We start from the raw sequence: 114,132 nt of genomic DNA on the forward strand, positions 1-114,132 counted from the left end.
TCACTATTCCAAAGCAGTACCACCAGCCTCACCTGGATCGCTCCGGAGCAACTTTTCAAACTTACCCGATCAGCCAGATCTTTGCAAATCAACGTTTCCGCGATTCCCGATCCAGGCCTCGGCCCCACCCTCCACGTGCACACTCAAAAGCGTGCCAATTTTCAGGCTGTTATCAAAGGGGTTGGCCTCCGCGGTTCTCAGCTCCAAGCTGTCTCACTCGCGGCGACTCAGAAGACATTACACGCCCACGGGTCCCGGCACAAATCAACCCCCAGCGACCACAAAACCCCGCAAACACGGGCCCAACACGCTCACCAAGACCCCAAACCAGCAAAAAACCCAGAAAAGCATCCTCAGTGAAACACGTCACACAACCCAACCATCCCGCCAAAGGCAAGACCCCGAACACACCACAACCACCGCCGTCGAACACCCACCCAACCCGCAGAACCTGAGAGAGCGACGCCCCCAAACCCGCCGGATGTGAGAGAGCGACGCCCAAAAACGGCAAATAAGTGAGAGAGCGTCGGAAGGTGGAGGCGGTTATCCGGCAGCGCGCGTCCAAGGGAGGAACGACCGAGCGCACAGAGGATGACCGCCGCCACCGACCCAACCCCACTCACCGACCCAACCGCCACGCACCACCCCAGCGAAGCCGCTCACCCGCAAACAATTCCGCTGACACGCGAAAAGGGCCGGCAACCATAACGGTTGCCGGCCCTTTCGTGACGCGATTGAAACGAGGACCTAGGCCGAAACCTCGATGGTTGCCAGGTTCTTCTTGCCCCGGCGGAGGAGCAAGTACCGGCCATGAAGCAGTTCGTCCTGGCCAATGATGGCGTCGGGATCGGACACTTTGGTGTTGTTCACGTAGGCACCGCCCTCGCCCACGGTCCGGCGGGCGGCCGACTTGCTGTCTGACAGACCCGAAGCAACCAGGAGGTCAATGATGCCCAGGCCGTCGGCACTAATCGTCGCGGAGGGAAGTTCCGCCGTGGCTGCTTCAAGGGTCCGCTCATCCAGTACGGTGAGGTCGCCGTTCCCGAACAAGGCAGCCGAAGCGGCGATGACTTTCTCGGTTGCGTCGACGCCGTGCACCAAGGAGGTCACCTCGAAGGCAAGCTTCTTCTGACCTTCACGGGCAAACGGACGCTCCTCCACGGCCTGGCCGAGCGCCTCAATCTCCGCGCGCGAAAGGAACGTGAACACCTTGAGGCGATCCACCACATCGGCATCGGCCGTGTTGAGCCAGAACTGGTAGAACGTGTACGGGCTGCACATGTCCGGGTCCAGCCAGATGGCGTTGCCTTCGCTCTTGCCGAACTTGGTGCCGTCGGAGTTGGTGATGAGCGGCGTGCCAAGTGCGTGGACGCTCTTGCCTTCCACCTTGCGGATGAGTTCGGTTCCGCTGGTGAGGTTGCCCCACTGATCCGAGCCGCCGGTCTGCAGTGCGCAGCCGTAGTCGCGGAAGAGCTGGAGGTAGTCCATGCCCTGCAGGATCTGGTAGCTGAACTCGGTGTAGCTGATGCCTTCGTCCGAGCTGAGGCGCGACGCCACGGCATCCTTGCGGAGCATGGTGCCAACACGGAAGTGCTTGCCGATCTCGCGGAGGAAGTCGATGGCACTCAAAGGCGCCGTCCAGTCCAGGTTGTTGACCATGCGGGCTGGGTTGTCGCCATCGAAGCTGAGGAAGCGGCGCACCTGGCCCTGAAGGTAGCCAACCCACTCCGCCACGGTGTCCTTGGTGTTCAAGGTGCGTTCCGCCGTCGGACGCGGGTCGCCGATCAGGCCGGTGGACCCACCCACCAAGCCGAGCGGCTTGTGGCCGGCCAACTGCAGGCGTCGCATTACCAGCAACTGCACCAGGTTGCCCAAGTGCAGCGACGGCGCGGTGGGATCGAAGCCACAGTAATACGTGATCGGGTCCCCGGCGAGCAGTTTTTCCAGTTCAGTTTCATCAGTGGAAACGTGAACCAGACCGCGCCATTTGAGCTCCTGCCAGACGTTGGCAAAGGCGGGATCGTTGTGCTGGGACTCGAGGTTGTTTACGTGTGACACGAGATCTAAGTTAGCACCGGTTGCGGGGTCCGTTTTTCCTAGCGCTCGATGCCGGCGGGTACCGGTGCGGCTGCGATGAGGCGCAGACGCTGCGTGGCCCGGGTCATGGCGACGTAGAGGTCGCCCACCTTGCCGTGCTCGTGGTTCAACATGGCAGCTGGTTCCAGGACCACAACGCCGTCGAATTCCAGGCCCTTGGCTTCCTTGGGACTGATCACCACGATGTCTTGCTGGTAACTGCCTGCGCCGCTGCCGATGCGGCGTCCGTAGACCTCGCGCAGCGCAGCAGTGGCCTGCGGCAGCAAGGGACCGTCGGCAATAACAGCCAGCAGGCCGCCGTCGATCGCTTCCACTTCCTCCGGCAGGACTTCAACCAAGCGCTTCACGATGCCGTCCGCTTCGACGTGGTCCACGATGGGTGACCATTTGCCTTCGCGGACGGCCTTGGGTGCCGAAACAACCAAGCCTGCGCGGTTGGCCATGCGAACGGCAGCTTCTGCAATCTGCGATGGTGTGCGGTAGTTGACGGTAAGTTCTTCCAGCGTCCAGCGGTCACCGAACGACGGCGCCAGCGCGCTTTGCCACGAATTGGCACCTGCTGCTGCACTCGTTTGGGCGATGTCGCCCACAATGGTGAAGGACTTCAGCGGGCAGCGCCGCACCAGGAGGCGCCACTGCATGGGCGAGAGTTCCTGGGCCTCGTCAACAACGATGTGGCCGAAAGCCCACGACCGGTCGCTCGTGGCACGTTCGGCAGCGGTCAGCCGCCCCTCGCGTTCTTGGTTCTGGTCAGCGAGCTCTTCAGCCGTCACCAGGACGTCCACGCCCATCGCTTCCATGTTGGCCAGGGTCTGCTTGGCGTTGGCGAGATCGCGTGCACGGTCCGCCTCCTGTTGGGCCAGTCCCCTGCCGGCGGCCGGGTCCAGCTCACCGAGCAACTCTGCAGCCTCGTCCAACAGCGGAACGTCCGCCTCGGTCCACGGGGCATCCACCGGGCGCTCAAGCAGCGAACGCTGTGCGGGTGTCAGGTGCGGCGTGCAGGCTTCGAGGATGGCCGGCTTGCTGAAGAGCTCGGAAATGAGCTTCTCGGGGGTCATCGGCATCCAGCAAAGGTTGAGCGCGATGCGAACGTCGCGGGCCGACCTTACGTCTTCGGCCAGATAGGCGCGATCGGCGTTGTTGCCGATGTTGCCTTCCTCTACGAGGTCCGTCAACTGCTCCGTGAGCTCGCGCAGGAGGATCTTGACGAACGTGAGCCGCGCTTCGTTATGCGGCTTTCCTGTGGCACGGGCTTTTTCCCGGGCACGGCGGACCTGCCGAACCGTCAGTGTCAGCTTCCGCGAATCAACTTCGAGGATGCGGTCCTCCGCAGGTGTCCGTTGCCGGTTTGCCACGGCGTTTGCCACCACGGTGGCCATGTCCAGCTTGCCCTTGAGGGCCGCGACGTCCGCATCTTCCTCGGGAATGGCATGTATGCCGGGCATGAGGCGGCCGAGGCTGGCCATGACCACACCGGTCTCACCGAGCGACGGCAGAACACGTTCGATGTAATGCATGAAGGACGACGACGGCCCAACGAGCAGAACACCGGCGCTCTTGAGCCGCTCGCGGTGCGTGTACAGCAGGTAGGCGGCACGGTGCAGGGCTACGGCGGTCTTGCCCGTTCCGGGGCCGCCCTGGACTACCAGCGCACCGGAAATGGAGGAACGGATGATCCGGTCCTGCTCGGACTGGATGGTGCCCACGATGTCCGACATGCGGCCCGTACGCTTGGAATTGAGCGCGGCCAGCAACGCACCTTCACCCTGGAGTGAGTCGTTGTCAGCGAGCATCCCGGCGTCCAGGACGTCGTCTTCAATCGCCTTAACGTCGCGTCCCTGAAGGATCAGGTGGCGACGACGGCGGACACCTTGGCGATCGAACGCGGTGGCTTGGTAAAAATGACCGGCTTCCGGGGCACGCCAGTCGACCATCAGCCGCTGGAGATCGGCCGTGGAAAGACCAATACGGCCGATGTACTGCGCCTCACCGGAATCAAGGTCCAGGCGGCCAAAGACCAAGCGGTCGTCGACGGCGTCCAGCTGCGCCAGGCGATCTTCGTACAGCGCCGCGAACGCATCACGTTCTGAGACGTTCTGCATGGTTCCCACCGCGCCGGCCTTGCGCACCTGCGCCAGCTGGGCGCGCTTTTCGGCGCGCAGCTCATCGAGCCGGGCATACAGCCCGGCAACATATTCCTGCTCATGGACCAAATCAGCGTCGTGCATCGAACCGTAACCCCTATCGCAAAAGACAGACCTACCATTCTACAGCGATTTTGGTAAACGTGGGGGTACGCGTCATACGCCGGACTGCGTCACAAAAAGTCGAAGGTTCTGCCGAGCCGCCAGCGCTGAGGTCAGTTGGTAGCGCTCCGGTTCCGCGGCCGCGCTGCCTTGTAGCGGGACACCGTAGGATCGTCCTCGATCCAGAAGCGCCAGGGGTATTCAGTGCTTCCGCCCGGGCCCGCTACGCCCACTCTTGGTCCGCTGGCCACGGCAGCTGCCGGCGTCATGGGCAACCACAAACTGAACGGTTCCGCGAGCACGTCACGGCCAGTGTCCGCCGTCGTGAGCCCCAGTGCGGAGGCGAGCCTGGCGGGTCCGCTGGCCAGGTCCTTGTGCGCTTTCGATGCGGGCCGGCGAAGGGCGGCGAGCCCCTCCCCCTCGACGATCTCGCCGGCACGCAGGAGAAGAGCCGACGCTGTGCCGTCTGGGCCGCAGACAATGTTGGCGCAGTAGTGCATGCCGTAGGTGAAGTAGACGTACAGGAATCCCGGTGGCCCGAACATGGGCGCATTCCGGGCGGTAGGACCACCGAAGGTGTGGGAGCCGGGGTCGGGGTGCTCTGAATCGCGCGGCCCAAGGTAGGCCTCTACTTCGGTGAGCCTGACGGAGACCGGACCGGCTTCCGAGTGGTGGGTCAGTACCGCGCCGAGTATCTGCGGAGCGATGACACGGGGGTCACCTTCGAGAAACGCGCGCACCGCGGCCGGGTCGCTGACCTCGTTGTCCATGGACGAACTCATGACCAGACCCTAGCAACAATGCGGCAAACGGTAATGTCCGATTTCCGCTAGCAGCAGCTTCCGGCGGGTGTCAGGATTAGGCCATGGACTTCTGGCAGCGCTACAGGGCGATCGACGCCCGCGACACCCGCTTTGACGGTCAGTTTTTCACCGCCGTCAGCTCCACCGGCATCTATTGCCGGCCGTCGTGCCCCGCGCGCACCCCTAAGGCAGCGAACGTCACGTTTTATGAAACGTCCGCGGCCGCTCACGAAGCGGGATATCGCGCCTGCAAGCGATGCCTGCCTGAGGCAGTCCCTGGGACGCCCGCGTGGAACATCCGTTCCGACGTCGCCGGCCGCGCCATGAGGCTCATCAACGACGGCGTGATCAGCCGCGAGGGCGTCGACGGCCTGGCAAGCCGCCTGGGGTACTCCGCCCGGCAGCTCAACCGCATCCTCAGCAACGAACTCGGCGCGGGTCCTCTCTCACTTGCGCGGGCAAGCAGGGCACAGACCGCCAGGACGCTGCTGGTATCCACCGATATGCTCCTGGCCGACGTTGCGTTCGCGTCAGGGTTTAACAGTGTGCGGCAATTCAACGACACCATCGGCGAGGTTTTCGCGATGACCCCGACGGCGGTGCGTGCCACTGCGGCGAAGTCCGGCCCGCACAGGGGCACCGGGGTTTCGGCGGCGGCGCCTGCCGCTCTGACGCTGAACCTTCCATACAGGGAACCGTTTGATCCGGGAATCTTCGACTTCCTGGCAGTTCGGGCGGTTCCAGGCATCGAGGCGGCAAGTACCTCGGCGGATGGAACCAGGACCTATGCCCGCACGCTGCGCCTGCCGCGGGGCAGCGCGTCGTTGTCTGTCTCGTACAACCCTTCAGCTCCCGGCAGGCCGCTGCAACTCGCAGCTGCGGTGCGGGATCTCCACGATCTCCCGGCACTTCTGAGCCGGGTCCGGAGGCTGTTTGACTTAGACGCGGATCCTCAGGCAATCGATAACGCGCTGGCAAGGGATCCGAGGCTTTCGGCGAGCGTCGCTGCAATTCCGGGGGTGCGGGTGCCGGGCGCTGTGGATCCACACGAGCTGTTGGTCCGAGCCATGATCGGACAACAAATCACCGTAGCTGCCGCCAGAACCGCCCTCACTCAGTTGTCAGTGGCCGGGTCCGCTGTTGATGGCACCTCCCCCGGCTTGGAGCGATTGTTCCCGACGACGGCCGAACTCGCCGAACACGGCCGGGGACTCCTCCGTGGACCACAGCGCCGGATCGACTCCATTGTTGCTGCCGCCGAAGCAATGGCCAGTGGGGCCCTCGACTTCGGGTACGGCGACGACCTCGACAGCCTCGCCCGGAAGCTTCTCCCGATGCCCGGCGTGGGACCGTGGACGGTGGGCTATGTCGCCATGCGGGTGCTTGGAGCTCCCGACGTCTTCCTGGCCAATGATGCCGCAGTACGAAACGGGCTGAAGGTCCTGCCCTCCGCCACCGGGCTGAGCGCCGATTTCAGGGAGGTCAGCCCGTGGCGTTCGTACGGCACCATGCACTTGTGGCGGGCAGCAGCGGCAAAGACACGACGGACGTGAGAGAGCGTACGCCCAAGACACGACGGACGTGAGAGAGCGACTGGGATTTAGCGGGCCCCGGGCTGCGCTGCTGGCCAGGGCAGGAGCTCCGGCAGGTCCACTCCATCAGCGGCTGCAGTGGCCCTGAGGCTTCCGAGGCTGGGTTCGCGGCCTGCAAGCCACGCGGCGATGTCGGTCAGCATGCCGGTGATGGCTATGGAAGTGCCTCCGGTGCCGATGCTCCTTGGGGGAAGACCCGTGGGCTGCAGGACAAATTTGTAGGACTCCGGGACACGTGCGGCGAGAAACCCGATGAGGTGTTCGCAGAAAGGCCTGCTCCACGTTTCCGGTCCGAACCCCACGCTTAGGTCCGAAGCATGGATGGTCAGTTCGCGCCACAGCGCCAGCCCGCCGTCGAACACTGTCCCGTCCCTGTAGGCGATCCGCGCCTGCCAATCGTCCGGACCCAAGGCATCAAACGCGTCGATGGCGGCCCCGATCGCAGCGGTGACAGACTCGGTGTGTTGCGCGAGGCTGTGCCCGGCCGCCAGATTGATCGCCTTCGTGCGGCCGTCCATGCCGCCGTCGTACAGTTCCACGGTTTCGCCGCGGCGCGCGTACTCCAGCTGCCGGGTCATTGCCTGGGAAATTCCCGCAAGGTGAGCGAGGACGTGGCCACGGGTCCACCCCGGCAGTTCCGACGGTTCAGTTACGGACGATTCGTCCATCTTTGATAGAAGGCGGATGGCGGTGTCAGCGGCTTTGTGAAGCTCTGCGGGCAGCGCCTCAGGGGTGATCTGAGTCATAGCGCCATGCTAGCCCACCCGCTTAAACACCCGTGGGATGACACCGAAGTGCCATCCCACAGTAGTCGCGAACCGATTAGCCTGCGTAGGAGCGTGCTGCGTCCAGTTCCGCTTCCAGGGCCGCCAGTTGGCGCTCGACGGCGGCTGGTGCCGTTCCGCCCTGCGAGTTGCGGCTGTTGAGCGAACCTTCAGTGCTGAGTACGCTGCGAACCTCGGGAGTGAGGTGCTCAGAGATTGCTGCGTATTCCTCGTCCGTCAGGTCCCACAACTCCACGCCGCGACCTTCGGCCTGCTTCACAGCAGCACCGGAGAGCTCGTGGGCCTCCCGGAACGGAACGCCCTGGCGGACGAGCCACTCGGCAATGTCCGTGGCCAACGCGAAGCCCTGCGGAGCCAGTGATTCCATGCGCTCCGTGTTGAACTTCAGGGTGGCGATCATGCCGGACACTGCCGGAAGCAGGAGCTCCAGGGTGTCGGCGGCGTCGAAGACCGGCTCTTTGTCCTCTTGCAGATCGCGGTTGTACGCGAGTGGCAGTCCCTTGAGCGTCGCGAGGAGGCCGGTCAGGTTGCCGATGAGGCGTCCCGCCTTGCCGCGGGCCAGCTCAGCAACGTCCGGGTTCTTCTTTTGCGGCATGATGGAGGACCCCGTGGAGTACGAGTCATGCAGCGTGACGAAGGAGAACTCCTTGGTGGCCCAGAAGATGACTTCCTCGGAGATCCTGGACAGGTCCACGCCGATCATGGAGCAAACCCACGCGAACTCGGCGAAGACATCGCGCGAAGCGGTGCCATCGATCGAGTTGTGGACAGCCGAGAAGAAGCCAAGGTCCGCGGCAACAGCTTCAGGGTCCAGGCCCAGGGACGAACCCGCCAGCGCACCCGAACCATAGGGCGAAACACCAGCACGCTTGTCCCAATCCTGGAGGCGCTGCACATCGCGCAGCAGCGCCCAGGCGTGGGCCAGCAGGTGGTGGCTCAGCAACACCGGCTGTGCATGCTGCAAATGCGTCCGTCCGGGCATCGCTACGCCGTGGTGGGCCTTGGCCTGCTCCACGAGGGCATCGATGGTGGCAAGGACACCGCGGGCAATGATCCGGGCGTGGTCACGCAGGAACATACGGCCGAGGGTGGCCACCTGATCGTTGCGGGAACGGCCCGCACGCAGCTTGCCGCCCAGTTGGGTACCGGCACGTTCGATCAAGCCACGTTCAAGGGACCCGTGAACGTCCTCATCGCTCTCAGCCGGAAGGTAGGCGCCGCTCGCGACGTCCTCGTCCAGCTGGGTGAGAGCGGCCAGCATGCCTTCCAGTTCGGCATCGTCCAACAGCCCGGCCTTAGCCAGCACGCGGGCGTGGGCTTTGGAACCGGCGATGTCGTAGCGGGCGAGCCGCCAGTCAAAGTGTGTGGACTTGCTCAGAGCGGCCAGCGCATCCGCGGGCCCGCCGGCGAACCGGCCGCCCCACAGTGCACCTTCGTTTGTAGCCGACGTCATTACTGCCCTGCGACGCGGAGGTCGCGGCCGGAAGCAACCTTGGAGGACATGCCCCACAGTTCGATGAAGCCACGTGCCATTGACTGATCGAAGGTATCGCCGGTGTCGTAGGTGGCGAGGTCGAAGTCGTACAGGGAGGTCTCGGAGCGACGACCGTTGACGATTGCCTGGCCGCCGTGCAGGACCATGCGGATGTCACCGGAGACGTACTGCTGGGTGTCCTCGATGAAAGCGTCCAAGGAGCGCTTCAGCGGGGAGAACCACTGTCCGTCGTACACCAGCTCGGCCCAGCGCTGGCCAACGGTGGCCTTGAAGCGGGCCTGCTCGCGCTCGATGGTGATGTCCTCGAGGTGCTTGTGCGCGGTGATCAGCGCCATAGCACCCGGGGCTTCGTAGATTTCGCGGGACTTGATACCCACCAGGCGGTCCTCCACCACGTCGATACGGCCTACGCCCTGGGCGCCTGCACGGCGGTTCAGTTCCTGGATGGCCTGCAGCGGGCTGACCTTCACGCCGTCGATGGCTACCGGCACGCCGGCCTGGAAGGAAATGGTGACCTCATCCGGTGCCGGTGGGAATTCCGGGGTTGCGGTGTAGTCGTAGATGTCCTTGGTGGGAGCGTTCCAGATGTCCTCGAGGTAACCGGTTTCGACGGCGCGTCCCCAGACGTTCTGGTCGATAGAGTACGGGTTCTTCTTGGTGGTCTCGATCGGCAGACCCTTTTCCTCGGCGAAGGCGATGGCCTTATCGCGGGTCAGGGCGAGGTCGCGGACCGGTGCGATGCACTTCAGGTCCGGGCCGAGGGTCTGGATGCCAACTTCGAAGCGGACCTGGTCGTTGCCCTTGCCGGTGCAGCCGTGCGCAACGGTGGTAGCGCCGAATTCGCGGGCAGCCTTCACGAGGTGCTTCACGATGACCGGACGCGAGATAGCCGAAACCAACGGGTAGTGGCCCTGGTAGAGGGCGTTGGCCTTCAGGGTGGGCATGGCGTACTCGTTGGCGAACTCGTCACGGGCGTCGGCCACGTAAGCCTCCACGGCGCCGCAACCGAGGGCGCGCTGACGGATGGTCTCCAGGGACTCGCCACCCTGTCCGACGTCGACGGCCACAGCGATGACCTCGGCGCCGGTGGCTTCACCGATCCAGCCGATGGCTACGGACGTATCAAGGCCACCGGAGTAGGCCAGAACAATGCGCTCAGTCACGAGAGTGCTCCTTTGTTGTTGCTTGGTTCATTCGAATCAATGCTGGTGTGAATCAATGCTTGGAAAATCTATTGGTTGCCAGGCCCGGCTTCTTCGGCCATGCGCAGGAAACGCGCCGCCAGTTCAGCACCGCCATCAGGATCCCGTGCGACCAGCAGCAAAGTGTCGTCGCCTGCGATCGTACCCAATACTGACGGCATCACGGAGTGATCCACGGCCAGTGCCAGGAAGTTCGCTGCTCCTGGCGGAGTGCGGAGGACCACGATGTTGCCCGAGGCCTCCGCGGTCACCAGGAGTTCCCCGCACAGGCGGGTCAGCCGTGCATCCAGGATTTCCTGGGTCACGCCGCTCTTGGCATTGCGGTCGCCGCCCTCCCCCGGGACGGCGTAAACGAGGGCTCCCTCTTTGCCCCGGACCCGGACTGCGCCCAGTTCCACGAGGTCGCGGGACAACGTGGCCTGGGTGACCTGGACGCCGTCGTCTGCCAGCAGAGCTGCAAGCTCTGCCTGCGAACGCACGGACTCACCCGTCAGGATCGCGGTGATACGCGCCTGGCGGGCAGTCTTGGTGGCCGGACTGGCGCCCGGCACGGACGGGTTGGTGGACACTAGAACGTGCTCTCCACAGTGTTTTCCAGGCCGGAGATACCCTCAACGGGTGAAAGTCCCTCAACGATCGCGAGTCCGGAGCGGTGCATCAGCCATGCCATCAATGCCTTCTGCGCGTGGAGGCGGTTCTCCGCTTCATCCCAGACGATCGACTGCGGGCCGTCGATGACCCCGGCGGAAATTTCGTAGCCGCGGTATGCCGGAAGGCAGTGAAGAACGACGGCGTCCGGCGCGGCCTGCTCCATGGCGGCCTCATCCACGGAATAGTCGCGGAAGAGCTGCATCCGGGCTTCCTTTTCGGCCTCCTGACCCATGGACACCCACGTGTCCGTTGCCACAACGTCTGCGCCCTTGAGGGCTTCGACGGCGTTGCTGGTGATGAGCACTGAGCCGCCGGTCCCGGCAGCACGTTCCTCCGCAGCAGCCACGATCTCCGGCGCAGGCAGGTAACCTTCGGGACCGGCGATGCGCACATGCATTCCGGCAGTCACGCCAGCGAGGAGGTACGAGTTGGCCATGTTGTTCGCGGCGTCACCCAGGTAAGCCATGCTCAAGCCGGCCAGTTCCCCCTTGTGCTCCTTGACAGCCAGAAGATCGGCCAAGAGCTGGCAGGGGTGGTAGTCATCGCACAATGCATTGATAACCGGGACCTTGGAGTTCTCCGCCATGGCCACCAGGCCCGAGTGGGCACCCGTCCGCCACACGATGGTGGAGACCATGCGCTCCAGGACTTTCGCCGTGTCCTCCACGGATTCCTTGTGGCCAATCTGCGCTTCACCCGGGTTGATGATGAGGGCATTGCCACCCATGTCCGCAATGCCGGTGGCAAATGAAACACGCGTGCGGGTGGAGGTCTTATCAAAAATCACGGCCACCGTCTTACGGCCATTGCCCTCAGCGGCGAAAGGCTGCACGCTGTACGGCGCAGCCTTCATCCGGACTGCGAGTTCCAGAACCTCAGCCTGTTCGGCAGGACTGAGGTCCGTGTCTTTGAGGAAGTGACGGGTGGCGGTGGAAGAAGTCACTGTGCGTCCTTAGCGGTGTTGGCTGTAGCCGTAGCGATCAGGGTGGGAAGAGCGTCCAGGAAACGGTCCGCTTGATCAAGGGTCAGGATTAGCGGCGGCGCGAGGCGGATGGTCCGCGGGCCCGGGCTGTTGATGATGAAGCCTGCGTCCAAAGCTGCGCTCACCATGGCGGGTGCGACGTCGGCGTTCACATCGAAGCCGATCAGCAGGCCCTCGCCGCGGACTTCAGTGACAGCCTCAATGGCGGCCAGTCCTTCACGAAGGTGGGCACCGACGGTCAGCACGTTCTGCAGGACACCCTGGCTTTCGATGGCGTGCAGTGTGGCCAGTGCAGCGGCCGTGGCCACCGGGTTGCCGCCGAACGTGGTGCCATGCTGCCCGGCGGTGAGCAGGGCCGACGTCGTACTTCCGAAAGTGATCAAGGCACCAACCGGGAAGCCGCCGCCAAGGCCCTTGGCGAGGGTGACGGCGTCGGGAACAATGCCCGCTTCCTCGCTGGCCAACCACTTGCCGGTCCGGCCAATACCGGTCTGGACCTCGTCAAGAATCAACAGCGCACCGGCAGCTGTGGTCACCTCGCGGGCTGCCTGCAGGTATTCGGCGCTGAGCGGCCGGACGCCCGCTTCACCCTGGATAGGTTCCAGGAAAACGGCTGCGGTGGAATCGTCGACGGCGGCACGCAGGGCTTCGATGTCACCGAACGGGATGTGGACCACGCCACCGGGCAGTGGTTCGAACGGCGCCCGGTAAGCCTCTTTGGCGGTGAGTGCCAAGGCACCCATGGTGCGGCCGTGGAAGGCCCCCTCCAGCGCGATGATCTTGGTGCGCTTCCCGTCACTGTTGTTACGGCGCGCCAACTTGAACGCGGCCTCATTGGCCTCTGTGCCGGAGTTGGCGAAGAACACCTTGGAACCGGCCGGAGCCTTGCTGATGGCCAGGAGTTTCTCGGCCAAAGCGATCTGCGTGGGGCTGGTGAAGAAGTTGGACACATGCCCCAGCGTGGCCAGCTGGCTGGAAATCACGGAGGTGACGAAGGGGTGCGCGTGACCCAGAGCGTTCACGGCGATGCCGCCCAGAAGGTCCAGGTACTCTTTGCCATCGGCGTCCCATACAAGGCAGCCGGCACCCCGCACCAGAACCCGCTGCGGCGTGCCAAAGACACCCATGAGCGAGGACGAGTAACGGGCCAGCCAGTCAGCACCTGAGCTCTGGGAAACGAGCGCGGTTGCGGCAGCCTCCGCAGCGATGGGGGCCCCTTCCGTCCCCAGCCGCCCCCCGCCCTCGCCAGCTCGAACGGGGACCCCGACGGCAGTGGGCCCATCGCGGTGCCCGACCACGCCCGGCCCCCCATCGCTGCTGCGGCTTTCGGCGGAATGGCTCAGTTCGGTGCTCATGCGTTCACTTCCTCGTCGGGAACTACCTGCGTGCCGATGCCCGCGGTGGTGAAGGTTTCCAGCAGCATCGAGTGCGGGAGACGCCCGTCTACGATGTGCGCGCGTTCCACTCCTTCGTCGATGGCTTTGAGGCAGGCGGCCATTTTTGGAATCATTCCGGACTCTAGGCGAGGCAGCATGTCGCGGAGTTCCGAGGCGGTCAGTGACGAGATCAGCGAGGATTTGTCCGGCCAGTTGGCGTACAGGCCTTCGACGTCGGTCAGGATGACGAGCTTGGTGGCGCCAAGTGCAGACGCGACGGCGGCCGCTGCAGTGTCCGCATTGACGTTCAGGACCTGACCCGTGGTCTGGCCAGTGCCATCTCCTCCGTCAACGATCTCCGGGGCGACCGTTGAGATCACCGGGATGCGGCCGGCGTCGAGGATGTCCTTGATACCCGCGGGGTCCACACCCACCACTTCGCCCACCAGGCCAAGATCTACCTCTTCGCCGTTAACAACCGTGCCCGTGCGGACAGCGCGCAGCAGGCCGCCGTCTTCGCCCGACATGCCGACGGCGTAGGGACCGTGGGAGTTGATCAGGCCCACAAGCTCGCGGCCCACCTGGCCGGTGAGGACCATGCGGACCACGTCCATGGCCTCAGGGGTGGTGACGCGGAGTCCGCCCTTGAATTCGGATTCGATGCCGAGGCGGCCGAGCATGGAGTTGATCTGGGGGCCGCCGCCGTGGACCACCACAGGGTGGATGCCCACGTGGTGGAGGAACACGATGTCCTCGGCGAAGGCACGGCGGAGGTCGTCGTTGACCATGGCGTTGCCACCGTACTTGATCACCATGGTGGTGCCGGCAAAACGCTGGATCCAGGGCAGGGCCTCGATCAGCGTGCCGGCCTTGTCCTGGGCTGTTTTGGCCGAGACGTGGCTCGTTGATGTTGTTTCCCGGGTGTGCGCAGTCATCGTCATCCGCTCAGCTCGAGTAGGCGCTGTTCTCGTGCACGTAATCGTGCGTGAGGTCGTTGGTCCAAATGGTTGCCTCGGCGTCGCCGGCCTGCAGGTCGATTTCGACCAATACTTCGCGGGGCTCCAAGTCCACAAGATTCCGATCATCACCGATTGCGCCGTTGCGGCAAATCTGCACGCCGTTCATGGCGACGTTGATTTGGTCCGGCTCGAACGCGGCATCCGTTGTTCCCACCGCTGAGAGAACGCGACCCCAGTTGGGATCCTTGCCGAAGATGGCTGCCTTGAAAAGGTTGGAGCGGGCAACACTGCGGCTGACGATTTCAGCATCGCGTTCGCTGGCGGCGTTAAAGGTTCGGATAGCGATGTCGTGGCTGGCGCCCTCGGCATCACCGATGAGCTTGCGTGCCAATTCGGCGCAGACGTGGGTGACCGCTTCGCTCAACTGCTCCGCAGAGGGCAGAGCTTCCGACGCCCCGGATGCCAGCAGCACCACGGTGTCGTTGGTGGACATACAGCCGTCCGAGTCAGCCCGGTCGAAGGTGACGCGTGTGGCGTCGCGGAGGACGACGTCCAGCTCATTTGCAGGAACTTCGGCGTCGGTGGTGAGGACCACCAGCATGGTGGCCAGGCCCGGTGCCAACATACCGGCACCCTTGGCAATGCCGCCGACCGTGAACGGCTTGCCCTGGGCATCAGTGCCGTTGAAGACTGCTTCCTTGGACACACTGTCCGTGGTCATGATCGCTGTGGCGGCAGCGGAGCCGCCATCTTCGGACAGTTCACGGAAAGCTGCCTCCACACCGGGAAGGATCTTGTCCATGGGCAGCTGCTCACCGATCAGGCCGGTTGAGCACACCACGACGTCGGAAGCTGAGACTCCCAGCACCTCTGCCACTTTCTCGGCGGTGGCGTGGGTGTTCTGGAAACCCTGGGGACCGGTGCAGGCGTTGGCTCCACCGGAGTTCAGGACCACTGCATCCACACGTCCGTCGCTGACCACCTGACGTGACCAGTGAACCGGTGCAGCAGCCACGCGGTTGGAGGTGAAAACGGCGGCGGCGGACTTTTGCGGCCCGTCGTTGACTACCAGAGCGAAATCCGGGTTGCCCGAGGCCTTGATGCCGGCTTTGATGCCTGCGGCGCGGAATCCCTTGGGGGCGGTAATGGTCACGGTGCAACTCCCTGCAGGTTCAGGCCGGCGGTTTCGTCCAGGCCGAGGGCAATGTTCATGGACTGCACAGCTCCGCCGGCGGTCCCCTTGGTGAGGTTGTCAATGGCGCACGTGACAATCACGCGGCCCGTGTGGGAGTCGAAGGCCAACTGCATCACAGCGTGATTGGAGCCTTGAACGGACTTTGTGGTGGGCCACTGGCCTTCGGGGAGGAGGTGCACGAACGGTTCGTCGTCGTAAGCGTCCGCCCAGGCTTGGCGTAGCTCGGCCTCAGTGACACTGCGTCCAGCCTGCGGCCGCACCTTGGCCGTTGCCGTGGTGAGGATACCGCGACTCATCGGAACCAGCGTGGGCGTGAACGATACCGTCACCGGCTCGCCGGCCGCATTGGACAGTCCCTGTTCGATCTCCGGGGTGTGACGATGTCCGCCGCCAACGCCGTAGGGGCTCATGGAACCCATGACCTCGGCGCCGATGAGGTTGACCTTGGCTGCCTTGCCGGCGCCCGAGGTTCCCGAGGCGGAGACAATCACGACGTCGTCCGTCAGGAGGAGATTGTTGGCGAACCCCGGCGTCAAAGCCAGCAGGGCGGACGTCGGGTAGCAGCCGGGCACGGCAATGCGTGTGGCACCTTTAAGTGCTTCACGCTGCCCGGGGAGCTCAGGGAGGCCGTACGGCCAGGTGCCCGCGTGAGCGGAGCCATAGAACTTTTCCCACGCTGCGGCGTCCTGCAAGCGGTGGTCAGCACCGGCGTCGATCACTACCGTCCCCTCAGGCAACTGGGCAGCGATCTCGGCGGAGGCGCCGTGCGGCAGAGCCAGAAACACAACGTCATGCCCGGAAAGGTTCTCCACCGTGGTGTCTTCCAGAATCCGGCTGGCCAAACCGTGGAGATGCGGCTGTAACTCCCCTAGTCTGGAACCGGCGTTGCTGTGAGCGGTGATGGCACCGATGGTGACGTTCGGATGGCCAGCCAGCAAGCGCAGCACTTCTCCCCCGGCGTAGCCGCTGGCACCGGAGACGGCAACAGAAATAGTCATGACTCCACTGTACAGCAAGAATATTCATGCTGTCCGATATTTATGCATGCGGATGTGAGCAGTCTCATTATTTTGGAGAATGGACGTATGCTTAGTGGAGGGTGATCCAGACCGTGCAGTCCGAACGTCGGCTGCAGCGTTGCCCGTTAGCGATACGGGGCACATTTATGTCACCCACGTCCACCGCTGAGCGCCCCAAAGCTCGCGCAATCCAACCCAATCCCGTTGTCCAGAGCTACTCAGAGCTCCTCAAAACCGTCAAGTCGGCTGGACTCCTCGAACGCCGTAGCGGCTTCTACATCTGGGTCTTCGTGGCCCTAGTCCTCCTTATGGCCGGCACCTGGCTTGGCTTCGCCCTCATTGGCGATTCCTGGTACCAGCTCCTGATCGCCGCTGCTGTCGGCATCCTCTGCACGCAGCTTAGCTTCCTTGCCCACGAGGCAGGTCACAAGCAGATCTTCGCTTCGCGCCGAGCCAACGATTGGTCTGCCCGACTCTTGGCAACCGGCGTTGCCGGCATCAGCTACTCCTGGTGGGAACAGAAGCACGGAGCCCACCACAACCACCCCAACGTCATCTCCAAAGACCCGGACATCAGGAACAACGCCTTGGTGTTCTACGAAGACGCAGCGGCTGAGCGTAAAGGCCGCCTTGCTTTCCTCACCAAGAAGCAGGGCTGGTTCTTCTTCCCACTCCTGACGCTCCTGGGCTTGAGCCTGCAGTTCGACTCCCTCCGTTTTGTCTTCGGTAAGCAGAAAGTACGCCACCGCTGGGTAGAGACGCCCATCCTTGTGGCCAGGCTTGCCGCCCTCCCCGTACTGGCTTTCACGTTCCTGCCCATCGGCATGGCTTTCGCCTTCCTCGGCGTGCAGATCATGGTTTACGGCTTTTACATGGGTGCCTCTTTCGCCCCGAACCACAAAGGCATGCCCGTCCTTCCCAAGGACAGCCGCGTGGACTTCCTCAACCGCCAGATCCTGACCTCGCGGAATATCCGCGGTGGCCTCTTCATGGACTTCCTCCTGGGTGGGCTCAACCGTCAGGTGGAGCACCATTTGTTCCCGGACATGGCTCGGCCCCATTTGTATAAGGCCACAAAAATCGTGCGCGAGTTCTGCGCCAAGCACTCCATTTCCTACACCGAGACCAGTCTGATGCAGTCCTATGGCATCGTGGTCAGATACCTCAACGAGGTAGGCCTGGCAGCAGGCCGCGGCTTCGACTGCCCGGTAGCTTCGACGCACGGACGCTTCTAGGCGTTCCACAAGGGAAGCCCCACCTTCCCTAGGATGGAATCTGAAACCGGGCACCGGAAGGACCGCCCCGGATTAAGGAGCCACCATGACGCACGCCATCGTTGCACAGCAGCCCGGAGGACCTGAGGTCCTTGAGTACGCATCTGTGGAAATACCGAAGCCTGGCCCCGGCCAGCTGTTGATCAAGGTCGCAGCTGCCGGGGTCAACTTCATTGAGACCTACCAACGCAGCGGCGCCTATAAAGTGGACTACCCCTTTACCCCGGGTGCGGAGGCCGCCGGTACGGTGGAGGCCGTTGGCGATGGGGTGGAGGAATTCTCCATTGGTGACCGCATTGCCACCGCGGAGGGGTCCAGAACCTACGCGGAGTACGCCATCGTGGAGGCGAGCAAGGCACTTCCGGTACCTGACGGCGTCGACGATCACACGGCAGCAGCCCTGCCGCTGCAGGGCATCACCGCGCACTACCTGATGAACTCATCGTTCCGTGTAGAGCCGGGCCACACCGTTCTGCTTCACGCCGGCGCAGGTGGCGTTGGCCTGCTGTTGACGCAACTCCTGAAGGCCCGCGGAGCCCGCGTCATCACCACCGTCTCCTCGGACGAAAAAGCGGAGCTGTCCTCACTGGCCGGCGCCGATGAAGTGCTCCGTTACGAGGGCTTCGCTGACAAGGTCCGCGAACTCACCGATGGCCAGGGCGTCAACGTGGTGTACGACGGAGTCGGCAAGGACACGTTCGACGACTCCCTGAAGAGCCTGCGGATCCGAGGCGCCATGGTGCTCTTCGGCGCAGCCTCCGGCCCGGTACCGCCATTTGATCCCCAGCGATTGAACGCCGCGGGTTCGCTAACGCTCACTAGGCCCACCATGGCGCACTTCGTCCAGAATGCCCAGGAACGCCGGTGGCGCTCAGCGGAAATTTTCGACGCCGCTGCCAACGGCACCCTCGCAGTCAGGGTGGGCGCTACGTACCCACTGGCAGAGGCAGCCCAGGCACACAGGGACCTTGAAGGCCGCCGCACCACCGGCAAAGTGCTCTTGGTGCCCTGACTGCCATGCCCGGCTCCCTAACAATTGGTTATCTACAGGCGAACAGCAGTACAACACCATGTGACGTGCAGGAAACGTCTGACACCTGTTGTTCACCTTCCTGCGAAAAGCTGTGCCCGTGAGTACAGAACATCCCGTGGGAGCCGGGCAGACGCCTGCCTTGACCACTTACCGCCCCCAGTTCCCGGGCGGCACCGCAGCACCCGCCGGGCGGACCCTCGTGGACATCCTGGAAGAGACCACTGAGTCCTTCCCCGAGGCCTCGGCGCTGGATGACGGCCATAAGTCTTTGAGCTATACCGAGCTGCTGAAGGCAGTCAAGGCTTTCGCCGCACGGTTGAACACTTTAGGGCTTGGACGGGGAGACAAGATCGGCGTCCGGATCCCCTCCGGAACCAATGAACTCTACATCGCCATCTTGGGAATCCTGATGGCCGGCGCCGCCTACGTTCCCGTGGATGCCGACGACCCCGATGAGCGTGCCCGCCTGGTGTTCGGAGAGGCCAAGGTGGGGGCAGTCATCGCCGCCGGCTTGGAGATCCAGCTATCCGGAAGGGCACAGGAGCCTGTTTCCACAGCGACCAAGCCCGGGCTGGACGACGATTCCTGGATTATCTTCACCTCCGGATCTACCGGCACTCCCAAGGGCGTGGCCGTTAAGCACCGTTCCTCGGCCGCGTTCGTCGATGCCGAGGCCCGGATCTTCCTCCAGGCTGAACCCATTGGACCCCAGGACCGGGTGCTTGCCGGACTGTCCGTAGCCTTCGATGCCTCGTGCGAAGAGATGTGGTTGGCGTGGCGTCACGGAGCTTGCCTGGTACCCGCACCACGAGCCCTGGTTCGGACCGGCATGGATCTGGGGCCGTGGCTCATCAACCATGGGATCACCATCGTGTCCACGGTGCCCACCCTTGCGGCTCTGTGGCCGGCTGAAGCGCTGGAAAACGTCCGACTCCTCATCTTCGGCGGCGAAGCGTGCCCGCCCGAGCTGGCCGAACGCCTCGCCGTGGACGGCCGCGAGGTCTGGAACACCTACGGCCCAACTGAGGCGACTGTCGTTGCCTGCGCTGCTCCCCTTGGCGGACCTGGCCCCGTGCGGATCGGCTTGCCCCTGGATGGTTGGGACCTCGCCGTCGTCGATCCGCAGGGCGTTCCGGTGGCTGAAGGCGAGATCGGGGAACTGATCATCGGCGGCGTGGGACTGGCCCGCTACCTCGATCCCGCCAAGGACGCAGAGAAGTACGCTCCCATGACCTCGCTGGGATGGGACCGCGCTTACCGCTCCGGTGACCTGGTGCGTTTCGAAGCGGAAGGCTTGATCTTCATGGGCCGGGGCGATGAACAGGTCAAGCTAGGCGGGCGACGGATCGAACTGGGCGAAGTAGATGCAGCGCTTCAGTCCTTGCCTGGCGTTGCCGGTGCCGCTGCGGCCGTGCAGACTACGGCGGCCGGTAATCAGATCCTTGTTGGATACCTGGCCCCCGCTGACGGTCATGAAGTGTCCATGGACGAGGCACGCCGGCTTCTGGGCGAGAGCCTCCCTGCCGCGTTGATCCCGTTGCTGACCGTGGTGGATTCGCTCCCCACCAAGACCAGCGGCAAAGTTGACCGCCACGCACTCCCCTGGCCACTTGCAGGAGCGGGCGCCACCGAGGCCGGCAACGCGCCGCTGAACCTTCCAGATGACGCACGCTGGGTTGTAGAGCAGTGGGAGGCGGTACTGGACACCCCGGTCAGCTCGCTCGACGCTGACTTCTTCTCCTACGGGGGCGGATCCCTGGCGGCGGCCCAACTCGTTTCCGCCCTTCGCGTCCGCTACCCCACCATCACCGTGGCTGATATCTATGCCACGCCGCGCGTCGGCGCGCTGATCGAGGCCGCACGGCAATCACTTCCCGACGGCGGCCTGCCGGGGCCTGCTGCTGAGCGCACCGTCCGCCCTACTGCGTTGAAGTCGCAAATATTCCAGGTGCTGATGGGCGTGCCATTGCACGTCCTGGTGGGCATGCGGTGGCTGACCTACCTGATGGCTGCAAACAAGCTGCTGGCGGACTTTGTCGGCTTTGCTGCAGCACCCGTGGTGTCCTGGTGGTGGATCGCAGTATCCTGGCTCATCTTTGTCAGCCCCTTGGGGCGGATGACAATCTCAGTGGTTGCAGCCAAGGTGCTGCTTGGCAAGATCCAGCCCGGCACCTATCCGCGTTCCGGGAAGACTCACCTGCGGCTCTGGCTCACCGAGCAAATTCAAGACCTTTCCGGTGCCATAGGCCTGGCCAGTGCTCCCTTCGTCCCCTACTACGCACGCGCTCTTGGTGCCAAGATCGGCAAGGACGTCCACCTGCACTCTTTGCCCCCGGTCACCGGCCTGTTGTCTTTGGGCAGCGGAGCCAACATTGAGCCCGAAGTGGACCTTTCCGGCTGGTGGGTGGACGGGGATTCCGTCCACATCGGACAAATCCATGTGGGAGCTGGTGCCGTTGTGGGAGCACGAAGCACCCTGATGCCCGGAGCGACCATTGGGGCCGGTGCCCACGTCGATGCTGGATCGGCCGTGCTGGGCAAAGTGAAAGCCGGACATCTCGTGGCCGGGTCTCCGGCCGAACGCCGTGGCAAGGCCAAGCACGAGTGGCCGGAAACCGTCAGCCGGCGGTCCGTGGTTGACCGGTTCTGGTTGATCGCCTTCGCCAGCGCTTCGGCTTTGCTGGCACTGATCCCCTACATCTCGGCGTTCGCCGGCGCACTGGTGATCTTGGCCTTTATCCAAGGCCAAGAATCGCTGCAAACAGCACTTCCACAGATTGCCCTGGCCGTCCCGCTGGCCGCCCTGGTGTGGTTCTTCGGCAGCCTGGTTCTCATCCTGGTAGTTGCCCGGCTCCTGGGCTTGGGCCTACAAGAGGGCTACTACCGGGTCCGCAGCCGCGTTGGCTGGCAGGTTTGGGCCACGGAACGCCTTCTGGACATGGCCCGGGACCTCCTCTTCCCGGTCTACGCCAGCCTTTTCACACCGATGTGGCTGCGCCTCCTCGGGGCCAAAGTTGGGAAAAACGTGGAAGCCTCCACGGTGCTGCTTGTTCCGAAAATGACCACCATCGGCGACGGCGCCTTCCTGGCTGACGACACCATGGTGGCCTCCTACGAGCTCGGTGGAGGCTGGATGAAGATTGCTCCAGCCAAAATAGGGAAACGCTCCTTCCTTGGCAACTCGGGCATGACCGCGGCGGGACGAAACGTGCCCAAGAACTCCCTTGTTGCGGTTCTGTCCGCCACCCCGGCCAAAGCAAAGTCAGGCACCTCCTGGCTGGGCAGCCCGCCCGTCAGGCTGCGCCGCACCGCGGTGGCCGCTGACCAAACCCGCACGTTCCAGCCTCGCCGCAGGCTCAAGATTGCGCGGGCCTTGTGGGAACTGTGCCGTTTGGTGCCTGTCATCCTGACGGTCGCCATCGCCCTCAGTGTCATGCTGGTGCTGGACTGGATAGCGAGCGGATGGGGCTACTGGCTGGCAGCCGTCCTTGGTGGTGTGGTGATGCTGGCAGCAGGGGCCGTAGCTGCACTGAGTTCGATCGTGGCCAAATGGGTTCTGGTGGGGACCATCCGGGCCGGCGAGCACCCGTTGTGGAGCTCCTTCATTTGGCGCAACGAGGTGGTGGATACTTTCATCGAGATGGTGAGCGCCCCGTGGTTTGCGCGCTCTGCTGCAGGAACTCCTGCCTTGGTGTGGTGGTTGCGCGGACTTGGCGCGAAAATCGGCCGCGGCACCTGGTGCGAAAGTTACTGGCTCCCCGAAGCCGACCTCGTGACCCTCGGTGAGAATTCAACCGTCAACCGTGGTTGCGTGGTCCAAACACACCTCTTCCACGACCGTGTCATGAGCCTTGACACCGTCACGCTCGGTAACGGAGCCACCATGGGTCCGCATGGCGTCATCCTCCCCGCGGCCAGTATCGGCAACGGCGGAACCGTTGGCCCGGCGTCGTTGGTCATGCGCGGCGAAACCGTCCCGGCCGGTTCGTATTGGATGGGCAACCCGGTGAGCCCCTGGGTGGGTCCGTCGGCACAAGCGCCGCGCCTGAAGTAGATTGGACGGATATGGCCGCACCAATCACCACTCCCACGACCGAAGCCGACCCCTACGCCTTGAACCACGGCAGCAGCGCCTACCGCGTGGACAGGTACGAGTTGGACCTCGATGTCAGGCTGGGCAGCAACAAGCTGATCGGCAAGGCGGTCCTGCGTTGCACAGCCTTGGAAGCTACGCCGCAGATTGTTCTTGACCTGGTGGGCCTGCGGGCCAGCAAGGTTCAGCTGGACGGCAAGAAGCTGCAGAAGTTCAGCCACCGGGCCGAACACCTGGTGCTTAACCCCGCGTCACCGCTCAAGGCGGGCCAGCAGTTCTCCCTCGAGATCCGCTACGACGGCAATCCGCAGCCGCGCCGCGGCCTCTGGGGCGATGTGGGTTGGGAGGAACTCAACGACGGCGTCCTGGTGGCCGGACAGCCCAACGGCGCGGCGTCCTGGTTCCCCTGCAATGATCATCCGCGCTACAAATCAAGCTTCTTCATCTCCGTGACCACTGACGACAACTACCGTCCCGTGTGCAACGGCAGGCTGATCTCCCACTCGCGCAAGTCGAGCAGGGAAACCTGGGTCTACGAGCAGGCTGAGCCCATGGCGACGTACCTGGCCACAGTGCAGATCGGGCGCTACGCCAAGGTTCCGCTGCACGTGGACGACACCCATCACAGGGTGCCGCAGTTCGTCGCAGTCACGCCCGAGTTGGCCGTGGATGCTCTTCAAGGCCTGCGGCGCCAGCCGGACATGATGCGCACCTTTGAGGATTGCTTCGGGCCGTACCCATTCGCCGACTACACCTCAGTGGTGACCGAGGACGAACTGGAAATTCCCCTCGAAGCCCAAACCGTCTCCATCTTCGGCCGAAACCATATGCGTGATACCTGGGATGCCCAGCGTCTGATCGCCCACGAGCTTTCCCACCAGTGGTTTGGTAATTCCCTCACGGTCACCAGCTGGAAGGATATCTGGCTACACGAGGGCTTCGCCTGCTACGCAGAGTGGTTGTGGTCAGAAGAATCCCGCACCATGACGGTGTCCGCGCGGGCAACGGCCGCGTGGAAGAGGCTTAGCGCCGGTCCCCAGGATCTGCTGGTAGGCGATCCCGGTCCCGAGCTGATGTTCGATGACCGCGTCTACAAGCGGGGTGCCCTAGCCGTTCACGCTGTGCGGATGGCAGCCGGGGACGAGGCGTTCTTTGGTTTCCTTCGGCACTGGACTGCCTTGAACAGGCACGGTTCAGTATCAACAGAATCCTTTGTAGTAGCTGCAGATTCGTTCATACCGGGTTTCGATGCTGCCTCGATTCTTCGGCCGTGGCTCTACCAGTCCGCGCTGCCCGCGCTTCCGTAATCCTCAGCCGATAGCCAGGGCTGCGACGAGCCCGTCAGGAATTTCAGCGCCCGTAATGTCCCGCAGGCCAGGACGGTCCAGCACATCCAGCTCCGCGGGATTGTGCCTCAAACCTTCACCGGTCATTTTCAGCCAGGCTTCTTTGCGCGCCCACAGCCGGGCGCGTTGGCTGGATCGATCCCGGGGCGGGGTGGACGCTAGAAAGTTTCTCTCGTTTACGGTCAATGCGACATCGTCAAAACCTTCGAACGCTGCTTGGCCGACCACTTCAAGGTCCACTCCCAGCCGGAGGCCATCCGCTGGATGTACGACGCCGGCCAGCAGCACCCAGCCCGACGCCCGGGACGCGCTCAGCACCAAAGGTGCCGGACCGCCGTCGAGCATGAACCCAGGGCGACCGTGGTCCTGGCGGGGGCCGCACTGCGGGCAGTGATACTCCGGAACGAGGCGGGTGGGATCGACATCGAGCAGCGAAGTGGCGAAGTGCCACAGCGCGATCCGACCAGCAATGAACGCATCCCTATCCTCAGGTTTGGCCAAGCTGTCGGCACGCTCGAGGGCGGGCAGGCCGAGTTGTTGAATCGGACCGCCTGCGCCGGGCACGTCACTGAGCTTCCGCAGCTCAAGCACCGGACTATTCATCACTACCACTCTCACAGCTATGTCCTTAGCCAAATGTTCAAGCAGGTATGAGTCGTTATTTGCTTTCACCCGGCCAAACAAGGGCCTTTTTTGCGCAGTCGCACCAGTCGCTTTAGGGGCTTCTGCCGTTTACTTGACGAGCCGGGCCGTTCGGCGGTGTTCAGCTACGCACAATGTTTCGATGCATCGTGGTGAGAGAACCTGGAAAGAACATGCTTGACCAGGCCTGCGTCCCAAGCTCATCCCGAGCTTCATGTCGAATACTATCTGCAGAATTAGCACAAAACGGAGCTAACGCCAGGGCCTCACCGGCTTTGGCCGTCGCCGCGAGCGTGGCATTGCTATAAGTGCTTGGACATCGTGCTCAAGGTCAGTCTTGCCACGCTCTTGTTTCCATGTGTCGACCACACTCTGCCATTCTTGCCGCATCTCAGACTCCGCGACTTGACTGACGGCAGCAATGGCATCCCGCTCCCGCAGAACTTCGAACCGGAGTTCTTCGATTTCTGACGTAACCTTCCTCAGCTCTTCAAGGCGGGCCACCAGGGATTACTCAGTGGCCCCGACGCGTTGCTCCAACTTGCCGAGTTGCTCATTCCGCTCCTCGACCTCCCTATCAAGTAGAAGCGCAAGGGGTCGTACGGTCAGTTCCTCGGATGTACGGGCTATCCGTTATGTGATGGAACGAGGAAACCCGCAAAGGTGACTGGATGACGACGGTGCCGGTGCGGGTCTCGCATGTCATAGAAGGAAATTGATTGGGCTCGGCTGAGCCGTTCGCATGCGGAACCACCCTGCTGGGTACAGTTCTGGTATGGCTACCATTTCCCGTACCGTCCAGTGGACCCTGCTCACCAGTGTCAATGAAGCTCTTGCTATCCTTCCGCCGGCTGTTGAGCAAGCCCAGTTCGCTGTCACTTCCCTGAGCCCGTCCGAAATTGCTGTTGACGTTCCACGGTCGCTCCGGAATAACCAGTGGGCCGCCAAAATTAACGGCACCATTACTGCCGAGGCGGACAAGACTCATATCGAATGGCGAGTCGACGGGCTGGGCAACAAGCATTACAAGCACCTCATTAAGATCTCAGAGGGGCTCCCTGAAGGGCTCCTGGATGACCATGGAATCCAGGAAGCAGCGAGCAAAGTCGCTCTTCGTATCTTCGGCCGAAAGGAAATCGCCCACCTGGCCAACGTTTTGGATCGCAACGAAACTGTCAACGCCATCGGGGTTGGACGGTTCGAGAACAAAGCAGGCATAGCAGCCGCTACGAACCATCGACTGCTCTTTCTTGAAAAGAGCATCGGCTCCGAAGATCTCACGTCATTCTCCTTGGGAGCAATCCAGGCGATAGACCTGAAGAAAGCACTGGGCGGTGAAACCCTGACCATTAATCACTCCGGAACCAAGGCATCAATCACCACCCTCGGCCATGGACAGGGAGACTCCCTGATTCGCGCGATCCGGGCAACCCAAAATGCCCCCAAACACCAGCAAGCCTCAGCGGCACCGGCCATTGACGTCATCGGACAACTCGAACGCCTTGCCGAGCTGCATACCAAGGGGATTCTGACGGACGCCGAGTTCCAAGCCCAGAAGGAACGCCTGCTTTCCTCGTAAGTGCGCGCTGAGAGCGTGGGTGCCAGGCGCTTGACGTCACGCTCAATAGTAAGGTTTGAAGTCGCGGGAAGATCAACCGACGCTGCCGGAGAACCGAACGACGCAGATTTTATGGAGAGCCGACGTGAACGACATGCTTGGAGAGCAATGGTCACGATGAGCGACTACACAGTATGCCCAAGATGCGAGCAGGGGCGCGTCGAAACTTACCGTGTAAGGAAGACCGGTGACCTCTTTCAACTGTGCGACGAGTGCGATGCGGTTTGGTCCCCGGGCATCGAACCCAACCTGACGCAGTTCGGTACCTTCGACACGTTCATGCTTGTGCGTGGATTGTCGGACGTGTGGGACGAAATCGATGAAGTGGTCGAGACGTAATCACTGCAAACAACCACCGACTCTGGCAGCGTGGCATACAGTGATCCCGTGCCTGATCTTGAATCTCTTGCCACCGATGTTCCGGTTGCGCCTTCCAGTCAGGTCAGAGCAACGTTGGCACCAGTACAAGAGGGGAATGTGGTCAGCGTGGAAATCTCTGAATCGAAGACACCTTGGTGGTGGGACTGGGATCCCAGCGTCGCGCCATACGCGGTGTTGCTCCTGTTGCTGGCCCAGAGCCGCATTAGCGCAGATGAATTTGAAACTCTGTTCCTTCCTCTCTACAAGAGCGACTCGACCAAGTGGCCCGAAGAAATCTACAGGGTTCTTGATCAGCTTTTCTACGCGGTCGATGACTACAACCGGGATCCGATTCTTCGCGACAACGACGTCGATGCGAACCAGCTAAGAAGCAGAGCAGCGCTGGCGTTCGCCGAACTCAGGAAACTGGCGACGAAATGAACTCCTACGACGCCAGACTTGTGGCCGGTGTGCCCAAGGCGATCCAGGACTTTGAAGATGGTCGGATCGCAAGCATGCCGTCACACGATAATCTGCGTCAAGCACCTCATTGGGAGACCTACATTGTCACCAGATGGTGCGCGCACCCTCGCCTCATCCCTGGACATGCACGCACGACATACTCAGCGACCTGGAGGCCAATGTTGGCCAGAAGGTCGGAGTGGCTGCCGCCAACGAAATTCGAAGGGAACGCCAAGTCCTGCCAGGGGCGCGTGGGGGTATCTTGTGGGTGTGCCTGGCACGTGTGGACGAGGACCCTGTATTCGTCCCGCACTGATCAGCCCTTTGGCCAGCGACGAGGACCTGAGGATCGAAGCAGCAAAGATCGTCGCTGATCTGCCGTCCATAGAACTGGTCGAGCTCTACTACAGCCAGGAGCCCTACGGAGAGATGAGCAGAATATTCGTTGATGAAGCATTCGAGCTGCTTGGAACTGATGACGTCTGAACGGCACCCGCCGCTGGCACAGTGTCAGTGAGGTTTTCAGCGACAAAGGAAACGAGTTCCTTTTTTACGCTGCCCCATGAGTGTCGGGGAGGCTCGGCTAACGCTCTCTCGGTCACGCTGTGCCCGCAGCTTCGTAGAAACTACCCCGGAGCACGGCGTCCCCGGGGTAACTCTTGAATTGGTCCGGAAACAGTTATCCCTCGCACTCCACGCAGTACGCATGGCCGTCCTTCTCACGGGCCATCTGGGAGCGGTGCCGGACCAGGAAGCACGAGAAGCAGGTGAACTCATCGGCCGCGGGCGGAATCACCTGGACGATCAACTCTTCGGCGATAATCTCGCCACCGGGGCCTTCTTGATCTAGGCCGTCCGCTTGGTCAAGCTCCAGTACGACACTGCGGGCGTCAGGCGCATTGGCCGACTTCAGGGCATCGAGCGAGCTCTCCTGGGATTCCTTGACGTCAGACCGGACCTCGTCGTAATCAGCTGCCACTATGTTCGTTTTCTCCTCTACCTTTGGGATCTTCGACTGCAACCTACACCATCGCTTGAAAATTCCTAGAGGTAGGCGGCCCTGAAGTCGCATCACCACCACAAAGCCCAACCTGCACTAGATTCGCCGTATGACATCATTCACCGACGCCCGCGCTGTTACCGATGAAGCAGAGAATTCCGCAGTCAGCAGGGTCCTGAGCGCATTCGACAGCTTCCGCGAATGGGAAGCCACGTTGAGCGGATATGACGCCCAGACAACCAAGCATTTTTACTAACAGGGGTGGGTCATGCCTAGGCCAAGGATGTGGTCAGCTAAGGGAAAGGCGGCCTGCGGGCCAATCAACACGCCCTTTCCCTCTAGAACGCTTTGGCCCCTGCAAAGCTGTCGCCTGACGCTGACACGTCCCGTACGGGACACAAATGTTCCCCGCAGTCAGGATCACACTGCGGGGAACACTTGTCGGCGGGTTAACTCAGCTGGGCTATTTCACCGAGGTCAGGTAGTTGGCCAGCGTAGGCGTGATGCGGGTGCCTGAGTTGGAGCTACCACCGTTGGTGTGGATCGCCACGATGGTGTTGGAGCTGTTATAGACAGGGGCGCCACTTTGTCCGCCGTAGGTGTCCATCTTGTAAAAGACCTTCTCAGTGGTGGTGCTCTCAATGGGTCCGGTCATGGTCCACATGGTGCCAAAGGCCTTATCCCCCGGGTATCCCCGCACTGTGGTGCTGGTGCCGTTCAGGCTCGCGGTGGTACCGGTGTAGTTGAGCCAGCCGGTGGTGTTGCCGATAGTGCAGTCGAGCTTGATGACGCCCCAGTCGGCGTTGGTGTTCGCCGAGTCGATCCAGCGCTGGTCCGTGAAGATCTCCGTTGCACCGCATGTGCCGTAGGGGTCGGTTGAACCATTACGGCCTGGGGCAACTTTGACGCCCCAGGAGTAGTCGGCCTCGGAGCCGGTGCCGCCCTCATGGACACAGTGTCCAGCCGTCAGCACGGTGTCATCGGAGATCAGCGCGCCGGAGCAGATGTAGCCGCCGTTGAACTCAATCTGCACGATGGAGCGATTGGGGGCTGCCGTGGTGTTGGTGATTCTTACCCGGCCATCGGCGCCGATGACTGAGTCCGTGGAAGCGCCGCCATTCTTGGTGGGTGCGGCAATGGTGTACTTGTCGGCCAGAGGGGATGCGGCTGAGCCCGACGTCTTCGTCTTGTCCACCGTGTGCCCTACGGGCTGAACCTCGGCAGCGGTTACTTGGGGCGTCGACCCTGACGCCACTGCAGCTCCACCAAACGAGGACGTCAGGACCATTACTGCTGCCCCGACAAGCAAAGCAACGTTCTGCTTCTTCATGGGTACCTTTCAAAGGACGGCTCTTATGGAACCGTGCGAGGGATGTGATACACATGTTTCACATGTGCATGACAAAACTGTCATACACGCATGAATAGTCTGTCAAGATGCTGGGAGTTCAATCTCGATAAAAGAAAATCCCCGGAACCATATGGTTCCGGGGATGATCAATCGCGAGCAATATCAGCGCTGCACAGCTCCGAAGCGCTCGGCTGCAACAGCAACGGCTGCAGCGCGGGCTTCGGATGCCTCATCCGCAGTCAGAGTACGGTCATCGGCGCGGAAACGCAGGCCAAAGGCGAGCGACTTCTTGCCCTCCTCAATGCCGGGACCCGCGTAGACATCGAACAGCGCAACGTCTTCGAGGAGCTGGCCTGCGCCTTCACGCAGCGCTGCCAGAACCTGGTCTGCCGGCGCGTCCTGCGGGACAACCAAGGCGACGTCCTGCGTCGCAACAGGGAATCCGGAGATGTGCTTGGCCACGATCACGTCAGCAGCAGCTTCGAACAACGCTTCCACATTCACCTCAAGCGCCACGGAGCGGGCAGGCATGTCGTGCGCAGCCAGCAACTTCGGGTGGAGCTCGCCGGCGTAGCCCACTACGTCGCCGTTGCGCAGCGAGAGCTGAGCGGCGCGGCCAGGGTGGAACGCTTGGTGGCTGCCCTGGCTGATCACCAGTTCAACACCCAAAACGTCACCCATGAGACGGGCGACGTCCAGTGCGTCGGCCCAATCCCACGCCCGAGGCGTGTGCGTCGCAGCGGCCGGTGAATCATGTCCGGTCAGGATAGCGGCGATGTGCAATGGCTGGTGCGGGACGCCGTCGTACAGTGCATCCAGAACCTCATCGGAAGGCTTGACGCCCAGCGGCGGGATGGAATCCGTGCCCAGGGTTTCGCCCGGGAGGAACACCAAACCTGCCTCGTACACAGCCAAATCGCGGAAACCACGTGAGTGGTTGCGGCGGGCAACCTCTATAAGGCCCGGCAGGATGGACGTCCGGAGGTATCCCTGTTCCTCGCTAATGGGGTTCGCCAGCTTGAGGGCCGGCCGGGCTTCACCTTCAGCTGGAACGCCAAAGGTGTCGTTGGCGGCCTTGGAGACAAACGGGTAGGACAACACCTCTGTGAGTCCTGCATCAGCCAAAGCCTGGACTACCCGGCGCTTTTGCTGCTGGCTGCGGCTCAAACCACGGCCCGGAGGCGCCACCGGAAGCGTTGAAGGGATGTTGTCGTAGCCCACCAGCCGGGCGATTTCCTCGGAGAGGTCTTCCTTGGTTTCGAGGTCATTGCGCCAGCTCGGAGCGGTCACAACGTAACCCGACGACGTCTTCTCCACAGTTGCACCCAGGTCCACCAAGGATGTGGTGATCTGCTCTTCGGTGAAATCGATGCCGATCCGGGCGGCGGCGAACTCGGCGGGCAGTTCAATGGTGACAGCCTCAGGAGGGGTTCCGACGTCGGTCCCGGCCTCGTCTGCCGTACCCCCGGCAAGTTCCACCAAGAGGTCAACGACGCGCTGCGCAGCGATGTTGGCAACGTGCCAATCAACACCGCGCTCGAAGCGCTTGGAAGCTTCGGACGGCAGCTTGTGCCGGCGACGGGACCGGGCGATGGAGACCTCATCGAAGTGCGCGGCTTCCACCAGGATGTTCGTGGTGGAATCGGACACCTCAGTGTGGGCACCGCCCATGACGCCTGCAATGCCGATGGCGCCGGAGTCGTCAGTGATCAGGAGGTCCTCGACGTCGAGCGTGCGCTCTTTGTCATCGAGGGTGGTGATCTTCTCACCGGCCACCGCACGACGAACCACGATGTCGCCGGCAAGCTTATCGAGGTCATAGCAGTGATTCGGCTGACCAAGCTCCAGCATGACGTAGTTGGAAATATCCACCGGTAGAGAGATGGAGCGGACCCCGGCCAGGCGAAGGCGGGAGGACATCCACGGCGGTGTGGGACGGGAAGCATCCACGCCACGGACTGTTCGGGCCACGAAGCGGTCGCAGCCGGGCTTGCCGTAGATGGGCGCGTCGTCGTTGAGCTTGACGCCGTAGCCGCCCTGCAGGGAAGCCGGTGCGTTGACCTTGGACGCGGGGTCCGTGAACGACGTTCCGGTAGCGTGGGCGTACTCGCGGGCCACACCGCGGATGGAGAAGGCATACCCGCGGTCCGGGGTGACGTTGATTTCGGCTGCTTGGTCGTACAGACCCAGCAGTTCCATCGCGTCTGAGCCGATTTCCGGGTCCAGTCCGATGCGCGAGAGCACCAGGATGCCGTCGTGATCATCGCCGATACCCAGCTCACGGACGGAAGCGATCATGCCCGCGGACAGGTGACCGTAGGTCTTCCGCGCCGAGATCTGGAAGTTTCCGGGCAGAACGGCGCCCGGCAGGGTGACAACAACCTTGTCGCCCTCAACAAAGTTGTGGGCACCGCAAATGATGCCCTGCACGCCGGAAGGATCAATGCCCTCGCCGGTAAGGGTCTGCTCCTGGCCCTCGGGAACCACGCGGACCTGGCACCAGTTGATGGTCTTGCCATTGGTCTGCGGCTCCTTGACCAGGCTCAGAACCTGGCCAACCACAACGGGACCCGTCAGCTCATCCGTGGGACGGTGGACTTCTTCTTCTTCGAAACCAACCTTGACCAGGTCAGCCATGACGTCTTCGGCCGTTGCATCGGCCGGAACCTGCGCGAATTCACGCAGCCAGGAAAGTGGGATACGCACTGTTAGATCTCCATCCCGAAGTGCTCGCTGAAACGTACGTCGCCTTCGATCATGTCGCGCATATCGCCGACCTCATTGCGGAACATGAGCGTGCGCTCTATGCCCATACCGAAGGCAAAACCTGAATAGATGTCCGGATCGATGCCGGCTGCCCGGAGGACGTTGGGGTTGACCATGCCGCAGCCGCCCCACTCGATCCACCGCGGACCGCCCTTGGCACCCGGGTGCCAGATGTCGAGCTCCGCGGACGGCTCGGTGAACGGGAAGTAGTTGGGCCGCAGGCGGATGGAGGCGTCGTCGCCGAACATCTGGCGGGCGAAGTGCTCCAGCGTTCCACGGAGGTCCGCCATGCTGAGGTTCTTGTCGATCGCCAGCCCTTCGAACTGGTGGAAGACAGGCGTGTGCGTGGCATCGAGTTCATCGGTGCGGAACACCTTGCCCGGGCACAGAACATAGATGGGCACTTCGCGTTCCAGCATGGAACGAACCTGCACCGGGGACGTGTGCGTGCGCATCAGCAAGTGGGCTTCGGGTGGCTCCACGAAGAACGTGTCCTGCATTTCGCGCGCCGGGTGGTCCGGCTTGAAGTTCAGGGCATCAAAGTTGAACCACTCGGACTCCACCTCGGGGCCTTCGGCGATTTCCCAACCCATGCCAACAAAGATGTCCGAGACGCGATCCTGCAGCGTGGACAGTGGGTGCCGTGCACCGGCACGCCGACGACGCGGACCCGCCGTGACATCCACAGTTTCCTCCACCAGAATGCGGGCGTCGTTCTCGGCTTCGAGAACCTGGGTCCGGGCTGCGAGCGCCTGGTTGACCCGGCCACGGGATGAACCCATGAGCTTGCCGGCGGCAGCCTTGTGTTCCTTGGCGAGGCCACCGATTTCACGGTTGGCCAAGCTCAGCGGCGACTTCTCACCGGTGTGGGCGAGGCGGACAGCCTTGAGTTCTTCAAGGGAGGAAGCAGCCGCAATAGCAGCAATGGCGTCCTCGACGGCGGCGGTGATGGCGGCTTCATCCAGCGGATTCGGGATGGCAGCGCCTGGCAAAGTGTCAGTCATCTACTGTTCTTAGCTACGAGTAGGGAACGGCCTGGCAAGGCAGGCCTGCAAAACGAAAGGGTAGTGCTCGCCGCGGACGGCAGGCACTACCCTTCAGTCTAGTTGAACCTCACAGTCGGGATTTAACCGCCGCGAATTTGTACAGCCCATGACCCGGCGGGAACCGCTGAGGGGCAGTAGCTGTCCCAGAAATCCGGCAGCGCCTAGGCGCCGGAAGCGGGCGGTGCCGGCGGCGGCGGAGGTACCGGGCCGTCGTCGTGCGTTTGGCCCGGCGGTGGGGCGGGCTGCTGAGCCGGCGCACCCGGACTGTAACCTTGCCCTGCCCAGTCCTGCTGGGGGCGCTGGGCCGGCGGTTGGGGCTGGGACTGGTAGCCCTCCTGGCCCGGCTGGACCGGATGGCCCTGCTGTGCCTGATAACCCGGCTGGGCTGCATAACCCGGCTGTCCGTACGGAGCTGCACCGGCGAGCGCCGGTTCCTGCCGGGAAGACCTCTTGCGCAACAGGACGAACAGAAGGACAAGCGCGGCGGCAATGACAAGGACTGCCACGAGGATCCAGATGATCCACATCGGAATTCCAGCGTTGGCCTCTGCCTTGGCTTGGACCACTGACTCATTGACCGAAAGCATGTCAAACGTGGCCGTGTTGCCATCAACTGTGGCACCTTTAGCCTCCACCACTTTGCCCGGGAAAGTGAATTTCACAGACGCTTCGTCGAACATGGACTTCGCCATGGCGGATGATGAGGAGTCGCCGCTTTCACCGCCGGTCACTCCGCCCATGGAGATGACGTAGAAGTCCCCGTCCCTTTTCAGTTCGAAGGGGCTCTCGGAGCTGGATGACTCCGCCAGCTTGGCTGGGTCCAGGTTGGCAGCGGTGATCCGCTTGCCTTTGTACTTCTCATCCTCGTAATCCACCACGGTGGCACCGTCGGGGACGTCCATGCCTTGGCCCCCTGTACCGTTCGACTCCATGAATTCGTCGAAGGACTTATCTCCCAGCACGGATTTTTGGATGGCGTAGACCACCTCGTAGTCCACGCTCTTTTCATTGTTGACCTTCACGGACATGTTGATCTTGACGCAACCTGTCAATGCCAGCATGAGTGCGATCAATACACCGACGACGCCCACGGCGCGCTTCGCGTTCATTTTCCCTCTTCCCCCAATGTGAGTGCGGCACCGGCGGGTGCCCGATCAGCGTATCTCCGCCACCCGTGCCGCGCCATACACCACCGGGTTAGCATGGCTTCATGACTCCCGCGCAGCGCGTACGGCAGATCGCAAACGTCCTCAACCTCTCCACGCCGTTGGGAGTGGTGGTGGCAGCTGCGTCCCGGTGTGCCGTGTCCAGCGGCCCCCGCGGGCTTCTGATCGCTGCCGGATATCACTGGAAACTCCCACACGCCGGCGCTTTTACCCTGGGCAACGTCATCTTGTACCGGGCGCCGCAGGGCGTGGCCGGAAGCAACACAGTGCTCTTGGGCCATGAGGAACGGCACAGTACCCAGTACGCGTACTGTCTCGGCCTTCCCTTCCTGGCCCTTTACGGCATCGCCGCTGGTTGGTCCATGCTTCGAAGCGGGAATCCGGCGTCGAGGAATTTCTTTGAACGGCAGGCCGGCCTTGCAGCTGGCGGCTACGTTGACACTCACCCCCGCCGGCAGGGCAGCCCTGCGGGCCAGCGAATCGAGGCCGAAGCATGAACCGAACCATCACTGTCACGGGAACCGCGAGCGCGAAGGCTGTTCCGGATTTGGTGACCTTGACGCTCGGTGTGGAAACGCGCCGCGGCACGGCCGCTGAAGCCTATGACGACGCCGGCAAGACGGCCAACGCTGTTGCAGCCAGTTTGCGGGGTGCGGGTGTTTCCGCCGTGGATCTTCGAACGAGCGGATTGAACCTTCGCGCAGACCTTGTCTGGGCGGAGGGGCAAGGTCAGAAAGTGACAGCCTACGTGGCTTCCACCGATCTGCAGGTGGGCATCCGTTCCCAGGCGGACACTCCAGCTGCGATCGCTGCCGCTGTTGCTGCCGGCGGAGACGAGATCCGGATTAACGGGATAGAACAAGGCTTTGCAGATTCTTCTTCCGTCACTGCCCAGGCGCAGGAGGCGGCGTGGCAGGATGCTGTGGCCCGAGCCGAACAGTACGCATCGCTGGCTTCGTCCCGGCTTGGGAAGGTGGTCTCCATCTCCCAGGAGCCGCTGCACGGCGGCCCCATACCCTTGGGTGGAATGGTGAGGGCATCCTTCACTGCGGAGTCCATGCCCGTGGAAGCTGGAGAGTCCTCGGTTTCGGCGAGCATCCGGGTTGAATGGGAGCTTGTTTAGCGGATAGCCCCGGCCGAATATTTCACATCGGCCTGCGTGTGCAGGGCAGTCCTGACAATATCGGCGATTCCTTCTGCCATCGTCTCCAACGGCATGGACGGCGTTGCGCTGCCTTCCGGAAGCTGCTCCGGCAGATAGGGGACGTGGACGAATCCGCCGCGGATACCGGGCTTGGCTGCCAACGAGTGCATCAGCGCATAGAAGATGTGGTTGCACACGTAGGTGCCGGCAGATTGTGAGACTTCTCCCTTGATTCCCGCGATCTGGAGGTTTCGGAGCGCAGCTTTTATGGGCAAGCTGGAGAAGTATGCCGCAGGCCCGCCCGGGACGACCTCTTCATCAATGGGGCGCTGGCCTTTGTTGTCCGGTATCCGGGCGTCATCGCAATTGATCGCGACGCGTTCCAGGGAAATCCGTCCACGGCCTCCGGCAAGGCCAGTGCAGACCACAATGTCAGGGTTCAGACGGGCTATGGCGTCGGTGAGAACCTTTGCCGACTCGCCAAAGACGCACGGCAGCTCCACCGCTTCAACGGTGATGCCTTCCGCGGCGAGCAACTCCCTCGCCCGCCGCGCTGCCAGCCACGAAGGATTCACAGTGTCCTCAGCAAAAGGTTCGAAGCCGGTCAGCAGAATCATGGGCCAACCTTAGCAATGCGCCAGCCCCTGTGATCCGGTCATTGGTCTCAAGGCCTTGACATTCATTCGAACATACCTTCGAATAGAGTCCATGAGATGGGACGCACAAGCATTGTCACCTTCGCGTGGACCGGCGTCAGAAACCAGTGACACTCAGGCTCCGGGCCCTGCCCCGGCACTGGACGCCTTGTTGCCACTGGCCGGGCTTGTGCGTTCCATCTCAACACCCGAGTTCTCGGGCGTCACCTTCCATGAGGTCACCGCAAAGTCAGTGCTCAACAAGGTGCCAACCGGATCCAACATGCCGTTTGAGTGGACCGTTAATCCGTACCGCGGTTGCAGCCATGCCTGCGTGTACTGCTTTGCCCGCAAGAGCCACACGTACTTGGAATTCGACGCCGGCCGGGATTTCGATTCGCAAGTGGTGGTCAAAATCAACGCCGCCGAAGTTCTCCGCAAAGAACTGGCTAGACCCTCCTGGCAACGTCCGCAAGTGGCCCTGGGTACCAACACAGACCCCTACCAGCGCGCAGAAGGCCGCTACGCCCTCATGCCAGGAATCATCCGAGCCCTTGCCGATTCAGGAACACCATTCTCCATTCTGACCAAAGGCACACTGCTGGCGCGGGACATTCCGCTGCTCAAGCACGCAGCTACGCAAGTGCCTGTGGACCTGGGCATCTCTCTGGCCATGACCAACGAAGATCTGGCTGCACTGATCGAGCCCGGCACTCCTTCTCCCAGGGCGCGCTTGAAGCTCATCGCCCGCCTTCGAGACGCCGGCCTAGGATGCGGCGTTATGGCCATGCCGATTCTCCCGTGGCTCACGGACTCGGACGAAGCACTCGACTCCCTCTTCACTGAACTGACCAAGGCTGGAGCCACCGGAGTCACCGCGGGCGCTTTGTACCTCAAGCCCGGAACACGCGAGTGGTACATGCAATGGCTGGCCGCCCAGCATCCGCAACTTGTGGGTAAGTACCGGCGGCTCTATGGCCAGGGATCCTATGCCTCCAAGGAGTACCGCACCTGGCTCACAGGAAGGATCACCTTTTTCAAGGCGAAGTACGGCTTCACTGGGACGTCTGGATTCAGCCATCGGAATGCCCGCGGCGCTTCCGGTCCCACAGCGGCCCCCGCGCGAGTCAGTGCTCCCCTCCCGGGGCAACAGCCGCTCTTCTAAGCGTTTGTTCTCACGCTGGAGCGGCAACCCTGTCCAGCAAGGCCCGGACTATGGGCAGGTCCGCCGGTATCCACGGAAGACCGAGTAGTTGGTCACTGTCAGCCAACGACACCCAGCGCAGTTCATCGTGATCTTCCAGGGGCCGCGGCTCCCCCGCTGTCAGTTCGGCAAACCACACCCGCATGGCAGCGCGCTCGTTGAGCGTCCACCCGACGATGTTGCCGGACTCCAGCTCCGGTCCCAGGTTCACTTGAACTCCCAGTTCTTCGGCGAGCTCCCGGTGCAGGGCATCCTCCGCTGTTTCTCCGGTTTCCACCTTGCCACCCGGAAATTCCCACATCCCTGCAAACTGGGGTGGTGCCGTGCGGCGTGCGGCCAGCAGGCGGGTCGGGGCCTCCAGGGAGTCGACGACGGCGGCGCCCACGACATTTATCAATCCAGTCACCGCAACAGTCTATGGTGGTCCGGACCATGGGCATCGTCACAAACCGGCCCCAAGTCACTGGCCCGGGACTAAACTTGTTATCGGATTTTTCTCCGCATTCCCCAGCCCACAAGGCACCCTCAAGAAGCAGGCTTATGACTACCACCGTGTCCCCGTCCGCCACCGCCAAAGCAGCAAGGAACCACCTTGGCCTGGCAATCCTGGCCCTGGCCATGGGCGGATTCGCCATCGGAACCACCGAGTTCGCCATGATGGGCCTGTTGAAGGAGATCGAGGAAGGGCTGGGCATCAGCACCCCCGAGGCCGGCAACCTCATCTCGGCTTACGCCCTGGGTGTGGTCATTGGCGCTCCCGTCTTCGCAGCGTTCGGGGCAAAGCTCCCCCGAAAGCACCTTGCCCTGGGGCTCATGCTGTTCCTGTCCGTGGCGAACCTGACGTCTTTCATCGCACCCGACTACGGCTTCATGCTGCTCTCGCGCTTTGCTTCGGGCCTTCCCCACGGAGCCTTCTTCGGAGTGGCAGCCGTCATCGCTGCCGGCCTCGTCGCCCCTACCAAGAGGGGATGGGCAATCTCCATGGTGATGGCAGGACTCACGGTCTCCAACGTCATCGGCGTCCCTGTGGCCACGTGGGTGGGTCAGACCTTCGGCTGGCGGCTGCTCTTTGTCATTGTCGGCGCAATCGGACTCTTGACCGTTGCCATGGTGTGGAAGTTCGTCCCCTTCGAAGCAGCCCACCCGGAGGCGAGCATTCGGCGCGAGCTCGGAGCACTCAAGCGGCTTCAGGTTTGGCTGGCATTGCTGATCGGCGTCATTGGATTTGGCGGCTTCTTTGCCGTGTACACATACATCGCACACACCATGACATCCGTGGCTGGAATACCCGAAAACCTGATCCCCGCCGTCGTGGCCCTCTACGGACTAGGCATGGTGGTGGGCAATATCTTTGGCGGACGCCTTGCCGACAAGTCCGTGATGGGCACCATTTACTGGGTCATGCCGGGAATCGCCGTAGCGCTGGTGGTTTACGCCATCGCTGCGCACTGGGCTTGGGCCGCTTTCATCATGGCGTTCGTAGTGGGCGGCATCGGCTCCATGCTGACCCCTGCCCTGCAGACCCGACTCCTGGACGCTGCACCTGGCGCGGCATCGTTGGCATCCTCTCTGAATCACTCAGCCCTTAACATCGCCAATGCTCTCGGCGCGTTCCTTGGCGGAACTGTTATTGCCTGGGGTTGGGGCTACGTTGCTCCGGCGTTGGTGGGCGCTGTGCTGGCCATCCTCGGCCTTGGAGTAGCTTTGCTCAGCGGCCTGCTGGAGCGCAGAAAGCCTCTGGTCACGTCCCCGCCTACAGACGCCGCGGAACCGACGCGCCCCTGATCAGGCGCCACGGAACCGACGCGCCGCCCAACACCTAGCGACGAGACAAAGCGCAGGAACAAAAAGATGGGCTCCGCCGTAGCGGAGCCCATCTTTTGCGTTAAATCTACGTGGTCAAAGCCTAGAGCTGTTTACACATTCCCCGCCCTGGCGCTCTGCTGGGAACGCGCACTGGCGTAAAGGCACACGGTGGCGGCCGTGCCCAAGTTCAAGCTTTCAGCTGCCCCGTAGACGGGTACGGCCACCCGGTGATCAGCCAGTGCGAGCTCGGCGTCCGACAACCCCTGTGCCTCGTTACCGAAAAGCCATGCCGTAGGAGACTCGAGGGCATAGTCCGAAGCTACGGAATCATTCCCGAGTCTCCGCGCCGCATTCTCGTCCTGCAGCTGGTCCAGGTTGACGGATCCATAGCCATCAGCGGCCAGAATGCCGATCCCGCGCTCCCGGCACTGCGCTACGAGCTGGTCAACATCGGCGCCGAGTACAACCGGCAGGTGGAAGAGGGAACCCGCAGTAGAGCGGACAGCTTTGGGGTTGTAGATGTCCACGCTCGAGCCGGTGAGGACAACAGCATCGGCGCCGGCAGCATCGGCCGCGCGCAGCACAGTTCCGGCGTTGCCGGGGTCGCGCACCTGGCACATCACCGCGATCAGGCGGGGACCGGCGTCGAGTACCGACTCAAGGCTGACATCCACGAAGCTGCACACGGCAACAATGCCCTGGGGGTTTACAGTGTCAGCCATGGCCGCAAGGACTTCGTCACTGGCAAGCCGGAGCAGGGTTCCCTGTGCGAGGTCGGCAAGCTCAGGAAGGCGCTCCAAGCACGCTTCACTGGCAAAAACTTCATGCACGACGGCGGGACCTCCGGCCGCGGTGCGCTCACGGTGCAAGGTCAACGCCTCACGCACCGCTTGCGGTCCTTCTGCAAGGAAACGACCGCGCTTTAAACGGGCCGGGCGCCCGGCAAGCTTGGCGACGTCCCTCACCCGATCAGCTCGGGGGTTGGTCATCGGAAAGTCTTGCGGGCGCCCGGTTTCGTTCATATAAAGAACTTTAGTGGCAGTTGCGACTAGTTCTTGATCTGCTGGCGGGCTTCTCCGCCTGCAGGCTCAAAGCCGGCAGCCTTTGCAGCCTCAACCGTGGAGAACCAGTATTCAGCAGCGGTGGTGTTGTACCAGGTGGAACCCGGAACGTGGTACTTCTTGGACTCAGCGTTGCCCTTGATGGCGTAGCCTTCCGGAGCCTCGTCGCCATCAGCAGCAACTGCGCCGTCGATGGCCGGCTTCTCGGAAACGACAGCCTTGACAGCGGTTGCAGTGGCAGCAGCCGGAGCAACCTTGGCAGCCTTGGGAGCAGCAGCCTTGGGAGCAGCAGCAGCGGCCGGAGCGGACGTGTCAGCCGGAAGTGCTGCCTTGGCGATGTTTACCAGAGCGGCGAAAGCGTTGGCGTCGGAGACAGCCAGCTCGGCCAGCATGCGGCGGTCAACCTCGACCTCAGCGGCCTTGAGGCCCTGGATCAGACGGTTGTAGGTGAGGCCGTTGGCGCGGGATGCAGCGTTGATGCGCTGGATCCAGAGGCGACGGAAATCGCCCTTCTTCTTGCGGCGGTCACCGTAGCTGTACACAAACGAGTGCAGCAGCTGCTCTTTGGCCTTACGGTAAAGGCGCGAACGCTGACCGCGGTAACCCTTTGCGCGTTCGAGGACAACCCTGCGCTTCTTGTGGGCGTTTACCGCCCGCTTCACACGTGCCACGTGCGTACTCCTTCAGAAATCTTTATCCCAAGCTGCTACTGCCGGAAACCCGGCCGGCCTGAGAAGGCTTTTGGTGTAGTCGGTCCCTGCCGGATGGCAGTAACCAAAGAACTTGGAACTTAGACGCCGAGCATCTTCTTGATGACCTTGGCGTCGCCCTTGAAGACGAGCTTGTCGCCGGCGAGGCGACGGGTCAGCCTGGAGGACTTGTGCTCCAGGTAGTGACGGCGGTTGGCCTGCTGACGCTTCAGCTTGCCGGTACCGGTCAGCTTGAAGCGCTTCTTAGCACCGCTGTGGGTCTTCATCTTCGGCATGGGAACCGATCTCCTTACGTATCCACGGACAAGTCCGCGATTCTATCGTGCAGCCGGCCTACGAGGGTCGGCGTGCTGGTTGCTTGCCGATGGAGGCGGAGCCTCCACGGCGTTGAACTAGTTGGTCTTGCGTGATGCTGGCTTGGGCGCAGCCTTGGGAGCTGCGGGCCGAGCTGCCGGCTTGGGAGCTGCCGGCTTGGCGACGGGCTTCGGAGCCGAAGGAACTGCGGGCTTCGGGGCGGCCGCCGGAACCACTGGCTTCGGAGCTGCTTCAGCTGGTGCAGCCTTGGCGGCGGGGGCTGCCTTCGCAGGTGCCGGTGCTGCCTTGGCGGGAGCTGCTTTGGCCGGTGCCGGCGCTGCCTTTACTGCAGGCGCCTCCACTACGGGTGCTTCTTCAACATCCGGAGCAGGTGCTTCTTCAGCAACCGGGGCCTCTTCAGCAACCGCTGCTTCCTCAGCAGCGGGAGCTTCTTCAGTAACCGATGCCTGGGCCTCGGGGGCTTCGGCCGCTTCCTGCGTGGTCTCCTCTTCGGTGACCTTGAAACCCTCGGGCAGAAGGTCAGCGAGGCTCTGAGTCATCGGAGCCTGCTCGCCCTTGGTGTCAACACGTCCGGACGCCTTGGCTTCATTCTGCGCCTTGGCTTCAGCACGCTGCGTAGCGCGGCGCGCTTCAGCCTTGGCTTCAGCCTTGTTCTTCAGGGGGCCGATCACCATGACCATGTTGCGTCCGTCAATGCGCGGGCTGGACTCGATGATGCCAACCTCAGCAACATCTTCAGCGAAGCGCTGCAGCAGGCGGATACCCATCTCGGGGCGTTGCTGCTCACGGCCGCGGAACTGGATCATGGCCTTCACTTTGTCGCCGGCACCGAGGAACCGAAGTGCGTGTCCGCGCTTGGTTTCGTAGTCGTGCTTGTCGATCTTCAGGCGGAAGCGGATTTCCTTCAGAACCGTGTTGGTCTGGTTCTTGCGGGCCTCGCGGGCCTTCACTGCGGCTTCGTACTTGTACTTACCGAAGTCCATCAACTTGCAAACAGGAGGCTTAGCCTGCGGGGCAACTTCAACGAGATCGAGATCGGACTCGGCAGCAAGACGCAGGGCGTCCTCGATGCGGACAATTCCTACCTGTTCGCCGGCAGGACCGACCAACCGCACCTCGGGGACGCGGATACGCTCATTGATTCTTGGCTCGCTAATGTTAAAGCTCCTGTGGTTGTGGTGATGTCACCGGCAAATAGAGAAGGCCCCCAATTGCTGGTGCAATCGAAGGCCTCGAAGATCGGTAGCACTTCCTCCAGGGAAGCACACGCATCCGGAGGCAGTGCCTCCAAAAGCGTCCGACCAGGTACCCGGCAACCTCTTGTCCCGAAAAGGGATCCTGTCCCCGAAGGGAGCGGCTGACGCGGGTGGGAGAGAACTCCGCTTGCAAACTGAAAACCAATTCTACAGAAACAACCCGCCAAGCGCACATTGCGTGAGGCGGGAGCATGTATTGCGCATGTTGCCTGTGAATAACGACTTCCAGTCGGTCTGTGACAAGCTTACCAGTATGAGCACTGAAGACAGCAATTCCCGTAACTCCTATAGCGAAGACGCCGCCCCCGCCGTTGATGCCGGGGTGTCCCAGCAGATCCGTGACATCGCTGAAGTTCCGGCCGTGGAAGTTATTACTACCGGCGCCGTCCACCTCATGAGTGCGGCGGCCGTCAAGGTTGGCCTGGCAGATGACCCCAATGCCGAGGACCTCAAGGACTTGGACGAGGCCCGCAAGCTGATCACCGCCCTCGCCGGCCTGGTGTCGGCAGCCGCCCCGGAGATCGGTTCACAGCACGCAGGTCCGTTGCGCGATGGCCTGCGCTCACTGCAACTGGCCTTCCGGGAAGCGTCACTCATTCCCGACGCACCGGGCAAGGGCCCGGGCGAAAAGTTCACCGGACCGGTGAACTAGCACCAACTACGGCAAGAAACTACGACGGCGGGTCGACCAGGTGGTCGACCCGCCGTCGTCGTCAGGTGAGCTTTTCAGACCCGTGCTGCCCGGCGACGCATGGACGTCAGGACGAGTCCCGCCGCACACAGGACGACGCCGGCGATTCCCACGGCCGCGAACCCGCCGGACGGTCCAACGGTGTCGATGAAGACTCCGGCCAGAGGTGCGCCGAGCGCGACTCCTGCGGTCAGCGCGGAGCCGTACCAGCCCATGGCTTCACCCCGGCGCTCTTCCTCAACGAGGTCAGCCACCTTCTCGGAAGAGGCAGACAAGACCGGGGCGCACAACAGGCCAGGCAGGAGCGAGAGGAACGCCAGAGTCCAGGTGTCCTGGGCAAATCCCATCGGAATAGTAAATGCGGCCATGCCCAACAGCAGGAGCATGGGCGAGATGGACCGCTTCATGGACCCGTAAATGAGGCCACCAACCACCGACGCGGCGCACCAGAAGAAGAACACAATACCGATTTCATTCTGGTGCCCGCCGCGTTCCAACAGACCCACGATGCTGACATCGGAACCGCTCAACACCATGCCCGATCCCGCAGCAACAGTGAAGAGTGCAGCAACAGAGACGGTGAACCACGTAAAGTTCCTGGCCACACGATTTCTAAGGCCTGCAGTTCGGGATGTCGACGACGCCATTTCCGACGCCGCCTCCTGGACGTGGGCAGGCGCTGACGCCACCATCGCTGCCTCGGCAGCAACCAGGTCAGCTGCAGCCCGGTCCGCGGACTCCTGCGGAGTACAGACCGCTTCGCTGCGGGTGGGCGGGTTGAACCACATCAGGAACAGCCCGGCCACGGACACGGAGACGCCCACGGCCGTGAGCCCAATAGCCGAAAAACCGCTGGTGGCGACGATTGCCCCCACAGCCGGCCCGATCATGAAGACCAGCTCGGTGGCGATGGAGTCGAGGGCGAACGCCGAACGCCGCTGCTCGCCGTCGACCATGACGCCCAGAGACTGCCGGACGACACTGAAGATCGGCAGCGTGAAAAGGCCGCCGACGAACACCAGCGGCAGCAACCACTCGTAGGAAACATGCGGGACGATCGACCAGATGACAGTCTCCGACACGACTGAAGGGATCAGCGCCTTGCGGAGGCCCACCATGTCTACGCGGCGGCCGCGCCAAGGAGCGCCCAGCGCAATGCCAATGGTCATGACAGCAGCTGCTGCACCGGCGGCGGCATAACCCTGGCCAAGTGTGAGCACGATGTGCAGCGTGAGCAGCACGCCAGCAGCCGAGTGCGGAATGCGGGCAATCATGCCCACTATCAGCAAACGCCGGACAGGTCGGATGGACAGCATCTCTTTATAGAGAGCGAAGTTCACTGGCTAAATCCTCTTGTTCCCCAGGGCAGCCCCGGGGAACCGGTACTGCCGTTAATACTGCGTGGGCTCCTGTGCTGCACGCTGCAGTTTTACTTCCATGGAATCAACGCTTTCGGCAAAGGAATCCATTTGCGCCCACGCCTCGTTCAATTGGGCAACGAGAGTTTGCACTGCTACGGCGTCGAGTCCATCCTCAAGGAAAAGAACAACGCGTAGTTCCGGCCCCGCACCGCCTCCTGAGACCTGGCGGCCATCGGCCGTCAGCGACGCAACACCGCCGCCGGGTTGCGTCTCAAGGCGCCGGACCGTTTGAAAGGCCGAGACCGTTGAAGCGAGAGCTGACTCCAGTTGATCATCAAGGTATGACGGCGTCCAGTCCTTCTGCTGGGCAAGGGCCCACACGGCCGGGCGCCGCACAACAAAGGCAAAGTCGGAACCGGGATCCAGCACCAACAGCTGCGCGCCCTCGGATACCGCCGAAAGCGCCGCACGCGCGGCGTAAACGGCAACCGGCCGGGCCTCCGAGTGCCATGCCTCGAGAGCGGCTGCGGAGGTAAAGACCGGCATGGCCGTGCGGCCATCAGGAGCCTTCAGTGTGACCAAAGCCATATCCGCTTGCTTGTCAGCGTGCAGGCCGTCAACGCCTTCTGCTTCTTCAGCCAACTGAGCAACTACCGGAACGAAAACCCGTGCCGTCGCCAAGGAGGCCACAACGTCTGCCTCGCTGCCGGTTCCGTTGATCAGAGCCGCGACGGCGGCTACGTACCCGGGGTCCGCTGAGCCGTCGTCGTCCTCAAAATTGTGGATCTTGGCGTCGTCACCGCTGAGGCTCCTACCGGCCCAGGGCTGGCCTGCAGAGTCCGTAGCTCCCCCGGCGCCGGCCAACGCAGCCGCGATGTGGCCGGGTAGCTCGCGCCTGGCCTGACCTTGATCCCCGTGCTGGCGACCTGCGTTATGAGGCATCAGCGGCGGCCGGCAACGTCCAGTGCTTCGGGCAGAGTAAAGGCACCGGCGTAGAGAGCCTTGCCAACAATCGCACCTTCAACACCCAGCGGGACCAGTTCGCGCAGGACACGGAGGTCTTCCAGGCTGGAGATACCGCCGGAGGCGACCACAGGCTTACCGGTCTTCTCAACCATCTGGCGCAGAAGTTCCACGTTCGGCCCCTGAAGAGTTCCATCCTTGGTGACGTCGGTGACTACATAACGCGCACAGCCGGCATCCTCGAGGCGGGCAAGAACCTCCCAGAGGTCGCCGCCCTCCTTGGTCCAACCGCGTCCGGCAAGCGTTGTGCCGCGGACATCAAGGCCGACGGCGATCTTGTCACCAAAGCGGTCGATCGCACGGCGGGTCCACTCGGGGTTCTCCAACGCCGCGGTTCCAAGGTTCACGCGGGCGACACCCAGTTCCAGTGCACGCTCAAGAGACTCGTCATCCCGCAGTCCGCCGGAGAGCTCCACCTTGACGGCGAGCTGCGACACCACCTCGCTGATGAGCGCGGCGTTGTCTCCACGTCCGAAAGCTGCATCGAGGTCCACCATGTGCACCCATTCGGCACCGGCGTTCTGCCAGTTCAGTGCTGCTTCCAGCGGGGTCCCGTAGCTGGTTTCCGAGCCTGCTTCTCCTTGGAGGAGGCGGACCGCTTGGCCGTCAACAATGTCAACGGCCGGCAGGAGTTCCAGAACGGACTGGGCGGAGGAGGTCATGTGTGTCCTTGAAGTTCGAAAAGGGTGATGCGGCTAGTTGAACGACTGGTTCAGTTTCCCAGCGTCAGGAGATAGGCGGCCAGGAGGGACATCCCTGCCAGCACGTAGAAAGAAATAGAAACCCAACGCGGCCTTTTCTGCTGATGGAAGGAGATCCCCCCACCTACCAGCAGGCCGGCGAGGCCCATAAGTAATACCGACCACCACATCTAAGCGGCACCGCTTCCGGATTCTTTCGAAGCGGGCTTACGGAGGCTATCCACCCAGTTTCGCAGGAGCCGGGCCCCGGCATCCCCTGACTTCTCCGGGTGGAACTGCGTGGCGCAGAGCGGGCCGTTTTCCACTGCGGCAATGAAGCGTGCACCGTGCTCGGACCACGTCACCATGGGAGGAGCCATACGGGGCTGAACGACGTCGAAGTTCCACTCCTGGACTCCGTAAGAGTGCACAAAATAGAAACGTTCCTGTTCAACACCTTCGAACAGCTTTGAGCCTTCGGGGACGTCCACGGTGTTCCAACCCATGTGCGGCACCACTGGAGCGGGAAGGAGCTCAACCTTGCCGGGCCACTCAGCCATGCCTTCGGACTCGGTGCCGTGCTCAACTCCGGCTTCGAAGAGAACCTGCAAACCCACGCAGATGGCCAGCACAGGACGGCCACCGGCAACCCGACGTCCGATCATGCGGATGGCATCAACGGACTTGAGTTCCTTCATCACGGTCTCGTAGGCACCAACTCCGGGCACCACCAGACCATCAGCGTTGAGCACGTCCTCAGGCTTGGAGCTCAACACCACGTGCGCGCCCGCACGTTCGAGGGCGCGGACGGCAGAGCGAACGTTGCCCGATCCATAGTCCAACACGGTGACGGTTGGCTTGCCTTCAGGCGACTCCGGCTTTACGGACGCTATGGCGTCGGCCACGGCTCCATTGTTCAGAATCTGGCCGCTCATAGTGCGCCCTTAGTGGAGGGAATGCCCTCCACACGGGGATCGGACTCAACAGCTGCACGCAACGCGCGGGCAAAGGCTTTGAACTGGGCCTCAACGATGTGGTGGGGGTCGCGGCCGGCCAGGACGTTCATGTGGAGGCAGATTCCGGCGTGAAGCGTAATTGCTTCAAAAACGTGACGGGTCAACGATCCCGTGAAGTGTCCGCCGATCAGGTGGTATTCCTGTCCGGCCGGCTCGCCACCGTGCACCAGGTAGGGTCGTCCGGAAACATCAACGACGGCGTGCGCCAAGGCTTCGTCCAAAGGAACCGTGGCTTCACCAAAGCGACGAATACCGGCTTTATTGCCCAGTGCCGTTCGGAGGACCTCGCCGAAGGTAATGGCGACGTCTTCCACCGTATGGTGGGCGTCAATGTGGGTGTCGCCAGTAGCTTTGACGGTCATGTCAATCAGGGAATGCTTGCACAGAGCCGTCAGCATGTGGTCGTAGAACGGAACCGAAGTGCTGATATCCGAGACGCCTGAACCATCCAGGTTAATCTCCACCAGGACCGAAGACTCACTGGTGGTGCGCTCCATGCGCGCGGTGCGGGCAGCGGTCGGCGCGGCGCCGGTTTCGCTCATTGGGACATCCTTATACACGGAGGGGTGGGTTAGGTCTAGGAACAAGTTTAGGCGTGGTGCGGCGCGGTGCCGTCCAGCAGGGCTTCCAAGGCCTCCAGGAACGCAGTAGTTTCCGGCTCGGTTCCAGCGGTGACACGCAAATGCCCCGGGATACCGACGTCGCGAATCAACACGCCGGCGTCCAGCAGGCCCTGCCAGATAGTGTGTGGATCCTCCAGTCCCCCAAAGAAGACGTAGTTGGAGTCCGAAGCAGCAGGCTGGAGGCCCATGCGGAGCAGTTCAGTCACAATCCTGTCGCGCTGGACCTTGATGTCCTCGACGTCGGCCATGAGGGCTTCGCGGTGATTCAGCGCAGCGAGGGCCGTTGCCTGCGTCACGGCAGAGAGGTGGTATGGGAGACGGACCAGCCTGATGGCGTCCGTGACTTCCGGGGCTGACGCCATGTATCCGAGCCTGGCGCCCGCCAAAGCGAATGCTTTGCTCATGGTGCGCGAGACGATCAGACGCTCGCGTCCGGGCAACAGGGTCAGGGCGCTCGGCGTGTTGTCGTGTGCGAACTCGTGGTAGGCCTCATCCACGATCACCATGGCCTGGCTGGCTTCGCCGGCCTCGTAAACAGCCTCCACCACGTCCAATCCCAAGCCCGTACCTGTGGGGTTGTTGGGCGAGCACAGGAAAACGATGTTGGCGCCCGTTTCCCGGACCTGAGCAGCGGCCGATTCGGCGTCCAGCCCGTAGTCGTCCGCGCGGACTCCGCGGACATACTCGGTGTCAGTGCCACTCGCGAGCAGGGGGTACATGGAGTACGTGGGAGGAAAGCCCAATGCCTTGCGGCCGGGTCCACCAAAGGCTTGGAGGATCTGCTGCAGGACCTCGTTGGATCCGTTGGCCGCCCAGATGTTGTCCGGGGAAAGCCCGTGGCCAAGGTACTCGGCCAAGGCTTCACGAAGTTCGGTGAACTCCCGGTCCGGATAGCGGTTCAGCCCGGTGGCCGCAGCGGCCACGGCCTCAGTGATGGCGGCTTGGACATCTGCGGGGACGCCATGAGTGTTTTCGTTGACGTTGAGCAGGATCGGGACATCGAGCTGCGGTGCGCCATAGGGGCTCAATCCACGCAGGTTGGTCCGAAGGGGAAGTCGGTCAAGTCGCTCAAGCTGGTCACTCACCAACCCAGTTTAAGGGGCGGCCGGGACTGCCGACTAACTGTGACGCCCGACCCTTGATTTCTGCGGGTGCCGAGGGATCAGTTTGCAGGGACGAACAGCTGCTGGCCGGGCAGGATGCGGCCGCCCCGGAGGTCGTTGAGCTGGATGATCTCGGCGATGACGTCGCGGGGGTCACGCTCGGGAGCGGCAGCGCCGGCGATGCCCCAGAGGGACTGACCTGGCTGGACTGTAACAGTGACGGCAACAGGCGGACGCAGTTGGGACTGCGAGTCGGCTGCCTTGGCCGGGGAGTTGATAAATCCGGCAAGACTCAGCAACGCTGCAACCAACAGCATGGCCGGGATGCCGAAGAAGACGATCCGTCCCCTTCGGGTCAGGCGCAGGCGAGCGGGTGCCTGGGTAGTACGGAAATCAGCGAACGTAGTGACTGCGGACATGAGCTGAGCCCTTCTGAGCTATTGCCACGCTCCGGGATGCCCGGTGCCTGGCTGCCAATTCTTTGTGTTCCCCTGGGCCTGCCCCGGATGTTCGAACGCTTTGTTCGAACATCCAGCTTCAGCATCAGGTTTATAGAACACATATTCGAACCTTGCTATGACATTTTTAGCACTTATCAACGAACGGTGTCGAGACTCGCTAGAACAAATGTTTGATAAACGCCTGTGCCTGCCCTACGTTTGAGTGAAGAAGCAGCACTGTTTCAGTGGAACAGGAGGGTCTGACATTTTTTGCAGACCCGACACCCCTGGCCCTCATCAGGGCGGAATGGAAAGGCATTGGCGAACATGGCAGCGAAAGCCACAGGCGGAGGGGCACCCCTGCGGAGCCAACAGCCTCAAAAGAGTCCCAAAAGCCTGACCGTCCGGCAGAAAAAGATCCTGGAGACCATCCAGAGGTCAGTCAATGACAACGGCTACCCTCCCAGCATGCGCGAAATCGGCGACACCGTGGGTCTGGCCAGTTTGTCCAGCGTCACGCACCAGTTGTCCCAATTGGAGAAGCTCGGCTACCTCCGCCGGGACCCCAAGCGTCCCCGCGCCATGGAAGTGCTGATGCCCCTAACCCTTGATGGCGGGCCCATCCCCGGTGTGGACGCTCCGACCACCCTTCGCAGCGCCGGTGGCCTGGCCGTCACCGAGCTAGCCAGCGCCAGTGATACCGCCATGGTCCCCTTGGTGGGGCGCATCGCGGCAGGTGGACCGATCCTGGCTGACCAGACGGTGGAAGACGTGCTTGCACTCCCACGGCAACTCGTGGGGCATGGCGAACTGTTCATGCTGAAGGTGGCCGGCGATTCCATGATCGATGCTGCTATCTGTGACGGCGACTGGGTGGTGGTCCGGCGACAGAATGATGCCATCAACGGCGACATCGTTGCCGCCCTGCTGGATGATGAAGCAACCGTGAAGACTTTCCGGCAGCGGGACGGTCACACGTGGCTGCTCCCCCAAAACACCCAGTACGAGCCCATCCTCGGAGATCAGGCCACCATCATGGGCAAGGTCGTCTCGGTACTGCGCTCTCTTTAAGCGCTCACGCCCTTTAAACGCAGCTTCCCGTGGACACCAGCAGGTGTTCACGGGAAGCTGTGCATTACGGGGCTTTAGCCGAGCCCAGACGTTCCAGAACGCCTCGAACCACCGACCGGTCCGTGGTGGCCCAGAACGGCGGCAGGGCGGCACGTAGAAAGCCCCCGTAGCGCTCGGTCGAAAGCCTGGAGTCGAGTACCGCGACCACCCCTTTGTCTCCCGTCGAGCGGATCAGTCGGCCAGCGCCCTGCGCCAGCCGAATGGCAGCGTGCGTGGCTGACACGGCCATGAAACCGTTCCCGCCCGATTGGGCAACCGCCCGGGAACGGGCAGTCATCAGGGGATCGTCAGGACGTGGGAAGGGAATGCGGTCAATAACCACCAGTCGGCATGAGCCACCCGGAACGTCTACCCCCTGCCACAGGGACATGGTTCCGAAGAGGCACGTATCTGGCTCGTCCGCGAATTGCTTCACCAGGGCCGCCATGGTCGATTCTCCCTGACAGAGAATGTCCACATCCAGCCGGAGCCGCATGGCATCGGCGGCTTCTTCGGCAGCACGCCGCGAGGAGAACAGGCAAAGCGCTCCGCCCCCGGACGCCCGGATGAGGTCTTCCAATTCGTCCAGCGCCTCCGGCGAAGTACCGCGGCCCGGTTTGGGCAGGTGCTTTGCCACGTATAGAACACCCTGTTTGGGATAGTCGAAGGGCGATCCCACATCAATGCCCGTCCAGCTCGGCGCGCCGTCTCCAATCAGGCCAAGACCACCCGCGGCGGGCTCGAAGGCCGAGCCGATGGCCAGGGTCGCAGAGGTCAGCACCACAGTATGGCCGGCAAAGAGCCCCTCTCGAAGCCGCCCTGCCACACTGAGCGGGGCAATATTAATCAATGCAGGAGCTGTCTCGTCCGGCGGAGAATATCCCTGCTGGGGGTCGAACGTGCTGTTCCGCGAGAACCAGACCACTTCGCGGTTCTCCTTCGAGGCGAGCATCCGCTCGCACAGTTCCAGGATGAGCATGAGCCGTGAGCGCGCAAGCTGCCGTCCGCCGTCGACCGCGTTTGAAGAATCCGTCTTCGAGTCCGAGAGCGCGGCGCGCGTGGCGTCCCGCAATTGGTCAAGGCAATCCAGCTGTTCGTCGTTGAGGCCGTTGGGCAACAGACCGTTGGGCACGCCAGCTATGGCCATATCCAAGCTGTCCGCAGCTGCGTTGAGGGCGTCCACGGTGATGGCCGTATGCTTGCGGGCACTTGATGCCGCCGCGTGGACCATGGCCACGGATAACTGTCCTGAAACGGCTCCGGTTACCCGGTCCTGAAGCTCGTGCGCCTCATCAACCACCACGACGTCGTACTCGGGCAAGACAGCCAGGCCTTCAAAGGCGCTGACGGCCAACATGGCATGGTTGGTGACTACGACGTCGGCCTCACCAGCCCTTGAACGGGCCAGCTCACTGAAGCACTCTTCTGCCACGGGGCACTTCTGGGCACCCAGGCACTCCATGGACGTGACGGAAACCTGCCGCCACGCCCTGTCGGTGACGCCGGGCATGAGTTCGTCGCGGTCTCCGGTAGTGGTCTTCTCCGCCCATTCCCTGAGGCGGACCACTTCCTTGCCCAGCTGCGATTGGGGTCCACCCATGGAGGCAGCAAAGTGAGGGACGCTGGTGTCCTCCCCCAGGGAGAACAGCTGCCCTTCGGAGGGCTCCTCGCTGGGGAACCCGCCTTCAAGCTTCTGCAGGCACACATAATTGGCCCTGCCCTTGACCAACGCCACGTTGACGGGGCGCTCAAGGGCAGGGTTGATGGTCTCCAGCAGCCGGGGAAGATCACGGCCGACAATCTGGGTCTGGAGTGCCAGGGTGGCGGTGGACACCAGCGTCGGTTTGTTGCTGTCCATGGAGTGAGCGATCAACGGAATAAGGTAAGCCAAAGACTTGCCCGTTCCCGTTCCCGCTTGAACCAGCAAATGCTCCCCGGTTTCAATAGCCCGGGTCACATGCTTGGCCATTTCATGCTGACCCGCACGGCTTTGTCCGCCCATGCCGGCAACAGCCCGGTCCAACAACTCGAGGGTGGCTTTCTCCCCCACCGACTTGACGGCGTCCGCCGCCACCTTCTCAACCATTGCTGACGAATGACTCCAGTTCGGCGGCCAGGCCTTCGCGCACCATGACCACTACGCGGGTCCCGTTCTCCTCGTGCTCAAGGCTGAGGATTTCCGAGTCGGAATTGTGCAGTTTGTTGATCATTTCCCCGCGGTCGTAGGGAATGAGCAGTTCAAGGCGCACGCCCGGCCGGGGAATGGATCGGCTGATGTCTTCCAACAGTTCGGCAATGCCCTGGCCCGTACGGGTGGACACCACTGCGTGGCGGGGTTCCTTCTGCTTGAGGCGCTCCACCACAAAAGGATCCGCGACATCGACCTTGTTGAGGACGATGATTTCAGGAACCTTACGGGCATCCACTTCGGTGAAAACGGTCCTTACAGCAGCGATCTGGCCCTCAGGATCGGGGTGTGATGCATCCACCACATGGAGAATCAGGTCTGCGTCCGCCACTTCCTCCAATGTAGACCGGAAAGCCTCAATCAGCTGGGTGGGCAATGAACGAACGAACCCAACGGTATCTGCCAGGGTGTAGCCGATGCCATCCGGAGTTTGCGCCTTGCGGACCGTGGGATCCAAGGTGGCGAACAGGGCGTTCTCCACCAGGACACCGGCGTCCGTGAGGCGGTTCAGGAGGGACGACTTGCCGGCGTTCGTGTACCCGGCGATGGCGACGGACGGAACAGCATTACGACGGCGGTTGGCGCGCTTAGTCTCGCGCGCCGGCTTCATCGCGGCTATTTCGCGACGCAACTTGGCCATGCGGGTGCGGATTCGCCGCCTATCGAGTTCGATCTTGGTTTCACCAGGACCGCGCGAGCCCATGCCGGCGCCTGCTCCACCCACCTGGCCACCGGCCTGACGGGACATGGAGTCACCCCAACCACGAAGCCTCGGGAGCAGGTATTCGAGCTGTGCGAGCTCAACCTGGGCCTTGCCTTCGCGGCTCTTGGCGTGCTGGGCGAAGATGTCCAGGATCAGTGTGGTCCGGTCGACTACCTTGACCTTCACGATGTCCTCAAGGCCGCGTCGCTGTGACGGGGCAAGCTCCGTGTCCACTACTACGGTGTCTGCGCCGGTGGCGGCGACGATGTCCTTGAGTTCCTGGGCCTTGCCGGATCCGAGGAAGGTCCCGGGGTCCGGCTTCTGCCGGCGCTGAACAATACCGTCCAGCACCTCGGATCCAGCCGTTTCGGCAAGGGCGGCGAGCTCACGGAGGGAGTTCTCCGCATCAGCAAGAGTCCCCTCCGTCCACAGGCCGGCCAGGACAACGCGCTCCAGGCGCAGCTGCCGGTATTCGACCTCTGTGACGTCCTCGAGTTCGGTGGACAGTCCCGCGGTACGCCGAAGGGCGCGGCGTTCGGCCAGGTCTTCCTGGTCGCCGTCATAAATACTGTGTTCCTGGTCCAGCGTGGAAATCGCCTGCGCCTTGCCGAACACACCGTTGGCGTCGTTGTCGTCGGATGCCTGCGCAGGTACATCCTTGGAAAGAATCCGGTCGATCACGGCCTGGATTTGTTCAGGACTCATGTCCTGGGCGTCGGAATCGGATCCGGAGTGCTTCTGGGTGGTCATGGTCTCCTTAGACTGTTCGGCAATTCCAGAATAGTGCTGTTTGCTGCTCGATGGGGCGCTATTCGCGCTGGGCTGACGGGCATCGGCCAAAAGGGCCTCCTGTGTCCTGAACGGCCACCCCTCTTGCGGAGGGCGGCTGTTGTAAAAGTGGCGTGATGGAATCCGCAGGAGGGTCCCTGGGCCGAGGTGAGGATGTTCCGCCGGCTGCAACACAGGGCCGCGTTACACCACGGTCCACTGCACAAACGAGCGGGGATCTTCAGAGTGTCCGGCCCCACATGAGGAGCAAACGGACAAAGCCTTAAGGACCTGCCGGGCGGAAAGGCCGGCATGGGCAAAATGCCGAACCGGGCCTGCGTCGCGGGCGGTACCATGAACGCCTGATGACTTGGCGTTGTGGGCTGATTACTCAAAGATCAAGAACATGCGTTTCACTTTAGCAGCCGCTGTCAAGCCAACGACGGACTGATGCGGTTTCCCAAGCCGCCATTAGCCAACTAATCTGGCAAATTATGGAGTCTGCACACTATTTCACCGCCCAACCGGCCGGACCATTCACGCGCAAGCCACTAACCGTGGAACTTGCTGGAGCCACGCGCCGGCTGCAGACCTCGTCGGGTATCTTCAGCCCCGACGGCGTGGACAAAGGCACTGCAGTACTTTTCTCCGAAGTTCCACCGCCGTCACCCACGGGTCACCTTCTGGACATTGGCTGCGGCTGGGGTCCGATTGCGCTCACGTTGGGCCTGATGGCGCCACATGCTCACGTGCACGCCGTTGACGTCAACGAGCGTTGCATCACTTTGACCAATGAGAACGCCGCGGCGCTCGGCCTCGGCAACGTCACCGCCAGCCTCCCGCACGAGGTGGATCCCGCCGTCGAATTCGACACCATCTGGTCCAACCCGCCCATCCGCATCGGCAAGGACGAGCTTCACTCGCTGCTGCTGACGTGGCTGCCCCGGCTGGCGCCGGGAGGCAACGCCTGGTTGGTTGTGCAGAAGAACCTGGGCTCGGACTCCCTCCAGCGGTGGCTCGCCGCCGAACTGGACAGTTCTTACACGGTCTCCCGTGAAAGCACGTCCAAAACGTTCAGGATCATCCGGGTCAGGAAAGCGTCCCAGTAGCCACAATCACGGCCGGGCCGCTGAGTTCCACATGCTCACGGCCGCCTGCCCCGGGGAAGAACTTCACACCCACGACGCCGCCCGGCACCTTGACGTGCCAGTCGTTCGGGGCCGTATCCCCCGCCCAGTGACGGATAGCGACCGCGGCGGCACACGCGCCGGTGCCGCAGGACTGTGTCTCCCCCACGCCACGCTCGTGAACGCGCATGGTGATGGTCCCTATACCGTCTTCTACCAACGGCTCAGCGGGGACCACAAACTCGACGTTGGTTCCATTGGCGGGCTTGGGATCAACCACGGGCGCCTTGAACAGTTGTGTGGCTGAAAGCTCGCTAAGTTCCGCAAGGGCAACTACCGTGTGGGGATTGCCCATGCTGACGGAGAGTCCGGGCCTTGGCACTTCCAGGCCCTCGGCGCTGACCAGTGCATCCATGGCCTTGCTGGTGGCTTCATCGGGGAAAATGAACTCCCACGGGCCCATATCCACGGCATAGCCGTTGACCGTGCGTACAACTTTTTTTACGCCGCCGCGGGTGCCGATAGTGAGGGTCTGACCGGGCCCCAGGTCCACCAAACCCTCCGCGATCAGGAAATGAACGAAGACGCGCACGCCATTGCCACACATTTCGGAGAGCGACCCATCACCGTTGCGGTAATCCATGAACCACTCAGCGTCCGGATCCTCTTCCAGGGCGACGCGGCCTTCGGGCAGAAAGCGGGAAGGCACCGCTCGGATGAGGCCATCGCCGCCGATGCCCACATGACGGTCGCACAACTGCGCCACGTGCTCGGCGGTGATCTCATGCGCGTCGCCAGGATCGGCAATCAGGACAAAGTCGTTGCCTGTTCCGTGGCCCTTTGAAAACGTCAAACCGGTGAGGCTGGAAAGTGTCACCGGAGCATCCGCATCTGCGGGCTGCCGGGCGGGAATTGCGGCGGTTTCATCCATGGACCTAGGCTACCCGCCACGCGCGTTCGCCCAGAAATTGCGTGGCCCTAATATCCGGCCGCCAGGACTGCCTCGACTGCCTTCTCCACGAGCTCCTGGTCCTGCCAGTCGAGCCACGTGATGCGTGGATCTCCCCTGAACCACGTCAGCTGGCGCCGCGCAAACTGCCGGGTAGCCACGATGGTTTCTTCGGCGGCAGCATCCGTGCTCAGCTCCCCGTCCAGAACCTTCAGGAATTGGGAATAACCCAAAGCTCGCGAAGCCGTCTTGCCTTTCCGCATGCCGATTGCCTCGAGCCGTTCAACTTCCTGCCGGAGGCCTCCCTCCACCATCCGGTGCACCCTCAGTGCCAGACGATGCCGCAGTTGCTCCCGATCAACCTCCAGCCCGATCTGGAGAGCCGGCTGGAAGTACTCGCGCTGCGGCATGAATGAACTAAAGGGGCGCCCAGTGAGACCGTGCACCTCCAAGGCACGGATTACTCGCCTGGCATCGCCAAGGCGGGCCGCCGACACGGGATCAACTTCCTCAAGCCGGGCACGCAACGGCGCAAGCCCCTGCGTTTCGTACTCCTCTTCCAGATGCCTGCGGAGCTCGGGATCCGTGCCCGGGAATTCCAGGACGTCCAGGGCGGCGCGTACATACAGGCCGGAACCGCCCACCAGGATGGCGCGCTTCCCCCGCGAGTGAATGTCAGTGATGGCAGCGCGGCATTCGATTTGGAAGTCCGCCACGCTGGCTTCCTCTGTGACGTCCATGGTGTCAAGCAAGTGGTGAGGCACACCCCTGCGTTCCTCCATGGTGATCTTGGCGGTTCCGATATCCATGCCACGGTAAAACTGCAAAGCGTCGGCATTGATGACTTCCCCGTTCAAGGCCAGGGCCAAGTTAACGCCCAGGTCCGACTTCCCTGAACCCGTGGGACCAACAACTGCAATGACCGGCTGAGGAAGTTCATGGCTGGAGAGCGACATTCGAACTTCTGGTCCGCCCTACGCGCGCCGAACAGGCAGCGACGGCATGCCCAAGGACACACCTGCCTTGCCTGACGCCGCTCCTGCGGCAGGAACGTCACAGGAATCAGCCTGAGAACGATCCCAGGCGTCGCCTGCACGGGAGCGGCGCACGATGTAATCCTCCGGACTTGCCGGATCAGCCACTAGGTGGAAAGCAGCGGCCTCGGTGATGGTGACTGTGACAAAGTCGCCCGGGCGCGGGGTCTCGGCACCGGCCGGTACAGAGAAGTGCACCAGCCTTTGGTCCTTGGATCGACCGGACAGGCGGTGTGTTTCGCCTGCCTTGCGTCCTGATTGCGCGGTGACCAGGACCTCCACCTGACGACCCAACTGCTTGGCGTTCTCCTCTGCGGCAATACGGTCCTGCAACGCTGTGAGGCGTTCGTAGCGTTCCTGCACCACCGCTTTGGGAAGCTGCTCAGGGAGGTCAGCAGCCGGCGTCCCTGGCCGCTTTGAGTACTGGAACGTAAAGGCGGAGGCAAACCGGGACTTCTCCACAACATCCAGGGTGGCTTGGAAATCTTCCTCGGTTTCACCGGGGAAACCAACAATGATGTCCGTGGTGATGGCTGCGTGGGGAATGCGTTCGCGCACTTTGTCCAGGATTCCGAGGAACTTGCTGGAACGGTAAGAACGGCGCATGTCCTTGAGCACCTTGTCCGAGCCGGATTGCAGCGGCATATGCAACTGGGGCATGGCGTTGGGTGTCTCAGCCATGGCATCAATGACATCGTCGGTGAAAGCTGCGGGGTGCGGGCTGGTGAAACGAACGCGTTCCAGCCCTTCAATCTCACCGCAGGCACGCAGGAGTTTGGAGAAGGCCTGACGGTCACCGAATTCCACACCGTAGGAATTAACGTTCTGGCCGAGCAAAGTGACCTCAACTGCACCGTCATCCACCAGCGCCTGGATTTCTGCCAGAATTTCGCCGGGGCGCCGGTCTTTCTCTTTGCCACGAAGCGAAGGCACAATGCAGAACGTGCACGTGTTGTTGCATCCCACGGAGATGGAAACCCAGCCCGCGTACACGGAGTCACGCTTGGTGGGGAGCGTTGACGGGAACACATCCAAGGATTCGAGGATCTCCAGTTGCGCCTCATTGTTGTGCCGGGCGCGGTTCAACAGGGCCGGAAGCGCCCCCACGTTGTGTGTCCCGAACACGGCGTCAACCCACGGCGCCTTCTTGACGATGGTCTCGCGATCCTTCTGGGCCAGACAGCCGCCAACGGCAATCTGCATGGACGGGTTCGCCTCCTTGACCTGCCGCAGCTGGCCGAGGTTTCCATAGAGTTTGTTGTCTGCATTCTCACGGACAGCACATGTGTTGAAGACCACGACGTCCGCTACGTCGCCCTCAGCAGGCACATACCCGGCTTCTTCGAGAAGTCCCGCCATGCGCTCTGAATCATGGACGTTCATTTGGCAGCCGAAAGTCCGAACCTGATAAGTCCGGGGCTCTATAGCCGGCCGGGGTTCTGCAGCAGTCCGGGGTTCTGCAGCAGTCCGGGGATCAACAGAGGGAGGGGTGGCAGCTGATGGGGAGGGAATGGTCAAACTCACTACTCAAGGGTACCGGCTTCCGCCAGAACCTCACCGACGATCCTGAATGCCATGGAGGGGGCGTAGCCTTTGCGGGCCAGCATCGACGCGAGCCGGCGCGTGTACTTGTCCCGCTCCGCCCGATCGGTCAGATCCATGCTGGGCCGTAGCTTGCGCTGGACCAGCTCCCGAGCAGCCGATTCCTCATCTTGATCGCTGAGCTGGGATAAGGCTTCTTCGGCCGCATCAAGCTCTATGCCTTTGTCTGCCAGTTCGCGACGGATGGCGCCCTTTGCAAGCTTTTTGCTTTGCGAGCGGCTACGGACCCACATCCTGGCGAACTCAGCATCATCGATCAGCTGAACTTCTTCGAAGCGGTCCAAGACTGCCTCAGCCACGTCATCGGGAACATTCCGCTCCGCAAGCTTCCGGGACAACTGCAGCCGGCTCCGCGGCGCCATCGTCAGCTGTCGCAGGACGATGGCACGCGCCACGGATTCGGGGTCAGGCTCAGGATCGGCCGCTACGGACGAATCCGGATCCGGCCCTCTCCTAGCCGTCAACGGCCTTCAGCTTCGGGGATTCCTCTTCAGCCTTGGCCATACCAACGCCGAGCTTTTCCTTGATCAGGCGCTCCAGTTCCTGAGCGAGTTCCGGATTGTCGCGCAGGAAGCGACGCGAGTTCTCCATGCCCTGACCCAGCTGATCGCCGTCATAAGTGAACCAGGAGCCGGACTTCTTGATGATGCCGTGCTCCACACCCATGTCAATGATGCCGCCTTCGCGGGAGATGCCCTGACCGTAGATGATGTCGAACTCGGCGATCTTGAAGGGCGGAGCCATCTTGTTCTTGACGATCTTTGCCTTGGTGCGGTTACCGACGGAGTCCGCACCCTCCTTCAGGGTTTGGATGCGGCGAACGTCGATTCGAACTGACGCGTAGAACTTCAGAGCCTTACCACCCGTTGTGGTCTCCGGGGAACCAAAGAACACGCCGATCTTTTCACGCAACTGGTTAATGAAGATGGCGGTGGTCTTGGTCTGGCTCAAGCGACCGGTGATCTTACGAAGCGCCTGGCTCATGAGCCTGGCCTGGAGGCCAACGTGGGAGTCGCCCATTTCGCCTTCGATTTCAGCACGAGGTACCAAGGCGGCCACGGAGTCGATGACCACGATGTCCAGCGAGCCGGACCCCACCAGCATGTCCATGATTTCGAGGGCTTGCTCGCCGGTATCCGGCTGTGAGACCAGGAGTGCATCCGTGTCCACGCCCAACTTGGCAGCGTAGTCCGGATCAAGGGCGTGCTCGGCGTCGATGAAGGCAGCGATGCCGCCTGCGCGCTGTGCATTGGCTACGGCGTGAAGTGCCACGGTGGTCTTACCCGAGGATTCCGGGCCGTAGATTTCCACGACGCGGCCTCGGGGCAGGCCACCAATGCCAAGGGCGACATCCAACGCAATGGAGCCGGTGGGGATGACCTCAATCGGTGCCCGGGTGTCATCACCCAGACGCATGATAGAGCCTTTACCGAACTGCTTGTCGATCTGGGCAAGCGCTGCTTCGAGCGCCTTCTCACGATCCGGGGCTGCCGCCATGGTTCACACCTCTGATGCTTTCTCGCTGTGGAGTGGCCTGAAAGGCCGCTTTCCTGTCATGTCAGACGCTATTACGGTGCCCTGACATTCTTACCAGCCGGCAATGGCTATGTGGATAAACCGGGTCTGCCGGATGTTCTGGAACGCGTCCTTCGGGATCTATTTTCCTCTCACAGGAGCATATCCCCATCCGAACAGATATTCGAACAAAGCCTCGGCGTGTCCCAACCCAGGCGGTTGCCGGCACGTGCCGGAGCTTAGGTGGAAGCCGGTTTGATGTCCTTGCCAAGCCGTCGTTCGGGAGGAACGTCCTGAACTTCGCAGACCGCCAACCACACCTCGCGAGGGTGATATCCGGAGGCCAAGGCCTCGACGGCGGTCCGCCCACCCACACCGGCGAGCACCAGGGAACCGGCCAAGACCCGGGAGTAGCCTGCCCCGAATTCGTCGTCCATCAATCGCCAAAAGTCACTAGCCCTCACGGATAGAGTCTCTCATGTCGCTGGACTCTAGAATGGTTGCCATGAGCAATCCTCTCCAGAGCACGCCCGGCCCGGCCGTGCCAGGCGATTCCGTGGACGACGCCCTCCAGCAGGTGGAACACCAGCTGAGCCTGCTCTGGCGCCGCGCCCGTTCGATCTCCCACCAGTTGTCACGCCAGGTCCATCCGGACATGGAGCCTGCCGCCTACGGCCTCCTGACCATCATCCGCAGGGAGGGTCCCATCCGGCTCACGGACCTTGCTACCTGCATTGGGGTTGGCAAGCCTTCCGTGAGCCGTCAGATCGCGTTCCTTGAGAGCATCGGGCTCGTCTATAAGGAGGCCGATCCCCAGGACGGTAGGGCCCAATCCATCCGGCTGACGGACAAGGGCGAGGAGAAGATGCACCAGGTTCAGGATGCACGGCGGCAGGTATTCCGTGAACGACTCGGCGAATGGCCGTTGGAGGATGTCCAGATATTGGCTGACTACATGGGCCGCCTCAACGCCATTTATGGCGATGGCGCCCTCAATGTAAAGGAACCAGGACTCGACGTCGAGGACAAAACCGGGGCCGCGTAGCAGTTCGCTCGTTCAAGCACATCCCGCGCTCTCAACGAAAAAGGTCCCCAGCCTGAGGCTGGGGACCTTTTCCATGTTTCTGACGGAACGTTTACCGGGCTCCGGAGAGCATTCCCTGCGGGAAGTCGTCCGTGAGGTCCAGATCGCGTCCGTAACGCTGTGAGAATTCCTGCGGAACAGTGTCCGGAACTGCGACACCTTCTGCGACGGCCACGCGATCGCTGACTTCGCGAAGCATGTGGGACAACGGAACATCCAGGGCTGTGCAGATAGAAGACAGGAGCTCGGAAGAAGCCTCCTTTTGGCCGCGTTCAACTTCACTCAAGTAACCGAGTGAAACGCGGGCGCTGTGCGAAACCTCGCGGAGGGTGCGGCCCTGACGCTGGCGGACATCGCGCAGTACATCACCGATCTCGTGGCGTAGTACAACCATTTTGCGCTCCTTCTGTTCGCTCTGTGTCTGATCAGCCAAGCCCACATCCTTCCAGCGGACAACGCCGTTCACGGATACGGGCTGCTTTACCATCTGTATCGCCTTGCTCCCTCAGTCATCCGGTTCGCTGGCTGGCGGACCGGGTTGGTTTTTACATCCTAGGCGCCCCGGCTCTTCCGAAGCGACACAATGACACAACTATTGGCAATCAGTTTTTGTTCCCGACTACTTTACGAACGGTAACCAACGTCACTCAGCGCAGCAAGCAGACGCGCCAACGCGGCCTCACAGGCCTGTTCCCTGATGGAATGCCTGTCCCCCGAAAAACTATATTCAAACGACTCGGTACCGGATTCTCCGGCAATGCCGATGAACACGGTGCCTACTGCTTTACCATCGTGCGGATCAGGTCCCGCCACACCCGTGGTGGAAATTCCGAGGTCGGCCCCGCAGACCCGCCGGACGCCATCGGCCATTGCTTCGGCCACTTGCCCGTCAACGGAGCCCACCGCTGCAAGCAGTTCCTGCGAAACACCCAGGACACCGGCCTTCACCGAGTTTTGGTAGGCAACCACCCCGCCTTGCAGCATCCCGGACGCGCCCGGAGTATTGGCCAGCGTGGCGGCAACCATTCCGGCTGTCAGAGACTCAGCCGTAGCTACGGTGAGTTTGTTCCCGATTGCTATGGCAACGGCAGCCGTGGAGGTCTGGGCGGCTGCGGATACGCCTTCAGGGGGCCTCATGCGCGCCGTCCGGCCGCCCGCAGCTTCAGTGCTTGGACCACATATTCCGCTCCGGTCCACAGCGTGATGGCGAGAGCCACCATCATGACCCAGAAGGCGACGTCACCCAGCCACGGTGCGATCGCCTTCAGCGGAAGGATGTAGAGGAAGATGGCCACGGTTTGAACGACTGTTTTCAGCTTGCCGCCCCGGGAAGCCGGCATCACGCCGTATCGGATAACAACGAAGCGAAGGGCTGTAATTCCCCACTCCCGCACAAGGATGAGGATGGTCACCCACCACGGCAAGTCCCCCAGGATGGACAGGAGTACCAGCGCCGAACCGATCAGCAGCTTGTCGGCTATGGGGTCGGCGATCTTGCCGAAATTAGTGATCAGGCCACGCGCCCGGGCGATGTCGCCGTCGAGCTTGTCCGTATAGATGGCAACAGCGAAGGTCACAACGGCCGCCCACCGCCAGATTCCGTACTCGCCGTCGTCGGCCAGAAGAAACCATACGAAGAACGGAACCAGGGCGATGCGGAGCATGGTGAGGATGTTGGGCAGGTTCCAGACATCGGAGCTGCTGGAAGTCGCGTTATCACCCTCGGCTTTAGTCACCCCACAAGGCTACCCTCTTGAGGGCTATCTTCCAGTGAGCGACCAGGCGTCCTCGCCGCCCTCCTCGTCATCGTTCGGGACATCCGCGCCGTCGTAATATTCGATGGCCTGCGTCCGGTTGTCCAGGTCCGCTTGAACAAGGTCTTCGGCATAACCGCCGACGGCGATGTTCGAGTTCGCGTTATCGCTCAGTGCCGCTGTGTGGGCGTCCGGCGCAGCGGGTGACTCCTGACCCTTCATCGCGGCAAGAACGGCAGCGAGGTCGTCAGGCTTTACCAGGACGTCGCGCGCCTTGGAGCCCTCGGAAGGGCCCACCACCCCGCGGGATTCCAGGAGGTCCATGAGGCGGCCGGCCTTGGCAAAGCCCACACGAAGCTTCCGCTGGAGCATGGACGTTGAACCGAACTGCGTGGTCACCACAAGTTCCGTTGCCTGAAGCAGGACCTCGAGATCATCTCCGATGTCGTCGTCGATCTGCTTCTTCGGTGCCTCGGCGGCGACGTCGTCGCGGTAGACAGCCTGCAGCTGCCCCTTGACGTGTTCCACCACTTTATGAATCTCTGATTCCGTCACCCAGGCACCCTGGACACGCATTGCCTTGGATGCACCCATCGGCAGGAACAGCGCGTCACCTTGGCCAATGAGCTTCTCGGCGCCCGGCTGGTCCAGGACCACGCGGGAGTCCGTGACGGACGACGTCGCGAAGGCCATTCGGGACGGCACATTGGCTTTGATCAAGCCGGTCACGACATCGACGGAGGGTCGCTGGGTTGCGAGCACCAAGTGGATGCCGGCCGCACGGGCCAGTTGGGTGATGCGGACAATTGAGTCTTCGACGTCGCGTGGGGCCACCATCATGAGGTCGGCGAGCTCGTCCACGATCACCAGCAGATAGGGGTAAGGCTTGATGATGCGCTTGGAGTCCACAGGAGGCACTACTTTGCCTGCCCTGACCGCCTTGTTGAAGTCGTCAATGTGCTTATAACCGTAGTTGGCGAGGTCGTCGTAGCGGGCGTCCATCTCGCGAACAACCCACTGCAGTGCCTCGGCAGCTTTTTTGGGATTGGTGATGATGGGCGTGATCAGGTGCGGGACGCCTTCGTAGGCCGTGAGTTCCACGCGCTTGGGATCCACCATGACCATGCGGACCTCATCCGGCGTTGCACGCATCAGGATGGAAGTGATCATGGAGTTGACGAAACTGGATTTACCGGCGCCCGTGGCACCGGCCACCAACAGGTGGGGCATCTTGGCGAGGTTGGCCACGACGTAGCCGCCCTCGACGTCCTTGCCCACACCCATCACCATGGGGTGGTCCGTGCGGCGGGCGTTCTGGCTGCGCAGGACGTCGCCCAGGGACACCGTTTCGCGGTCCGTGTTGGGGATCTCGATGCCGATGGCTGACTTGCCGGGGATAGGGCTCAAAATTCGTACGTCGCTGGACGCCACGGCATAGGAAATGTTCTTTGACAAAGCGGTGACGCGCTCCACCTTGGTACCAGGTGACAGCTCGATCTCATAGCGGGTCACCGTGGGACCACGGCTGAAGCCGGTCACCGCAGCCTCCACGTTGAACTGCGTGAGGGTATCCGTCAGGGCGGCGACGACGGCGTCGTTGGCTTCCGTGCGTTCCTTCGGGATGGAGCCCGGTGTCAGGTAGTCCGAGGCCGGCAAGGTGTAGGTGACGTCGCCGGCCAAGGACAGTTGCTCGGTGCGTTGTGGGATGGGCGCCTGAGGGAGGGGCGCACCTGCGGGCTTTGCGGGAACCTGCGCAACCGGAGCCACAGGCGCGGTCATCTCCGGCGTAAGTATCGGGATGGCCTCGGTGGGGTTGTCGATACCTGGCGTGGCACCGCCCAGGCCTTGGGCTGCCTTGATCTTCCCGACGGCGATCTCCGCCTGTGTTGGACGACGCACGCCCGGCGGAACCCGCGGCGCAGACGTCTCCGGATCTTCGTCGTCGTCCACTATGGCGTGCTCGAACGCCTCGTCCCCGACGTAGCCTTCCAAGCTGGTGTCAGTTTCCTCGTCCTTGCCGAAGAAGCGCATGCGCTTCTTCTTTTTGGGCTTGGTGACGGTCTCATTTTCATAGAGGTAGCTGCGGTCATGGGCGTCCTTACCGGAGCCGTCCATGAGGTCGACGCCCATGAGGTGCTCGTAGGCGCCCCGGATGCGGGATGGGATGGCACCAAACGGCGTGGCTGTGACGATCAACAGGGAGACAAACGCCAGCAATCCGAAGAGAACAATCGGGACAGCCACATGGATTGCAGCCAAAGGAGCCGCTGCGAGGAAACCCAGCATTCCGCCGGCTTTGCGCAAGCCGTCGAAACCGTCTGCAACAGTGGGCAAGCCGCCAATGACATGGGCCAAACCGGAGCCTGCCAGCGTCATGATCATGAAGCCGATGCCCACACGGTTATTGCCGCGTCCGTCCTGGGGCTTGCGGAAGAGGCGGAAAGCACAGACGAACAACATCAAGGGCAGAAGGAGGGACATCCATCCAAAGGTGCCGTTGACGACGCTGTAGACCATGTCCGGAAGCCAGCCGGTCAGACCCCACCACGCAAAGGTGGCGATGGTGATGCCCAACACCAAATTGAAAAGTGCCGCGCCGTCCCTGCGGTCTGCGGGGTCGAGATCGCTGACGTCATAGCCGATTCGCCGAACCCCGGCGCCGACAACGTGGCCGATCCCCTGCCAGAAACCTGACAGCATGCGCAGGGGCAGCGGCGCTTGGGGCTCGACGGCGGCCGCTTGCTTGGTGCGGGCAGTGCTGCCACGCCCGCTTTTGGCGCCGGCTGCGCTGGTTTTGGATGCGGCAGTGCTCCGGCCTGTGCCGCCGGGTTTGCTGCTGGAGCTGCCTCGTGGCGTGGAGGTAGTACGGGTCGCCATAAGTGCCACGCTACCCCAAGGGGGCCTGAAATCCGCGGATTTCAGGCCCCCTTGGCATTCATGTTGCTGGCTGGCTACGCTTCCAGGATTACCGGGATAATCATGGGGCGGCGGCGAAGCTTCCGGTTGACCCACGTACCGATGATCCTGCGGACCACCTGCTGCAACTGATGGTTGGTGTGATCTGCGTGGTTAAGCACAGCTTCTTCGAGCGCGGCGTTGATCTTGGGAATGATCTCGTCGAACACTGAGTCATCCTCGGCAACCCCACGGGCGTGAATCTCAGGGCCGGACACGATCTTGCCAGTAGTGCGGCTGATGACCGTGATGATGGAAATGAAGCCCTCGTCCCCCAGGACTCGTCGGTCCTTGAGATCGGCGTCGGTGATTTCGCCCACGCTGGAGCCGTCCACGTAGACGAACCCGACCTCTACTTGGCCGACGATGTTCGCCATGTGGTCCTTGAGGTCAATCACCGTGCCGTTGTCGCTCAGGATGATGCTGTCCGAAGGAACTCCGGACTCGGCAGCAATATTGCCGTTGGCAATCAAATGGCGTGTTTCACCGTGGACGGGCATCGCATTGAGGGGCTCAAGGATGTTGTAGCAGTAGAGCAGTTCCCCAGCGGCAGCGTGCCCGGATACGTGAACCTTGGCTGTGCCCTTGTGGATCACATCGGCGCCGAGTTTCAGGAGGCCGTTGATGATACGGAATACGGCGTTCTCATTGCCCGGGATGAGGCTGGAGGCAAGGATGACGGTATCGCCCTTGCCAACAATCACACGGTGGTCACCGTTGGCCATGCGGGAAAGCGCTGCCATCGGCTCACCCTGCGAGCCTGTGGACATGAGGACCACGCGGTCATCCGGCATGGTGTCGATGTTCTTGATGTCCACCAGGATGCCTTGCGGGACGTCGAGGTACCCGAGTTTGGCGGCGATAGCCATGTTGCGGACCATTGAACGGCCAACGAAGGCCACCTTGCGGCCATGTTTGGCGGCCGCATCCAGAACTTGCTGGACACGGTGAACGTGGGACGAGAACGAAGCCACGATGATGCGCTTCTTGGCCTGGCCGAACAGCCGGTCCAGCGTGGGGCCGATTTCCTTCTCGGCAGTGGTGAAGCCCGGCACGTCCGCGTTGGTGGAGTCTGCCATAAAGAGGTCCACACCCTCTTCACCAAGGCGCGCGAAGTGCCGAAGATCGGTGATACGGCCATCCAGCGGCAATTGATCCATCTTGAAATCGCCCGTGTGAAGCACAGTGCCGCCCTCGGTGCGGATGAAGACTGCCAAAGCGTCCGGAATGGAGTGGTTGACTGCAACGAACTCGCACTCGAACGGGCCGAACTGTTCCACCTGCCCTTCAGTGACGGTCAGCGTGTACGGCTTGATCCGGTGTTCCTGAAGCTTGGCTTCCACCAACGCAAGAGTCAGCTGGGATCCGATCAGCGGGATATCGGCTTTGAGGCGCAGGAGGTAGGGAACGGCGCCAATATGGTCCTCGTGGCCGTGAGTCAGCACAACGCCCACCACGTCCTGCAGCCGGTCTTCGATGTACGAGAAGTCAGGCAGGATCAAGTCGACGCCCGGCTGGGTCTCCTCGGGGAAGAGCACACCGCAATCAACGATCAGCAGTTTGCCATCGATTTCGAAGACCGCCATGTTGCGGCCAATCTCTCCCAGTCCACCGAGCGGGACAATCCGTAGCGTGCCTTTGGGCAGTTTGGGCGGAGTAACCAGTCCGGGAAGGGCGGTTTGGGTCATGTTTTGCTACTTTCCGGCGGAACCGTCCTGGACGTCGAAGTCCATTCCGGCTTCCGCCAAATCCCCGCGGATGATGTCGATCTCGGCCACGTCCGGCTCCACGAGGGGCAAACGGACAACCGAGTTGGGCAGGACTCCCTGCCACTTGAGAATCTGTTTGGCGGCTACTGCGCCTTGGACCCGCGTCATGGTTGCACGTATGACGGGTTCCAGTTCAAAATTAATGGCCCTGGCCTTGGCGAGGTCGTTGGCGTTGACGGCGTCGATCAGCTCACGGAAGCGGCGCGTGGCTACATGCGTGGTAACGCCCACCAGGCCGACGGCTCCGAGGGCCATCCACTGCAGCGTCAATCCGTCATCGCCGGAGTAGAAGAGCAGGTCCGTCTCAGCCATGACGCGTGTCGCGGCGGCGAAGTCGGCCTTGGCGTCCTTGACGGCCACAATGTTCTGGTGCTTCGCCAGCGCGATCATGGTCTCCGGAGCGATCGCAATGGAGGAACGGCCCGGAATGTCGTAGAGCATAACAGGCAGGTCAGTGGCAGAGGCAATCGTCTCAAAGTGTGCGCGAACGCCCGCCTGGCTGGGCTTGTTGTAGTACGGGGTGACGATCAGGAGACCATCAACGCCCAGTTCAGCCGCACGCTGCGAGAGGTGCACCGAGTGGGCGGTGTCGTTAGTGCCGGTGCCGGCAATGATGGCAGCCTTGCCGCCAACGGCCTCTTTGACCGCCCGGAACATGCCGAGATTCTCGTCGTCTGTCAGGGTTGAGGTTTCTCCAGTGGTGCCGGTGACCACGAGTCCATCGCAACCATCCTGAACAAGCTTTTCCGCCAGTGCCGCGGCTTGGTCATAATCCACCTTGCCGTCCTCAGTGAACGGGGTGACCATGGCGGTCAGCAGGGTACCAAGGGCGGGAACGTTAGCGCGCAAGTCAGACATATAAAAAACGTTACCCTGTGACGGGCTTGTTGGAAGAATGGATCCCGCCTAATGGTCCCCATTAACCGCGATGGTCCTCAATAACCGCGGCTACCTGTAGTGCGCGGCTACCTGTAGTGATCGAGGCGCGGGGGCTCCAAACGCGGCAAGATAGCTTCCGTGCAGGTGCGACTCCCGCGCCGCCGGGAGTGGCACCTTCCAGTCATGCTGGCTTAGGCGCCCGCGTTGGCTCTTCTGCGCAATACCGAGCAACGGCCCGCTCCTTAAGTTGCTCCGCCCAAGCAACCAGGCGCTGCGAGGCGCGAACGTACTCGAAGAGTTCCAGGGGCGTCAGTGAAGCCAAATCCGTCTCGGACAGGCGTCGGGCGAGCTCGGCCCCCGGTTGCTGCTCAGCCAGGATAGTACCTTCACGCCGCCACTGGGTGTCTTCCGGAGGCTCGCCGGCCACGAGCTGCCTGAACAGGAAATCGACGACCCCGGGGCTCATCGCTTTCATGGGTCCTTGAATACCTTCTGGCGGCTTGGGAGCATCGTTCATGCAGCCATATTATTCGAACATATATTCGAACACAAGAGCTTCGTTTTACAGTTGTGGCCACAGACCCCAACGGTGACGTGCGTTTGATGAGCACTCACTCCAGCAAAGCGGCTCAGCCGGTGGCTACTGCGGCCAGGCGCGGCCCCAGCCGCTCAGCCATCAGCCGGTAGCCCTCGTTGTTGGGATGCAACGTATCGGGCATCAAAGCAACGGCTTCCTCCATCGCGAAGACGCTGGCACCGTCGAGCAGGTGAACGTTTGCATCCCCGCGTTCTCGGACCGTCCGGACGACGTCGGCTACTGCTTTCCTGTAGTCAGCCAGCGTCCAGCCTGCAGAGTTGGGCACATTTTCCCGGGGAACCGACAACACAGGAGAAATGACCGCAATGGGCACGCCAGGGTGTGCCCGACGAACATTGCTGACAAACCCCAGGACCTGGCTTGCGAACGTCCTTCCCGAGAAGGCGGCGACGTTGTAACTGTTGATGCCCAGGCACAGGGAAATGATATCTGCCGGAAGTTGCGAGATCGTGCTCTCGACCGCGGGGTCCAGCTGACATTCGCCCCCGAAGCCCAAGGACTGCAATCGCCAGCCGAGTTCCCTGGCCACCAACGCCGGCCACGCCTCGGAGGGACCATTTGCCGTCCGGCATTGGGTGATGGAACTTCCGTAGGCGATCCACCTCCTACCCGTTTCCGCGGCAACCTTCACGTCCTGACCTTTCAGGGAAACCTCCAGCACCCTCAGGAAACCATAGTGCGGCAGCCACACCTGAACTCTGGAGTGAGGCGGCATATTATCAAGGTCAAGGTCATGACTGACACGTCCACCCCCAGGGACCCGATGCCGGAGAACTCCATTTACCAGGACGTCGAAGGGAGATCCGTCCTCCGGACCTTCGGCTTCAATCACCACATGCCCCGACGTTGCCGTCCACGTCGCGTGGATTCCGGCGCACATCCTGGCACGCTCCTCCAGCCCATTCGTGGCTGGGGGCATGAACAGCGCCGAATCAAGGCGTCTGAACTGCTGCCATCCATCTGATTCGTGAACGACCTCGAAAGCTCCGGCCCACTGGGCGTTCACAGATTCCATGGCATGGAACTCTACCGCCAGCGCGCGGTTGATTATGAGACGATCGCTGAATGACTTCGCAAGAGACGGCGCCTCCGCGAAATGCCCCCGGCAAACGCACGGTCTCCTCTCGGCTCTCGGGAATCGATGCCGCAAGAGGCGCGGCTTTGCTGGGAATGATGGCCACGCACTTGATGCCCACGTTCGGACCGTCCCCGCAGTGGGAACCGACCTTTGTGGGATTGGTGTTCTCAGGCAGGTCGGCGGCGCTGTTCGCAGTCCTCGCCGGCATCGGGCTGGCGCTCAGTACGGGCAAACAGGAGCCCCGCAGCGGCACGGAATTGTGGGCTGCCCGGCGAGGAGTTGCCATGCGCGCCTTGGTGATTGCCGTCGTCGGCCTGATGTTGGGAGGCCTTGACGTCAACGTCGCAGTGATCCTGGTTCACTACGCCGTCCTTTTCCTGTGCATCCTGCCGTTTCTGGGCCTCCGACTCAAGGCACTTTGCTTCTGGGCCCTCGGCTGGGTCTTTTTCTCTCCGCTGCTTGCGTTTCTGGTCCGGCCGCTGCTGCTGGACGCCGCACCTCCCCTGACGTTGGGCCATAACCCCAATTGGGAGGATTTCGGGACTCCTGCACGCCTCCTCGCCGACCTCTTTTTCACCGGCTATTACCCTGTGTTCCAGTGGATCTCCTACTTGTTGATCGGACTGGTGATAGGCCGTTTGGCGCTGACCACCGCGAGGATCCAATTGCTGCTGGTGATGTGCGGGATCGCGGTGGCCGGCGTGGCGAAAGTCGTCGGGATCCTGGCCATGGAGGCATGGGGTGGCCGCACTGCCTTGTCAGCCCTCCCTGTCACCAGGGGCTATCCCTTGGAAAGCATGCTTCAGGTGAACGTTACCGGCTTGGAACAGACCGGCTCCTGGTGGTGGCTGGCAACGGCAGCCCCGCATGCCGGGACCACCTTGGACCTGCTGCACAGCGGCGGCGTTGCTGCGGCCGTAGTGGGGTTGTTCCTGCTGCTTGGCACGTTGGCTGAGCGGATCAGGATCAATTTCCTGGTCCTGCTGAGCGGGCCGGGTGCCATGACCCTGAGCCTCTACTCTGCCCACGTCTGGGTGGTGTCCGCCTTCACCAACCAGCCTTTGCCTTCGGGGTGGACGGACGAAGGGATGTACTGGGCCCAAGCCCTCACTGCCGTTGCGATTGGCGTTTGTTTCGCGGTGCTGCAGCACCGCGGACCATTGGAATGGGTAGCCCACACCGCATCACGCCTTGGCAGTCACCGGCCTGCGGCAGTGGGCTGAGAGCGGAAGAGTTTCACGGCATCGCGCATGGACGCGCGGGCACGTTTGCGGTCCCCGGAGGCATCGTACGCGCAGCTCAATCGGAACCAGGACCGCCAGTCCTCGGGTGCGGCTTCTGCTTCGGCGCGGTACTTCTCAAACTCTGCGTCAGCGGCCGCTCGGACAATGCGCCCGCCCGGGGTGCGCGGAAGGTCATCAACGGGCAAACCGCCCTCGGCTTCCAGGACCTTGGCCATCTGCTCGGTGCGTGCACCGAAAAGCAGCTCGCGGATGAGTGCCCACGCGCCAACAACCGGCAGGACCAAGTAAGCGGCCCCGATTCCCTTGGCAACCAGATTGGGGTCACCGAGCAACAGGAAGGAGCGTTGCACCGAAACCACCAGGTATAGGACCAACAGTAAGGTGATGGCACCTACCCAGATTTTGGTGCGGTTCTTCTTCAGGGACGTCCAGAAATTACCCATGGCTTTAGAGACCCAAGTCCAGGTAGCCATCCAAGCCCACGGTAAGGCCGGGGTTGGCTGCAACTTTACGAAGCCCCAGAAGGACTCCGGGCATGAAGGAGGCTCGGTCGAAGGAGTCGTGGCGCAACGTCAGCTGCTCACCGGGACCACCAAAAAGCACTTCCTGGTGAGCAACCAAACCGCGCAGGCGCACGCTGTGGACTCGAACCCCGTCCACGTCGCAGCCTCTTGCACCGTCCAGTGATGTTTCCGTGGCGTCAGGGCTCGCCGCGACGCCGGCTTCCTGGCGCGCTTCAGCTATCAGCTGCGCTGTGCGCACAGCGGTGCCGGAGGGAGCATCAACCTTGTTGGGGTGGTGCAGTTCGATAATTTCCACGGACTCGAAGTATTGCGAAGCCTTGGCCGCGAAAGCGGTGGCGAGCACAGATCCCAGGGCGAAGTTCGGGGCGATCAGAACACCGGTGTCCGGCTTTTGCTCCAAGAGGCTTCGCAAGGAATCGAGCCGGTGGGCGTCCCAGCCGGTGGTACCCACAACTGCGTGGATGCCGTGCTCTACGGCGAACCGGACGTTGGCCTCCGTGGTGTCCGGAACGGTGAGGTCAACAACATACTGTGCACCGGCGTCGAGCAGTTTCTCCAAGGAATCGCCGCGGCCCAAAGCGGCCACCAGCTTCATGTCTCCGGCTGCCTCAACAGCCTTGACGGCTTCCATTCCCATACGCCCGTGGGCACCCAGCACTGCAACAGCAAGTTGTTCGGTCATGCCGTTAACCCTACCGCCGGGTCGGAGCCCGGGAGGAACCGTGACTCGGGCCTACTCCCCTGCCCCGACCCATTCCACAGTGCCATCAGTGAAGAACTGTTCCTTCCAAATGGGGACCTGCTCTTTGACCCGGTCCACAAGCTCGGCACACACAGCGAACGCCTGGCCGCGGTGGGCAGCAGCCACCGCACATACCAGCGCGGGGTCCCCGATCTCCAACATGCCGATCCTGTGGGCAGCCCAGATCCGAACCGGCTGTGCAGCTTCTCCGGAGTGCTCTGCCACCAGCTGCGCCACGACCTCTGACATCACCTGGTGGGCTGTGGGATGCGCGCTGTAGCTCAGCCGGTCCACAGCCTTGCCGCTGTCGTGGTTTCGGACGACGCCACTGAAGCTGACAACGGCTCCCGCGGTATCCGATTCGACCGCCTTGATGGCTTGGTCCACGGAAATCGGCTCGGCGCTGAGAACGGCGCTGACCACTTCAAAGTTTGTTTCAGTGCCCATGATTTCCTTCCAACTGTTCACAAAGGTGCCCGATCACAGGGTCCAGGACAGCCAAGCCGTCCATGACGCCTTTCGGGGATCCAGGCAGGTTGATGATAAACGTCTTCCCTACTGTTCCGGCGTGGCCACGGCTGAGCATGGCCATGGGGGTTTTGGCAGCGCCGGCGCGCCGAATGCCCTCCATGATGCCCGGAATCTCACGTTCCAGGAGCGGCAAGGTCATTTCGGGCGTGCGGTCATCCGGGCTAAGGCCCGTTCCTCCGCTGGTGACAATTACGGCGGGTTCCTGTGTCAGGAGTGCTCTCAGGGCAGCTCCAACAGGCTCACCGTCCGGCACCACCATGGTGGGGAACGTATCGAAGCCGTGCTCGCTGAGCCAATCGAGGATGATCGGACCTGTCTCATCGGCGTAGACTCCAGCGGCCGCGCGGGTTGACGCGATCACGATGCCGGCTTTCCGCAGCGTGTTCGGCTCGCACGCACTCACGCGCCGGCCTCACGTGGCGTTGATACTCCAGAGACGTCCCAGTCCCCGCTTTTTCCGCCGCTCTTGGCGAGGACCCGTATATCGGTCAGCACTGCATGCTTGTCCACGGCCTTGATCATGTCGTAGACGCTCAAGGCCGCCACCGAGGCCGCCGTCAGGGCTTCCATTTCGACGCCGGTCACGCCTTTGGTCTTGACCGTTGCCAGGATGCCAATCGAGTCGGTGTCCAGCTCAAAGTCCACGGTGACCTTGGAGATCGGCAATGGATGGCACAACGGAATCAGATCGGGGGTCTTCTTTGCCGCCATGATCCCTGCGACGCGCGCCACGGCGAGGGCATCGCCCTTGGGCAGCTCGCCGGCACCCAGCAGGGCCAGCACCGCGGGCGTGCTGCGGACAGTGGCCGTGGCAGTCGCAACACGAGTAGTGACGGCTTTTTGGGAGACGTCCACCATCTGCGCGGTGCCGTCCTGCCTGAGGTGGGTCAGGCCACCGGAATTTTCGGGAGTGTGGTTCACAGCATCCATACTTCCACTTCGTCCCCTTCGGCGAGTTCCGTGACGTCGCCGGGGATCTGCACCAGGGCGTTTGCCCGGGCCAGGGCATGGACCAGGTGGGAACCTGCGCCACCTTCCATCCGGACCGTGCCATCGGTGCCCATGGTTCCGCGGCGAACCTGGTGTTTTCCTTCCGGGGAAATCAGCGGTTCGCTCAGGCGTGCCCTGACCACCGGTCTCGGGGCCGGGGTTCCCTGTACCTGCGAAAGGGCGGGCCGGAGAAACATTTCGAAGGAGACCAGGCAACTGACCGGGTTCCCCGGAAAGCCCAGGAAGGGCACGCCCTCAAAGGTGCCCAATCCTTGCGGTCCGCCTGGCTGCATGGCGACCGGCTGGAATTCCACCGGCTGGTTCGCCATGGCTTGCCGGACTACCTCGTAGGCGCCCTTGCTCACTCCCCCGGTGGTGACGATGAGATCTACCCGGTCCTCCGCCGGCCCGGTATGACGACGAAGGACCGCCAGCAGTTTGGAGGGATCGTCTTCGGAAATCCCGGTGCGGACCACGTCCAGGCCGGCCTGTCGCATGGACGCTTCGAGCAGTGTCCCGTTGGAATCGAAGATCTTGCCTGCTGTGAGTTCGGACCCCGGCTCCACTACCTCATCTCCGGTGGTGACCAAGAGGACACGGCAGGGTTGGCGGACCTGAACGGTTGTCAGGCCCAAGGCGGCCAGCAAGCCCAATTGTGCAGGCCCCATCCGCGTACTGGCGGCCAACGCCAGCGCACCCTTGCCGATGTCGCTGCCGCTGTCCCGGACGTAGGTGCCGGAGGCGACTGAAGGCAGGACCACGGTAGCCTCGCCCGCTGCAGGGTCCGGGAAAGTGTTCGGCGTGGCCTTTTCAATGGGCACGACGGCGTCGGCCCCCTCGGGGATCACGGCTCCGGTCATGATGGGGGCGGCAAAGCCGGGCTTGAGAGCTGCCGGCGCGGCACCTGCCGGAACCGGCTCCGCTACCCGGAGCTCCGCACCGCCGTCGGGGATATCTGCTGAGCGTACGGCGAATCCGTCCATTTGGGAGTTGGCGAACGGGGGCAGTGACAGTGGCGCGTGGACGTCGACGGCGAGCGCCCTACCCAGCGCCTCCAGTAATGGCATGCGGAGGTGCCCTTTGTCGGCTAGGACACCGGTCAGCAGTTCCACCACTGCCTGGCGGTGGGCTGCAACAGATCTGGGCACGGACATCCTCCTGTGTGGACACGCTGGCTTCCGGCGAAACCTCCGGACGTACCCAGACTAGGGCCTCAGCCCACTTTGACGTTGATGGTGTGATAGCCGGTGGCACCATCCGGGGCTACCGGCGCTTTGTCTTCAGTCTGAGGAACACCGGTGGAATCGGTTGCCCGGACCTGCACTTCGTAGTCCCCTGGCGTGAGATCGAGGCCCAACTGCCACTGATACCAGGTGTCTGAGGAGATCGGGCTGGCCAGCGCTGCCTGCTGCCATGGTCCGCGGTTGACGCGGAGCTCTACGCGGTTGACTCCCCTGTGCTGGGCCCAGGCTACGCCGCCGAACTGCACCTTGCCTGCTTGGACGCTCCGGCCGCTGCGGGGTATATCGATGCGCGATTGCGTCTTGATGGGACCTCGATCGCTCCAACCACGGGGCGTCCAGTACGCGGTGTCGTCGGCGAAGCGTGTGACCTTGAGTTCAGTGAGCCATTTGGTGGCCGAGACGAAGCCATAAAGTCCCGGCACGATCATCCGCACGGGGAATCCGTGTTCCAGCGGGAGCGGCTCTCCGTTCATGCCTACGGCCAGGAGCGCGTCACGGTCATCTGTGAGGGCCTCCAAGGGAGTGCTGGCCGTCCAGCCGTCGTTACTGGTGGAGAGGACCATGTCCGCGCCGGCCTTGGGTCCTGCCATGGCCAGGAGTTCCCGTACGGGCCAGCCCAGCCAGAGGGCATTGCCGATGAGGTCGCCACCTACATTGTTGGACACGCAGGCGATGGTGATGTGGCGTTCTGTCATGGGCTTGGCCAGGAGGGTGGCGAAGTCCATTTCAACTTCGCGTTCCACCATTCCGGTGACCTTCAGTTTCCAGGCAGGAGGATCGATGGCCGGCACCGTCAAGGCGGTGTCGATCCTGTAGAAATCCGCGTTCGGGGTGACCAGGGGGCTGATGCCATCCACGGGAAGGGACGCACCTGCAGGAATGGTTTGCGCCGGCGTGGCGGGTTCCGGGAGCGTCATGGAGCCGCGGAAACCTGACGCCACTGCTGTAGCCCTGGTGAGGACAGTGGTCACTGTTCCGGCCACGACGGCGGCGAGTGAGGTTCCAGCCAAGGCGTTCAGAAAGCTCCGCCGAGCCAGTGGTGCCTCCTCACGGCCGGGGGTTTCTTCGGAGGGAGCCCAGGTTGCGAGCCGACGTATGAGCGTTCGCAGCAGCAGCATGGTGACAATGGCGGCAACGATCGGTGCAAGGGCCGCTTGGGGGCTCGCTTGGGCTCGGGTCACGACGGCGGTCAGTCCGGCTGCGCCCGCCAGTCCAGCCAGTGCCAGGCCCCAGCCGGTGCGGCGACGTTCCAGGATGCCAGCAAGCGCCGCCAGAATTCCTGCGACGCTCACAATGCAGGCCACCAGCACGATCTTGTCTGCAGTACCGAACAACTGCACCGCCAGATCCTTGACCCCGGGCGGTACGGCATCGATCACCGCACCACCGAGGGCTGTAACAGGCGATACCAGGGGGCTCAGGAGACCGGCAGCCAGTTCGCCCGCCGCGATCCCCGCGGCGCCGGCTGCTACGCCGGCGGCTGCCGCCCACAGCGCGGGCCTGCCCATGGTGCCTCGCTGCTGGGTGGTACCGGGTGCGAGCGTACTCATGAGATGCCTCCATGGCGGTGTTCTCTGGCGATGGGTTGATGGGTGGGAGTCATTGATGTCATGGACGGCATCCGCGATTCCGATGAGGGCGCCTTGGCCGGAAGTGACAGCGCAAAGCGGCAACCGCCGTCGACGTTATCCACGGTGACCGCTCCCCCATGCGCCTTGACGATGCCAGCCACCATGCTCAGGCCGATGCCTGCCCCGCTGTAGCTGCCTTGCATCTCTTCCGTAGTGCGACGGGCGGGGTCTTTCTGCCATCCCGTTTCGAACAGGTGCGGAAGGTCCTCGTCCGGGATGCCGCCGCACTGGTCCTCCACAGCGATCACGGCGTTCCCGCCGGAACCTCCAACGCGTTCGCCGCCGACGCTGATGTGGACGTCGCTGCCGGGTTCGCTGTAGATGATGGCGTTGAGAAGTATGTTCCGCACGGCCCGGGCGAGGCTTGGTCCGTCGGCGACGGCCATGCACTCACGGTCACCGCCGCCGTCGAGCCTGATGCCTTTCCTGGCGGCTAGCGGCGCCAGGTCAGAGATCGCGTCGCTGACGAGGTCGTACAAGTCCAGCGGTTCGGCACGCAGGCGGAGGGTGCCGGCCTGAATCTTGGACAGTTCCAGGAGGTCGTTGACCATGGCCGTCATCTGCTCTGTCTGCCCGATGATCTTCCGGTAATAGCCCTGCACATCTGATGCCATACCGTCTTCAAGGGCCTCGGTCATGGCGCGCATGCTGGCCAATGGTGTACGGAGGTCATGGGATATCCATGACACCAGCTCCCGGCGGGCGGCCTCAATAGCAGCTTCGCGTTCCCGCGATTCGGCCAGGCTGCGGCTGCTGGCCTCAAGTTCCTGGGCCAATTCGGCGAGTTCGGATGTCATGGCGGGAGCGCTCCCCCGACCCTCCGCCACGGTATGTTTCAGTGTTTCGCCACGACCAAGGCGTCGGGCAGCGTCAACAAGGTGGGCCGCATTGCGTGAGACGCCGGCACCGAGCATCAGTGACAGAGCCACGGCGACGGCTGAGGCAGTGGCCAGGATGTACCACATGACCTCAAGGTCCCGCGCGGAAATGAACATCGCGTTGAAGGCACTGACCATTCCTGCCACCAGCACAGCTACAGTGGCAACCACCACCAGGCAGATCTGGGCGAGTACCGAGGCCCGGCGGAGCAGCCTGAGAAGCGCCCACGTGGCGGCCCCAATGACCACAGCCCAGAACAGGACCCATGCCAGGATGGTCCACAGCTCACTGCCTTCCATGGTCACCCCCTGAAACGTTGGGCCCCGACATGTCGGGCCCTGACACGTCGGGCCGCACAGTTTCGGTCTCAGACCGCTTGCCATCGAAGCGGTAGCCAACGCCCCAAACTGTCTTAAGCAGTTCGGGTTTGGTGGGGTTGGCTTCTATCTTCTCCCGTAGGCGCCGGACGTGGACGGTGACGGTAGACAGATCACCGAAGTCCCAGCCCCATACGGCCTTGATGAGTTCTTCCCGGCTGAAGACCTGGTGGGGCCTTCGCATCAGGAAAGCCAGGAGGTCGAATTCACGGACCGTCAGAGCCAGCGGAACTCCGTGGTGCGTCACGGTCCGGGAGGCAGGATCCAGTTCCAGTCCTGCGGCTTCCACCGGCGGTTCCGGAGTGAACTCCTTGATACTCCGGCGCAGTACCGACTTCACCCGGAGGACCAGTTCACGCGGGGAAAAGGGTTTGGTGACGTAGTCATCCGCGCCCATCTCCAGGCCCAAAATCCGGTCATCTTCGGTTCCCAAGGCTGTGACCATGATGACGGGAACGCTCATGCTTAGACGAAGCCGGCGGCACACCTCCACGCCGTCCAGTCCTGGCAGCATACGATCCAGGATGACAAGATCGGGTTGCCGCGTGGCTGCAAGGTCGAGTGCGGTGAAACCATCCCCCGCCATGTCCACCTGGAACCCGGCTTTGAGCAGGTAGTCACGGACGACGTCGGCAATGGTCTGTTCATCCTCCACCAGGAGGATCCGACGATTCCCCGGCTCCGCTGCTGATGCCGCATTTGTGGTCACGCTTTCAGCATAGGTTTGCTGACGGTGGCCGGCACGCGTTCCTGGCCCAAAGTGCACAAGCGTTTGGAATCCGTAAGAACTGTGTGGGTTAAGGACTCTGCGACTGTAACGGGTGTCACTGATCCAGCCACGGTGGCGTAGCCTGAATTTATGAGTGTTCAGCTAGGCATGCCGGTGCCCCCTCCGGGCGGCGCGGCACGCAGCCCGGAAAGCGGCGTTGCAGTTCCGCCACCACGTCCAGCCGGCACGCCCACCGGGCTGTGGGATCGTTATGGCCGCCGCGCAACGGATATGCGCCTTTCCTTGACGGACAAGTGCAACCTGCGCTGCACCTACTGCATGCCTGCCGAGGGACTCGAATGGCTCTCGAAACAGGCAGTGATGACCAGGGACGAGATAGTCCGAATCGTCCGTGTCGGCGTCAACGCCCTGGGCGTGCGGGAACTCCGCCTGACTGGTGGCGAGCCCCTGGTCCGCGCCGACTTGGTGGACATCATTGCCGGCATCCGCGCGGACCACCCGGACCTCCCCATCTCCATGACCACCAATGGCGTGGGACTGGATAAGAAGGCCGCAGCACTGAAAGCCGCGGGTCTTACCCGCATCAATGTCTCGCTCGATTCCCTCCATGAGGAGACCTTCACCAAACTTACCCGTCGCCCCTTCCTGGATCGCGTCCTGGCCGGCGTGGATGCCGCTTGGGCGGCCGGGTTGGGCCCGGTAAAACTGAACGCTGTGCTGATGCGCGGCATCAACGACGCCGAGTCGCCGGATCTTCTGGAATGGGCCCTGGGCCGCGGCTACGAACTCCGCTTCATCGAACAAATGCCCTTGGACGCGGACCACGGCTGGACCCGACGCAACATGATCACGGCCGCCGAGATTCGTGGACTGCTCTCCCGAGACTTCGTGCTGGACAACGACCCCCGCGAGCGGGACGGCGCACCGGCCGAACGGTTTGAAGTACGACGCCGGGACGCGGCAACGGGCGTCGCCACAGGGCCGGTCCTCGGTACAGTCGGCATCATCGCATCAGTCACTGAGCCGTTCTGCTCCGACTGCCGCCGTACCCGCATCACCGCGGAGGGCAAGATCATGAGCTGTCTTTTCTCCCGCGAAGAATTCGACCTGTTGGGCCTCCTTCGTGAAGGTGCCACGGATGACCAATTGGCGTCGCGGTGGCAGGACGCCATGTGGGTCAAACCCAAAGCCCACGGCATGGACCACACAGGTCTCGGCGCAGCGGACTTCGTCCAGCCGGACCGCAGCATGAGCGCAATCGGAGGCTGAACCTTTGCTTGTCCGTTACTTCGCTGCCGCACGCGCGGCCGCCGGGGTGGAAGAAGAACTTCACTCCCTCCCGGAAGGAACCAGCCTGGAGGCGCTGCTGGAAGCTGCCCTCGCCGTCGAACGTCCGCTTCCCCCCGAAGGCACGCCGCCGCTCGCCAGGATCGTGGCACGCAGCAGTTTCCTTCGCAACGAGGTGGCCGTCCGCGACCGTACAGCTCCCTTGGGAAGCGACGACGTCATCGACGTATTGCCGCCGTTCGCCGGAGGCTAGGACCGCACAGGGCGCCAGCGCTGCGCGGGTTCACGCTTTCCGGAACACGCTCTTCAACAACGGGCTGAACTCAGCGGATCCTTCAAGCCTCAAGTCTGCGGTGTGCACCAGGACGCCATCGTCCACGCGGAATGTGTGCCGGGCTACGCCGTCGGCTGTCCGCCGGTCCAGGGTCAACGTGCCTGCATTCCATGTCCCACGGACCGGGCTCGCCGGTGGCCGTCCCATGCTGTCCACGTAGTACCACAGCGTGTCGCCGTGGTCCCGGTCAACAGTGAACATGCCATGACCTTCGAAATGCGTGCCGTCGGCTTCGCGGTGCCTATAGCTCTGAACCACGGCATATCCGCCCGCAGCCTTGGTAAACACCGCCTCGGCTTCTGCAGTCCGAGCAGTTCCCCAAGGAGACGCTGCGATCTCCGTAATGCCGCGCCAATGACCAAGGAAATCCCGCAGCATCTCCGCGGCTTGGCCGCTTGAGGGCGCATCCATCAGGGCTCCAAAGTAGTCAGGGCAGCATCATCGTGTGATCATGCTGCCCTGTTTACAGTGCGGGAGTCCAGAGGTTCCGGACGGGAACCTAGAGCCCGAAAGTTTCGGTTTCCTCAAAAGGACCAACAACAGTGATGGTCCGGGGCGCCGCTGCGAGTTCACGGGCGAGGTCCTGGACATCCTCTACGGTGACGGCCTTGATGCGTGCCAGGGTCTCGTCGATGTCCTGGAACTCCCCGGACACCAATTCCGCCCGGCCAAGACGCGACATCCGGGAGCCCGTGTCTTCGAGCGCGAGGACAATCCCGCCGCTAAGCTGGCCCACAGCCTTCCGGAGCTCTTCCTCGGTGATACCTTCCTTGGCGAGCTTGTCCAGCTCAAGGCCCAGGAGTTCCACGACCTGGCGAACCTTGGACGGCGTGCAGCCGGCATACATTCCGAAGTAGCCAGCGTCCGCATACGCGGCAGTGAAAGAGTAGGTGGAGTACACTAGGCCGCGCTTTTCACGAATTTCCTGGAACAGGCGTGAGGACATGCCTCCGCCCAGTACGGCATTGAGCACGCTCATGACAAACCGGCGGTCATCGGTGGCAACGATCGTTGGGCAACCCATGATGATATTGGCTTGCTCCACAGGACGCTTTACTACGTGCAGTCCGGCCGTGCCCGTGATGACGGCACGGTTCGTGCCCCGGCGGTCTACCGGCGCGGCGTCGGCGTCCAGCTGCCATCCAGCAGCTGTCAGGGCATCCACAACCAGCTGGCAGACGACGTCGTGATCCAGTCCGCCGGCTGCGGTGATGACCAGTTCCTCCGGTCGGTAGTAGCGCTGGTAGTGCGCCCACACCGAATCCCTTGCCACGGCTCTAATAGCATCCGGCGTTCCCCCGATAGGCCGTGCCAGCGCGTGGTTGCCCAGGACAGCGGCCACGAACTTCTCATGGGCGACGTCCGTGGGGTCGTCGCTGTCCATGGCGATCTCCTCAAGGATGACGTCGCGTTCCTGCTCCAATTCGGCAGGATCCAAGACCGCACCGGTGATCATGTCCGCGATGACGTCGATGGCCATGGGGAGGTCTGTATCCAGGACCCTGGCGAAGTAGCAGGTGCTTTCCTTGGCTGTGGCCGCGTTGGATTCACCGCCCACCTCGTCGAAGGCGGACGCGATTTCCAAGGCTGTGCGCCGTTTGGTGCCCTTGAACAACAGGTGCTCAAGAAAGTGTGTGGAACCATGCTGGCCGTCCGCTTCATCACGCGAACCCACTGCCACCCAGAACCCTATGGTGGCCGAACGCTGACCGGGCATTGCCTCGGTGAGGACGCGCACGCCGCCGGGCAGGACCGAGCGCCGCACGACGGAACCGCCCTCGGCACCATGGATCAATTCGCCGCCGGGAAGGGTCTGTTCCAGTGGCAAGGGTACGACAGTCATTAAGGCCTTTCAGGTTAAGGCCGGAAGGGCCGGTGGAGCTTTTTCAAGCCCACCGGCCCTGCCGGGTGTACTGCTTACAGACTACTCTGCGGACTCTTCAGCGGCCTCGGCCGGAGCGTCCTCTGAGGCTGCTCCTTCTTCCTCGGCAACAACCGGGGAGAGGGAAAGCTTTCCGCGGTCATCGATCTTGGTGATCTCGACCTGGACCTTCTGGCCCACGGAGACGACGTCATCCACGTTGTCCACGCGCTTGCCATTGGCCAGCTTGCGGAGCTCGGAGATGTGCAGCAGGCCGTCCTTGCCCGGGGTGAGGGAAACGAAAGCGCCGAAGGTGGTGGTCTTGACGACCGTACCCAGGTAGCGCTCACCGATTTCCGGTACCTGCGGGTTGGCGATGGCGTTGATGGCGGAGCGTGCTGCGTCGGCAGACGGTCCGTTGGTGGCGCCGATGTAGACAGTGCCGTCATCCTCGATGGAGATGTCCGCGCCCGTGTCTTCCTGGATCTGGTTGATCATCTTGCCCTTGGGGCCGATGACCTCGCCGATCTTGTCCACGGGGATCTTGACGGCGATAACGCGCGGCGCGAACTCGGAGAGCTCGTCCGGGGTGTCGATCGCTGCGTTGATGACCTCGAGGATGTGGAGGCGGGCTTCGCGGGCCTGCTTCAGTGCTGCTGCCAGCACGGAAGCGGGGATGCCGTCGAGCTTGGTGTCCAGCTGGATAGCTGTGACGAACTCGGAAGTACCTGCCACCTTGAAGTCCATGTCACCGAAAGCGTCTTCGGCGCCGAGGATGTCCGTCAGGGCTGCGTAGCGGGTCTGGCCGTCAACCTGGTCGGAAACCAGGCCCATGGCGATACCGGCAACAGCTGCCTTCAGCGGCACACCTGCGTTAAGCATGGAGAGTGTGGAAGCACAGACGGAACCCATGGAGGTCGAACCGTTGGAACCGAGGGCCTCGGATACCTGGCGGATCGCGTAGGGGAACTCTTCACGGGTGGGCAGAACCGGCACCAGAGCGCGCTCTGCCAGGGCACCGTGGCCGATTTCGCGGCGCTTCGGGGAACCGACGCGGCCGGTTTCACCGGTGGAGTACGGCGGGAAGTTGTAGTTGTGCATGTAGCGCTTGCGCGTTACCGGCGACAACGAGTCGATCTGCTGCTCCATCTTGAGCATGTTCAACGTGGTGACGCCCATGATCTGGGTTTCGCCGCGCTCGAAGATTGCAGAACCGTGAACGCGGGGCAGAACCTCTACCTCGGCAGTCAGCTGGCGGATGTCCGTCAGGCCACGGCCGTCGATGCGGACCTGGTCCTTGAGGATTCGCTGGCGCACAACGTGCTTGGTGACCGAGCGGAAAGCTGCGGACAGTTCTTTCTCGCGGCCCTCGAACTGGCCGGCAAGTGCACCCAGGACTTCGTCCTTGAGCTCGTCCGAGGCGTTGTCGCGGTCCTGCTTGTCAGCGATCTGGAAGACAGCGGCCAGCTTGTCGGCAGCAGCGGCTTCAACAGCGGCGTAGACGTCGTCCTGGTAATCCAGGAAGACCGGGAACTCAACCGTGGGCTTGGCAGCGCGTGCTGCCAGGTCAGCCTGTGCTTCACAGAGTGCCTTGATGAACGGCTTGGCAGCCTCGAGGCCCTCGGAAACAACCTCTTCGGTAGGAGCGGTTGCGCCCTGTTCCTTGATGAGGTTCCAGGAGTTGTCCGTGGCTTCGGCTTCAACCATCATGATGGCGACGTCGTCACCTGCAATGCGGCCGGCAACAACCATGTTGAACACGGCGTTCTCGAGCTGGGAGTGCTTGGGGAAAGCGACCCACTGCGAACCCTGTTCGTCGGCGATGAGGGCGACGCGGACGCCACCGATCGGGCCGGAGAACGGGAGGCCGGAAAGCTGCGTGGACATCGAGGACGCGTTGATGGCGACGACGTCGTAGAGCTCATCGGGGTTGATGGCCAGAACGGTCACCACGATCTGGACCTCGTTGCGCAGGCCCTTCACGAAGGCGGGGCGCAGCGGGCGGTCCATGAGGCGGCAAGCCAGGATGGCTTCGGTGGACGGGCGTCCTTCGCGGCGGAAGAACGAGCCCGGGATACGGCCGGCAGCGTACATGCGCTCCTCGACGTCAACCGTCAGCGGGAAGAAGTCGAAACCTTCGCGCGGCTGCTTGCCTGCCGTGGTTGCCGAGAGCAGTGCGGTGTCTTCGTCGATGTAGACCATCGAGGCGCCAGCTGCCTGCTTGGCAAGGCGGCCGGTTTCGAAGCGAATGACGCGCTTGCCAAAACGGCCGTTGTCGATAATGGCTTCGGAGAACTGGATTTCGGGACCCTCCATAGAGAGTCACCTCCGTTTCTGTTAGCGGAAGTCCGCCGCATCAACCCAGGCCTCTTCTTTTTTCCTGGCCTGTACTACACCCGGTCATCGATCGAGATCCACGGGCGTTGGCATCGTCACAGATGATGTTCCCGGGAATCACTACCGAGGACCGCGAATGCGCGATGCGGTTGATTCCTGTTTTTAGTTGTTGGTGAAAAAGGCGGCCCGTTCCGCTGGGGACCGGGCCGCCCCTAAGTCAGACTAGCGGCGCAGGCCGAGACGCTCGATGAGCGCACGGTAGCGGGCGATGTCAGTGTTCTTCAGGTAGGTAAGCATGCGCTTGCGACGACCAACCATGGCCAGCAGACCGCGCTGGGTGTGGAAGTCGTGCTTGTGCTCCTTCATGTGCTCAGTCAGATCTTTGATCCGCTGAGTCAGGACTGCAACCTGGACCTCGGGTGAACCGGTGTCGCCTTCAGTGGTTGCGTATTCCTTGATGATGGACTGCTTTACAGCGGCGTCAAGTGCCACGTGAACTCCTAGAGTTGTGCCGTGCCTCCCGCAACAGCGCCTCGCTGACGGGTTGTCCCTGGTACGTTGCCGCACACAAAAACAGGTCCAGCCGCCACGGACTGCAGCCGGATCCACTGATCAGTTTACCGGCACGTCAGCAGTGTTGTCGAAATGCCCCTGGCGCCGGGTCAACAGTTCGTGCGCCTGGGCTACGTCGAGGCACATTTGTTCGACCAAAGCCTCCGGCCCACGGTAGGCCACCATGCCGCGCAGGCGCTGCGTAAATTCGACGGCAACATTCTGCCCGTAGAGGTCGAAGTCTTCCACGTTCTCTTCGGGGCGGTCGATCACGTGCGCTTCCACCTGCCGGCTGACGCCGTCGAAGGTGGGGTTCGAACCAACGGAGATTGCGGCGGGCCAGCGCGTGCCGGCTTGGTCGATCAGCCACCCCGCGTAAATGCCGTCAGCTGGTACGTATCCGGTGGAATCATGGGAAAGGTTTGCCGTCGGAAAGCCGAGATCCCGTCCCCGGGCCGCTCCGTGCACCACTTCACCGCGCATGCGGTGGGGGCGGCCCAACACCGCGGCAGCTGTAACTACATCGCCTTCGCTCAAGGCCTCCCTCACCCAGGTGGAGGAACAGCGGCGGTCGGCATCGCCGTCGTCATGGACCGGGAAGCCTCCGGCGCCGTATTCATGGACAACCTGCACACCAAAACCGAGCTGATCGCCCAGTTCCTGCATGGTGAGAACGTCGCCGGAATTGCCGGCGCCGAAGCGGAGGTCGTGACCAACAACGACGTGCGCGGCGTGGAGTCCCTCAACCAGGATTTCACGGACAAACTCCAAGGGCGTCATGGCGGCGAGGTCGAGGGTGTACTTCATCACCAACACAGCGTCCACCCCGGTGTCGCCCAGGGCGTCCAGTTTGTCCCGGAGCCCCATGATCAGTTCAGGAGCAGAATCCGGCCTGTGGACCTGAGCGGGATGGGGATCGAAGGTCACGGCAACCGAGGGGATGTTGTGCCGCTTGGCTGTGTCGGTCACTTGCGACAGAACATGCTGATGACCCCGATGCACGCCGTCAAAGTTCCCGATGGTAACGACAGTAGGTCCGAAGTCCTTGGGGACTTCAGTGGGATCGTTCCAGATGTGGACCATCAACCTCGCCTTTTACTGCAGATGTTCGTTCTGCCCGGCAACCTCCCGGCGCCGGAACAATCTAAGGTTACCCGCTAGGGTGTTTGACTCAGGACGGTCGGCGTTTGTTGAGCCACAAAAGGCCCAGGATCGGCAGGACCAGCGGAACAAAGCCGTATCCACGTCCGAACAGGGACCACACGGTGTCATGCGGGAAAGCAATTGGATCAAAGAGGCTGATCGCTCCTACCACCAGCACACCCACAAGCTCAGTGAGCACAGCAGCCAGGGAAACCTTGAACCAAGTGCGGCCCGGCTTGGCAAGCGAGACAGTCGCCACAATGTAGACGACGGCGGCGAACGCCGACAAGATATGCGCCAAGGGAGCTTCGGCGAACTTGGTGGCGATCTGGTAACCGGCACGAGCTGTGGCCGACAACGCAAATATTGCGTAGACCGCGATCAGCAGGCGTCCAGGGCCGGTGTTCCGGGTGTCCTTCCGCTGCGGCTGCCGGTTGGCCGGGTTGGTCTCGGTTCCAGTCACGTTGTGTTCTTTCTTCAAGGTCAGTACCAGATCTGATTCATGCGGGCGGCCATCACCAGGGCAGTAACGCCCACTGCTGCCAGGACAAAGTTGCTCCAGCGGGTTCGTTCAAGGATGGCCCAATAGACAGCTCCCAGGGGAATCATCATGGCAACAATGAGGTAGCCCCAGAACTCCCAGGCTTCACCGGCCATCTGTTCGCCCATGGCCACCCGGACGATCGAGCCCACCAGATACACCACCAGAACCAGCTCAACGGCGAGTACGGAAAAGATGGTGGGGTCGTTCGGGGCCTTCTTCATCAAACCAGCCACGATGCACATGACCGTGGACACCAATCCGACGATCAGGATGGCGTAAAAGTATCCGTCCATGGTTACTTTGCCTGCCCGGTTCCCGGCGCAAAGACCAGCACGGGTTTCGCGAAGTTGCCTGTATCTGCAAGCAACGCCACCAGCTCTCCCGACGGCGCGAAGGCTGCGGCAGGCTTTTCGGCCGTGGCGGCGTCGGGCGTTCCTGCTCCCGGACCGGCAGCGATGCGGCGGCCGAAGGAAATTTCGGTGGTTTCGTCCTCGCTGAGCTCCCGGTTGGGCATGAGTGCACGTGCCGCCAAGGACATCTCCAGAACCTCAAGCTCTTCTGCCAGCTGCTCCAACGTGCGGGCCTGGTCCAGGGAGTATGGGCCAACCTGGGTCCTCCGCAAGGCTGTGAGGTGTCCCCCGACGCCCAAGGCACCGCCGAGGTCCCGGGCCAACGCCCTGATGTACGTTCCGGAGGAGCACTCCACGGTGACCTCGACGTCGACTACCCGGCCGCCGTCGATCCTGGTGATGGAGTGGACATCAAAGCGGTGGATGGTGACCGGGCGGGCCGCGAGCTTGACCTCTTCACCCGAGCGAACGCGGGCATAGGAGCGTTCGCCGTTGACTTTGATGGCACTCACGCTGCTCGGAACCTGTTGAATGGGCCCGGTGAGGGCAGCGACGCCGGCAGCTAAGGCGTCGTCGGTAATGGCCGCTGCGCTGCGGGCCTCCGTGACCTCGCCCTCGGCGTCGTCAGTGATGGTGGTTTCGCCCAGCCGGATGGTGGCCGTATACGTCTTGGAGGTGCCCACGATGTAGGTCAGAAGACGCGTCGCCTTGTTAATGCCCAGCACCAGCACACCGGTTGCCATGGGATCCAGCGTGCCCGCATGCCCCACTTTTCGGGTGCCGGCCAGCCGCCGCATCCGGCCAACCACATCATGGCTGGTCCATCCCTGCGGTTTGTCAACGATTACCAGTCCAGAAAGCACGCTTACCAGTATATGGGTGGCTAGGATGGCTCCCATGCCTGAGCTTGCCGCACACGTCCGCGACGTCCCCGTGAACCAGATCCGTGAGATCACCGAAGCTGCCTGGTCCACCCCCGGAGCTATCGTCCTCAGCATCGGCGAGCCGGGCTTTGCCCTCCCCCGCCACGTCCTGAACGCCGGCATTGCCTGCCTGGACCGGGATGAGACCAACTACACACCCAACGCCGGGATCCCTGCCCTCCGCGAGGCCTTCGCCGCTCACTTCCGGGAGCAACAAGAGGTCACTATTGGTGCGGAGCGGGTCTATGTGGTGGACGGCGCCCAGCAGGGACTGCACTTTGCCATGAGCCTTCTCCTCTCCCCCGGTGACGAGATCCTGATTCCCAACCCCGGTTACCCCACCTTCGCCATGACCAGCCGGCTGCTGCACGCCGTGCCTGTGCAGTATCCGTTGTATCCACAGAACGACTTCCAGCCGCACATTGAGGACATCGAGGCCCTGATCACGCCACGGACCCGCGTGATGGTGCTGAACTCCCCGTCCAATCCCCTGGGCGCCGTGATCAGTGAGAAAGCCACGCGCGAGCTGGTGGAACTGGCAGTCCGGCACGACCTCTGGATCATCTCGGACGAGTGCTATGAAGCCTTCACTTTTGATGTCCCCCATATCAGTCCCGCACGGTTCGACAGCGATGTCCCCGGCGAAGCCCGGGTCTTCACGTCCCTGACCTTGTCCAAGACCTACGGACTGACTGGCCTCCGGATCGGGGCGCTGATCTGTCCTCCGGGTTTGGAGCAAAAAATGAACAACGTGATGGAATCAATCGTGTCCTGCGTCGCGTCTCCTTCGCAGTACGCAGCTTTGGCCGCGCTGACGGGGCCGCAGGACTACGTTTCGCAGGCTCGCGACCATTACCGGAGCAACCGGGATGCGGCGTCGGCGGTGCTGGCGGAGAAGGGAATTCCGTTCCTTGGCGCCCAGGGGGCCTTCTATCTTTGGGCTGATGTTTCCCATGTGAGCGGCGGGGACGTCAGGTCCTGGGTGCGGGCGTTCCTCGCGGAGTTCGGCGTGTCCTTCGCTCCGGGTACGGCGTTCGGTTCGATCGGCGAGGGCTGGATCAGGATTGCCCTGTGCGGCGGGCAGCAGGACCTGCTCGACGGCGTCACCCGCCTCCCGGCCAAGGTCCAGTTGTAGCGGGTCGTCAGTAGGCAGTGCGGCGCGCGTGGTTCCGCCAGGCGTCAAACGGCTCATCGGAGGTGGCCAGTTCGGCATGCTCCACCGGCAGCAGCTCCGGCCGGGTGCCGGCAAAGTACTCATAGAACACGGCGTCGTCGAAGCCGGCCCTGGCCGCACCGTGCCGATCGGCCGCGAAATACACACGCCCGATCCTGGCCCAGAGCGTGGCGGACAAGCAGAGCGGGCATGGCTCGCAGCTTGTGTAGAGAACGGAACCCTTCAGGTCGAAGCTCTTGGTAGCTGCTGCGGCGCGTCGAATGGCCACCACTTCGGCATGTGCCGTGGGATCGTGGTCCAGCGTTACCCGGTTCACTCCCTTATGGACAGTTCCGTCCGGGGTGACCACAACGGCACCGAAAGGGCCGCCGCCGTCGGAAACGTTACGCACGGCCAGCTGGATGGCCAGGTTCAGGTATTCATCACGCTGCTGGGGACTGTGCGCCGACATGCTCTGATCCTAACGAGTTTTTGTACAGCAAATGCCCCTAAGAAGGCTTCTTAAGGGCATTAGCTGTACAAAAACTCGAAGAGTGGTCTAGCGGTTGGAGTCTTCGTCGAGCTCGTTGTCGCCGGAGAGGTCAGTGTCCTCTTCGTCGAAGTCGTCCTCGTCGATGTCCTCCGGAGCATCGCCCTTGTAGGGGTCTGCTTCGCCCGCGTGCTTGGCGCTGGCAGCCAACGCGGCCACCTCAGCGTCGCGACGCTTGGCTTCACGGAGCAGCTCCTCAAGATTGGAGGCATTGACCGGAATCTGGTCAGCCACGAACTCAAGGGTGGGAGTGAGGCGAACAGTGATGTTGCGGCCGACTTCCTGCCGCAGCACACCCTTGGCCTTCTCCAATGCCCTGGCGGCGTCTGCCTGGGCTACATCGTCACCAAAGACGGTGTAGTAGATGGTGGCGTGCTGAAGGTCATTGGTGACGCGGGCGTCAGTGACCGTGATGGACTCGACGCGCGGATCCTTGACCCGGCGTCCGAGGGCCTCAGCAACAACCACCTTTATCCGCTGTGCCAGCTTGGCGGCGCGTGCGGGATCAGCCATGACTTCCTCCTGGAAAGTAGAAACGGGAACGGAACGGGTCCGCCGGGGTTACCCGACGGACCCGTCCCATACGGAACCTAGTTACGCGGCTTTTCGCGCATTTCGAAGGTCTCGATGATGTCGCCTTCAGTGATGTCATTGAAGGAGCCAAGACCGATACCACACTCGAAGTCGGTGCGGACTTCAGTGGCGTCATCCTTGAAGCGCTTGAGCGTCTCAACGGTGAGGTTGTCACCGATGACCTTGCCGTCGCGGCTGACACGTGCCTTGGAGTTACGGCGGATGATGCCCGTGCGGACGATCGAGCCGGCGATGTTTCCGAACTTGGAAGAACGGAAGACTTCGCGAACCTCGGCGGTACCGAGCTGGACCTCTTCGTATTCCGGCTTGAGCATGCCCTTGAGAGCCATCTCGATGTCATCGATTGCTGCGTAGATGACCGAGTAGAAGCGCATGTCCACGCCTTCACGATCGGCCAGTTCAGCAACACGCTCGGCCGGCTTGACGTTGAAGCCAATGATGATGGCGTTGTCAACCGTGGCCAGGTTGACGTCGTTCTGCGTGATGGCACCCACACCGCGGTGGATGACACGAAGCTGAACGTCGTCGTCTCCAACGTCGATCTTGAGCAAGGCGTCTTCGAGGGCTTCAACAGCACCGGATACGTCACCCTTGAGGATGAGGTTGAGGGTGTCGATCTTGCCTTCGGCAACGGCCTGGTCAAAGTCTTCCAGGCTGATGCGCTTGCGGCGCTTGGCCAGTGCGGCGTTGCGGTCGGCAGCTTCACGCTTCTCAGCGATCTGGCGGGCCGTACGCTCGTCAGGGGTCACCAGGAAGGTGTCACCTGCACGCGGCACGTTGGACAGACCGAGGACCTGAACCGGGCGGGACGGCAGTGCGACATCGAGTGCCTCGCCGTTCTCGTCGAACATGGCGCGGACGCGGCCGTGAGCCGTACCGGCAACGATCGTGTCGCCCACTGCCAAGGTTCCGGACTGAACCAGGACGGTTGCAACAGCACCGCGGCCCTTGTCCAGGTTCGCTTCGATGGCAATGCCTCGAGCGTCCTTGTCCGGGTTGGCGCGCAGGTCCAGGGCAGCGTCGGCCGTCAGCAGGACGGCGTCGATCAGTTCGTCGATGTTGAGGTTCTGGCGGGCAGAGACCTCAACGAACATGGTGTCGCCACCGTATTCTTCCGGAACCAGGCCGTACTCGGTCAGCTGGCCCTTGACCTTGTCAGGGTTGGCGCCTTCCTTGTCGATCTTGTTCACTGCGACGACGATCGGCACGTTGGCTGCCTGGGCGTGGTTGAGTGCTTCAACCGTCTGCGGCATAACGCCGTCGTCGGCTGCAACAACCAGGATGGCAATGTCAGTGACCTTGGCACCACGTGCACGCATGGCCGTGAAGGCCTCGTGACCGGGGGTGTCAATGAAGGTGATGTCGCGGGCCGTGCCCTCGTGGACGTGGCTGATCTGGTAAGCACCGATGTGCTGGGTGATGCCACCGTGCTCGCCGGCCACAACGTTCGAGTTGCGGATGGCGTCCAACAGGCGGGTCTTACCGTGGTCAACGTGGCCCATGACGGTAACAACCGGTGCGCGGGCTTCGAGAACGTCGTCACCTTCGGCGTCCAGTTCGTCCTGGATGTTGATGTCGAACTGATCCAGCAGCTCGCGCTCTTCATCCTCAGGGGAAACAACCTGGAGCTTGTAGCCAAGTTCGGCGCCAAGCAGGCCAAAGGTGTCTTCGTCGAGGGACTGCGTCGCCGTTGCCATTTCACCGAGGTGGAACAGCACGGTCACCAGCGACGCGGGGTTTGCATCGATCTTCTCGGCAAAGTCCGTGATGGACGAGCCACGACGCAGGCGGATGATGGTCTCGCCATCACCGCGGGGTACCGATACGCCGCCCAGCGACGGAGCACTCATCTGCTCCAGTTCCTGGCGCTTTGCACGCTTGGACTTGCGCTGCTTGCCACGACCGGCGCCGCCCTTGCCGAAGGCACCCTGGGTGCCACCGCGACCGCGGCCACCCTTGCCGAAGCCACCGCCGGCGGGAGCGCCGCCACCGGTACCTGCACCAGGTGCGCCACCGGGACGACCGGGTCCGCCACCGGGACGGCCTGCGCCACCCGGACGGCCTGCGCCACCGGGAGCCGGACGCTCAGTGCGGTTGGGCATCATGCCCGGAGTAGGACGGTTTCCTGCACCGGGACCGCCAGCGGGACGCGGTGCGCCCGGACGGGGTGCACCGGGACGCGGTGCGCCCGGACGGGGTCCACCGGTTCCTGCTGCGGGACGGGGTCCACCCGTACCAGCTGCGGGACGGGGACCGCCGGGGCGTTCGCCGTCGTTACGGCGTTCGCCTCGGGGCATGCCCTGGGACGGTGCGAACGGGTTGTTGCCCGGACGCGGCGGACGGTCTCCGTCGCCACCACGGCCGCGGGGCATGCCCTGGGACGTAGCGAACGGGTTGTTGCCCGGACGGGGACCGCCGGGACGCGGAGCCTGGCCACCTTGACGTGCCGGAGCCGGAGTCTCTGCCTTGGGGGCAGGACGGGCGCCAGGCTTGGCCGAAACCGGAGTGGACGCAGCAGGAGCTGCAGGTGCTGCCGGGGCAGGTGCTGACGGTGTTGCAGGAGCTGCCGGTGCAGCAGCCGCAGGGGCTGCCGGAGCGGGGGCTGCAGGGGCCGGGGCCGGAGCCTTCGGAGCTGCAGGACCCGGTGCCGGAGCGGCCGGACGGGATGCTGGGCGGTTTGCCGCCGGAGCTGCTGCGGGAGCGGCGGCCTTGGCAGCGCCGGCACCCGGGTATGCGTCGCGAAGCTTCTTCACGACGGGGGCCTCAATTGTTGACGAGGCGGAGCGAACGAATTCGCCCAATTCCTGCAGTTTGGTTACTGCATCTTTGGAAGTAATACCGAGCTCTTTGGCGAGCTCATGTACGCGGACCTTGGCCACATTTCTCCTGTCTCGGTCCGCACCGAGCCAGGCACGAACCGTCTACTTCTTACTGCGGGCCTTCGCCGCTTGCGCGATTGAAAGGCCCATTGCAGAGCGCAACAAAGTTGTCATCGTTACGCACTCATCGCTGGGAACTCATCGGGTTTCCATCAGTTTTCTGACCCGCTTTCAGGTTTGGACGGTTTTCCTGCGGCGGCCTGGGCCTCCACAAGGGGCGCACCGGACATCAGGTATCGTTCCACGGCGCTTGCATCGGAAGCACCCGCAAGGGCCCTTCCGAAAGCTCGCCGCTTGATTGCCAATGTCAAGCACTTTTCGCTGGGGTGAAGCCATGCACCCCTGCCAGCCATCCGGCGTCGAACGTCGATCAGGACTGCGGAAGAACCGCTGCCTTGGACGACCAGCCGGACAAGCTCGGACCGGGAGCCTTGCTTCCGGCATCCGATGCACGTGCGAACAGGCCCATGGCCATGTTCAAGCAGTTCAGCCACGACGTGTCCAACCTGCCTTACGCTACTGGCACCCGACGGGCCCCGGTCCTGCGCATGCAGCTGAGGCACGCCAAAGCGCGCGGATACCGGACGTAAGCCCGGTTCCATCTAGTCTAGCCCCCCTGCCCCGGTCTCCCGAAACCAAGGATGCCGCCAGCGCGGCGCTAAACCGGCGGCACAACCGCCGGTTCAAGAGCTAGTCAGCCTTAGCGGGAGCGGCATCGGAGATGATATCGATGCGCCAGCCAGTCAGCTTGGCTGCGAGCCGCGCGTTCTGGCCCTCTTTGCCGATCGCCAGGGAAAGCTGGTAGTCGGGCACTACTACGCGGGCCGAGCGGGTTGCTTCGTCCGTGATAGTGACGGAATTCACTCGCGACGGCGACAAGGAGTTGGCAATGAAGGTTGCGGGGTCGTCGCTGAAGTCAACGATGTCGATCTTTTCGTCGTTGAGTTCGGTCATGACTGCCCGGACGCGGGAACCCATTTCGCCGATGCATGCGCCCTTGGCGTTGATGCCGGCAGTGTTGGCCTTGACCGCGATCTTGGTACGGTGGCCGGCTTCACGGGCCAGTGCGACGATCTCCACAGAGTGATCCGCAATTTCCGGAACTTCCATTTCGAACAACTTGCGGACCAGCCCGGGGTGCGAACGGGACAAAGTGATGGACGGTCCCTTGGCGCCGCGGTGGACGTCCACCACAAACGCACGCAAGCGGCTTCCGTGGAGGTACTTCTCACCGGGGACTTGCTCGGGCGGGGGCAGCAATGCTTCCACGGATCCGAGGTTGACCTGAATCATGTGCGGGTTGTTGCCCTGCTGGATCATGCCGGCCACAAGTTCGCCTTCACGGCCTTTGAACTCGCCCAGCACGTTGTCGTCTTCCACGTCGCGAAGACGCTGCAGAATGATCTGGCGGGCCGTGCTGGCGGCGATGCGGCCGAAACCGGCAGGGGTGTCTTCGAACTCGCCGATGGGCTCACCGTCGTCGTCGATTTCCGTAGCCCAAATGGTCACGTGACCGCTCTTGCGGTCCAACTCGGCACGGGCCTTTTCGAAGGCGCCGGGCGTCTTGTGGTACGCCACCAGCAGCGCTTGTTCGATGGTGGGAATCAGGAGATCCAGCGGGATTTCACGCTCACGCTCCAGGAGTCTCAGTGCGCTCATGTCAATATCCATTAGGCCTCCTCGGAAGGTCCGTTGTGCTCGTCTTCCAGCGCAGCCTCGTGGAGGTGGCTGAATTCAATCTCGACTTTTCCTTGGCGGATCCTGTCGAAAGGAATAGTGATGGGTTCGCCCTGCTTGGGCTTCATGCCCTTCTTGACCTCATGCTCGGGGATGAGCGTCACAGCATCTTCCCCCACGGAGGTAATACGGCCCAGAAGGTTCTCTCCCTGAATGACGTTGACCTTGACCATACGGCCGCGGGCGCGGTGCCAGTGACGCGGTTCGGTCAAAGGACGGCTTACTCCAGGGGATGAAACCTCAAGGTCGTAGGGACGGCCGTCGTCATGGGGATCGTTGTCCAGAATATCGGACAGTCCGCGTGAGACCTCTGCGATGGCGTCAAGGCTGACGCCTCCGGTCTCTTCCTGGGGAAGGTCCACCACGACGTGGACCGTGCGGTGTGAACCGGCAACGTGGATGGAAACATCCTCGAGGTAGAGCCTGTTGGCAAGGACAGCCGGTTCAAGCAGCGCCCTAAGCCTGCTCTCTTCCGGGTTGTGGATGGTGGCCGTTGAGTTCGATTCAGAACGGTCTGTTGAAGTCGTGGCTTCCGAGTCACTCACGTTGCCCGCCGCCTCCCGATAGATGTTGTTGTGACTACTAGCCTAACGATTTTCCCGGGAACATGGTGCACGGACTTCCTCATCCACGTGACACCATGGTCTGTTGTGAACGGGGAAACAAGCGAAAAACGACGAACACCACCTTGGGGCCGGGTTTTACTGGTTGCCGTGGTGGCACTGCTTGTTGCAGGCACCGGAATGGTCCTTCTTCCGCGTGATTCCGGCACTCCCCCGGCTGTCTCGTTCACCGAAACAGCACGTTTGACGGCGTTGGAGGACACGCTGCTGCTGCGGGAATCGGCCACGACGCTGGCGGAGTCCGCGGCTCCCGAGGCCGGAAAGCCCATGTCCGGCAGCGCTGTGACTTTGCTGACAACCCACGCTCAGGCCTTATTTGACCCTCGCGGAACGACATCGAGTGCCACCCTGTCAGGGGCAGCCCCCTCACCCCGTCAGTCCTCGGCTGCAGCGGAACAAAGCAGCCGTGCGACCTTCCTGGCCGGCCTGGCCGGCAGCGGCTGGAAGCGCTTGGACGACTCGCGCGAGGCCGACGGCGGGATCGCCCGGCTGCTCGCCGCCGTCGGAACCGCGCAGGTGCTGCAGGCCGAAAAGTTGGCTGCCGAATGGCAGTTGCCCCTGCCGGAGCAGACACGGGCGTCGGAGACCAAGGCCCCCACGGCAACACCTTTGGCTGCCTCATGCCCCTCAGCAAACCCCACCCCGGAGCCGATGTCCGCGACCACCGACACAGCCCTGGCTGCGGTTGTTCGCTCGCAGCAGGAGGCGATCTACGTATACCAAGTGGCCTTGAAGAGGCTGGACGAGACGAAGTCGGCGGCCGCTGCCAAGCACTTGCAAGTTCACCAGGCGCTCCTCCGGGAGGCTGAAGCAGTCACCAGCGCCAACTGCGCGGATGCACCCACGGGCGAGGCGGGCTACCGGCTGCCGGAGGCTTTCACTCAGGATCCCGCTGCATTCCTTGGCTCGGTAGAGCTTGTCTCCCTGCCTCGATTCGGTGACCTTGCTGCCCTGTCCACGGGCGAGACCCGCACATGGGCCCTGGACAACCTGGTGGCAGCCGCCCGCAGGAGCCTCGTTTGGGGCGCGCAGCTGCCTGCGCTTCCGGGACTCATGCTCGACGCCGGCGAACTGCCTTCCTTGCCTACGCCCACTAGCACGCCCGCTTCCCAGGGCGGATAGGCGAGCCTAGCCATGCTGGTCAGGAAAGCCTGCCGGTGCTTGGCTTGATGCATGGCTTCCACAGAAACTGCCACCACGCACGAGAATGAACCGCACCGGGACGATCTGGCACATCGGCTGAACTGGCTGCGGGCGGGCGTCCTGGGCGCCAATGACGGAATCGTGTCCGTCGCGGCAATCGTGGTGGGCGTTGCCGGTGCCACCACCAACACCGGCCTGATTCTCTCCGCGGGTGCCGCTGGCCTGGTGGGTGGCGCCATCTCCATGGCTTTGGGCGAGTACGTGTCTGTCAGCAGCCAAAGTGACACCCAGAAAGCCCTCATTGAAAAAGAAAAACGTGAGCTGGCGGAGCAGCCGGAAGATGAGCTCAACGAGTTGGCCGCGATCTACGAGTCCAAAGGCCTCGGTGCAGAGACCGCCCGGACCGTTGCACAGGAGCTGACCGAGCACGACGCCTTGGCCGCACACCTCTCGGCCGAGCTCAATATCCATGAAGATGACATCGTCAGCCCTTGGAACGCAGCCTTTGCTTCGGCCGTAGCGTTCACTTTGGGAGCGATTCTTCCCATGCTGGCCATCTTGCTGCCGCCACCCGGGATGCGGGTTCCCCTAACGTTCGTCGCAGTCCTGCTTGCCTTGGCGATCACTGGCGCGGTTGGTGCGTGGCTCGGCGGTGCTTCCCGCGTCCGTGCAGCGGTCCGGGTGGTGCTGGGCGGGGCCCTCGCGCTGGCTGCCACGTTCTCCATCGGTACCCTGTTGGGGGCCAGCGGCGTTTTCTAAGGGACGCGTGGCAGTGCGGAGTTAGGCTGTTGCCGTGAACCTTCACGCGATGATTCCCATACCGGGCGACCTCCACGCCCGGTACAACCGCGACTCCGCGGGCAGGGATTGGCTCGCAAGCCTCCCGGGGCTCATCTCCGAGGCATTGGACCGTTGGGGGCTCTCAGTGGATTTGGTGCCAGGCGATGAGCCTTGGAATGGCCACGGAGCCTTGGTGGTGCCAGTTGTTCAAGGCTCCACCCCTGCAGCGCTAAAGATCGCTTATCCCCACGAAGAAGCACTGGTGGAGCGCTATGCACTGGCCCTCTGGAGTGGCCGGGGCGCTGTCCGCCTCCTGGCCTCGGACGATGCAAGTTGCACCATGCTGCTCGAACGCCTGGACGCCTCCCGTTGGCTCCAGGACGCCCCTCTGGACGAAGCCAGGGACGCATGGGGGGCCATTATGCGCGAGCTCTCGATCCAACCGGACGAAAGGGTGGAGTGGCGGGTTTTGGACCACGTCGCCGCAACCGCCGAGCGATGGAGCGATGAACTGCCTGCCGAATGGGACCGCCTGGACCGTCCCTTCCCTCGATGGTTGCTGGAAGCGGCACTGGAGGTCTGCCAGACGCGCGGGGCCGTAGGGCGCCGTTCAGGCAAGGATGTCCTGGTGCACACTGACCTGCATTTCATGAATATTCTTGCCACTACCAGCGCCGAAAAGCTGTCCCTGCGCGGCGACTATCTGGCTATTGATCCGCAACCACAGATTGGGGAGGCCGAGTTCGCCGTCGCCCCGATCCTGTGGAACCGCATCCGCGATCTTCCCCGGACGGATCCGGAGGCCGGGCTGCTGGAGCGGTGCCAGGACTTCAGCCGTGCCGCTGGATTGGATCCTGACGTTGCACGGCAATGGAGCATAGCCCGTGAGGTGCAGAACGCTTTATGGTATGCAGCAAAACCGCGGCACTCCGGTGATCTTGCCCGTTCCCTGTGGGTCGCAAGCACCCTGGCCGGCAACAGGCTCGACGCCCTTCCCCGGGCACACGATCTCCCCGACCCCGGCGAAGCAGCCTGACACCGTGGTCCTGAAAGTTGCTCTCATTGGTTCGGGCGCCATTGGATCGCGGGTGGCGGAACTGCTCGACGCCGGGACCGCCCCAGGCATCGAACTCGCCGGTGTTGTTCCCCACGGGAAACCCAGGACAGGTTTCAGCTTCGAAGAAGCCATGGACGTAGCTGACGTGGTGGTGGAGTGCGCCGGCGTTGCAGCAGTCGCCGAGTTCGGTCCGCGGAGTATTTCGGCCGGGAAGGACTTTCTGGTCACCTCGATCGGAGCCTTATGTGAGGCCTCGCTAAGGAAAACACTGCTCGACGACGGTCCAGGCCGAACGTTCCTGACAACCGGTGCGCTGGGCGGCCTGGATGCGATCACAGCGGCCTCCGCGGGCGGAACCATTTATCGCATCACCGTGGAATCGCGAAAACTTCCTGCTGCTTTGATCCAGCCATGGATGGACGGGGAAACGAAAGAATCACTCCTGGAAGCTACCGGGCCGGTTGAACTCCTGCGGGGCGGACCGGCCGAGCTGATCAAGGCCTTCCCCAAGTCAACCAACGTGGTGTCCGCGTTGGCGCTGGCAGCCGGTGACTGGGATGTGGTGGAAGCTGTGTTGATTGCTGACCCCGCAGCCAAGCAGACAACCCACCATGTCCTGGCCGAGACGAGCCTGGGGCTCTTCGACTCACGTGTCACCAACCAGGCTTCCCGCGGCAACCCGGCGTCGAGCGCTTTGGTGCCGCACGCCGTCGTCCGCGGTTTGAGGACGCTTGCCAACGCCAACGGCAGTTTTATCTGACTTAGGCCGCGCCGGCCCTACCCTGCGAAGTTCTCGTTCCAGACGTCCATGCCAAGTTTGATGATCAGCGCAGCCACCACGATCAGGAAAACAAGGCGCACAAACTTACTTCCCTTGGCCACAGCGGTCCTGGCACCGAGGTAGCCGCCTGCCATATTGGCCAGGCCAAGGATGAGGCCTACGCCCCACAGCAGGGAGCCGTGGGGGAGGAAGAAAATCAGCGCGCCGGCATTGGTGGCCATGTTGACGATCTTCGCTTTGGCGCTGGCTTCCAGGAACGCATAACCCATGGCCGAAACGAGCGCTATGACCAGGAACGAGCCCGTACCCGGACCGATCAGGCCGTCGTAAAAGCCGATCACGGCACCGATCATGCACGCCACCACGTAATGCTTATGGCCGTCGTGGCGCAGGGCGGTCAGTTCACCGGCGCTGGGACGCAGGGCTGTGAAGATGGCGACTGCGATCAGCGCCAACACGATGATGGGCTTGAAAACGCTGGCAGGCAGGGAGGCAGCAAGAATGGCCCCGCCGAAACTCCCAGCCAGCGCGATCACCGCCATAGGAATTGCGGTCTTCAGATCCGGCCCAACGCGGCGATAATACGTGACCGCGCTGGTGGTGGTCCCGAAAATGGACCCCATTTTGTTCGTGGCCAAAGCCTGGACGGGCGTGATACCTGGAACCAGCAGCAGGGCGGGGAGCTGGATCAGTCCCCCGCCCCCGACTACGGCGTCCACCCAGCCTGCTGCGAATCCAGCCACCACAATCAGGATGAGGGTGGTGAGCTGGATCGATTCGAAGCCGGAAATCACCGGGTTCGTACAGCGTTGACCACGTAGTCCACGGCCTTGTCCACCGCGATATTCTCGGCTTCGCCACTGCGGCGGTCCTTGATCTCAACCACACCGTCCACGAGCCCTCGGCCAACGGCCAGGATGGTGGGGACGCCCACCAGTTCGGCGTCGCCGAACTTCACACCGGGCGAAACCTTGGGACGGTCATCGAAAATGACGTCCAGGCCTGCAGATTCGAGTTCAAGGGAAAGCTTTTCTGCTGCTTCGAAGATCTCATCGCCGCGACCGACAGCCACGACGTGAACATCGGCCGGAGCCACCGAGCGCGGCCACACGAGACCACGGTCGTCATGGTTGGCTTCAGCCAACGCTGCGACGGCACGCGTTACGCCAACGCCGTAGGAGCCCATGGTGACAACCTGCTGCTTGCCGTTCTGGTCCAGGACCTTCAGGTCCAAGGCCTCAGCGTACTTGCGGCCGAGCTGGAAGATGTGGCCCATTTCGATGCCCCGCGCAGTTTCCAGCGGTCCTGAACCGTCCGGGGCGGGGTCGCCCGCACGGACATCGGTGCTTTCGATAACGCCGTCCCACGCGAAATCACGACCCGCTACCAGCCCAAAGACGTGCTTGCCATCAGCGTTGGCACCGGTAACCCAGCTGGTGCCGGAGACGACGCGGGGATCCACAAGGAAGAGAACCTTGGAGGATCCTTCCAGGCCCAGAACGGGCTCGTCGAGGGACAGGCCGGGTCCGATGTAACCCTTGACCAGCCACGGCAGCTTCTTGAGGTCCTCTTCGTTGGCGGCCTCGAGGCCGATTTCACCGGCGATGGGCAGGTGGGAGCCAATGTTGGCTTCCACGCGCTTGAGGTCCACTCCGCGGTCTCCTGGAACGCCGATCACCACGATCTGGCGCTCCCCCGTGGGCAGCGTGACGGCGAGGACAACATTCTTGAGCGTGTCAGCGGCAGTCCATGCGCCGCCGTCGGACTTGCTGCGCGGAGCCAGCTGGTTGGCGGCCTCCACAAGAGTGTCGATGGTGGGAGTGTTCGGCGTGTCCAGGACCTGTGCGGCCGGAGCGTTGCTGAAGTCGACCTCGTCCGGGACAACCGTGGTCACGGCTTCGACGTTGGCGTAGTAGCCGCCGGCCGAGCGCACGAACGTGTCCTCGCCGATCTCGGTGGGGAACAGGAATTCCTCACTCTTGGAACCACCCATGGCGCCCGCCGTGGCTGCTACGGGAATGACTTCCAAGCCTAGGCGCTCAAAGATCTTCAGGTAGGCCGCGCGGTGTGCGGCGTAGCTGGCATCCAGGCCGGCGTCATCGATGTCGAAGGAGTAGGAGTCCTTCATGATGAACTCGCGCCCACGGAGGAGGCCCGCCCTGGGACGTGCTTCATCACGGTACTTGTTCTGGATCTGGTACAGGCTCAACGGCAGGTCCTTGTATGAGGAGTACAGGTCCTTGACCAGGAGCGTGAACATTTCCTCATGCGTGGGGGCCAGAAGGTAGTCCGCCCCCTTACGGTCCTGGAGGCGGAACAGGCCGTCGCCATATTCGGTCCAGCGGTTGGTGGCCTCGTAGGGTTCGCGGGGTAGCAGAGCCGGGAAGTGGACTTCCTGTGCTCCGATCGCGGACATTTCCTGGCGGATGATGTCCTCCACCTTGCGCAGGACGCTCAGCCCCAGCGGCAACCACGTGTAGATACCGGGCGCGGCGCGGCGGATGTAGCCGGCGCGGACCAGGAGCTTGTGGCTGGCGACCTCGGCGTCGACGGGATCTTCACGCAGGGTGCGCAGGAACAGCTGGGAAAGGCGAAGGACCACGGGTACGTATCCGTTTCTATGGCAGATGTGGCAAAAACAACTGTCTACTAATCTACCGGCTGACTGCGCGGCCACTTGAACAGGCCTGGATTGGCGTCCGGCGCGCTTGCACACAGAAGAGCCACGCCGTCGCGTGTGGAAGCCCCTGGCCGCAACCGGCTGGTCATCCTGCGATGGCGTGGCTCAGCGGCCGGCCGGCCGCAGACTCTGTCCTGAGACTAGATCGCCGTCCCCTCCAGCGGAACGGGATCAGCTGCGGCTGGGAAGCATTGGTCACTGCCGAGCACACGGATGGCTTGGCCGCCGATGGCGCCCGTCAAGGTCTTGATCATGATTCCCCCTGTACCACCCGCACCCCAACGACACGGCTTGGGAAAAACCTATGTGATCGTAGACACATTTTCAAGGCGGGCCACAGCGCCACGCAGTGCCCTTGACCGCCCTGCCCACCGGTTCTACGTTTAATTCATCATCCGATGAATTAAGTGTGCCCAATCGGAGGCTCGCATGACACCCCTTACAGCAGCCATAAAGGCAACGGGGCTTCACATAAATCGCGCTCGCAGCAAGATCATCAAGGGCCTGGACTTCACCGTTGACGCCGGCAGGATCACAGGACTCCTGGGCCCTTCCGGCAGCGGCAAGACAACACTCATGCGGACGATCGTCGGAGTCCAGCGAATCACCCGGGGAACCGTGACCGTCCTCGGCAGGCCCGCAGGCAGCGCATCGCTCAGGCACGACGTCGGATACGTCACCCAGGGTGCCAGCGTCTACCCGGACCTCAGCGTGCACGCGAACGTGCGCTACTTTGGCGCCATGCACGGCGCTACCGCCGCGGACACCGCGGAGGCAATTGCCGCCGTCGGGCTCGAACCACTTGCCCGCCATAAGGCAGCTGACCTGTCCGGCGGGCAATTCAGCCGGGTCTCCCTGGCATGCGCCTTGGTGGCCCACCCGAAACTGTTGGTTCTGGATGAGCCCACTGTCGGGCTCGACCCTGTACTGAGGGCCGAGCTATGGGAGCGCTTTGCGGCCATGGCGGCTGCCGGAACAACCCTGCTGGTCTCCAGTCACGTGATGGAGGAAGCCTCCCACTGCTCCTCGCTTCTGCTCCTGCGTGATGGCCTCCTCCTGGCCCAGCTAACTCCCGCCGAACTGGCCGAACGTGGACAGAGCGAAGATCTGGAGCGGGCGTTCCTCACCATCATCAGAGCCGCTGACCGCGACCGGCAAGAACGTCAGGTGTCGTCATGAATGTCCGCATGACCCTTGCCACCACCGTCCGGGTCCTGGGGCAGTTGCGGCACGATCACCGGAGCGTTGCACTGATCCTCGTGGTCCCTGCACTACTGCTGACCGCCGTCTATTTCCTCTTCGAAAACGAAACGCTCCCCCCGGGGTTCCCCCGAACCTTTGACCGCGTCGGCCTGATGATGTTGGCCATCTTCCCCTTTGTGGTCATGTTTCTGGTCACATCGATCACCATGCTCAGGGAACGCACCTCCGGGACTCTGGAGCGCCTCCTGACCACGCCCATCCACAAGGCCGACCTACTCTTCGGTTATGGTCTGGCCTTCTCCATCATGGCGGCCCTGCAGTCCCTGGTGGCGACAGCTGTGGCCTACTGGGTTTTTGACCTCGATATCAAGGGAAGCCCCGGCCTGGTGGTGATGATTGCCGTCATCAACGCCGTCCTGGGCGTCGCCCTCGGACTCCTGTGTTCCGCCTTTGCCCGCACCGAGTTCCAAGCCGTGCAGTTCATGCCGGTGGTGGTGGTCCCGCAGATCCTGTTGTGCGGACTGTTCGTGGCGCGGGAGGACATGAACGAGGTCCTCGAAGCAATATCCGGTGCTCTGCCGCTCACCTTCTCCGTGGATGCGTTGAAGGAGGTTGCGGAGAATGCGGACGCAACAGCCACCATGTGGCAGGACGCCCTGATCATGGGCGGGATTGTTCTGGGAGTTCTGGTCCTGGCATCCCTGACCCTCCGACGACAAACCCGATGAGCGTCCCCCAGGCGCGCAGGGGCCGCCGCAGCTCAGGAGACCATTCACGCGAAGCCATCCTCACCGCCGCGCGGAGACTGTTTGCCGAGCAAGGCTTCGAAGGGACAAGCCTGCGGCAAGTAGCCCGCGAGTCATCCGTGGATCCGGCCATGGTGCACCACTTCTTCGGGGGCAAGGATGAGCTCTTTGCCGCCAGCGTGGAATTGCCCGCCGACCCCGCGGAGGTTCTTGCCGGCGTCGAAACCCTGGACCCTGCAGTGAGGGCGGAGGCGATTGTCCGGGCTGTACTGCGGTTGTGGGAAAGCCCCGCTCAGCACGGATTGGTGGCCTACGTCCGGGGAACCCTAGGCTCCAAGTCCAAGACGGCGCTCATGCGCGAGATGGTCAACCGGGTCATCTTGTCCCGGGTGGTTGCAGGCTTGCCGGGCACGCCGGAAGAACGGCATCTGCGAAGCAATCTGGTGGCCAGTCAGGTCATTGGCCTGATGCTGGTCCGCTACGTCATCAAGCTCGAGCCGCTGGCCGGCGCAGCGAAGGAGGACGTCATAAAGATGGTGGCCCCCACCATCCAGCGCTACCTTACGGGAGAGCTGGACGGCCCGGGAGCCACCACCTGACGATGTCCTTAGCGCCTGTGAGGGCTACTTGACCAGTGCCGCGGCCTGGTCCATCAGGGTGCCGGCCTCAGCTGCCCCGTCTGTGCCGCCGTCCTGGCCCGATGCCGTAGCGGAAATCAGCACGCCGCCCTTGACGGCGAAAGCCATCACGGTGGACTGCGCCTGGCCACCGGGGAGGGTCATGGTGGTTTTAAGTCCCACAGTGCCGGGGACCGAACCAACCCCATCAAGCTTCTCGGTTTTCATGCTCAAGGCTGTGCCGCCCATGGTCATCTTCATGGAGGAGCACGTGGTGATCTGGGACTCACTCCCCTCGAGGCTCTTCTGCAGGGTTTCCGCCGGAACGCCGGACACCAACGCTACGCTGGAGACGCTTCCGGTTGCGGTATCAACCTTCGCCCCGGTGGCGCCGGTGGAGCCTTCAATGGACTGCGAGGCGCCGGACATGGCCAGATCCTTGCACTCGGCCGGTTCGATGTTCATGGAACCCATGAGTTCCTTGAGCGGATTCGCTTGGGCAGCGAGGTCGTCAATGGCGGTAACAGTCAGTTCCGAGCCATCAGCTGGCTTGATCTGCTTGACCAGGTCTGTAAGTTCAGCCGAGGTGTACTGCTTTGCCGCAGTGGGCGTAGGAGTCGAGGTTTCATTTGCCGGTGCGGGACCGGCATCCGTGGAGGAGCCGGAGCCACCGCAAGCGGTAAGACCCATGACCAGCAGCCCCGACACGGCGAAACCGCGCAGCGTATTCTTGTTCATTCGTTTCCCCAATGGAGTCAAGTGTTCCGGTGCTGGCGGTCGCCAACATGGACAAGAATACTGGATTCCCCATCGACTTTAGAAAAGCACGGTGGCGAAGGTCCCCACTTGTTCGAAGCCCACCCGCTCATAGGTGGCCCGGGCTTTGGTGTTGTAGTCATTGACGTAAAGGCTCGTCACGGGCGCGAAGGTTCTGGAAAGATTTACGACGGCGGCCATGTAGCCCCCGCTGTGGCCGCGGCCCCGCAGCTCGGGATTCATCCATACGCCTTGGACCTGAGTGACCTCCCGCGTGACCGCCCCCAGCTCGGCTTTGAAGACCACAGTGCCGTTGGCATCAATGTGGACCAGCGAGTGGCCCTCCCGAATGAGTCCAGCAACGCGCCTGCTGTAGAACTCCTGCCCTCCAAGGAAGGGAGAGTAACCCACTTCTTCTTCGAACATGGCCGCGCACGCCGGCAGGATGCGATCAAAGTCCGCCATGGTGCCGAAGGCCAGGGCCGGGTTGGCGACGATAACGGGAGGACCTGAGATGGTAAGCAAAGGTTGCTGGGCGCGTACCTCGTGGGCGCTATGGCCCAGTTGCTCGAATCGCGCATAGAGGGCCATCACGGTTTCCGCGGGCCCGAAAATGGACGCGTAACGGCGCCCCGTTTCGTGGGCAGCCGTGGCCACATACCCTGCAAGGCCGGGATCAAGCTGCACAGGGACAAGATTGGCGCCGGCCCAACACGCACCGAGGAGCGTTTGGCCTTCAAAAACTCCGAAAATGCTGGCACCGCCGCTGGTGGGCGCCGCTGAACCGGTACTTTCCAAGTGCGCGAGGATAAATACGTTGGCCACCGCATCCTCGCTTGCAAGCGCGCGAAGGGCCAGGGTGTCGGCACTGCCGAGCACCCTGACTCCCAAGCCGTTCTCGTTACGAGACGCTAACCACGGGGCTACCCTTGACAGCATCTTCGCCATCGGCCTCCCCCATCTCTTCGGCGATGCGCATGGCCTCTTCGATCAGTGTCTCAACAATTTCGCTCTCAGGCACAGTCTTAATGACTTCGCCCTTCACGAAAATCTGGCCCTTGCCGTTTCCGGAGGCCACACCGAGGTCCGCTTCACGGGCTTCGCCGGGTCCATTGACGACGCAACCCATCACGGCAACGCGCAGCGGAATCTCCATGCCTTCCAACCCTGCGGTCACCTGTTCGGCCAGCGTGTACACATCCACCTGGGCGCGGCCACAGGACGGGCAGGAGACGATCTCGAGCTTGCGCGGGCGCAGGTTCAGGGATTGCAGGATCTGGTTGCCCACCTTGATTTCCTCCACCGGCGGAGCCGAGAGGGAAACACGGATGGTGTCGCCAATGCCGCGCGACAGGAGCGCACCGAAGGCCGTGGCCGACTTGATGGTGCCCTGGAATGCCGGACCGGCCTCGGTCACACCGAGGTGCAGGGGCCAGTCGCCCTTCTCCGCGAGCATCTCATACGCGGCCACCATGATCACGGGGTCGTTGTGCTTGACGGAAATCTTGAAGTCGTGGAAACCGTGCTCCTCGAAGAGGGAAGCTTCCCACACAGCGGACTCAACCAAAGCCTCCGGGGTGGCCTTGCCGTACTTCTTCATGATGCCGGGTTCGAGGGAGCCTGCGTTGACGCCGATCCGGATGGATGTTCCATGGTCACGGGCCGCAGCAGCGATCTCTTTGACCTGGTCATCGAACTTGCGGATGTTGCCCGGGTTGACCCGGACTGCAGCGCAGCCGGCCTCGATTGCGGCAAAGACATACTTCGGCTGGAAGTGGATGTCCGCGATCACGGGAATCTGGGACTTACGGGCGATGATGGGCAACGCCTCCGCGTCGTCGGCAGAAGGGCAGGCAACGCGTACGATGTCGCATCCGGAAGCCGTCAGTTCAGCGATCTGCTGGAGGGTGGCGTTGATATCCGTGGTGGGGGTAGTTGTCATGGACTGAACGCTGATGGGCGAGTCAGATCCGACGCCAACGGACCCTACCTTGATCTGCCGTGTCTTCCGGCGGGGGGCAAGGACGGGGGGTGGGGCTGCTGGCATTCCCAGGCTGACCGAGGTCACGTGGACTCCTTGGGTTGGGGTGAATCGTTGTGGTGGAGGACGTCCGGGCTAGGACGCGTGGGCAGCCAGGACACCGATGATTGGCGCCCATTCCGTGGTGCGGATGCCGGCGATGACGCCGGCTTCAGCGAACGGATCCTGCTTGAGGAGGTCATTGAGTTCGGCTTCGTCGGCCGACTTGAAGATCAGCAGGGCGCCGGCGCCGTCACCATAGGGGCCACTGGCAAGAAGTTTGCCTTGCTCGGCCAGTTCCCCGAGCCAAGCACGGTGTGCTGGGCGGGCTTCGTCGCGGAGGGCGCCTGAATCGGCGACGTATACGTACTCAACAGCGAAAACAGTCATGGAGCTAGCCTATCCCGCCGGTTGCGCAGAATATGTTCACAGCTTTGCCTGCATTGTTCACGGCTCTCTCCGCATTGTTCGCAGCTCAGCCGAAAATGTTCACGGGCTTAACGATGTCGGCATAGATCAAGAGCGCCCCCATGGCCATGAGCAACGCCGCCACCACGTAGGTCACCGGCAGGAGTTTCGCGATGTCGAAGGCTCCCGGATCCGGTTTGCCACGCAGTTTGGCCAGTTGGCGGCGCGCGCCTTCGTACAAGGCGCCAGCGACATGGCCGCCGTCGAGCGGCAGGAGCGGGATGAGGTTGAAGATGGCCAACGCGAAGTTGAGTCCTGCGAGCAACCCGATCAGGGTGCCGATCCGTGCCTGCATGGGTACTTGTTCCATGGCCGCTACCTCGCCGGCAACCCTGCCGACGCCCACCACGCTGATAGGCCCGTTGGGGTCACGGGGTTCTTCGCTGAAGGCTGCTTTCGCCACCCCCACCACCCTGGCCGGCAGGTTGAAGATCACACCGGAAATCTGTTTGATGTTCTCCCCTGCCATGGGCAGAACGGCCGACGCCGGTTGGGGAACCAAAGCGCTTTGGGCCCCTATGCCCAGGAAGCCGACTTCCTGGTACTGCAAAACTCCGTTGGCGTCCTGTGCCTGCCGCCCATCGGGGCCCACCACGGGCCTGGACGAGAGAACAGGGGTCACCGTGGTCTCCACTGACGCCCCGTTGCGCGTCACAATGACAGGAACTTCCTTGCCGGCGGAGGCCCGGATCCAGCTGGTGAGCTCGTCCCAGCTGGTGACGGATTTTCCGTCGAAGGAAGTGATGGTGTCATTTGGCTGCAGGCCCGCGGCTGCGGCCGGGGTCAGTTTGCAATCCGCCGAATCGGGGTCCACGGTCTCCCCCGCGGCAACCTGGCATTTGGAAACATCAGCGATGGTGGTGGTTGCCTGGGCTGTTCCGAAGCCCATGAGCAGGACTGCCAGAAGTATCAAGCCGATCAGCATGTTCATGGCCGGTCCGCCGAGCATGACGATGATCTTTTTCCAGACGGGGAGCTTGTAGAAGACGCGCTTCTCGTCCCCGGGACCCACTTCCTCGTGCGCCATTGAACGCGCCTCGGTGGCGAGGGTCTGGAACATGCCAGTACTGGAGGGGCGAACGGCGCCGTCTTCCTTGTTCGGCGGGTACATGCCGATCATGGACACGTAGCCACCCAGCGGAAGCGCCTTGAAGCCGTACTCTGTTTCGCCTTTTTTCCTGGACCACAGCGTTGGTCCAAAACCGATCATGTACTTGGTGACGCGCACTTTGAAGAGCTTTGCGGGCACCAGGTGGCCTACCTCGTGCAGCGCGATGGAAACGGCCACGCCGATGGCGACGAAGACGACTCCGAGGATGAAGAGAAGGACAGGACTCATGCCGGTGGGACTGCTTCCGTAAGGGTTGTGAGCTAGAGGGCGCTGCTGGCTAAACGATCAAGGGTTCGGGCGCGTGCCCACCTCTCAGCATCCAGCACCGACTCCACCGTTAGCTCGGAAGAGCCTGAATGTTCGCTGAGGACGGATTCGACGGTATCCACAATGTCGGTGAAGCGGATTCGTCCGGCGTGGAAGGCCTCCACTGCTTCCTCATTGGCGGCATTAAACACGGCCGGGAACGTGCTGCCCTGCTTAGCTGCGTCCTTGGCGAGGTCCACGGCCGGGAATGCCACGGTATCCAAGGGCTCGAAGGTCCAACTGGTGGCTTGGGTCCAGTCGCAAGCGCGTGCAGCCTGCGGGACACGATCCGGCCAACCCAGTCCCAGCGCGATCGGCAGCCGCATGTCCGGAGGTGATGCCTGGGCGATGATGGAGCCATCCACGAACTGGACCATGGAATGCACCACCGACTGCGGGTGGACCACAACGTCGATCCTGTCCAGCGGGACATCGAATAACAGGTGTGCCTCAATGACTTCCAGGCCCTTGTTGACCAGGCTGGCCGAGTTTGTGGTGACCATGAGGCCCATGTCCCAGGTGGGGTGGGCAAGGGCCTCCTGCGGTGTCACGTTGTGAAGTTGCTCCCGGGTGCGGCCGCGGAAGGGCCCGCCGGACGCGGTCAGGATCAGCTTTTCGACTTCCTGATCCGTGCCCGAGCGCAGGCACTGGGCGATGGCTGAGTGTTCAGAATCAACGGGAACGATCTGGCCGGGGCCAGCGGCAGCTTTGACCAGGGCGCCGCCGACGATCAGCGACTCCTTATTGGCCAGAGCCAGTGTGGCTCCTGTAGCCAGCGCGGCCAAAGTGGGCGCCAACCCGATGGAACCGGTAATGCCGTTGAGGACGACGTCGCACTCAATGGCGGCGATCCGGGTGGATGCGTCCGGTCCGGCAAAGACCTCCGGAGCGAAATTCCGCACGCCCTCAGCCGTGGCCGCGGCGTCAATCAACCGCCGAAGGACTTCCGGATCTCCCTTGGCGATTCCCACGGCTTGGGCCCTGGTGTGGACCGCCTGTTGTGCAATGAGTTCGAGGTTCCCGCCGCCCGCGCTTAGTGCCACCACTTCGAAACGGTGTGGTGCGGCATCGACGACGTCAATCGCTTGTGTGCCGATGGAACCGGTGGACCCGAGGATGACGATCTTGCGCGGCTGCATGACTTAAGTATCCCTGCCACTGCCGGGGCCCGCGAACGGATGGCGGCGTATGTGGAAATCAATGCCGCTTGACCAGCGCCGTCCGCTGCGTACCGTGGAATCGTGGAGTGGTTCTCCTGGCTTGATGCGCGGGACTATTTTGATGCGCGGGACTATGAATTTGCCCGGCAGGTGTTGCAGCGTGGCACAGCGGCGCTTTATGCCATTGCCTTCTTCTCCACGGTGAACCAGTTCCCGGCGCTCCTCGGCGAGCGCGGACTGTTGCCGGTACCGGCCTTCCTGGATATGGCCCGTCGCCTGGGCCGGCCTACCCTGTTCCGGTGGCGCTACTCCGACCCGCTTCTCCGGGCGGTGTGCTGGACGGGTATTGGCGTGTCCATTCTGCTAGTCATTGGCCTGCCACAAACGGGGCCGCCCTGGCTGCCCATGCTGGCCTTTCTCACGTTGTGGTTCCTCTACATGTCAATCGTGAACGTTGGCCAGACGTTCTATGGTTTTGGTTGGGAGATCCTTCTTCTTGAGGCCGGTTTCACGGTGGCCTTCCTTGGTTCGGACCAGACTCCCCCACCGGCAACCATCCTCATTCTCATTTTGTGGCTGGTGTTTCGGCTTGAGTTCGGGGCCGGCATGATCAAGATCCGCGGCGGCCGTGAGTGGCGGGACATGACGGCGATGTTCTATCACCACCAGACACAGCCGATGCCCGGCCCGCTCAGCAGGCAGGCACATCTGCTGCCGCGTCAGCTGCACAAAGTGGAAGTGGTGGGCAATCATGGTGCGCAGCTGGTGGTGCCGTTCTTCCTCTTCGCCCCTCAACCGCTAGCCAGCATCGCAGCGGGCATCATCATCGTGACGCAGCTGTGGCTGGTGGGCACCGGTAATTTCGCCTGGCTGAACTGGGCGGCGATCGTCCTGGCGTTCGCCGCCGTCAGCGACCCGGTGGCCCATGTGGTTTTTCCGTTCATCCCCCTTGAGTGGCACGCAAGTGCCGATACCCCGGCGTGGTGGCTCGTCGTCGTCGTACTTGTCACCGTTCTGCTGGTGGTGTTCAGCTACCGCCCGCTCCTCAACCTCTTCTCCAGCCAGCAACTGATGAATGCCAGCTTTAACCGTTGGCGCCTGGTCAACGCCTATGGTGCTTTCGGGACGGTGACCAAGCAGCGCATTGAGATCGTGGTTGAGGGAACCTTGGACGAGGATCCCCACGCGCCGGATGAGCGATGGTTGGAGTATGGATTCAAGGGCAAGCCCGGCGATGTTCGTCGACTCCCCCGGCAATGGGCGCCGTACCATCTGCGCCTGGATTGGCTCATGTGGTTCCTACCGCTGAGGACCGTCCATGAGGAATGGTTTTATGCCTTCCTGGACCGGCTGCTGGAGGCTGACAAGGCTACGCTTAGGCTGCTTCGACAAGACCCGTTCGACGGCGAACGCCCCCGTTGGGTGCGGGCGCGCAGCTACCTGTACCGCTTCGCCAGCCGTGCAGAGTTCCGTGGGACGGGCGAACGTTGGGTCCGGGTGCTGCTGTATGACGCCGTTCCGCCGGTGCAGTTAGGACCGCGACGCCGGCTTTCCGGATGAGGCTGGTTCCCGGGGTGAGGCTGGTTCCCGGGGTGACGCCGTGGATTCACGAACCACCAGGTGGGTTGCGAGTTCCACGCGCCTGGAGTCAATCTCTTCACCGTGCATTTGGCGAAGGATGAAGTTCAGCGCGGAACGCCCTATTTCCTGAAGAGGCTGGCTCACCGAGGTCAGTGGGGGCGTGGATTCTTCCGCCTGATAGGTTCCGTCGAACCCAACGAGGCTCATTTCCTCGGGGATTCGGATGTCCTGCCTCCGCGCCTCGGCCAGAACGCCCATGGCAATACTGTCGCTTGCGGCAAAGACTGCCGTGGGCGGATCTTCCAGGGCCACCAGGGACTTGAAAGCCGCCGCTCCGGTCTCGGGCCGGAACGGGCCCGCGGAAACATATTCATGTTCAACGGTGATGCCTTCGGCCATCAGTGCGGCCATGTAGCCGTGGAGCCTGGCCTGGCTGCATTCGGCGGTGGCGGGACCCCCGATGTAGGCAATGCGTCGATGCCCGAGCTCCAAGAGGTGCGTGGCGGCAGCTTTCCCTCCTGCCCAGTTGCTGGAGCCCACGCTGAACAGGTCAGCAGGTGGCGGATTCAGGGGGTCGATCACCACGATGGGAATCTGACGCCTCTGGAAGGCTTCCAGCTGAGCGGCTCCGAACGCCGAGGTCACCACGATCATGCCGCTGCGGCCTTCATCGACCATGCGCTGCGCGCGTTCCTCAGGGCCCAGCGGCGGTGCTGCCTGCAGTCCGGTGACGGAGAGGATTACTTCCATGTCCGAAACGTTGGCCTGCTCCATGATCCCCTTAAGGACTTCCATGTTGTAGGCCGAGTTCAGAGAATCGAACACCGCCTCGACGGTCCGCTGGACGGGGTTGCCCTTGCGCTGAAGGGGTGATTTGTATCCGGTCCGTTGCAGGGCTGCCAGGACACGGGCCCGGGTGCCTTGGGCCACGTCTCCGCGCCCGTTGACCACTTTGGACACGGTGGGTACTGACACTCCGACCTCCTGCGCTACTGCAGAAAGGGTCAGCTTGGAGGGTCGGACTTCTGGGCTCACGGTTACCGCTTTCGAAAAGTTTCGGTTGCTCACAGTCTGCATTGGGACGGGTGCACTCGTCAAACCGCAGTCCAGCACACCGAATTGATTGTCCAGCAGGCCTTGACGGTGATGTGCGTCACCGCTAAGTTTGGTGGGCACTTCCGAAAGGACTTCCGAAACATTTCGAAAAGTTGTTGGTGCTGGTGA

Annotated in this window: 110 protein-coding genes; 31 read left to right on the top strand and 79 right to left on the bottom strand. The window is 62.6% G+C overall.

Translation table 11 applies throughout. From position 1 onward, the window contains the following. Positions 1-747: 747 nt before the first annotated feature. The 3 genes from tyrS to EU811_RS17455 form a co-directional block, all read right to left on the bottom strand. Positions 748-2,058, bottom strand: a complete 1,311-nt coding sequence (gene tyrS / locus EU811_RS17445) for a tyrosine--tRNA ligase (protein WP_142939583.1) — start codon at positions 2,056-2,058, stop codon at positions 748-750. A 38-nt stretch (positions 2,059-2,096) separates the two neighbouring features. After that, positions 2,097-4,325, bottom strand: a complete 2,229-nt coding sequence (locus EU811_RS17450; protein WP_142939584.1) for a HelD family protein — start codon at positions 4,323-4,325, stop codon at positions 2,097-2,099. 131 nt (positions 4,326-4,456) lie between these two features. Then, positions 4,457-5,125, bottom strand: coding sequence for a DNA-3-methyladenine glycosylase (locus tag EU811_RS17455; protein WP_446698062.1), 669 nt, complete (start codon positions 5,123-5,125; stop codon positions 4,457-4,459). 83 nt (positions 5,126-5,208) lie between these two features. Here EU811_RS17455 and EU811_RS17460 point away from each other — a divergent pair, with 83 nt between their 5' ends. Next, positions 5,209-6,699 (top strand): DNA-3-methyladenine glycosylase 2 family protein, encoded by a 1,491-nt coding sequence (locus tag EU811_RS17460; protein ID WP_142939585.1) that lies wholly within the window; start codon positions 5,209-5,211, stop codon positions 6,697-6,699. Positions 6,700-6,746: 47 nt separating this feature from the next. On the opposite strand, the gene EU811_RS17465 is transcribed toward EU811_RS17460, so the two are convergent. The 9 genes from EU811_RS17465 to argC form a co-directional block, all read right to left on the bottom strand. Beyond that, on the bottom strand, positions 6,747-7,484 hold the full coding sequence (locus EU811_RS17465; RefSeq protein ID WP_142939586.1) for a maleylpyruvate isomerase family mycothiol-dependent enzyme: 738 nt from the start codon (positions 7,482-7,484) through the stop codon (positions 6,747-6,749). A gap of 76 nt (positions 7,485-7,560) precedes the next feature. Further along, positions 7,561-8,976 carry an argininosuccinate lyase gene (argH, locus tag EU811_RS17470; protein WP_142939587.1) on the bottom strand — a complete coding sequence of 472 codons (1,416 nt, stop codon included), beginning with the start codon at positions 8,974-8,976 and terminating at the stop codon, positions 7,561-7,563. Continuing rightward, on the bottom strand, positions 8,976-10,181 hold the full coding sequence (locus EU811_RS17475; protein ID WP_142939588.1) for an argininosuccinate synthase: 1,206 nt from the start codon (positions 10,179-10,181) through the stop codon (positions 8,976-8,978). The genes argH and EU811_RS17475 overlap by 1 nt, the downstream gene beginning before the upstream one ends. Positions 10,182-10,249: 68 nt before the next feature. After that, on the bottom strand, positions 10,250-10,789 hold the full coding sequence (locus EU811_RS17480; RefSeq protein ID WP_142939589.1) for an arginine repressor: 540 nt from the start codon (positions 10,787-10,789) through the stop codon (positions 10,250-10,252). Beyond that, entirely contained in the window at positions 10,789-11,814 is a 1,026-nt protein-coding gene (argF, locus tag EU811_RS17485) for an ornithine carbamoyltransferase (RefSeq protein ID WP_142939590.1), read from the bottom strand. The genes EU811_RS17480 and argF overlap by 1 nt, the downstream gene beginning before the upstream one ends. Next, positions 11,811-13,208, bottom strand: a complete 1,398-nt coding sequence (locus EU811_RS17490) for an acetylornithine transaminase (RefSeq protein ID WP_238703446.1) — start codon at positions 13,206-13,208, stop codon at positions 11,811-11,813. The genes argF and EU811_RS17490 overlap by 4 nt, the downstream gene beginning before the upstream one ends. Further along, entirely contained in the window at positions 13,205-14,164 is a 960-nt protein-coding gene (gene argB / locus EU811_RS17495; RefSeq protein ID WP_142939591.1) for an acetylglutamate kinase, read from the bottom strand. Before argB ends, EU811_RS17490 begins: the two co-directional genes overlap by 4 nt. Before the next feature lie 10 nt (positions 14,165-14,174). Further along, positions 14,175-15,341 (bottom strand): bifunctional glutamate N-acetyltransferase/amino-acid acetyltransferase ArgJ, encoded by a 1,167-nt coding sequence (gene argJ, locus EU811_RS17500; protein WP_142939592.1) that lies wholly within the window; start codon positions 15,339-15,341, stop codon positions 14,175-14,177. Further along, a complete protein-coding gene (gene argC / locus EU811_RS17505) occupies positions 15,338-16,381 on the bottom strand; it encodes an N-acetyl-gamma-glutamyl-phosphate reductase (RefSeq protein ID WP_142939593.1) in 1,044 nt (347 codons plus the stop codon). The genes argJ and argC overlap by 4 nt, the downstream gene beginning before the upstream one ends. Before the next feature lie 167 nt (positions 16,382-16,548). Between argC and EU811_RS17510 the strand changes: the two genes are divergently transcribed. From EU811_RS17510 to EU811_RS17525, 4 genes are all read left to right on the top strand, one after another. Next, positions 16,549-17,637, top strand: a complete 1,089-nt coding sequence (locus EU811_RS17510; RefSeq protein ID WP_142939594.1) for a fatty acid desaturase family protein — start codon at positions 16,549-16,551, stop codon at positions 17,635-17,637. Positions 17,638-17,722: 85 nt separating this feature from the next. Next, positions 17,723-18,688 (top strand): quinone oxidoreductase family protein, encoded by a 966-nt coding sequence (locus EU811_RS17515; RefSeq protein ID WP_142939595.1) that lies wholly within the window; start codon positions 17,723-17,725, stop codon positions 18,686-18,688. Positions 18,689-18,806: 118 nt separating this feature from the next. Further along, on the top strand, positions 18,807-22,763 hold the full coding sequence (locus tag EU811_RS17520) for a Pls/PosA family non-ribosomal peptide synthetase (protein ID WP_187697237.1): 3,957 nt from the start codon (positions 18,807-18,809) through the stop codon (positions 22,761-22,763). A gap of 11 nt (positions 22,764-22,774) precedes the next feature. Beyond that, complete coding sequence (locus tag EU811_RS17525; RefSeq protein WP_142939596.1) at positions 22,775-24,109, top strand: M1 family metallopeptidase; 1,335 nt, start codon at positions 22,775-22,777, stop codon at positions 24,107-24,109. A gap of 3 nt (positions 24,110-24,112) precedes the next feature. Here the strand turns inward: EU811_RS17525 and EU811_RS17530 are convergent, their stop codons facing one another. After that, positions 24,113-24,751 (bottom strand): 4'-phosphopantetheinyl transferase family protein, encoded by a 639-nt coding sequence (locus EU811_RS17530; RefSeq protein WP_142939597.1) that lies wholly within the window; start codon positions 24,749-24,751, stop codon positions 24,113-24,115. An 814-nt stretch (positions 24,752-25,565) separates the two neighbouring features. Here EU811_RS17530 and EU811_RS24290 point away from each other — a divergent pair. The 4 genes from EU811_RS24290 to EU811_RS17555 all read left to right on the top strand — a co-directional run bounded on the left by EU811_RS24290 (position 25,566) and on the right by EU811_RS17555 (position 27,716). Next, positions 25,566-26,369 (top strand): PH domain-containing protein, encoded by an 804-nt coding sequence (locus tag EU811_RS24290; protein WP_160147656.1) that lies wholly within the window; start codon positions 25,566-25,568, stop codon positions 26,367-26,369. A gap of 156 nt (positions 26,370-26,525) precedes the next feature. Next, entirely contained in the window at positions 26,526-26,747 is a 222-nt protein-coding gene (locus tag EU811_RS17545; RefSeq protein WP_142939599.1) for a hypothetical protein, read from the top strand. 48 nt (positions 26,748-26,795) lie between these two features. Beyond that, positions 26,796-27,209: a colicin immunity domain-containing protein gene (locus EU811_RS17550; RefSeq protein WP_160147657.1), complete on the top strand. Its 414-nt coding sequence runs from the start codon at positions 26,796-26,798 to the stop codon at positions 27,207-27,209. Between the two features lie 291 nt (positions 27,210-27,500). Continuing rightward, positions 27,501-27,716: a hypothetical protein gene (locus tag EU811_RS17555; RefSeq protein WP_142939601.1), complete on the top strand. Its 216-nt coding sequence runs from the start codon at positions 27,501-27,503 to the stop codon at positions 27,714-27,716. 193 nt (positions 27,717-27,909) lie between these two features. Here the strand turns inward: EU811_RS17555 and EU811_RS17560 are convergent, their stop codons facing one another. Beyond that, positions 27,910-28,209, bottom strand: a complete 300-nt coding sequence (locus EU811_RS17560) for a DUF4193 domain-containing protein (RefSeq protein WP_142939602.1) — start codon at positions 28,207-28,209, stop codon at positions 27,910-27,912. 130 nt (positions 28,210-28,339) lie between these two features. Between EU811_RS17560 and EU811_RS23560 the strand changes: the two genes are divergently transcribed. Continuing rightward, complete coding sequence (locus EU811_RS23560) at positions 28,340-28,486, top strand: hypothetical protein (RefSeq protein ID WP_160147658.1); 147 nt, start codon at positions 28,340-28,342, stop codon at positions 28,484-28,486. A gap of 207 nt (positions 28,487-28,693) precedes the next feature. On the opposite strand, the gene EU811_RS17565 is transcribed toward EU811_RS23560, so the two are convergent. The 4 genes from EU811_RS17565 to EU811_RS17580 form a co-directional block, all read right to left on the bottom strand. After that, entirely contained in the window at positions 28,694-29,560 is an 867-nt protein-coding gene (locus EU811_RS17565; RefSeq protein WP_142939603.1) for a trypsin-like serine peptidase, read from the bottom strand. Between the two features lie 183 nt (positions 29,561-29,743). Then, a complete protein-coding gene (gene pheT / locus EU811_RS17570; RefSeq protein WP_142939604.1) occupies positions 29,744-32,287 on the bottom strand; it encodes a phenylalanine--tRNA ligase subunit beta in 2,544 nt (847 codons plus the stop codon). Between the two features lie 2 nt (positions 32,288-32,289). Next, positions 32,290-33,351: a phenylalanine--tRNA ligase subunit alpha gene (gene pheS, locus EU811_RS17575; protein ID WP_142939605.1), complete on the bottom strand. Its 1,062-nt coding sequence runs from the start codon at positions 33,349-33,351 to the stop codon at positions 32,290-32,292. A 203-nt stretch (positions 33,352-33,554) separates the two neighbouring features. Continuing rightward, positions 33,555-34,502, bottom strand: a complete 948-nt coding sequence (locus EU811_RS17580) for an LppM family (lipo)protein (protein ID WP_142939606.1) — start codon at positions 34,500-34,502, stop codon at positions 33,555-33,557. A gap of 101 nt (positions 34,503-34,603) precedes the next feature. Here EU811_RS17580 and EU811_RS17585 point away from each other — a divergent pair, with 101 nt between their 5' ends. Together EU811_RS17585 and EU811_RS17590 are read left to right on the top strand one after the other, a co-directional pair. Further along, positions 34,604-35,056 (top strand): hypothetical protein, encoded by a 453-nt coding sequence (locus EU811_RS17585; RefSeq protein ID WP_142939607.1) that lies wholly within the window; start codon positions 34,604-34,606, stop codon positions 35,054-35,056. Continuing rightward, positions 35,053-35,682: an SIMPL domain-containing protein gene (locus EU811_RS17590; RefSeq protein ID WP_142939608.1), complete on the top strand. Its 630-nt coding sequence runs from the start codon at positions 35,053-35,055 to the stop codon at positions 35,680-35,682. Before EU811_RS17585 ends, EU811_RS17590 begins: the two co-directional genes overlap by 4 nt. On the opposite strand, the gene pcp is transcribed toward EU811_RS17590, so the two are convergent. Next, a complete protein-coding gene (gene pcp / locus EU811_RS17595) occupies positions 35,679-36,320 on the bottom strand; it encodes a pyroglutamyl-peptidase I (RefSeq protein ID WP_142939609.1) in 642 nt (213 codons plus the stop codon). The genes EU811_RS17590 and pcp overlap by 4 nt on opposite strands. A 91-nt stretch (positions 36,321-36,411) precedes the next feature. On the opposite strand from pcp, the gene EU811_RS17600 reads away from it, so the two are divergent. Then, a complete protein-coding gene (locus EU811_RS17600; protein WP_142939610.1) occupies positions 36,412-37,503 on the top strand; it encodes an Rv2578c family radical SAM protein in 1,092 nt (363 codons plus the stop codon). 10 nt (positions 37,504-37,513) lie between these two features. Here the strand turns inward: EU811_RS17600 and EU811_RS17605 are convergent, their stop codons facing one another. Next, a complete protein-coding gene (locus EU811_RS17605; protein ID WP_142939611.1) occupies positions 37,514-37,948 on the bottom strand; it encodes a (deoxy)nucleoside triphosphate pyrophosphohydrolase in 435 nt (144 codons plus the stop codon). A 134-nt stretch (positions 37,949-38,082) separates the two neighbouring features. Between EU811_RS17605 and EU811_RS17610 the strand changes: the two genes are divergently transcribed. Continuing rightward, the gene (locus EU811_RS17610) at positions 38,083-39,327 is read left to right on the top strand and encodes an MFS transporter (RefSeq protein ID WP_142939612.1); all 1,245 of its coding nucleotides are present in this window, start codon (positions 38,083-38,085) and stop codon (positions 39,325-39,327) included. A gap of 131 nt (positions 39,328-39,458) precedes the next feature. Here the strand turns inward: EU811_RS17610 and EU811_RS17615 are convergent, their stop codons facing one another. The 4 genes from EU811_RS17615 to infC all read right to left on the bottom strand — a co-directional run bounded on the left by EU811_RS17615 (position 39,459) and on the right by infC (position 42,549). Beyond that, positions 39,459-40,370: a TrmH family RNA methyltransferase gene (locus EU811_RS17615; RefSeq protein ID WP_142939613.1), complete on the bottom strand. Its 912-nt coding sequence runs from the start codon at positions 40,368-40,370 to the stop codon at positions 39,459-39,461. Positions 40,371-40,396: 26 nt separating this feature from the next. Then, on the bottom strand, positions 40,397-41,080 hold the full coding sequence (gene rplT, locus EU811_RS17620) for a 50S ribosomal protein L20, sunset domain variant (RefSeq protein ID WP_142939614.1): 684 nt from the start codon (positions 41,078-41,080) through the stop codon (positions 40,397-40,399). A gap of 119 nt (positions 41,081-41,199) precedes the next feature. Next, positions 41,200-41,394 carry a 50S ribosomal protein L35 gene (rpmI, locus tag EU811_RS17625; protein ID WP_011774324.1) on the bottom strand — a complete coding sequence of 65 codons (195 nt, stop codon included), beginning with the start codon at positions 41,392-41,394 and terminating at the stop codon, positions 41,200-41,202. A gap of 117 nt (positions 41,395-41,511) precedes the next feature. After that, the gene (gene infC, locus EU811_RS17630; RefSeq protein ID WP_238703447.1) at positions 41,512-42,549 is read right to left on the bottom strand and encodes a translation initiation factor IF-3; all 1,038 of its coding nucleotides are present in this window, start codon (positions 42,547-42,549) and stop codon (positions 41,512-41,514) included. Between the two features lie 394 nt (positions 42,550-42,943). Between infC and EU811_RS17635 the strand changes: the two genes are divergently transcribed. Continuing rightward, positions 42,944-43,342: a DUF1844 domain-containing protein gene (locus tag EU811_RS17635; protein ID WP_142939616.1), complete on the top strand. Its 399-nt coding sequence runs from the start codon at positions 42,944-42,946 to the stop codon at positions 43,340-43,342. A 74-nt stretch (positions 43,343-43,416) separates the two neighbouring features. On the opposite strand, the gene EU811_RS17640 is transcribed toward EU811_RS17635, so the two are convergent. From EU811_RS17640 to EU811_RS17670, 7 genes are all read right to left on the bottom strand, one after another. Then, on the bottom strand, positions 43,417-44,721 hold the full coding sequence (locus EU811_RS17640; protein WP_142939617.1) for an MFS transporter: 1,305 nt from the start codon (positions 44,719-44,721) through the stop codon (positions 43,417-43,419). A gap of 51 nt (positions 44,722-44,772) precedes the next feature. Then, the gene (locus tag EU811_RS17645; RefSeq protein ID WP_142939618.1) at positions 44,773-45,684 is read right to left on the bottom strand and encodes an SseB family protein; all 912 of its coding nucleotides are present in this window, start codon (positions 45,682-45,684) and stop codon (positions 44,773-44,775) included. Continuing rightward, complete coding sequence (priA, locus tag EU811_RS17650) at positions 45,684-46,427, bottom strand: bifunctional 1-(5-phosphoribosyl)-5-((5-phosphoribosylamino)methylideneamino)imidazole-4-carboxamide isomerase/phosphoribosylanthranilate isomerase PriA (protein WP_142939619.1); 744 nt, start codon at positions 46,425-46,427, stop codon at positions 45,684-45,686. The genes EU811_RS17645 and priA overlap by 1 nt, the downstream gene beginning before the upstream one ends. Before the next feature lie 209 nt (positions 46,428-46,636). Continuing rightward, a complete protein-coding gene (gene hisH / locus EU811_RS17655) occupies positions 46,637-47,380 on the bottom strand; it encodes an imidazole glycerol phosphate synthase subunit HisH (RefSeq protein WP_142939620.1) in 744 nt (247 codons plus the stop codon). Beyond that, entirely contained in the window at positions 47,377-48,003 is a 627-nt protein-coding gene (gene hisB, locus EU811_RS17660) for an imidazoleglycerol-phosphate dehydratase HisB (RefSeq protein ID WP_142939621.1), read from the bottom strand. The genes hisH and hisB overlap by 4 nt, the downstream gene beginning before the upstream one ends. 47 nt (positions 48,004-48,050) lie before the next feature. Then, positions 48,051-49,169 (bottom strand): histidinol-phosphate transaminase, encoded by a 1,119-nt coding sequence (locus EU811_RS17665; RefSeq protein WP_142939622.1) that lies wholly within the window; start codon positions 49,167-49,169, stop codon positions 48,051-48,053. A gap of 77 nt (positions 49,170-49,246) precedes the next feature. After that, the gene (locus EU811_RS17670; RefSeq protein WP_024820374.1) at positions 49,247-49,606 is read right to left on the bottom strand and encodes a LysM peptidoglycan-binding domain-containing protein; all 360 of its coding nucleotides are present in this window, start codon (positions 49,604-49,606) and stop codon (positions 49,247-49,249) included. Between the two features lie 348 nt (positions 49,607-49,954). Between EU811_RS17670 and lexA the strand changes: the two genes are divergently transcribed. After that, complete coding sequence (lexA, locus tag EU811_RS17675) at positions 49,955-50,698, top strand: transcriptional repressor LexA (protein ID WP_142939623.1); 744 nt, start codon at positions 49,955-49,957, stop codon at positions 50,696-50,698. A 64-nt stretch (positions 50,699-50,762) separates the two neighbouring features. Here lexA and EU811_RS17680 read toward each other — a convergent pair whose 3' ends face one another. Together EU811_RS17680 and hflX are read right to left on the bottom strand one after the other, a co-directional pair. Further along, positions 50,763-52,823, bottom strand: coding sequence for an ATP-dependent DNA helicase (locus tag EU811_RS17680; protein ID WP_142939624.1), 2,061 nt, complete (start codon positions 52,821-52,823; stop codon positions 50,763-50,765). After that, a complete protein-coding gene (gene hflX, locus EU811_RS17685; RefSeq protein WP_142939625.1) occupies positions 52,816-54,378 on the bottom strand; it encodes a GTPase HflX in 1,563 nt (520 codons plus the stop codon). The genes EU811_RS17680 and hflX overlap by 8 nt, the downstream gene beginning before the upstream one ends. A gap of 512 nt (positions 54,379-54,890) precedes the next feature. On the opposite strand from hflX, the gene EU811_RS17690 reads away from it, so the two are divergent. Next, complete coding sequence (locus EU811_RS17690) at positions 54,891-55,505, top strand: class I SAM-dependent methyltransferase (protein WP_142939626.1); 615 nt, start codon at positions 54,891-54,893, stop codon at positions 55,503-55,505. On the opposite strand, the gene dapF is transcribed toward EU811_RS17690, so the two are convergent. The 6 genes from dapF to EU811_RS17720 form a co-directional block, all read right to left on the bottom strand. Next, the gene (gene dapF / locus EU811_RS17695; RefSeq protein WP_142939627.1) at positions 55,486-56,454 is read right to left on the bottom strand and encodes a diaminopimelate epimerase; all 969 of its coding nucleotides are present in this window, start codon (positions 56,452-56,454) and stop codon (positions 55,486-55,488) included. The two genes, EU811_RS17690 and dapF, sit on opposite strands and share 20 nt — an antisense overlap. Positions 56,455-56,501: 47 nt before the next feature. After that, the gene (miaA, locus tag EU811_RS17700) at positions 56,502-57,428 is read right to left on the bottom strand and encodes a tRNA (adenosine(37)-N6)-dimethylallyltransferase MiaA (RefSeq protein WP_142939628.1); all 927 of its coding nucleotides are present in this window, start codon (positions 57,426-57,428) and stop codon (positions 56,502-56,504) included. A gap of 18 nt (positions 57,429-57,446) precedes the next feature. Then, positions 57,447-59,030 (bottom strand): tRNA (N6-isopentenyl adenosine(37)-C2)-methylthiotransferase MiaB, encoded by a 1,584-nt coding sequence (gene miaB, locus EU811_RS17705; protein WP_142939629.1) that lies wholly within the window; start codon positions 59,028-59,030, stop codon positions 57,447-57,449. Beyond that, positions 59,030-59,572, bottom strand: a complete 543-nt coding sequence (locus EU811_RS17710; RefSeq protein ID WP_142939630.1) for a regulatory protein RecX — start codon at positions 59,570-59,572, stop codon at positions 59,030-59,032. The genes miaB and EU811_RS17710 overlap by 1 nt, the downstream gene beginning before the upstream one ends. After that, complete coding sequence (gene recA / locus EU811_RS17715; protein ID WP_142939631.1) at positions 59,562-60,605, bottom strand: recombinase RecA; 1,044 nt, start codon at positions 60,603-60,605, stop codon at positions 59,562-59,564. The genes EU811_RS17710 and recA overlap by 11 nt, the downstream gene beginning before the upstream one ends. 257 nt (positions 60,606-60,862) lie before the next feature. Then, positions 60,863-61,087, bottom strand: coding sequence for a DUF3046 domain-containing protein (locus EU811_RS17720; protein WP_142939632.1), 225 nt, complete (start codon positions 61,085-61,087; stop codon positions 60,863-60,865). 41 nt (positions 61,088-61,128) lie between these two features. On the opposite strand from EU811_RS17720, the gene EU811_RS17725 reads away from it, so the two are divergent. Continuing rightward, positions 61,129-61,668: a MarR family winged helix-turn-helix transcriptional regulator gene (locus EU811_RS17725; RefSeq protein ID WP_374206969.1), complete on the top strand. Its 540-nt coding sequence runs from the start codon at positions 61,129-61,131 to the stop codon at positions 61,666-61,668. Between the two features lie 91 nt (positions 61,669-61,759). Here the strand turns inward: EU811_RS17725 and EU811_RS17730 are convergent, their stop codons facing one another. The 8 genes from EU811_RS17730 to EU811_RS17765 all read right to left on the bottom strand — a co-directional run bounded on the left by EU811_RS17730 (position 61,760) and on the right by EU811_RS17765 (position 70,677). Then, the gene (locus EU811_RS17730) at positions 61,760-62,194 is read right to left on the bottom strand and encodes a helix-turn-helix domain-containing protein (protein WP_024820363.1); all 435 of its coding nucleotides are present in this window, start codon (positions 62,192-62,194) and stop codon (positions 61,760-61,762) included. Positions 62,195-62,331: 137 nt separating this feature from the next. After that, the gene (locus tag EU811_RS17735; protein WP_142939633.1) at positions 62,332-62,844 is read right to left on the bottom strand and encodes a CinA family protein; all 513 of its coding nucleotides are present in this window, start codon (positions 62,842-62,844) and stop codon (positions 62,332-62,334) included. Further along, complete coding sequence (pgsA, locus tag EU811_RS17740; RefSeq protein ID WP_142939634.1) at positions 62,841-63,443, bottom strand: CDP-diacylglycerol--glycerol-3-phosphate 3-phosphatidyltransferase; 603 nt, start codon at positions 63,441-63,443, stop codon at positions 62,841-62,843. The genes EU811_RS17735 and pgsA overlap by 4 nt, the downstream gene beginning before the upstream one ends. Before the next feature lie 24 nt (positions 63,444-63,467). Further along, positions 63,468-66,338 (bottom strand): DNA translocase FtsK, encoded by a 2,871-nt coding sequence (locus EU811_RS17745; protein WP_142939635.1) that lies wholly within the window; start codon positions 66,336-66,338, stop codon positions 63,468-63,470. Between the two features lie 74 nt (positions 66,339-66,412). Beyond that, a complete protein-coding gene (locus tag EU811_RS17750; RefSeq protein ID WP_142939636.1) occupies positions 66,413-68,104 on the bottom strand; it encodes a ribonuclease J in 1,692 nt (563 codons plus the stop codon). Between the two features lie 6 nt (positions 68,105-68,110). After that, complete coding sequence (dapA, locus tag EU811_RS17755; protein ID WP_142939637.1) at positions 68,111-69,043, bottom strand: 4-hydroxy-tetrahydrodipicolinate synthase; 933 nt, start codon at positions 69,041-69,043, stop codon at positions 68,111-68,113. Between the two features lie 202 nt (positions 69,044-69,245). Further along, positions 69,246-69,581: a hypothetical protein gene (locus EU811_RS17760; protein ID WP_142939638.1), complete on the bottom strand. Its 336-nt coding sequence runs from the start codon at positions 69,579-69,581 to the stop codon at positions 69,246-69,248. Positions 69,582-69,693: 112 nt separating this feature from the next. Continuing rightward, complete coding sequence (locus EU811_RS17765; RefSeq protein ID WP_142939639.1) at positions 69,694-70,677, bottom strand: GDSL-type esterase/lipase family protein; 984 nt, start codon at positions 70,675-70,677, stop codon at positions 69,694-69,696. A 50-nt stretch (positions 70,678-70,727) separates the two neighbouring features. On the opposite strand from EU811_RS17765, the gene EU811_RS17770 reads away from it, so the two are divergent. Then, positions 70,728-71,963: a heparan-alpha-glucosaminide N-acetyltransferase domain-containing protein gene (locus EU811_RS17770; RefSeq protein WP_142939640.1), complete on the top strand. Its 1,236-nt coding sequence runs from the start codon at positions 70,728-70,730 to the stop codon at positions 71,961-71,963. Here the strand turns inward: EU811_RS17770 and EU811_RS17775 are convergent. Genes EU811_RS17775 through EU811_RS17815 form a run of 9 tightly spaced genes read right to left on the bottom strand, consistent with a single transcriptional unit; the run spans position 71,939 to position 79,611 of the window. Beyond that, positions 71,939-72,427 carry a hypothetical protein gene (locus EU811_RS17775; RefSeq protein ID WP_014921283.1) on the bottom strand — a complete coding sequence of 163 codons (489 nt, stop codon included), beginning with the start codon at positions 72,425-72,427 and terminating at the stop codon, positions 71,939-71,941. The genes EU811_RS17770 and EU811_RS17775 overlap by 25 nt on opposite strands. A 4-nt stretch (positions 72,428-72,431) precedes the next feature. After that, positions 72,432-73,190 carry a 4-hydroxy-tetrahydrodipicolinate reductase gene (dapB, locus tag EU811_RS17780; protein ID WP_142939641.1) on the bottom strand — a complete coding sequence of 253 codons (759 nt, stop codon included), beginning with the start codon at positions 73,188-73,190 and terminating at the stop codon, positions 72,432-72,434. 51 nt (positions 73,191-73,241) lie between these two features. Further along, the gene (locus EU811_RS17785) at positions 73,242-73,697 is read right to left on the bottom strand and encodes a molybdenum cofactor biosynthesis protein MoaE (RefSeq protein ID WP_142939642.1); all 456 of its coding nucleotides are present in this window, start codon (positions 73,695-73,697) and stop codon (positions 73,242-73,244) included. Continuing rightward, positions 73,687-74,184, bottom strand: a complete 498-nt coding sequence (locus EU811_RS17790) for a MogA/MoaB family molybdenum cofactor biosynthesis protein (RefSeq protein ID WP_142939643.1) — start codon at positions 74,182-74,184, stop codon at positions 73,687-73,689. Before EU811_RS17790 ends, EU811_RS17785 begins: the two co-directional genes overlap by 11 nt. Next, entirely contained in the window at positions 74,181-74,711 is a 531-nt protein-coding gene (gene moaC, locus EU811_RS17795; protein ID WP_142939644.1) for a cyclic pyranopterin monophosphate synthase MoaC, read from the bottom strand. The genes EU811_RS17790 and moaC overlap by 4 nt, the downstream gene beginning before the upstream one ends. Continuing rightward, positions 74,699-75,925, bottom strand: a complete 1,227-nt coding sequence (locus tag EU811_RS17800; RefSeq protein ID WP_142939645.1) for a molybdopterin molybdotransferase MoeA — start codon at positions 75,923-75,925, stop codon at positions 74,699-74,701. Before EU811_RS17800 ends, moaC begins: the two co-directional genes overlap by 13 nt. A gap of 59 nt (positions 75,926-75,984) precedes the next feature. Then, positions 75,985-77,565 (bottom strand): molybdopterin-dependent oxidoreductase, encoded by a 1,581-nt coding sequence (locus EU811_RS17805; RefSeq protein WP_142939646.1) that lies wholly within the window; start codon positions 77,563-77,565, stop codon positions 75,985-75,987. Further along, positions 77,562-78,824 (bottom strand): sensor histidine kinase, encoded by a 1,263-nt coding sequence (locus EU811_RS17810; protein WP_142939647.1) that lies wholly within the window; start codon positions 78,822-78,824, stop codon positions 77,562-77,564. The genes EU811_RS17805 and EU811_RS17810 overlap by 4 nt, the downstream gene beginning before the upstream one ends. Then, entirely contained in the window at positions 78,811-79,611 is an 801-nt protein-coding gene (locus EU811_RS17815; protein WP_238703449.1) for a response regulator transcription factor, read from the bottom strand. Before EU811_RS17815 ends, EU811_RS17810 begins: the two co-directional genes overlap by 14 nt. Positions 79,612-79,761: 150 nt before the next feature. Here EU811_RS17815 and moaA point away from each other — a divergent pair, with 150 nt between their 5' ends. Together moaA and EU811_RS17825 are read left to right on the top strand one after the other, a co-directional pair. Beyond that, positions 79,762-80,901, top strand: a complete 1,140-nt coding sequence (gene moaA / locus EU811_RS17820) for a GTP 3',8-cyclase MoaA (RefSeq protein WP_142939648.1) — start codon at positions 79,762-79,764, stop codon at positions 80,899-80,901. Between the two features lie 4 nt (positions 80,902-80,905). Next, positions 80,906-81,172 (top strand): MoaD/ThiS family protein, encoded by a 267-nt coding sequence (locus EU811_RS17825; protein WP_142939649.1) that lies wholly within the window; start codon positions 80,906-80,908, stop codon positions 81,170-81,172. Between the two features lie 30 nt (positions 81,173-81,202). Here the strand turns inward: EU811_RS17825 and EU811_RS17830 are convergent, their stop codons facing one another. The 8 genes from EU811_RS17830 to truB form a co-directional block, all read right to left on the bottom strand. Continuing rightward, positions 81,203-81,664, bottom strand: a complete 462-nt coding sequence (locus EU811_RS17830; protein WP_142939650.1) for a DUF1579 family protein — start codon at positions 81,662-81,664, stop codon at positions 81,203-81,205. 88 nt (positions 81,665-81,752) lie between these two features. Next, positions 81,753-83,096: a M16 family metallopeptidase gene (locus tag EU811_RS17835; protein WP_142939651.1), complete on the bottom strand. Its 1,344-nt coding sequence runs from the start codon at positions 83,094-83,096 to the stop codon at positions 81,753-81,755. Positions 83,097-83,177: 81 nt separating this feature from the next. Then, entirely contained in the window at positions 83,178-85,430 is a 2,253-nt protein-coding gene (locus EU811_RS17840) for a polyribonucleotide nucleotidyltransferase (protein ID WP_011774282.1), read from the bottom strand. 243 nt (positions 85,431-85,673) lie between these two features. After that, positions 85,674-85,943 (bottom strand): 30S ribosomal protein S15, encoded by a 270-nt coding sequence (rpsO, locus tag EU811_RS17845; protein ID WP_142939652.1) that lies wholly within the window; start codon positions 85,941-85,943, stop codon positions 85,674-85,676. A 120-nt stretch (positions 85,944-86,063) separates the two neighbouring features. Further along, positions 86,064-87,086 (bottom strand): bifunctional riboflavin kinase/FAD synthetase, encoded by a 1,023-nt coding sequence (locus tag EU811_RS17850; protein WP_142939653.1) that lies wholly within the window; start codon positions 87,084-87,086, stop codon positions 86,064-86,066. Positions 87,087-87,174: 88 nt separating this feature from the next. Continuing rightward, complete coding sequence (locus EU811_RS17855) at positions 87,175-87,609, bottom strand: hypothetical protein (protein ID WP_223942222.1); 435 nt, start codon at positions 87,607-87,609, stop codon at positions 87,175-87,177. A gap of 20 nt (positions 87,610-87,629) precedes the next feature. Beyond that, entirely contained in the window at positions 87,630-87,983 is a 354-nt protein-coding gene (locus EU811_RS17860; RefSeq protein WP_142939655.1) for a hypothetical protein, read from the bottom strand. Between the two features lie 2 nt (positions 87,984-87,985). Continuing rightward, positions 87,986-88,903, bottom strand: coding sequence for a tRNA pseudouridine(55) synthase TruB (gene truB, locus EU811_RS17865; RefSeq protein ID WP_187697239.1), 918 nt, complete (start codon positions 88,901-88,903; stop codon positions 87,986-87,988). Positions 88,904-88,937: 34 nt separating this feature from the next. Between truB and EU811_RS17870 the strand changes: the two genes are divergently transcribed. Beyond that, positions 88,938-90,098: a pyridoxal phosphate-dependent aminotransferase gene (locus EU811_RS17870; protein ID WP_187697241.1), complete on the top strand. Its 1,161-nt coding sequence runs from the start codon at positions 88,938-88,940 to the stop codon at positions 90,096-90,098. A 7-nt stretch (positions 90,099-90,105) separates the two neighbouring features. Here EU811_RS17870 and EU811_RS17875 read toward each other — a convergent pair whose 3' ends face one another. The 4 genes from EU811_RS17875 to EU811_RS17890 form a co-directional block, all read right to left on the bottom strand. Continuing rightward, complete coding sequence (locus EU811_RS17875; protein ID WP_142939658.1) at positions 90,106-90,588, bottom strand: nucleoside deaminase; 483 nt, start codon at positions 90,586-90,588, stop codon at positions 90,106-90,108. A gap of 87 nt (positions 90,589-90,675) precedes the next feature. Then, the gene (gene rbfA / locus EU811_RS17880; RefSeq protein WP_024820333.1) at positions 90,676-91,179 is read right to left on the bottom strand and encodes a 30S ribosome-binding factor RbfA; all 504 of its coding nucleotides are present in this window, start codon (positions 91,177-91,179) and stop codon (positions 90,676-90,678) included. Between the two features lie 77 nt (positions 91,180-91,256). Beyond that, positions 91,257-94,139 carry a translation initiation factor IF-2 gene (gene infB, locus EU811_RS17885; protein ID WP_142939659.1) on the bottom strand — a complete coding sequence of 961 codons (2,883 nt, stop codon included), beginning with the start codon at positions 94,137-94,139 and terminating at the stop codon, positions 91,257-91,259. A gap of 152 nt (positions 94,140-94,291) precedes the next feature. Beyond that, positions 94,292-94,624: a YlxR family protein gene (locus EU811_RS17890; protein WP_238703453.1), complete on the bottom strand. Its 333-nt coding sequence runs from the start codon at positions 94,622-94,624 to the stop codon at positions 94,292-94,294. Between EU811_RS17890 and EU811_RS24295 the strand changes: the two genes are divergently transcribed. Further along, the gene (locus EU811_RS24295; protein WP_238703454.1) at positions 94,535-94,729 is read left to right on the top strand and encodes a hypothetical protein; all 195 of its coding nucleotides are present in this window, start codon (positions 94,535-94,537) and stop codon (positions 94,727-94,729) included. The genes EU811_RS17890 and EU811_RS24295 overlap by 90 nt on opposite strands. A 100-nt stretch (positions 94,730-94,829) precedes the next feature. On the opposite strand, the gene nusA is transcribed toward EU811_RS24295, so the two are convergent. Together nusA and EU811_RS17900 are read right to left on the bottom strand one after the other, a co-directional pair. Then, the gene (gene nusA, locus EU811_RS17895) at positions 94,830-95,810 is read right to left on the bottom strand and encodes a transcription termination factor NusA (protein WP_142939661.1); all 981 of its coding nucleotides are present in this window, start codon (positions 95,808-95,810) and stop codon (positions 94,830-94,832) included. Next, positions 95,810-96,421: a ribosome maturation factor RimP gene (locus tag EU811_RS17900; protein WP_142939662.1), complete on the bottom strand. Its 612-nt coding sequence runs from the start codon at positions 96,419-96,421 to the stop codon at positions 95,810-95,812. Before EU811_RS17900 ends, nusA begins: the two co-directional genes overlap by 1 nt. Before the next feature lie 168 nt (positions 96,422-96,589). Here EU811_RS17900 and EU811_RS17905 point away from each other — a divergent pair, with 168 nt between their 5' ends. The 4 genes from EU811_RS17905 to EU811_RS17920 are packed head-to-tail and all read left to right on the top strand — an operon-like array spanning position 96,590 to position 100,239. Then, a complete protein-coding gene (locus EU811_RS17905; protein ID WP_238703450.1) occupies positions 96,590-97,621 on the top strand; it encodes a DUF4439 domain-containing protein in 1,032 nt (343 codons plus the stop codon). A gap of 51 nt (positions 97,622-97,672) precedes the next feature. Further along, positions 97,673-98,401: a VIT1/CCC1 transporter family protein gene (locus EU811_RS17910; RefSeq protein WP_142939664.1), complete on the top strand. Its 729-nt coding sequence runs from the start codon at positions 97,673-97,675 to the stop codon at positions 98,399-98,401. A gap of 34 nt (positions 98,402-98,435) precedes the next feature. Then, the gene (locus EU811_RS17915; protein ID WP_238703451.1) at positions 98,436-99,458 is read left to right on the top strand and encodes an aminoglycoside phosphotransferase family protein; all 1,023 of its coding nucleotides are present in this window, start codon (positions 98,436-98,438) and stop codon (positions 99,456-99,458) included. A gap of 4 nt (positions 99,459-99,462) precedes the next feature. Further along, positions 99,463-100,239, top strand: coding sequence for an aspartate dehydrogenase domain-containing protein (locus EU811_RS17920; RefSeq protein ID WP_160147659.1), 777 nt, complete (start codon positions 99,463-99,465; stop codon positions 100,237-100,239). Positions 100,240-100,256: 17 nt separating this feature from the next. On the opposite strand, the gene EU811_RS17925 is transcribed toward EU811_RS17920, so the two are convergent. Continuing rightward, positions 100,257-101,054, bottom strand: a complete 798-nt coding sequence (locus EU811_RS17925; protein WP_142939666.1) for a sulfite exporter TauE/SafE family protein — start codon at positions 101,052-101,054, stop codon at positions 100,257-100,259. Continuing rightward, positions 101,051-102,862, bottom strand: coding sequence for a proline--tRNA ligase (locus tag EU811_RS17930; RefSeq protein WP_142939667.1), 1,812 nt, complete (start codon positions 102,860-102,862; stop codon positions 101,051-101,053). The genes EU811_RS17925 and EU811_RS17930 overlap by 4 nt, the downstream gene beginning before the upstream one ends. A gap of 507 nt (positions 102,863-103,369) precedes the next feature. On the opposite strand from EU811_RS17930, the gene EU811_RS17935 reads away from it, so the two are divergent. Genes EU811_RS17935 through EU811_RS17945 form a run of 3 tightly spaced genes read left to right on the top strand, consistent with a single transcriptional unit; the run spans position 103,370 to position 105,488 of the window. Continuing rightward, positions 103,370-104,119, top strand: a complete 750-nt coding sequence (locus EU811_RS17935; RefSeq protein WP_142939668.1) for an ABC transporter ATP-binding protein — start codon at positions 103,370-103,372, stop codon at positions 104,117-104,119. Positions 104,120-104,127: 8 nt separating this feature from the next. Further along, positions 104,128-104,871, top strand: a complete 744-nt coding sequence (locus tag EU811_RS17940; protein WP_142939669.1) for an ABC transporter permease — start codon at positions 104,128-104,130, stop codon at positions 104,869-104,871. Beyond that, complete coding sequence (locus EU811_RS17945) at positions 104,868-105,488, top strand: TetR/AcrR family transcriptional regulator (RefSeq protein ID WP_142939670.1); 621 nt, start codon at positions 104,868-104,870, stop codon at positions 105,486-105,488. The genes EU811_RS17940 and EU811_RS17945 overlap by 4 nt, the downstream gene beginning before the upstream one ends. A 24-nt stretch (positions 105,489-105,512) precedes the next feature. On the opposite strand, the gene EU811_RS17950 is transcribed toward EU811_RS17945, so the two are convergent. The 6 genes from EU811_RS17950 to dxr form a co-directional block, all read right to left on the bottom strand. Then, positions 105,513-106,244 (bottom strand): hypothetical protein, encoded by a 732-nt coding sequence (locus tag EU811_RS17950; protein ID WP_142939671.1) that lies wholly within the window; start codon positions 106,242-106,244, stop codon positions 105,513-105,515. Between the two features lie 78 nt (positions 106,245-106,322). Further along, positions 106,323-107,201 carry a GNAT family N-acetyltransferase gene (locus EU811_RS17955; protein ID WP_142939696.1) on the bottom strand — a complete coding sequence of 293 codons (879 nt, stop codon included), beginning with the start codon at positions 107,199-107,201 and terminating at the stop codon, positions 106,323-106,325. Next, positions 107,164-108,330: a flavodoxin-dependent (E)-4-hydroxy-3-methylbut-2-enyl-diphosphate synthase gene (ispG, locus tag EU811_RS17960; RefSeq protein WP_011774258.1), complete on the bottom strand. Its 1,167-nt coding sequence runs from the start codon at positions 108,328-108,330 to the stop codon at positions 107,164-107,166. The genes EU811_RS17955 and ispG overlap by 38 nt, the downstream gene beginning before the upstream one ends. 48 nt (positions 108,331-108,378) lie before the next feature. Then, a complete protein-coding gene (locus EU811_RS17965) occupies positions 108,379-108,672 on the bottom strand; it encodes a YciI family protein (protein ID WP_142939672.1) in 294 nt (97 codons plus the stop codon). Between the two features lie 85 nt (positions 108,673-108,757). Further along, positions 108,758-110,089: a M50 family metallopeptidase gene (locus EU811_RS17970; RefSeq protein ID WP_142939673.1), complete on the bottom strand. Its 1,332-nt coding sequence runs from the start codon at positions 110,087-110,089 to the stop codon at positions 108,758-108,760. A gap of 32 nt (positions 110,090-110,121) precedes the next feature. Further along, a complete protein-coding gene (gene dxr / locus EU811_RS17975; protein WP_142939674.1) occupies positions 110,122-111,306 on the bottom strand; it encodes a 1-deoxy-D-xylulose-5-phosphate reductoisomerase in 1,185 nt (394 codons plus the stop codon). 102 nt (positions 111,307-111,408) lie between these two features. Between dxr and EU811_RS17980 the strand changes: the two genes are divergently transcribed. Then, on the top strand, positions 111,409-112,887 hold the full coding sequence (locus tag EU811_RS17980) for a lipase maturation factor family protein (protein ID WP_142939675.1): 1,479 nt from the start codon (positions 111,409-111,411) through the stop codon (positions 112,885-112,887). On the opposite strand, the gene EU811_RS17985 is transcribed toward EU811_RS17980, so the two are convergent. Next, positions 112,858-113,943, bottom strand: a complete 1,086-nt coding sequence (locus EU811_RS17985) for a LacI family DNA-binding transcriptional regulator (RefSeq protein WP_142939676.1) — start codon at positions 113,941-113,943, stop codon at positions 112,858-112,860. The two genes, EU811_RS17980 and EU811_RS17985, sit on opposite strands and share 30 nt — an antisense overlap. Positions 113,944-114,132: the final 189 nt, after the last annotated feature.

The organism is Arthrobacter sp. TS-15, assembly GCF_006964045.1.
Classification (GTDB): domain Bacteria; phylum Actinomycetota; class Actinomycetes; order Actinomycetales; family Micrococcaceae; genus Arthrobacter.

What these genes read in the sequence shown, in the direction of transcription:
- EU811_RS17955 (WP_142939696.1), bottom strand. Translation starts at nt 107,201, where the DNA reads ATGCTGTCAAGGGTAGCCCCGTGGTTAGCGTCTCGTAACGAGAACGGC.
- EU811_RS17590 (WP_142939608.1), top strand. Translation starts at nt 35,053, where the DNA reads ATGAACCGAACCATCACTGTCACGGGAACCGCGAGCGCGAAGGCTGTT.
- dxr (WP_142939674.1), bottom strand. Translation starts at nt 111,306, where the DNA reads ATGCAGCCGCGCAAGATCGTCATCCTCGGGTCCACCGGTTCCATCGGC.
- EU811_RS17525 (WP_142939596.1), top strand. Translation starts at nt 22,775, where the DNA reads ATGGCCGCACCAATCACCACTCCCACGACCGAAGCCGACCCCTACGCC.
- EU811_RS17760 (WP_142939638.1), bottom strand. Translation starts at nt 69,581, where the DNA reads ATGAACGATGCTCCCAAGCCGCCAGAAGGTATTCAAGGACCCATGAAA.
- EU811_RS17450 (WP_142939584.1), bottom strand. Translation starts at nt 4,325, where the DNA reads ATGCACGACGCTGATTTGGTCCATGAGCAGGAATATGTTGCCGGGCTG.
- priA (WP_142939619.1), bottom strand. Translation starts at nt 46,427, where the DNA reads ATGACCTCCTCCGCCCAGTCCGTTCTGGAACTCCTGCCGGCCGTTGAC.
- EU811_RS17945 (WP_142939670.1), top strand. Translation starts at nt 104,868, where the DNA reads ATGAGCGTCCCCCAGGCGCGCAGGGGCCGCCGCAGCTCAGGAGACCAT.
- EU811_RS17680 (WP_142939624.1), bottom strand. Translation starts at nt 52,823, where the DNA reads ATGGTTGAGAAGGTGGCGGCGGACGCCGTCAAGTCGGTGGGGGAGAAA.
- EU811_RS17735 (WP_142939633.1), bottom strand. Translation starts at nt 62,844, where the DNA reads ATGAGGCCCCCTGAAGGCGTATCCGCAGCCGCCCAGACCTCCACGGCT.
- pcp (WP_142939609.1), bottom strand. Translation starts at nt 36,320, where the DNA reads ATGATTCTGCTGACCGGCTTCGAACCTTTTGCTGAGGACACTGTGAAT.
- EU811_RS17515 (WP_142939595.1), top strand. Translation starts at nt 17,723, where the DNA reads ATGACGCACGCCATCGTTGCACAGCAGCCCGGAGGACCTGAGGTCCTT.
- EU811_RS17770 (WP_142939640.1), top strand. Translation starts at nt 70,728, where the DNA reads ATGACTTCGCAAGAGACGGCGCCTCCGCGAAATGCCCCCGGCAAACGC.
- EU811_RS17690 (WP_142939626.1), top strand. Translation starts at nt 54,891, where the DNA reads ATGGAGTCTGCACACTATTTCACCGCCCAACCGGCCGGACCATTCACG.
- EU811_RS17545 (WP_142939599.1), top strand. Translation starts at nt 26,526, where the DNA reads ATGAGCGACTACACAGTATGCCCAAGATGCGAGCAGGGGCGCGTCGAA.
- EU811_RS17950 (WP_142939671.1), bottom strand. Translation starts at nt 106,244, where the DNA reads ATGAACAAGAATACGCTGCGCGGTTTCGCCGTGTCGGGGCTGCTGGTC.
- EU811_RS17935 (WP_142939668.1), top strand. Translation starts at nt 103,370, where the DNA reads ATGACACCCCTTACAGCAGCCATAAAGGCAACGGGGCTTCACATAAAT.
- dapA (WP_142939637.1), bottom strand. Translation starts at nt 69,043, where the DNA reads ATGTCTGACTTGCGCGCTAACGTTCCCGCCCTTGGTACCCTGCTGACC.
- nusA (WP_142939661.1), bottom strand. Translation starts at nt 95,810, where the DNA reads ATGGATATTGACATGAGCGCACTGAGACTCCTGGAGCGTGAGCGTGAA.
- EU811_RS17565 (WP_142939603.1), bottom strand. Translation starts at nt 29,560, where the DNA reads ATGAAGAAGCAGAACGTTGCTTTGCTTGTCGGGGCAGCAGTAATGGTC.
- EU811_RS17940 (WP_142939669.1), top strand. Translation starts at nt 104,128, where the DNA reads ATGACCCTTGCCACCACCGTCCGGGTCCTGGGGCAGTTGCGGCACGAT.
- EU811_RS17610 (WP_142939612.1), top strand. Translation starts at nt 38,083, where the DNA reads ATGACTACCACCGTGTCCCCGTCCGCCACCGCCAAAGCAGCAAGGAAC.
- EU811_RS17615 (WP_142939613.1), bottom strand. Translation starts at nt 40,370, where the DNA reads ATGAACGAAACCGGGCGCCCGCAAGACTTTCCGATGACCAACCCCCGA.
- hisH (WP_142939620.1), bottom strand. Translation starts at nt 47,380, where the DNA reads ATGAGCGGCCAGATTCTGAACAATGGAGCCGTGGCCGACGCCATAGCG.
- moaA (WP_142939648.1), top strand. Translation starts at nt 79,762, where the DNA reads ATGAGTGTTCAGCTAGGCATGCCGGTGCCCCCTCCGGGCGGCGCGGCA.
- EU811_RS17810 (WP_142939647.1), bottom strand. Translation starts at nt 78,824, where the DNA reads ATGGAAGGCAGTGAGCTGTGGACCATCCTGGCATGGGTCCTGTTCTGG.
- EU811_RS17490 (WP_238703446.1), bottom strand. Translation starts at nt 13,208, where the DNA reads ATGAGCACCGAACTGAGCCATTCCGCCGAAAGCCGCAGCAGCGATGGG.
- hisB (WP_142939621.1), bottom strand. Translation starts at nt 48,003, where the DNA reads ATGAGCGAAACCGGCGCCGCGCCGACCGCTGCCCGCACCGCGCGCATG.
- EU811_RS17730 (WP_024820363.1), bottom strand. Translation starts at nt 62,194, where the DNA reads ATGGTAAAGCAGCCCGTATCCGTGAACGGCGTTGTCCGCTGGAAGGAT.
- EU811_RS17580 (WP_142939606.1), bottom strand. Translation starts at nt 34,502, where the DNA reads ATGAACGCGAAGCGCGCCGTGGGCGTCGTCGGTGTATTGATCGCACTC.
- hflX (WP_142939625.1), bottom strand. Translation starts at nt 54,378, where the DNA reads ATGACCACCCAGAAGCACTCCGGATCCGATTCCGACGCCCAGGACATG.
- dapB (WP_142939641.1), bottom strand. Translation starts at nt 73,190, where the DNA reads ATGACCGAACAACTTGCTGTTGCAGTGCTGGGTGCCCACGGGCGTATG.
- EU811_RS17805 (WP_142939646.1), bottom strand. Translation starts at nt 77,565, where the DNA reads ATGAGTACGCTCGCACCCGGTACCACCCAGCAGCGAGGCACCATGGGC.
- EU811_RS17510 (WP_142939594.1), top strand. Translation starts at nt 16,549, where the DNA reads ATGTCACCCACGTCCACCGCTGAGCGCCCCAAAGCTCGCGCAATCCAA.
- EU811_RS17585 (WP_142939607.1), top strand. Translation starts at nt 34,604, where the DNA reads ATGACTCCCGCGCAGCGCGTACGGCAGATCGCAAACGTCCTCAACCTC.
- EU811_RS17910 (WP_142939664.1), top strand. Translation starts at nt 97,673, where the DNA reads ATGGCTTCCACAGAAACTGCCACCACGCACGAGAATGAACCGCACCGG.
- rpmI (WP_011774324.1), bottom strand. Translation starts at nt 41,394, where the DNA reads ATGCCGAAGATGAAGACCCACAGCGGTGCTAAGAAGCGCTTCAAGCTG.
- EU811_RS17875 (WP_142939658.1), bottom strand. Translation starts at nt 90,588, where the DNA reads ATGTCGGCGCACAGTCCCCAGCAGCGTGATGAATACCTGAACCTGGCC.
- argC (WP_142939593.1), bottom strand. Translation starts at nt 16,381, where the DNA reads ATGACTATTTCTGTTGCCGTCTCCGGTGCCAGCGGCTACGCCGGGGGA.
- EU811_RS17725 (WP_374206969.1), top strand. Translation starts at nt 61,129, where the DNA reads ATGAGCAATCCTCTCCAGAGCACGCCCGGCCCGGCCGTGCCAGGCGAT.
- lexA (WP_142939623.1), top strand. Translation starts at nt 49,955, where the DNA reads ATGGCAGCGAAAGCCACAGGCGGAGGGGCACCCCTGCGGAGCCAACAG.
- EU811_RS17860 (WP_142939655.1), bottom strand. Translation starts at nt 87,983, where the DNA reads ATGGACGGATACTTTTACGCCATCCTGATCGTCGGATTGGTGTCCACG.
- EU811_RS17840 (WP_011774282.1), bottom strand. Translation starts at nt 85,430, where the DNA reads ATGGAGGGTCCCGAAATCCAGTTCTCCGAAGCCATTATCGACAACGGC.
- EU811_RS17460 (WP_142939585.1), top strand. Translation starts at nt 5,209, where the DNA reads ATGGACTTCTGGCAGCGCTACAGGGCGATCGACGCCCGCGACACCCGC.
- EU811_RS17750 (WP_142939636.1), bottom strand. Translation starts at nt 68,104, where the DNA reads ATGACCCAAACCGCCCTTCCCGGACTGGTTACTCCGCCCAAACTGCCC.
- EU811_RS17455 (WP_446698062.1), bottom strand. Translation starts at nt 5,125, where the DNA reads ATGAGTTCGTCCATGGACAACGAGGTCAGCGACCCGGCCGCGGTGCGC.
- EU811_RS17800 (WP_142939645.1), bottom strand. Translation starts at nt 75,925, where the DNA reads ATGTCCGTGCCCAGATCTGTTGCAGCCCACCGCCAGGCAGTGGTGGAA.
- EU811_RS17645 (WP_142939618.1), bottom strand. Translation starts at nt 45,684, where the DNA reads ATGCCTCATAACGCAGGTCGCCAGCACGGGGATCAAGGTCAGGCCAGG.
- recA (WP_142939631.1), bottom strand. Translation starts at nt 60,605, where the DNA reads ATGGCGGCAGCCCCGGATCGTGAGAAGGCGCTCGAAGCAGCGCTTGCC.
- EU811_RS17835 (WP_142939651.1), bottom strand. Translation starts at nt 83,096, where the DNA reads ATGACTGTCGTACCCTTGCCACTGGAACAGACCCTTCCCGGCGGCGAA.
- dapF (WP_142939627.1), bottom strand. Translation starts at nt 56,454, where the DNA reads ATGGATGAAACCGCCGCAATTCCCGCCCGGCAGCCCGCAGATGCGGAT.
- EU811_RS17970 (WP_142939673.1), bottom strand. Translation starts at nt 110,089, where the DNA reads ATGAGTCCTGTCCTTCTCTTCATCCTCGGAGTCGTCTTCGTCGCCATC.
- rbfA (WP_024820333.1), bottom strand. Translation starts at nt 91,179, where the DNA reads ATGGCTGATCCCGCACGCGCCGCCAAGCTGGCACAGCGGATAAAGGTG.
- EU811_RS17670 (WP_024820374.1), bottom strand. Translation starts at nt 49,606, where the DNA reads ATGTCCGCAGTCACTACGTTCGCTGATTTCCGTACTACCCAGGCACCC.
- argH (WP_142939587.1), bottom strand. Translation starts at nt 8,976, where the DNA reads ATGACGTCGGCTACAAACGAAGGTGCACTGTGGGGCGGCCGGTTCGCC.
- pheS (WP_142939605.1), bottom strand. Translation starts at nt 33,351, where the DNA reads ATGACTGACACTTTGCCAGGCGCTGCCATCCCGAATCCGCTGGATGAA.
- argB (WP_142939591.1), bottom strand. Translation starts at nt 14,164, where the DNA reads ATGACTGCGCACACCCGGGAAACAACATCAACGAGCCACGTCTCGGCC.
- EU811_RS17530 (WP_142939597.1), bottom strand. Translation starts at nt 24,751, where the DNA reads ATGAATAGTCCGGTGCTTGAGCTGCGGAAGCTCAGTGACGTGCCCGGC.
- EU811_RS17830 (WP_142939650.1), bottom strand. Translation starts at nt 81,664, where the DNA reads ATGGATGCGCCCTCAAGCGGCCAAGCCGCGGAGATGCTGCGGGATTTC.
- EU811_RS23560 (WP_160147658.1), top strand. Translation starts at nt 28,340, where the DNA reads ATGACATCATTCACCGACGCCCGCGCTGTTACCGATGAAGCAGAGAAT.
- EU811_RS17850 (WP_142939653.1), bottom strand. Translation starts at nt 87,086, where the DNA reads ATGGTCCACATCTGGAACGATCCCACTGAAGTCCCCAAGGACTTCGGA.
- EU811_RS17765 (WP_142939639.1), bottom strand. Translation starts at nt 70,677, where the DNA reads ATGGAATCTGTGAACGCCCAGTGGGCCGGAGCTTTCGAGGTCGTTCAC.
- EU811_RS17965 (WP_142939672.1), bottom strand. Translation starts at nt 108,672, where the DNA reads ATGACTGTTTTCGCTGTTGAGTACGTATACGTCGCCGATTCAGGCGCC.
- EU811_RS17785 (WP_142939642.1), bottom strand. Translation starts at nt 73,697, where the DNA reads ATGGGCACTGAAACAAACTTTGAAGTGGTCAGCGCCGTTCTCAGCGCC.
- EU811_RS17600 (WP_142939610.1), top strand. Translation starts at nt 36,412, where the DNA reads ATGAGATGGGACGCACAAGCATTGTCACCTTCGCGTGGACCGGCGTCA.
- EU811_RS17745 (WP_142939635.1), bottom strand. Translation starts at nt 66,338, where the DNA reads ATGGCGACCCGTACTACCTCCACGCCACGAGGCAGCTCCAGCAGCAAA.
- miaA (WP_142939628.1), bottom strand. Translation starts at nt 57,428, where the DNA reads ATGTCGCTCTCCAGCCATGAACTTCCTCAGCCGGTCATTGCAGTTGTT.
- EU811_RS24290 (WP_160147656.1), top strand. Translation starts at nt 25,566, where the DNA reads ATGGCTACCATTTCCCGTACCGTCCAGTGGACCCTGCTCACCAGTGTC.
- EU811_RS17775 (WP_014921283.1), bottom strand. Translation starts at nt 72,427, where the DNA reads ATGGGTAATTTCTGGACGTCCCTGAAGAAGAACCGCACCAAAATCTGG.
- EU811_RS17870 (WP_187697241.1), top strand. Translation starts at nt 88,938, where the DNA reads ATGCCTGAGCTTGCCGCACACGTCCGCGACGTCCCCGTGAACCAGATC.
- EU811_RS17465 (WP_142939586.1), bottom strand. Translation starts at nt 7,484, where the DNA reads ATGACTCAGATCACCCCTGAGGCGCTGCCCGCAGAGCTTCACAAAGCC.
- moaC (WP_142939644.1), bottom strand. Translation starts at nt 74,711, where the DNA reads ATGGATGCTGTGAACCACACTCCCGAAAATTCCGGTGGCCTGACCCAC.
- EU811_RS17635 (WP_142939616.1), top strand. Translation starts at nt 42,944, where the DNA reads ATGAGCACTGAAGACAGCAATTCCCGTAACTCCTATAGCGAAGACGCC.